Raw genomic sequence first — 115,343 nt, 5'->3', positions numbered from 1 at the left:
GCCTGAAGAACTCATTAAAAAAGCCATTCAAGGCATTGCGCCCAAAAACTCATCTGAATTCATCAGTCTGATTATGAATTTCCCACCCGCCTTATATGGGAAATTATTAAGCAATATCTATCTCACGGAGCCTGATAATGCGTTAGACGATATAGCCGAATTAATCAAACAAAAATGGCTGACTGCAGAGCAAGTCAATGCGCTGGCTTCTGCAATCATCAGTTATTACAAGAAACTCAACCCCAATGGTAATATTCTGCGTTGGGCGGTTCTTACCAATAATGCCTTGTATGTAATAAAAGCGTTCAAATCTATACCTGAAAAGCAGAGACTGGATGCACTTCAGGCTAAAATTAAATATGGTGATAGGGTTTTGCATATAGCAGCAGACAAACCAGAACTCCTTAAAACCATCATTGGGTTTATTCCTGAGCAATTTAGATCGGATGCAGTTCAGATTAAAAATAAATATGGTGAAACAGTATTGCATAAAGCAGCAAACCATCCGGAATCTCTCAAAGTCGTTCTTGGGCTTATTCCTGAACAAGATATATTGGATGCCGTTAAGGTTAAAAATTATAAAGGTAATACGGTGTTGCATATAGCAGCAGTCAACCCGGAATCCCTTAAAATCATTCTTGGGCTTTACCCTGAACAAGACAGATTTCATGTAGTCCAGGTGAAAAATAGTGATGGTAATACGGTGTTGCATAATACAGCAGTCAACCCGGAATCCCTTAAAACCATTCTTGAGCTTATTCCTGCAAAAGATAGATTGGATGCAATTAAGTTTAAAAACCCTTATGGTAGTACGATGCTGCATTTTGCCGCAGGCAGACCGGAATCCCTTAAAATCATTCTTGAGCTTATTCCTGAACAAGATAGATTGGATGCTGTTAAAGTGGAAAATAGTTCTGGTAATACGGTGTTGCATTATGCAGCCAGCAACCCAGAATCCCTTAAAACCATTCTTAAGCTTATTCCTGCAAAAAATATATTGGATGCAGTGAAGGTTACAGATAAATATAGTGAACCAGTATTGCATAAAGCAGCAGACAATTTGGAATCTCTTAAAACCATTCTTGAACTTATTCCTGCAAAAGATATATTGGATGCTGCAAGGATTAAGGATAAATATGGTGAAACAGTGTTGCATGATGTAGCAGACAAACCGGAATCCCTTAAAGCCATTCTTGAGCTTATTCCTGTAAAAGATAAATTGAATGTGGTTAAGGTGAAAAATAATGATGGTAATACGGTATTGCATAATGCAGCAGACAAACCGGAATCCCTTAAAGCCATTCTTGAACTTATTCCTGAACAAGATAAATTGGATGCCGTTAAGGTTAAAGCTATACTGGAAAATACGGTGTTGCATAAAGTAGCAGTCAAACCGGAATCCCTTAAAACCATTCTTGAGCATATTCCTGAGCAAGTTAGATTGGCCGCAGTTAAGGTTCAAACTATGCTGGGTTATACTATGTTGCATAATGCAGCAAACCACCCGGAATCCCTTAAAACCATTCTTGGGCTTATTCCTGAAAAAAATAGATTGGATGCTGTTAAGGTTCAAAATTATTCTGGTAATACGGTGTTACATAAGGCAGCAGATAACCCGGAGTCTCTTAAAGCCATTCTTGGTCTTATTCCTGAACAAGATAGATTGACCGCAGTTAAGGTTAAAACCATACTGGGCAATACGGTGTTGCATGATGCGGCAAGCAACCCGGAATCTCTTAAAGTCATTCATGAATTGATTCCTGCATTGGGCGGCTTGAATGCAGTTAAAAATGAAAAGCCGCGGTCTATTAATAATTATAGCTTTTTTGCAAACACAATTTTACACGAACAGGAAGACAAGGAAGAGCATAAAGATAAGACAGAATTTAAAAAGTAACTATTCAGCATGGTTCACTGAAAACCAGTGATTATGACGAGAATTTTGCAACATATAAAGATGAAATATGCAATCAAGAATTGTAATATGTAATTAAAATATGATCCTTCCCTCTTGATGAAGTGAGGAAAATGCGAAGAGACACGAAGGACAGAACAGGAGTGTACACATCAGCACATAAGGATTCGAGACGAAGCAATTTCCTGCCGCAGTAGAGTTTGGATAGAAGTCTATTGGCACTTGATCAGAATAAGAGTTACAATTCATGACATTTGCATACACTATAACTCCTAATTAATGAAAAATAACCTTCCTGTTAAATCTCGTCTGTTATACAAGCGTTTATTAAGCTACGTAAAACCTTTTTGGCCGGTTTTGCTTTTGGGGATACTGGCCAATATTCTTTATTCAGGTATTGATGCCGGCTTTACTTATATGACCAAGCTTTTTTTGGATAAAAGCTTTATTACTATTGATCTGGATTTTGTTCGGAAAATCCCGCTTATTGTTCTAATTGGTATCACTCTGCGAGGAATAGTCAGTTCTTTAGGTAGTTACTGTATGACATGGGTAGCGCGCTCAGTAGTCAAGGTATTAAGGCAAATCGTATTTTCTCATATTATTCATTTACCTGCTGATTATTACGATGAAGCCACTTCAGGCCAATTGCTTTCAAAAATTCTCTACGATGTTGAGCAAGTGGCACAGGTAAGTGCTGATGCATTAACTGATTTTATTCAAAATATCTGTTTAGTAATTGGATTACTGACCGTTATGATGGTTATTTGTTGGCAACTTTCTTTGATGTTTTTACTAACGATCCCATTTGTAGGAATAATTGTTAATTACACCAATAAACGAGTGAGGCGAATTAGTCATAAAGTACAAAAAACTATGGGTGAAGTGACAGAAATTGCCAGTGAGGCAATCGAAGGTTATCGTGTGGTTCGTATTTTTGGCGGCGAAAATTATGAAATAACAAAGTTTAATAAAGCTACAGAGTATTCGCGCAAAAATGATATGAAGGTAGCCGTTAGCAAGGCTATTAATGTTTCAGGGGTGCAATTGGTAATTGCTATTGGGATTGCGATGATTATTATGGCTGCAATTCATTTGTCCACTGTTATTATCATTAGTGCAGGCTCTTTTTTGGCCATCATTGCTGCCATGTTGCAGTTAATTAAACCTATGAAAACTTTGACTACCCTCAATGCAACAATACAAAGAGGATTAGCTGGTGCCGAAAGTGTATTTAATTTGCTGGATTTACCTTTGGAGCAAGATAAGGGAACGATATTAAAAGAAAAGGTGAAAGGCGAAATTGAATTTAAGCATGTATTCTATGCTTACAGGCAAGGTCAAACCGTTTTACATGATGTCAATTTTGTAATTGAAGCCGGCACCTCTGTAGCACTGGTTGGGCATTCGGGAAGTGGTAAAACGACTATAGCCAGTTTATTACCTCGATTTTATGAATTGAGTCAGGGCGTCATTACTTTAGATGGGGTACCTATTCAACAGCTTAGTTTAGAAAGTTTACGTGAGCAGATGTCTTTAGTCAGTCAAAATGTGACACTTTTTAATGATACCTTGGCTAACAATATAGCCTATGGTCGTTTTGAGGCGAGCCGAGAACAAATTATTACTGCAGGCAAATTGGCTTATGCGGATGAATTTATAAGCCAGTTACCTGATGGTTATGATACCAGGGTAGGGGAAAATGGCGTGTTGTTGTCTGGAGGACAAAGACAAAGAATAGCGATAGCCAGAGCAATTCTGAAAGATGCACCAATATTAATACTCGATGAAGCTACTTCAGCTCTGGATAGTGAATCCGAGCATTATATTCAAGCGGCTTTGGAACAAGTAATGAAAGGTAGAACCACTTTAATTATTGCGCATCGATTATCGACTATCAAACATGCTCACAAAATTATCGTAATGCAACACGGGCGTATGGTTGAACAAGGTAGTCATCAAGAATTACTGGGTATTGATGGACATTACGCACAGCTGTATAAAGTACAACAGTTTGGCAAGATTAATGAGGAAGTAATAGCCTGATGTCATTCTTCATAAACAGAATATGGTATGGTAAACATTTTGCAAAATGGGTACTACTTCCGTTTTCCTGGTTCTATAGTATTGTGATACGAATTAGACGATGGTATTTACAACGTTTTTGCCAACAGAATTATCCTGTACCAGTTATTGTCGTGGGAAATGTTACTGTAGGAGGTGTAGGTAAAACGCCAGTAGTGATTGAGTTAGCTAAAAAAATGCAACAGAAAGGATTAAGGGTTGGGATTGTGAGTCGTGGGTACGGAGCAAAAATAAAGCATTTTCCATATGAGATACAATTAAATGATTCTGCCGAATTAGTAGGTGACGAGCCGTTAATGATCGCAAGAAGAATTAACTGCCCCGTCGTAATCGCACCTAAGCGTACCGAAGCGGTGAGACATCTTTTAGATAAGCATTCAGTACAAATTATTATTAGCGATGATGGATTACAACATTACAGAATGGGGCGTTCTATAGAGATTGCTGTAATAGATGGGATGCGAGGATTGGGAAATGGGTATTGTTTGCCGGCTGGGCCATTAAGGGAACCCGATTCACGGCTAAATCAAGTTGACTTTGTTATAGTTAATGAAGGTGTTTGGGAGAACGCCTATTCCATGGAAATAATCCCTAAAAAAATAGTTAGGCTTACAACCAGGGAAGAAGTAAGTATCGATTCGTTTACGAATGAGGTAGCTGCGGTAGCTGGTATTGGTAATCCACAACGATTTTATTCTACTCTAAGTCAATTAGGTATAAAATTTAATCCGTATCCCTATCCTGATCATTATCAATTTAAACCTCATGATTTAAACTATGTCGAATCACAAGTTATTATGACAGAAAAGGATGCTGTAAAATGTTATTCATTTAGTTCAGATAAGTTGTATTATTTACCAGTTGAAGCAAAGTTGAATGATTCCTTTTGGGAAGCATTGTGGTCACATCAACAGTTACAAGGTTATTACTAATATGATGCCAAAACGAATTTGGTTATTACTGTTTTCCATATTTTTATTTTTAAGTGGTCCTGTTTTTGCTATGGAAGAAACAGAAGAGGATAAAACGGTTCAACCGAGTGAACCAATGGTTGGAAGTTGGGTCTTTACAGGTATGGTCACAAATGAGAGTGGTGATCGATACGGCTATTTTTTTCAGATGCAGCGACAAGGCACAGATTTTTATGCTAAAACTGCATTAATTGATGGGCAAACCAACCAGTTGATATTGTTTTATGAATCGAGTGAAAAAATCGATAACTCAACTCAATTGAACTGGCAAGTTGGTCGTTCATTTATACGCTACAACCCAATAAATGACAGTTGGATTTTTGGTGTGAAGGTTGAAAATGAAAAAGGATTTAATTTTAAAGTAGATATGTTAAAACAGGATAATAAGGATGTTGAAACACAGGTTTTAAGGGCCGGTGTAGAATTGCAGGCAGTACAAACCAGTCGATTGAATGGGCATATACAAACAGGAGTGGGTAATAAGGAGCAGTTTGTTACAGGGAATAAAGCATGGTTTGGTAAGTTATGGTTCAGTAAAGATCAAAATTCTGCGCATGATATTAGTACCATCTTTTGTAGATTAAGTAATGATAATGGATTTTATTCTGCAAATCTCAAGGAAGCTGATGCGACTGGCGCTGCAATAGCAGGTTGGCGTGATCCCACAGGAAATAATGTTAAAATGTCTCAATTTGTTTCAATTAAAACGTTGGCTGATAATCAATGTGTACTTAGTGTGGGTCTTCCCAAGTTAAAATTAAAATTAGTAAATACTCTAAAACAAGAGGATAATCTTCCTCTAACAGTGGCCGGTTTTTCGGAAGACAATCCTAGAGGATTTTGTTTTATAACCAAGCAAACTTTTAAACAAATTAAGGAATCAGCTGTACAATCCGTTATTAATGCGGGTTAGATTTTTCTGGGAGAAAGCAAGTAAATACACTTGCTAATACCAGGGCAAAAGGAATAATTAAAAGAGCTATCTGATAATCCGTTAAACTATATTGATCATGGTAATTACTGAGACTATCCAAAATGAATCCGACCAGGGGTTGCAGTAAAGGCGCTGAGAGCATTGCTAATGTATTTGTGAAACCAGTACACGTAGATAAAAATTCAGGTGGAGCTAATTCATTGGCAATAGAATAGGCAAGCATATAAGCACCGCAGCTTAGCCCAATGGAGAACATTAAAAAACCAGTGAATAAGGTATTTTGAGTTGGCACGTATAGAACTATGATAAATAACACTGCAGTTAATAGACAGGAAAAATGAATAAGCGGTTTCCGTTTGGTAAGATGTATTGAAATTTGACCTAATAGAGGACAGCTTAAACCCGCACCCAACAAGATCATTGACGTCAATATGCTGGCCGTTTTGATAGTACAATGCAATTTTAATTGCAGAAAAGGAACAGCCCACATAGCGCCAAATACAGTAATTACCGAGAATTCCAGGCAAACGAAAAGACCGTTAAACCATGCCAGTTTATTTTTTAAAATTGGAATAAGCTGTTGTTTGTATTGGTGGCGGGAAGTAGGGAGTGGACTGTTGTTTGGGATATATATCCAACATAAGCTGGCAATTAAGAATCCAACGATCCCTGATATTGTAATAAAATAACGCCAACCAAAATGATTGATAAGGGAACCCATACCAATCATTCCTAGTACGGTGGCCGTAAATCCTAACGTTTCGGATAACCCTATCATAAAAGCGTATTGTTTTAAGGGAAAATGCTGACGTAATAAATGACTTAAACCAATAAAAGCAAAGGCTGATCCAGCACCAATGATTAGGCGTCCGAGAAAGAGAATAGGGAGAGTATAGCCCAATGCAAATACAAAACAACCTATGGCACAAAGAGCAGCATTAATTGATAATAACGATCGTGCATTGTAACGATCAAAAAGAATTCCAACAGGAATCTGGAAGGTCGTATAGACATAGTAAAAGGCACTACTTAAGAGACCCGCACTCAGTGCAGAAATATTTTCTTCGTGCATAATGGCACCCACAACGATCCCTGAGGATAATTGCAGGAAAAATTGGAATAATAAAAATAATACTCCTACCAGCCAGATGAGTATTTTCGATGTTTGTATAGCCGATGAGTTATTCAAAATAGTTCATATTACATAGAAATTGATGGAATATATAGCATTGTTACGTTTGTGTAAATTTATAATCAACAGTACCTTGTAATTCCCGTTTCTTAGATTACATAATAATACTATTCTAAGTAAGGAATAGCTGAATGAAACCAGCAGACATAATTTATGGTGTGGATGAGCCTGTTCCTCTGGGTAGATGGCTTCTTTTGGGTTTGCAACAATTATTCGTTTGTACGATTTATTTAATTCTAACCAGTATCATCGTTCAGCATGCACATCTTTCAGATCAGGTAGCGCAAGGGATTATTAGTAGAACTCTGATTATCATGGGGCTGGCAACAATTCTTCAGTCCTTTAGGCGAGGTCCTATAGGTTCAGGTTATTTGGCGCCTGCTTGTGTAGCAATTATGTATTTTAGTCCCTCACTCAAAGCAATTAGTTTAGGTGGATTACCCTTATTACTTGGTATGTTATTAATTGCAGGTATTATTCAAATGCTTTTTGCATTTCTCATTAAATCAATGAGAATTTTGTTTCCTCCTGTTGTGACAGGATTACTCTATTGTGCGATGGGATTAGATGTTGGCTTGATGGCCATCAAAAAACTCATTAATGATCCTGGTAGTTTCATAGTTAACCAGAACCTGGATTTAATAATTTTTGCTATTACCTTATTTTTAATTATTGCTCTTAGCGTGTGGGGAAAGGAAATAGTAAGGTTGTTATGTACTATTTTAGGATTAATAATTGGTGGCATTTTAGCTTATTTCTTAGGGGCATTTCGCCCGGAAAGTCTTCAACAGATAGTCCATGCCAAATGGTTCAGTCTACCACTTCTTGAGAACATTGGATTTCGTTTTGACTGGATCTTGCTGCCTGAATTTATTATTGCAGGAATTGCGGCAAGCCTACGTACTATTGGGGTAATTTCAACTTGTCAGCAAATTAACAACTCCGACTGGAAAAGACCGGATTACCAGTCTATAAAAAAAGGTGTATTTACTGATGGTTTGAATGTTGTCTTAAGTGGTTTTTTTGGGGCAACAGGTGTAGGGGTATCACCAAGCGCTGTTGGGGTTTCCAAGGCAACAGGCGCTACGAGTCGTTATATTGCTTATTCGTTTGGATTGTCCTGTTTGGTGTTTGCAATGGTTCCCAAGTTTGCCAGTTTATTTATTGGTTTACCCATTTCGGTTGCAGTAGCAGGGTTGGTATTTACCAGTTGTATTCTCTTTGTTGGCGGGATAAGCATTATCACTTCGCGTGAAATCGATATGCGCAGAACATTTATCATTGGGTTAACCATTTTATTAACTATCAGCCAATTTGTTTTTACCGGATTTTTTGATGGGTTACCTGATTTTATAAAATCGGTGACAAGTTCTGGTCTGACTTTTGCTGCTGTCTTGGCAATATCACTTAATCTTTTTTTCCAAATAAAAAAACGCCAGTCCTATGCACTCGAGCTTGAGGAAGGAAGTGAAACGGCTATGATTCTCTCAAAGATGAAGGAATGGAAAATACCTGGCGATTTATTTGATGGAGTTGAAAAAACAATTACTAATTTGACCAATTTAATCATTAATCAAAAGAAAAACGATGGGAAGCTGAAATTAAAACTTAATTATAATGAAGTGGATTTATGGGTGAGTGTATCTTATCGAGGAGCTCTGCCTGAGTTTCCTAAAGTGATTCCCATCACTACAGAGCATATCATTGATGAACAAGTATTTTTTGTTGGGTTATCAGCAATTTTTAAAGAAATCTATCCAGATAAGATAAATGTTCAAACGAAAGATGGATTATGCCAATTAGACATTTGTTTTTTTGTTAATTAGACAAAAACCGGGATTTTCCCCATCAAATAGGAAATGGATGTTTGACATAGAATAATGATTAACCTGCTACAATATAGATATTATTTATTAAATATTTTATTGTAATAGTTTTTAATAATTAATTGTAACGATTATGAACTTAAGAGATCTTCATTATTTTGTTGTATTAGCCGATGTAAAGCATTTTGGAGAGGCGGCCAAGCGGTGTTTTGTTAGTCAACCAACTTTGAGTATGCAAATAAAAAAACTGGAAGAGGAATTAGGAGTTGTACTATTTGAACGAACTAACAAACAGGTTTTACTGACTTATCAGGGAACCAAATTATTAGCCCGAGCCAGAAAAATATTAATATTGACAGATGAGATGAAAGATTTGGCTCGTCAATCAGATGATCCTTATTCTGGGGAATTACGGTTGGGGGTCATACCGACTGTATCTCCTTATATGTTACCTTTCATAATGCCAGAAATTAAAAACAGGTTTCCTAATTTGAAGGTTTGGTTAATAGAAGAGCAAACTCATAGATTAATTAGTCAATTAGAGCAAGGAAACCTGGATGTTGCTGTTATGGCGCTGCCAATAGCAGGACATTTTTCCTGTAAAATTTTATATGAAGAAAAATTTTATTTTGCTTGTGCAAATACTCATCCACTGGCACAAGCTGAATCAATTAATATAAATGATTTGAATAACCAGCCTATTATGCTGTTAGAAGAAGGTCATTGTTTGAGAGATCAAGCTATGGCCGTGTGTCAATTGGCCAAAACCAATGAAATTGCAGATTTTACTGCAACCAGTTTGGAAACATTAAGATTAATGGTACAAGCTGGCGTGGGAGTTACGCTGTTGCCTGCTTTGGCTACATTAGCTGTTTCAACTGATTATTTACAATGTATTCCTTTTATCGAGCCAGCACCATCTCGAACCTTAGGTTTATTTTGGCGAGTGGGAACACCAAGACAAATTTGTTTTAACGCCGTTGCTGAATTAATAATAGAAATTATAGAGCCTAGACTGGCTGCTTCCAAATAGCCATAGTTCGGATTAGTCGCTGTTCACGCTGTATCACCAGAATGCCATATTTGGTCAATCCTAATCGTTCACGATCCTGTTAAAATATAAGGTCTTTTTAATGTTAGCCTTAACTGATTGAGTTCGTGAACAATACGTTCAAAGCTTCTCCCTCAGTTTCGGCTTGTCAGGACTCATATCTTATCTTTCATCCGCGTCCTTACGGTCGCGACCTGATGAATCCCCACGAATTTGTACAATTTTAAATGACTCTGTCATCCCTGCGAAGGCAGGGATCCATCCATCAAAATAGTTCGTAACTCAAATTAATCCACTGAGGATTGTTTGACTCAATTAAGTTAATTTTCCATTGTCTTTTCCATCTTTTTATTTGTTTTTCTCTAGTAATTGCTTCATAAACATTAGAGTGAACTTCAAAATAAACCAGTTCATGTACATGATATTTTTTAGTAAATCCATCGACTAAATTTTCCCTATGCTCATAGATACGTTGAGTCAAATTGCTGGTAAAGCCAACATATAAAGTTCCATATTTTTTGCTGGCAAGAATATAAACATAATATTGTTTTTCCATATGATGTAGAGTTTTTTGCGAAGTTGGCAGGATAGAATACCCTAATGAAACTTAGGATGTACATTGCAAAATGGATCCCTGCCTTCGCAGGGATGACAGAATCTAAGGGATAACAGAGGCATTACTAAAATTGTACAAATTCGTGGGGATTCATCGCCGCGACCGTAAGGAAACGGATATAGTTGGCAAGTAGAATTACCAGTTATGATCCACAATATATGAACTCTATTTCTAAACACAGTCTGTGAACGATTACGGTCAAATTTGAACGAAAAAATGGACTACCTCTGGCATTCCACAAAGATTCAAGATATATACCATGAACAGTTACTCGGATTATGGTTCAAAGTTACAATACAATTAAACAATTTTATGAATTTTAACTAGTATGCCTAATTGAGGGTGATCAAGGTAATAGATTGTACTTCCTTTTAAACGCTGTTTTTGAGAAACACTAAAAGAAGCCTCTTGATGGTTTGGAGGAGAACATTGCAAGTCGGCATCAAATAGATAGTAGTTACTTTGACGTACTTTAAGTGTACCTTGAACTTGCCATCCATCATGGTTGATCTTGGGAAGAGCAACCAAGCTATTACTTTTTGCAGGTTGTTTCCAAGAGTAATGTCCTAGAACTTGAAACCGTGATTTTCGGCTTAATAAATAATATTGGTCACGTAATTTTGATTGGGAGGAGGGTAGGAGGGTATAAATCATATGTTTTCTATTAGCGTCAGTTTGAAGCTGGATTGCCTCTTTGCTGACAGGAATTAGAGGAGTGGAATGATCAAGTTTTATATTTTTAACACTGTCTTGTGGCTGAGCAAAGAGTATTAAATCGATTTGATAACTTGAGCTTGCAAGTGAAAATCCCGAGCATAATATACCGATTGTTACTATCAATAATCTAATCATGATATTGTTATTATTGTTATTATGGTCTTAGCTGAAGGACAGATTTTATGTATTATACCTATCTGAGAGGAATAATACATAGTTGATAAGGAATTACTTCTCATTCAACAACTATCTTAGGAAATTTGTCTGCATAGTTTATGGGTTTTTTACTCAGTTCAATGGCTGTTCGCATGGCAGTTTTAATAAAAGTGTCTGTCAATTGATTTGACGAGTGCGCTGACGTAGGTATTCCCTCATCACAATGTTGACGAATATGGCTGTCCAGGGGTAGCTGTCCCAATAGCTGACATTGGTAAGCATCACATAATGCTTCCGCACCTCCTTTACCAAAAATTGCTTCTTGATGACCGCATTGACTACAAATGTGGGTGGACATGTTTTCTATGACTCCCAGTACATCAATTCCTGTTTTAGAAAACATGGTTATTGCTTTTTGTGCATCTAAGGTAGCGACATTTTGAGGGGTGGTAACTACTATGGCTGAAGTTAATGGGATTTTTTGTACTAACGTGAGCTGAATATCACCAGTTCCAGGGGGTAAGTCAATAAATAAATAATCTAATTCATTCCAAAGAGTGATATCCAACATTTGGATTAAGGATTTGGCAAGCATAGGACCTCTCCAAATCAAAGCCTGGTTAGTATCTGTTAGATAACCAATAGACATGGCTTGCATACCATGAGCCTCAACAGGTATATAGCAGTTGTTTTTCACTTGCACGGGTTTTGTTTCACCTAGCATTAATGGTACGCTGGGTCCATAAATATCGGCATCTAAAATGCCGACCCGAGCACCAAGTTTTGCTAAAGCAGCTGCAAGATTTACTGTGACAGTAGATTTGCCCACTCCTCCTTTGCCTGAAGCTACTGCAATGGTATTTTTTACTCCTCGCAGGGCTTTTCCTGTCAATTGGGTTTTGTGGGCTTTAATGAACTGCTTGATAGATATACTAATTCGGGAATCAGGGAATTCATTTTGAAGTGTTTCCAGAATTATTGGCTTATAACTGGTTTCCAGCAGGGAAATAGGGTAACCAGCAGTCAGGTTAATCTGAAGGGAGTTGTCGATAGCTGTTATTTGGTACTTTAGGTTCATCTCTTTGCCATTTAGGCCAAGCAAGGGATCTTTTAATGAATCAATTAACTTAATTACAGTATCTTCAATAGTCATTTTCTTAACCTGGTCTCAAAATTAATTGGTAATGATAACTGGAGTACAGCAAAGATCAACCCATTAAATTTCAGGCTCATATTGCCAATCTATCCAATGATTATTAGAGAGATAATAGAGTCCACACCGAATAGGACAAGTTGTATGATCAGACATATAGTATCCATATTCATTTAATTGTCGTTGGTGTTGTTGCAAGGCAGTGATGTCTTCCTTCCCTGTTTTAAAATCAATGATCCATTGAGTGTTATTCTCCACAAAAGTACGATCTATGATGCGGGTAACCAATTTATTCTGATGTTCAACTAGAAGCTCATATTCATTCTGTTCACTGTCATGTCTTGCTAGAATCCATAGCCCTATATCGTGTTGATATATTTGAGAAATTTGGTTTTTTATGATGGATAGAGCCTTTTGTTGCATTTCCTGATTTAATCCCAATTTTTTGAGTTCACCCAGAGCAAGGTTCCAGGGTACCTGATCAATTGTTTGAGGGTGATTGTCACAGATCCATTGTAATAACTGATGCGATACGATACCTATCAAGCGCGGTATGCCAGATGATATTTCTGGGCTTGCACTATCTTGAGATTGAACTGGGTTAATAGTGATCTGTTGATAGTACTCTAATGGGAGTTTGGTTAATTTCGGTAGAGGAAATTCAAGTTCCACATTTTGGACTTCATCAGGTTCTTCAACAAACTCCTGGTATTTTAATAAACTTCTAAAAGATGATTTATAGGATTTTGCTGAATGATCAAGCAAATAAATTCTTGATTTTGCACGTGTAGCAGCAACATAAAGTAATCTTTGTGCTTCATATCCGGATTTTTCTTCATCTAACTGATCTAGGTAATCATATAAAGGACAACTATCTTGTTGTGCACCTTTTATGGGGGATACCAGTAGTAGGTTTCCATGATGTTGGGTTGGTAGATTGAGCCATCGCAACATAGGTGACTCACTGCGATTTGCTTGTGAGCCTAAGCCAGGAAGAATAACAGTATCAAATTCTAATCCTTTAGACTTGTGTATGGTCATTATTTGTAAACGAGAAGGAATGGCTTGTTGTGCATATAGTTTGTTAAATTCGTTTAAAAATTCTTTCATGTCAGGAATTCGGCCTTCCTTTTCATATTGATCTAATAACACCCAAAATTGCTCCAGATCATTTAATTGAGTTTTATCAAGAACTTTTTCCACATGCAAATTTTTTAGTGTTTTTGAGATCCAATCGGATAGACGACCACGAGAACGAAATAATAAAGCCTGGTTCATGACTTGAATAAAAAACATGGCTCGTATTCGGCCTTCTTCACTGATGCCTGAAATTTTATCCAAGTTGAGTAAATTATGATAAATTGATTTTTTTGAATTGTACTGTGCTATGTAATTGATGTCTGATAACCTTAGTCCAACATACGGGCTGTGAAGTACTGATAGCCATGAAAGTCGATTTCCAGGAAAAAGCAATGCATGGGTGAGTGACCAAACATCACGGAGATGTACTAAATTGGCTAATAAATCGATATCTGTACCTTGATAAGGAATATTATTTTGGCGAAGTAGGCTAATTATTTCGGGTAGTTTTGTTCTTGTTCGCACTAATATTGCTATGGTTTGCTCAGGGTTGTTTTTCAATTCATTTTGAATTATTTGAATTAAGTGTTTTGCCTCTTGCTCACGGTTTTTTAATTGTAAAGCTTGAATGGTACTGGATTCATTAGACCTTTTTCCAAACCCTACTGAGGAGGAGAATTGCTTCGTCGATGCGGTGCTCGAATCCTCATGTACTGGCGTGTACACTCCGGTTCTCCGCTTCTCGTCTCCTTGCACTTCGCTCTCCTCAGCGAGTTTGGAAAGAGGTCTATTACTCTTGATTACATTCACAGAAGGATGAAAGGATACTGCTCCTGATTCAATATCAAATTGTTGGGGAAATATTTTGTTGAAATGATAATTGACCCAATTGACTACAGTTTCGGTAGAGCGGAAATTACAGCTTAACTCCAGTGATTTGAGTTGAACAGGTCCTATACCATGTTCTTTCGCACGAAAAAATAATCCAACCTCTGCTTGCCTGAAACGGTAGATGGATTGCATCGGATCGCCTACAAGAAATAAAGTTTTCCCGTCTCCAGGCTCCCATCCTTGAACCAAATGGGTAAGCAACTCAAACTGAGTAATAGAGGTATCTTGAAACTCGTCCACTAATAAATGATGAATTGTATGATCCAGATATAATGCCAGATCGGTTGGATTGTCTGAATCACCCAAGGCTGCTAGTGCTTGTTGAGATATGGCTGTGAAATCGACTTCATTATGCTCACTAAATGAAACTTGTAAATGCCCAACCAGTAAAGGAAGTAATAAAAAAAGAGCTTGTAAAACCTCCCATTGTTCCTCATCGTATTCAGGGGTGGGTAACTTGTTTACTTGAAGCAGCGCATCCAGGAAATCAGGGTAGTCATTTAATTTAGCTAGCAATTCAGAACTGGAAGTTTTTATCCTATTAAATTCTTCTGGTATACAATCTTTTTTACTTAAACCGACATGATGATCAAAAGATTTACGAAATTGGTTATCACTGTTTAATAACAATTTACATAAAGCATTGGTAATTTGTTGGTTGCATTGATGGAACTGATACCATTCTCTTAATACATATCTTGGAGAGTCTGGCTTGTTCTCTATTACCGCCATCACTCGCGACAAATCCGTTAATTCCTGAGCTAAATCAGTTGGCAAGCTGTTCCTTAGACGAGACAATTCATGTTGCTCAATAAGACGTAGTGCTTTTTCAAAAGTTGATTTTTCTTGCTCACGCGCCAAAAATAAAGGGGATAACCATTGATCCCTTTGCTTTAAAAGGGTATTGAATAATTGAATTAATCGCTCTTGTTTATTATCAACATGAATCAATAAGGTTTTAATTGCTTGTTGATATTCTGGTGTAGCTATAGCAAAGTGAATACAGCTACGGGCAGCATTATTGTAATGGTAATCTGGTGTATTGGAAATTTCCGGATAGGCAATTTGCTTTTCCAGGAGGGGGATTGCCTGATTAATGCTTTGGCATAATGAATCAATTGTTATGATTTTTAAGCGATTAGGTTGTTGAAGCAAATCCCAGTGATATTGCTCATTGCGTAGTAAAGCTTGTTTTGCAAAATCCAAAGTGGTTTGTTGATGAGCGTTAACTGCCTCTTGATTTGAGGCTGCCAGTTGCAACGCATGAACAATTCGTTCTCGCATTTCGCTTGCGGCTTTGCGAGTAAACGTTAGTGCGATAATCTGTTCAGGAAACAGGACAGAACCTAATAAGCGCAAAAAGCGTTGGGTCAGAATCTCTGTTTTTCCTGACCCGGCAGGAGCCTGGACAATAAACGACATACAAGGATCGGTTGCTTGGCTTCTTTGTTCGCTATCGATTAGCATCATGCCATTATTCCAGAACTATTTCTTGGGCTGGTGGTCTTAAATTGTAATGTGAGCTCATACAGTGGCCGTAGGCTCCAGTATTCGCTATTAATATAATATCACCTTCCCTGGTAACTGGTAATAATCGGTCATAACCTAAGGTGTCTCCTGATTCACAGATCGGTCCCACTATATGGGCAAATCCAGCTTTTTCTTCATGAAGTCGGGTTAAATTTACGATCTCATGATAAGCACCATATAATGAAGGTCTGATTAAAGAGTTCATTCCTGTTTCTATACCAATGAATTTTACTTTTCCTTTCTCTTTACATTGAGTGACCTTGGCAAGAATGACCCCACTTTCAGCAACAAAGAAACGACCAGGCTCAAGCCATATTTCTAATCCGGGATATTGAGATTTTACTGCCATTAATTGGGCATCTAACACAGCGAAGTCAATGGGGTGTTGGCCTGGCTTTTCCACTATACCTAGACCACCTCCTAAGTTAATCGAGCGTACTTTAGGAAATTGATCGGTTAATGAGGCTAACATCACTGCTGTTTGTTGCCATAAGTCTGTTGCGAGTATTCCGCTGCCTGAATGAGCATGTAAACCTATGACTTTCACGTGATTGGCCTTGGTGACAGACAGCACTTGTCCAATATCATTTTGTGTTATACCAAATTTGGATTCGTTACCGCCAGTAGAAACATGTTTATGATGACCAGCGCCAGTACCTGGATCTATCCGAACAATTACTTCACGATTTTTAAATAATTCAGGCCAATTTTCCAAGGGATACAAACTGTCAATGGTAACATAACAACCTGTATTAAGAGCAAATTCGTATTCAGATTTTGGAGCAAAATTGGGTGTAAATAAAATTCTTTCTTTTTTGATATTGGGAAATAATTTTAGTACCAGCTCCAACTCTTGGATAGAAACGCACTCAAAACCTACACCTTCTTTTTCCAGAGTTTTTAAAATGGATGGAAATGGATTGGCTTTGATCGCATAGAATAAATTATCAATTGATTCCAAGGCTGATAGTTGCTTTGCACGACTGGCTTGGGTTGGGCTATGGTAAACATAGCAAGGTGAGTGAATTGCGCTGGTAGTTAGCAATCGGTCTCTTTCAATTTCCCACCAGGGTGTTGGGCGAACATTGGGTTTTCCAAACTCTTCATGCCAACTTTTGGAGTAATAAAAGATTTGTGGATTACTTTCAATTAATAAATGGTGTAACCTCTGGCACAATTTATCGGCATGTGATTCGTCAACAACAAATGTCAAATTGAGATCATTTGACGCCAGAGACATCAAATACACCTGTTTCGCATCAAATACCTCCAGGGCCGGCCCAAGATGAGGTAACACTGTTCGGATATGGTGCCCTACCAAACTGACTGCACTACAAGGTTCTATGAGTTTCGCTCGTCCAAATTGGTTTAAATCTTCTAGTAAAGCATTAATGGCGGGCCTGTCATGTATTTTTGCATTGACATCTAATGATAGAGTGACATTAAACTCAGAAGAAGAAAGCAGGTCAACGGAGAAGCCATGTTTTTTAAAAGCGGCAAATACATCGGCCAGGAATCCTACTTGTTGCCACATGCTCAGTGTGTCTATCGAGATCAATAAAATACTGTGTTTAACCTGGATAGATTTTATTAAGGGTGCCGATTCATCAATGTCTTTGGTAATTAAAGTCCCAGAGTGTTCTGGCAGGTGAGTGTATTTGACGACCATGGGAATATTGGCTTTTCGAACAGGGGGTATGCAATTAGGGTGTAAGACTTTGGCACCCATTGATGCAATCTCTTGTGCTTCATCATAATTTAATTGCTTTAATAATCGAGCATGAGGTAGCTGATGAGGATTAGCCGTATAAATACCTGGGACGTCAGTCCATATTTCACAAGAAGAGGCTTGCAGTTTTCCGGCAAGTAGTGCTGCTGAAGTATCAGAACCTCCCCGGCCAAGTAAAACGGTTTCGCCATGAGGATTGGCAGCAAAAAAACCTTGAGTAATAATAGCTTGAGCCCCACTGGAAAGAAACTTTTCAACCAAGGCTGGATCGTATTCACTTTCGCAACGAGCAGAGAGGTAGTTCATCATTTCACTGCCCGGAGTAGGTATGCATGTTAACAGTTCTCTGGCATCGTACCACTTACTTTGAATCCCTTGCATTTCAAGAAATGCATGACCAAGCCGAGTCATCATCAGTTCACCCAAACTTAACACTTGAGCATGAGTTTTTGCAGGTGCTTGTTTGAGTAAAGCGATTCCGGTTAACCATTGTTGTAACTGATGCAAATCCATTGAAATTAATTCGTGACTCACTTCAAGTTGTTCGGCCAGACTGAGGTGGCTGTTGTGAATGTCACTGAAAATACTATGGTGCTCATCAAGAAGAGCTGCTTCTATGGCTTTTTCCAGTTTATTAGAAATTTGGGTGAGTGCAGAACAAACTATAATTGGTTGAACTCCACTATCCAGATGCTTTTGTGTAATAGCGGCAATATTATTCCATGTCGCTCTGGTTGAAACACTGGTACCGCCAAATTTGATGACCACTTGTTGCATGATTAGGGTTCCGCTCAAAATTAATACACATTAGCATGGACTAAAGTAGTTGTACAAGTGGATGTTTCTAATTTAAAAGAATTTTTCTCAGAGATCCGAGCCACACCATGGAGGGGATAAATCATTTATTTAAGAATAGATTGAAATTGAAACTTCTTCTATGTCCTAATTTACTACATAATCATTCTAATTGATTCATTATGAATAAAACTTTTATGACAATTGAATAAAATAGGAAATAATTTTTTTTAACCGTTTTAAATCGCTATAAATTCATTTATTATCATTTTTATCACCGTAATTGGGATGTAATTAAACTAAGGAGTGTGGAGTGAAAATTAGGCACAAACCCCTAAGAACGCTAGTGAGTACTGCTGTTATCGGAATGCTGGCTACAAGCACAGTAAACGCAGGCGGATTTTCTTTATATACTGAAAGTACCGGGTACACCGCTGGTAACTTTGCTGCGGGTGTGGCTGCTGAAGCAGCAGACGCCTCTACAGGTTGGTATAATCCAGCCGGTTTAACGCTAATTCGTGATCAGCAAGCCGTATTTTCAGGCGTTGGAGTGTTCCCAACTGCTAAATTAAGTGGAATTAGTACTTTTTCTACAATTAATCCTCCTCCTTTTCCGTCGTTTGTTTACACGGAAGTTTTTAATGATATAAATGGTGCTGAAGATGCGTTTGTACCTTCTTTTCACTATGCATTGCCATTGGGTGAAAATGCTACTTTTGGATTAAGTATTGTGTCGCCATTTGGCTTGTCGACTGATTGGGGACCTGACTCTCCTGTGCGTTATCAAGGAACTTATACCGAGTTAATTACTACTAACATCTCGCCTGAAATTGGTGGAAGACTATCTGATCATGTTGCTTTGGGAGCTGGCCTGGATTTGCAATACGCACGTGTTAAATTTAATCGTATGCTTGGTGCGCCTAATCTATTGGCTAATTTTCCGCCTTTTAATCCTATGCTGGCAGACTCACTGACTTATAATAAGGGACACTCCTTTGGAGTAGGTTATCATGTGGGTATTCTGGGTATGTTTAATGATAACCACACGCGCCTTGGTGCAAACTATCAATCAAACATGAGACATGAATTCCATGGTTATAGCCGTCTTACAGGTCCATTGGCAAGTCCTGGTAATATTTTTGCTCCACCTCCTTTTTTTCCAGCACCAGGGGTATTCAAGACAGATGATTTAATCAGCAATTCAATTGATTTGCCTGATGTTGTTACTGTCAGTGCCTATCATGATATGAATGATAAAATTGCATTGTTAGGCTCTTTAGTTTATACCGCTTGGAGTAGCTTTAAGACGATACAGCTTACCAATATTGCAGCTCCGACAATTAACCCACTTGGAACTGTTGCCCAAGTCAAAGCTATAAACGCCTCACCTCAAAATTATCATGATACATTACGCGTGGCTATTGGTGCTAATTATCATGTCAATGAGAAACTAATGCTTCGTGTTGGCGGTGGTTATGATCCAACTCCCACCAATGATATCGACAGGGACGTGCGTTTACCCGATGCAGATCGATGGGCCTTGTCTGCCGGTGCACATTACCAGGCCAGAAATAATATCGGTATTGATGTAGGATACACTCATTTATTTTCTGCAAGCGACTCTACTATCAATAGAACGGACGCATTTACCCCAGTAACCAGCTATAACGTAACAGCAACTGGGTCTGCAAGTGCTCACTTGGTTGGCTTACAAGTTGTTTGGAGTATTGATCAAGCACCTCCAGTACCCACCAAATAATATCCTTGTCTTGTCGGAAGCCACGTTATCCACGTGGCTTTTTTTTAGGTGTTTTAAAATGTAACTGTAATAGATGATATGACTTTTCCTATCTGGTTCTGAGATAATTAGTTGCCAAGATAAATTCTGAAGTTAGTTATGGATATGATTATGTAGGTTGTATCAAAGATCAACCTACATAACATACAAAAACAGGTAGTGATAGATGATTAATTTTTAGTAATTTCAGCTTCTCCAGGTCCAATTGCCCTTAGAGTATAGCCTTTAGCAGATAAAACTTTAGGGGTAATGTCGCCGGTGTCTAAATCCATTGTAACGTATCCAATATCTATTGGACTAGCGGTATTAGTTGCCATTTTAATTAAGGCAGGGCATTTGCCATTGGTGGTATTTCCGTAGCAAGCCAATCTCACTAAATTCCAATAAACTTGATTGGTGGAGTGGGCTTTTGTTGGGTAAGGAGAGGGGATGCTACCAGCGATGTAGGCATTGGATTCCTCGCCGGTTCTGTTATGTGTTGTTAAATAAGCTGGGGCTGCAAAAGCTGTTGCGGCACTGAGCCCAATTGCTAAGGCCGATAAACTCTTAAGCATTAAATTCATTGATTTCTCCTTCTAGATTATAGTTGATTGGGCAGGCCAATCTTTTTTACTATATGAGATTGTTTTATGTGAGGCAAGCCTTTATCTCGATATAGCTGTTTTGTAGTTCTGGATTTGATTCATTTGACTTAATTTGAATAAAGCTGAGAGTTCAACAGCTCAGCAACACTTTTAGCAAAATAAGAAATAATAAAATCTGCACCGGCACGTTTTATTGCAATAAGACTCTCAACCATTGCCTGTTCTTCATTAATTAGATTATTTTTTGCTGCATTTTTTATCATGGAGTATTCACCGCTCACTTGATAAGCACAAAGTGGTACCTCAGAGAAATGTTGTTTGAGTTTATAAATAATATCAAGATAAAAACCAGCTGGCTTGACCATTATCATATCAGCACCTTCTTCAAGATCCAATTTGGTTTCTCTTAAAGCTTCCTCGCTGTTTGCAGGATCCATTTGATAGGCTTTTCTATCACCGAACTGAGGTGCGCCCTGTGCTGCCTCTCTAAAAGGTCCATAAAGGCAGGAAGAATATTTTGCACTGTAACTTAGAATAGGGATTCCATGAAACCCAGAAGTATCTAGAGCTTGGCGAATTGCCAAAACCATCCCGTCAGTCATACCACTGGGAGCAACCCAGTCGGCACCTGCTTCAGCATGACTTACTGCTTGTTTACCCAGTAGCTCCAGGGTCGCGTCAGTATTAATCTGTGTGCCATCAAGAACCCCACAATGCCCATGATCAGTATATTCACAAAAGCAGAGATCGGTGATAATTAATAGTTCATTATTGACCGATTTAATTTTTTTGATGGCTCGCTGAATGATTCCATTACTATTAAATGATTCACTTCCACAAGCATCTTTTTGTTTGGGGATCCCGAATAAAAGTACTGCGGGAATACCTAATTTTGATAAAATTTCAATTTCTTCAGGAAGGCAATTGAGGCCAAGTTGAAATTGCCCAGGCATAGCGATAATTTCTTTTGGTTCCGTTAAATATTCACTAATAAACAATGGCGCAATCAATTGCTGTGTATGCAATCTGGTTTCTCTCACTAATGCTCTCGACATGGCGTTTTTTCTTAAACGAGATAATCTTAAAGGTAAATTATATTCATTCATTTATTACATCCTTAGAAAAATGGATTAAGATGTTATTTATCAATTTTTGTTTCTCTCTGTGAGGGAGTGCTTTTAGTATACAAAAGATCAACGCCATTACCCGAATCACTACTACTCACTTGGAGGCTTAAAAATTTATTGAGTATATATTTTAAGGTTAACACATTAGGATCAGCCTGGGATAAACCAACGTTGTAACTCAAATAAATTCGTTCTGAAAGAGATTTCCCAACTACAACACCAGTGGAGTCGCTAGTCTTATTAGTTTGTTGATTAAAGTTGGCTGTAGTTTGTACATTAAAATCGAATCCCAATTTTTGTTTTAATTGTTCTAACAATTGGGTTCCATTGGTTCCAGTACCTAGATTCATAGAAGAAATTGCTGTTAAAAGCAATTGACCTCCTGCTTTATTAGCTTGGCTGGCAGGGCGATCTAATACAAGAAAGGATAGAATATCTGCTTGAGACAGGGTCGGAGGGTTAGAAAATAATTGAATTTTTGGCGATTGTAATCTTCCAATAACCTCAACCCCAACGTTAACATTGCTGCCAATATTTGCAGTATTGTAATTATTAAAATCAAACAGTTGAGAGGATCCAGATAAATTTCCGAATGAATTGGATATTTTTTTTGAGGCTTTTAAATTAATCCCTGGATTATCCAATCTGCCGCCTGTAAAAATTAGTTGCCCTTGCTCAATGGATAAATCTTGGCCATAAGCTTTATATTCTCCCTTTTTTACGGTTAATTCACCATTTGCAGTAAGTGGACCTTGTGGTAATTGGTTGATAGTAACCAATCCAGCTAGACTAGCATGTAATCCTTTATAGGTCAGTTCCACCTTTTCTCCCATTTCAACTTGTATTGACATATTAGTATTAAAAATTGGAACAGAAGGTTGCGCATTATTACTTTTGAATACAATATCATTGGTGACCATAAGGCTATTGGTAAATGCTTGTGGTTTTATATGAGCATTAGGGATCAGGATGGACCCGGTGATATTGCATAGTGAGGGTGTGAAACGCACATTCAATTGTGGGGATATATTAACCTGGTATTCCTTACTATTCGCTATGGGGAAATTGGAACCCTCTATTGAAATGACTCCACCAGGTTCTTTGCTGAGAGCTCCCTGTCCTTTTAAGGTCAGTTTTTTGTCTGCTGCACGAATGGAGCCTGTTGCTTCCCACTGGTTCATTTTGCCAATAATTGATAATCCTATATCCGTTATGTTTAAACCTAAAACAGGGATATTCACAGAGCCTTTGTTTAAAGAAAATTTACTTTGAATTATTGGTTTTTTTAAAGTTCCTTTTGCTTGTATAGAGGCTTGAAGTTGTCCTTTGGGATTTATTAAATAAGGGCTGGCATTTTGCATAAAATCCAGGGAATTAAAAAGAACGGATAGTTCAGCATCCATAGTTTGATTAGTTATATCTTGCTTGAAAATAAACTTAGGGAATTTGAAATTAAAACGAACTTTTTTATGTGAATCCAGTGACAATATTCCATGTCCACTGAATTGTTTTTGAGAAAGGGACCCTTTTATGTTACCTCCATCGAATTGAATTGATGATAACAAACTGTTCTCTGCCATTTGATAATGGCCTGGATTAATAGTAATCGTAAAATTCGCTTTATTGTTATTTTGAATTTCGGCTTTCAAAGATAACTTTGTATATAATCCTTCTTGCTTTGATGAGAAGTCCAAGGGTTGGGATAAAGTAGCATCAATATCCCATTTCCAAGGTAATTTACCATGAATTGAGGTATTCATTTGCCAATTTTTCAGTTGGCCAACAGTGACTTTGGACTTTAAATTGATAGTGAGGTCGGGAAGTGTTCCCAAAATTTCAATCCTGCCCTGAGGACTTCTTAAATTTTGATCTTCGGTACCCCATTGCAAATCGTGCCATTTAATGACTTGCTTGATTTGTTTTAATTGTTGAATGGTACCACTTACTGATATATTACCAGGGCCTTTGAATTCTCCTATCCATTGAATTTGCTTTAGATCGCCGCCAAAATCCAAGTCCCCTGAAAGTATATTACTATTGTTAGCATCAGGATTTAAGCGAATTTTCCCTGAAAATAAATGATGAGATGAACTACTAACTTCTAATTGGCTAACAAAAATTTGATCCAAATAATGAAATTGAAGGGTATTGAACTTGATTAATTGCTGATTTAAATAACCGCTTAAATTGATTTTTGTTAGTGTATGTATGGCATTATCTTGATTTATTTCAACAGTTTCGGCAGTCATGTTATTAATGGGCAGTTGTTTGTGTAGTAATGAGATGAAATGCCAATTAACAGTTAAATTAGAAATTTTTATTCTGGTATGCCCATTTTGATATTCCATTTTGCCAATGAAAAATTGATCAAGTAAACGCCCTTTAAGATGATGAATTTTAAGAGTGCCAGGAAGATAAAAATGGCTTAATTTTATTACTGTATATAATCCTGGAGTGGTTGAAATAAAAAATGCAACCAAACTAACTAAGCAAATGAGAGTAATTAAACAGTAATAAAATCCTTTTTTTAAAAATTTTATTATCATAAGTCTGGCCCCATGCTGATAACCAATCTTGGATTGTGTCCCACTCTTTCTAAATGACTATTAACTGCTTGGGCTAGTCCAATTTTAATCGGTCCAATAGGAGAAACCCACATCAGTCCTCCACCAATATCATATTGAATATTTTTAACTGAAGGATTATAAACATCTCCGGCATCATAAAACCCGACAAGATACCAGTCTTTTTTGAATTCTTTTTGAACTTCAAGTCCACCATATGTGATAATTTTTCCAGGGCCAATCGAATTAAAGCTATAGGCCTTAAGATTGTCAGTTCCACCTAAGAGTAATGCCAGGGAAAGTGGCAATTGATTGATGTCATTTATTCCAGTTATACCTTGAATAGTATGTCCGTAGAGGCGTAAACGCAGAAAGTCTAATGTCAGGGCAGCTTTGGCATCCAGGGAAAGTTGCCCAAAGCTTAGATGAGAGAGAACAGCCTTATTAGCCCCAAGTGCACTAAAAGTAATATTATATCCAGAGGGGGAAAACAGGAGATTTTTGGTTTTACTAAAAGTGAGGTTTGCTTTGGGGTAGAGCAGGAATTGATCAGTATTAGGTTGTAGGGAATAATGAAAACTTTCATATAGGGTATTAAGAGACAGGGCTCTTTGGAATTGAGCTGTATTATGCAATTGACTAAGAGATAAGAGAGTGGCATTACTGTACCCTGCATTATAGTTTAAATTGGAAAAATTGCCGGTAAGAGCATATTGATCGGTAACAGGATTTTTTCCAGGGATTAAGTATTGAGCTTGTAATGCATTTTGTCTGAAGGAGCCTTGGGCTACAGCGTTAAATTTATGACCTTGACGATTGACCGGCGTCACATGGAGTGCTGCTTTTCCTCGCACACCAGTATCGGTTCCATAACCAAGACCAAATGAGTAAGAATACTTAGATACGGGTTGCAAATGAACTTTAACTGGTACTGTTTGTGCGTTCGTGATTTGGGGTTTTACCAGCACAGAACTAAAATAACCGCTATTTGATAATGAATCATTAAATTTCAGAACTTGATCTGTTGCATAAGGCTGCCCTGGCTGAAATGGTACGAATCGATGTAATAATTCAGGAGAAATATAGGTCGGATCAAATTGTAACTGACCAAAATAATATTGTGGTCCTGTATCATAAATTAATGTAATTCGGGCAGTTCTTTTCTGTTCATCAATCAAAATTTCAGCTTTTTTATATACGCCATGTAAATAACCCATGTTTTCGGCACTATTAATAATGTTTTGTTTCGCTTGCTCGTATTGATTAGAATACAAAGGGTCGCCAACCCGAAGTGGTAATTCTTTGAGTGTTTTTTGTAATAATGGATTTTGTGCTCCTTCCCCGCACAGTTCAATTTTAATAGATGCAATCCGGGTTTGAGGACCTAGTTTAATGTTTATTAGTATTTTTTGATTATTGATATGGTGAGTTCTTACCTCGGTATTAAAATATCCAAAAGGCTGAATTGCTTTATTAATTTGGCTTTGGAGTTCTGTCTGGTTAAAGGTATTAAGTGGTTTTATTTGCTTCAATTCATTCAAAAGCGTTTCTATATTGGTAAGAATTTTTCCTGATACACCATAAATTTCAAACGATGCTATTTTGTTGCTCTGAGCAAACAAGGGGAAACATGCAATAACAAGTAATAAATACGTCAGCTTTTTCATACAACAAAAATACTAATTTATATAACCCTCTGTTTCCATGCGTTTTAACTTATAAATCAAATCCAGGGCCTCTCTGGCTGTTAGTCTATCCGGATCTATTTTTTCTAATTCAGTTAAAATTGGGGAAACAGGTGGTTTTGTAATTTGAGTTTGGTTGATTGGTGTCTTTGTGTTTTGCATCCGATTTAAATGTTGGTGAGCTAATTTTAGTACTTCAGTGGGTATGCCAGCAAGTTCAGCTACCTCTAAGCCATAACTGCGATTTGCAGAACCTTCTTCAACACGATACAAGAAAACGATTTGGCCTGAGTCTAAAGAGGCTTGCAGATGTACATTGCGTATGCATGATAATTCTTGCTGCAGTTGAGTTAACTCGAGGTAATGAGTAGAAAATAAAGTATAGGCCTTAATTTTTGATGCCAGAAAAGCACAGCTTGCATAAGCCAAAGCCATACCATCGTAAGTACTGGTACCACGGCCAATTTCATCAATTAGCACAAGGCTATTACTAGTAGCCTGTCTTAATATCTGAGCCGTTTCAGTCATCTCAACCATAAACGTGGATCGTCCTGACGACAAATCATCACTGGCTCCAATACGAGTAAAAACTCGATCCAGTGGTCCTAATACGGCTTCACTGGCAGGTACAAAGCTGCCAATATGTGCCAACAGTACTATTAAGGCAGTTTGCCTCATATAAGTAGATTTACCTCCCATGTTAGGGCCAGTAATTAATAACATATTTTGATTTGGCTTAAGCTTCAGATCATTTGCTATGAATCTTTCTTGTAATAATGGTTCAATGACAGGATGTCGACCATCTTGTATCATAATGCCTGGTTCGATAACCAGTTTTGGGCAATTCCAATTTAGAATTTGGGCTCTCTCGGCAAAAGTTACCAATACGTCTAATTGAGCTAAAGATCTTGCAAGGTCTGATAATTTGGGTATGTATTGCTGAATTTCTTCGAGTAAATTGTCATATAACCATTTTTCACGAGCTAACGCTTTTGCTTGGGCAGAGAGCACCTTATCTTCAAAGAGTTTCAGTTCGGGAGTGATATAACGTTCTACATTTTTTAAGGTTTGTTTTCTTTGATAGTTAAGTGGTGCGTTTTCAGCCTGTGCTTTTGAGAGTTCGATATAAAAGCCCTGTACACTATTATAACCTAATTTCAGAGTGGATAATCCTGTACGGTTTTTTTCCTCTTGCTCTAGACTCGCTAATGTTTCTTGGGCATTGTTGCTCAAATTTCTCAACTCGTCCAACTCTTCATCGAAACCAGGTGCTATGACTCCACCATCACGTACCAACATAGGGGGATTATCTATAATCGCTGTTTCAAGCAATTGTTGAAGCGGGGGGAGTGGGCTAATTTGGTTTTTGATTTCCCCAATCAGGAATGTTTTATTTTTTTGTAATACGTTATTAATTTCAGGAAGTAGCATTAAAGTTTGCAGTAATGAAATCAAATCCCGTGGTCGTGCCGATTTTAAGGCGACACGTGATACAATACGCTCAACATCCGCGCATTGTTTGATTAGCTGATGAAGAGCAACGTCCTGTTGAAAAGAAATAATTTCTTTAATGGCTTGTTGTCTTGTTTGAATGATTTGATGTTGTTTTAAAGGTCTTCCAAGCCAGCGTTTGAGTAAACGACTTCCCATAGCGCAGGCAGTTTTATCCAACACAGAAAGTAAACAATGTTCAGCTCCACCTTGCAGATTCTCAAAAAGTTCCAGATGTTTTTGAGTTGACGCATCCAATTGCAGATAATCCTCAGATTGCTCCAGAGTAAGCGAAGTAAGATGAGGCAGCGATTGTTTTTGGGTGGTTTTTAAATAGCCTAACAAAGCACCCGCAGCAACCAGAGCTGTTGGGTAGTCCTGTTCGCCAAATGCACTGAGATTCGTTACAGCAAATTGTTCGCACAATAGTTTATGTGCAGAATTTGTAGTAAATTCCCATCCTGGTCTGAATTTCACAGGAAAATGGGAGCATAGCGAAGAGAGCCTGGAGGATTCTTGTAAGAGTATTTCTGCTGGTTGCAAACGGACTAATTCTGCATTTAACTGATGTTCTTCTGATAATTCTTGTAAATGAAACCGGCCACCACTTAAATCAACCCATGCAATACCAATTTTCTGTTTTTGGTAATGAATAGCGAATAAAATATTATCTTTACGGGCATCCATTAGCGTTTCGTCAGTCACTGTACCAGGTGTAATAATACGTGTGACCTGTCTTTCTACAGGACCTTTACTGGTAGAAGGATCGCCAATTTGCTCACATATTGCTACAGATTCTCCTTTTTTTAATAATCTTGCCAAATAGTTTTCTACTGCATGATGAGGTACACCAGCCATAGGAATTGGTTTGTCTGCAGATTGTCCTCTATGAGTCAAAGTGAGATCCAATAGCTGCGATGCTCGTTTGGCATCGTCAAAGAATAACTCATAAAAATCACCCATGCGGTAAAACAAAAGCATGTCTGGATAGTCTGATTTGATGCGCAAATACTGTTGCATCATGGGGGTGTGAGAGGTAGCCATAGCGCTTGGTTAAAGTAAAATTGCTCAATTTTAACAAAAGCACGGCGGGAAGTCAGTAAAGTTTATTTTGAGTTTTGGACATTAGACTTTTTCGGAAACTCTATTGCTTGATGATTGCTAAGGATCTTTTTGTTAACCTTAAAAAAAACTTTGGAATTTGTAATATCACCAGGATAATTTTGTACTATTTGCAAAAAAACAGAAGTTATCTAAATAACAAAGCGTCATTTTTGCCATTTAATTTGACATAGTGTTGTGAAATATAAATTTATTTTTTAAGTACTGAAGATAAGTTCTTCACTTAATGAGAATATTTGCTAAAATTAATGTGATATTACAAAAAATAAATAGGGAGAGAGATGATGAATCGTTTAGCTATGATTGCTGCAGCAAGTTGTTTCGCATTATTTTTAACTGGTTGTGGTGAAGGTTCTAAACCAGTGGATACAAATCAACAACAGCAACAATCCACTGATCAGCAACAACCCACTGATCAGCAACAACAAAACACTACTACGACTCAACCTTCTTCTGAAGGACAAAGTCAATAAGATTGATTCGAGTTTATTTATATTGAGTTCTCAAGAAAACCCCATATTAGCTTTATGGGGTTTTTTATAGGTGAAATACATGAATCATTTCACAGTATTGATTGAAGAAATAGCTTCGTATTTACAAAAGAACAAATGGCAATTAGTGACTGCGGAATCTTGTACGGGCGGCTTAATTTCAAGTTGTCTTACGGAGATGCCTGGGAGTTCCCTTTGGTTTGAACGCGGTTTTGTTACCTACAGTAATTTAGCGAAAGAAGAGATGTTGTCTGTCGATCATGAGTTAATAAAAGCCTATGGTGCAGTGAGTGATGAAGTGGCATTGGCTATGGCTGTTGGAGCGTTGCAGTACAGCGCCGGTGATATTGCTGTATCGGTCACTGGTATTGCTGGCCCAGACGGAGGTAGTATTGAAAAACCAGTGGGTACCGTATGCTTTGGCTGGGCTGTCCGAAATCATGATCAGTACACTTCAAGACAGCAATTCTCAGGAAATCGGCAAGAGATACGCTTGAGCGCCTGTCTCCATGCTTTAAATGGAGTACTCTCCGCTCTTAGAAGAATCTGGGGCGCTCCGAATCATTAACCAATTTATTATTTATAATAAAATTCTTGTTTTTGCCATTCAGTTAATAAAAATTACAATAAATCTCTTGCATAACCAGTACATTTTGTTTTATAGCTGTATCGCGAGTATTTCCATGGGGCAAATAGACAAAAAATGAAAATTTTTGTGTCCTCGAAAAACTTGCTTCTTGTTTTAAACTAAACCTAAAGTTCATACAAGAAAAGTAATGATTTGTTTAATTAGAATAATAGGAATAAATATGAGTCAATATACAAGGTTGTTTGAGTTTTTAAGTGATCTGATTGATATCCAGATTAAAAAATATGTTGATCTCGCAAAGCTTAAGGTTGGTGAGGATGCGATAATAAGTGCTGCTCTCATACATGAAGAGGTGAATGAGTTATTAGGATTCGCAGAGAAATTGTTAACGGCAATAGAAACCAACTCAAAATCTGATGCAATGGATAGTACTACTTTTGATAGTGTTTTTGAGCAAGTAAAATTTTATGTAGAGCAAGAACATTTGAGATCCTATGCGGAATGGCTGCTTATTGAAAATAACTCTAAACAAACTGTCTACGCCAGGACAAAAGAACAATTATCCCGGCTTTCGGAGATTAAGAGTATCGATACAGGGTTGTCGCAGCCAGTTACTGAAATACAGAGGCAATGTCAACATGATAGTATTCAGGTGGTTTATTCTATTTTAAATTTGGCGATAGAGCTAAGGAATGATCCCAAAAAGGAATTTGATAGTATACCTGAGGAGACACTAAGAACATTAAGGAGCAATGCGACAAAGAGATATATTGAATTACAAGATGAAATTGATGAATTGCATCAGAAAAGTAAAGAGTTTTTACAACAGTTAGATATGGAAGTTTTTAATGCCGAATTATCGTTTGACTCTGCAAAATTGAAGTCAAAAGATCATGATCTTAAATTAAAAAGTTTACTAAGTCATTATAAAGAAATTACTTCCCCTTCCCAATCTCTCCCATCAAAGGAAAAGGTCGATAAGAATAGCGTTTCAACCAAGAAAGATGTTTCAAAAGATGTGCCTGTGAAAGAAAGCTCATTCTTTTCACCAAGTAATTTATTATTCTTTGGTGCAGTAGCCTTGGCTGCGGTTATCTTTGTTCCCAGATTATTAACACAGTTTAAGGCCAATAAATTATGATCTAGCTAACATTTCAGGTTTTTTCATAATGGTAAAGTCAGAACATGCGTTTACTCCATTCTGAATAAATTGGGGTAGACGTCGTGCTGACGAAAGGGCTCAGTATTTATTAGACTTCTTTCCGAACTCTACTGCAGAGGAGAATTGCTTCGTCGATACGGTGCGCGAATCGCCAGGTGTACACGCCAGTTCTCCTCGCACTTCTCTCCTCAGCAAATTTGGAAAAGAAGCCTATTCTCAGGTGATAATTTTTTTATTGTAACAGAACGATTACCGTTTGCTGCCTATTCACATCTGTGTGATAATTTTGTTCTTGCACACATTACAAATTGGAATAAATTATGGAAGAGAATAAACAAAAAGCATTATCGGCTGCACTTTCACAAATCGAGCGTCAATTTGGCAAGGGTTCTGTGATGCGTATGGGTGATAGCACGGTTTCACGGGATATAGAAGCAATTTCTACAGGTTCATTAGGTCTTGATATTGCTTTGGGGATTGGTGGTCTGCCAAAAGGGCGTATAGTTGAAATTTATGGCCCCGAATCGTCAGGTAAAACTACATTAACTCTTCAAGTAATTGCTGAGTGTCAAAAAATGGGTGGTACAGCAGCATTTATTGATGCCGAGCACGCTTTGGATCCAAGTTATGCCCAAAAATTAGGGGTTAATGTGGATGAGCTTTTGGTTTCTCAACCTGATACTGGTGAGCAAGCTCTGGAAATCACTGATATGTTAGTTCGCTCTGCAGCTGTAGATGTTGTGATAATTGACTCGGTTGCTGCATTGACTCCTAAAGCGGAAATTGAAGGGGAAATGGGAGACTCCCATGTGGGCTTGCAAGCCCGTCTTATGTCACAAGCGTTGCGCAAATTGACTGCGAATATCAAACGCTCCAATACTTTGGTGATTTTTATTAACCAGATTCGCATGAAAATCGGTGTGATGTTTGGTAGTCCTGAAACCACTACAGGTGGCAATGCTTTGAAATTTTATGCTTCTGTGCGTTTGGATATTCGTCGCATCGGCTCCATTAAAAAAGGTGAGGAAATATTAGGTAGTGAAACACGGGTTAAAGTAGTTAAAAACAAGGTGGCACCACCGTTTAAAGTAACAGAATTTGATATTTTATATAATGAAGGTATCTCTCGTGAGAGTGAGGTTATTAATTTAGGTGTTCAACTGAATCTGATTGAAAAATCAGGCGCCTGGTATAGTTATAAGCAAGAAAAAATTGGTCAAGGTAAAGATAATGCCAGATTATACTTGAAGGAAAACCCACAAGTGGCTGCCGAGATCGAGCAACAAATTCGCACTGAAATGTTAGAAAAGAAATTGTCTATGTTGACCGGTGCGTCAGAAGACATTTTTGAGGCGGTAGATGACTAAAGCATTCAATAGTGCCTTGCGCCTGTTAAGCAGGCGTGAGCATGGTGCTATGGAGTTATACGATAAATTGTTGCAAAAGGGATTTGGTTCCAAGGACGCTCAAGAGGCTTTGGAGGAATGTCAACGCCTTGGGTATCAAAGCGATGGGCGTTTTGTGGAGATCTATATCCGATCGCGAATTCACCAAGGGTATGGGCCTTTAAAAATTAGACAGGAATTAAAAAGCAAAGGAGTAGACAGCGATCTTATTCAGAGTCTTTTGCAGCAGGAAAACAGGGATTGGGTTCATTATGCCTTGCAAGTGTGGCAGAAAAAGTTTAAGGGACAGGATGATTTCTCTTTGAGCGAAATACAAAAACAGCAACGTTTTTTGCTGTATCGTGGGTTTGATAGGGATGTTATTTCAAAGGTATTTAAAGAGGTTAACCTTCTTAATTAACTTGACTATTTTGAACCGGATCCCGTATAAAAGGCAATGTTTTATAGGGGTAAAGCTCGTTTAGATATTAAAAGCATGGCATGCCTTTAATATTGAACTCACGTTAATTAACTCAACTGGTAAGTAGTAAAAATGAAAAGTTCTGAAATTAGACAAGCATTCCTGGATTATTTCGTTCAGCGCAGTCATCAATTAGTCGCATCGAGTTCTTTGATTCCTTCTAATGACCCCACCTTATTATTTACAAATGCAGGCATGGTGCAATTTAAGGATCTTTTTCTAGGGCTTGAAACCCGTCCTTACCAACGTGCTGTTACAGCACAGCGCTGTGTTCGCGCAGGTGGTAAACATAATGATTTAGAAAATGTTGGATACACAGCAAGACACCATACATTTTTTGAGATGTTGGGTAATTTTAGTTTTGGCGATTATTTCAAACGAGAAGCAATTCAATATGCCTGGGAATTTTTAACTGAAGTTCTGCGTATACCAACAGAACGATTGTGGGTCACCGTCTATAAAGAGGATCTTGAAGCAGAAGACATTTGGTTAAAGGAAATGAAGGTGTCTCCTGAACGTTTTTCCCGGTGTGGAGAAAAAGATAATTTTTGGTCAATGGGGGATACAGGGCCTTGTGGGCCATGCACAGAAATTTTTTATGATCATGGCCCCGAAGTAGCTGGTGGCCCCCCAGGCAGTCCAGAGGAGGACGGGGATCGTTATATAGAAATATGGAATCTGGTATTTATGCAGTTCAACAGAGACAGGGAAGGGTGTTTGCATCCGTTGCCAAAACCTTCTGTTGATACTGGTATGGGCTTAGAAAGACTTGCTGCGGTTATACAAGGTGTTCACAGTAATTATGAGATTGACAGTTTCCAATATTTAATTAAAGCCATAGCAAAATTGGGATATAATATTGATTTAAACCATACCTCACTAAAAGTAATCGCTGATCATATTCGTTCTTGCTCTTTTTTAATAGTTGATGGAGTTTTGCCTAGTAATGAGGGGAGAGGATATGTATTAAGAAGAATTATTCGCAGAGCGGTCAGACATGGAAATAAATTAGGTTTACCCAGCCCATTTTTTTCTAAGCTTGTACAACCCTTAATTGATGTGATGGGAGATGCTTACCCAGAGTTAATCAATTCCAAGGCGCATATTGAAAGAATTTTGCAGCAAGAAGAAAATCAGTTTGTCCGCACTTTGGAACAAGGATTGCGATTATTGCAAGATCATATTAAAAACCTGAGTGATAACAAGTTGTCAGGGCAAGTCGCATTTAAATTATACGATACTTATGGTTTTCCTATAGACCTGACAGCAGACATTGTTCGTGAGCAAGGCTTGCATATCGATATGGATGGATTTAACCAATTGATGCAACAACAGAGAGAACAATCACAAGCTGCAAGTCAATTTACTACCGACTATCATGCGGCTTCTCAATTAGATCATCAGTCGGAGTTTCATGGGTATGAAAAGGTAGCCATAGACGCACAGATTATTGGATTGCTTCAAGAAGGCCATGAGGTGAAATCTATTAATAAAGGTGCGAAAGGGGCTGTGATTCTTGATCACACTCCCTTTTATGCTGAAAGTGGTGGTCAGGTCGGTGATAAAGGGTTGCTGACAGGAAAAGGATTTTCTTTTCAGGTAGATGACACACAAAAAGTAGGTCAAGCTGTAGTGCATTATGGAGAAGTTATTAAGGGTGAATTAGCTTTACAGTTATCAGTCCGTGCCCAAGTAGATAATTTAAGACGCGATTCTATTCGTTTGAATCATACAGCAACTCATTTGTTGCATGCCGCTTTAAAAAAAGTGGTTGGACAACATGTTCAACAAAGAGGATCCTTAGTTGATGCGGAGCGCGCACGTTTTGACTTTTCCCATTTTGAGGCATTGACTTCTCAGCAAATCCAACAAATTGAAGAAGTAGTTAATGAACAAATTAGGGGCAATAATGAAGTTGTAACGCAAGTGATGGACATTGAATCTGCCAAGCAAAGTGGCGCCGTTGCGCTATTTGGGGAAAAATACTCCGATGCTGTACGTGTATTATCCATGGGGGATTTTTCCAAAGAACTTTGTGGGGGAACACATGCACGACGTACTGGTGATCTAGGTCTGTTTAAGATCATAACGGAATACGGAATTGCCAGTGGTGTTAGGAGGATTGAGATGGTAACTGGTCGTTATGCATTAGCTTGGGTAAATGAGCAACTAGGACTTATGAATAATCTTGCTATTACTCTTAAAACAACACCAAATGCTCTACAGGAAAAAGTCTCGCAATTATTGCTTGATAATAAAAATCAGGAAAAAACAATTGCAAAACTCCTAAGTGAGAAGGCAAAACAATCGGGCTCAGATATTCTGACGGAAGTGCAGCAAGTCAATGGTATCAATTTATTAGTCAAGCAGATGGAGGGTATGGACAGCCAAACCATGCGTAATACTCTGGATCAGTTAAAATCAAAAATTGATTCTGCGGTAATAGTATTATTTACTGTTGATCAAGACAAAATGAACGTGATTGCCGGAGTAAGTAAAAATATCATAGGCAAAGCACCAAGTGCTGCTCAGTTAGTAAAACATCTTTGTGGCAAAGGTGGTGGAAGGGATGATATGGCTCAAGGCGGGGGTATTGTACCCGAAGATTTGAACAACAAGATTCAAGAAATAAGAAAAATGATTGAAAGCTGTTAAGAGGTTTCAGGTTGATTTTAAAACAATTATCTATAGATTTGCTATACTAAACATACTAACTCACGAATGAGCACTATGATGAATGAGCTATTGAATTTGATCGCATTGATAGTAGTTTTTGGGGTAGGTCTATGGTTAATTAATGTCTTCATACCCATGCCTGGTGCAATTAAAAGCCTTTTGAATGTATTGGTATTAATTGTTTTAATAATATACATTTTGCAGTTTTTTGGGGTAATAAAAACAATACTGCCAATGATTAGAATCTTAAAGTGATTTGTTTTATTCGCCTGCTTTTTTGAATTTTTTTCTGTTTTTTGTTGCTTAATAAACTAATTGAAATTTAAGTACCCTAAAACTGATTTAGGGTACTTATTATAATTATGTTTTACATACCGGAACCACTGCCCATTGACAATGTTCCCTCTAAACTCTTGTCATCAGGTGTTTCCATTATAAATTCAAGTGTGGTTTGTTTTTCATCATTATCTGTTTCAGTGACCTTAGTATAAAGACCTTTTTCAGGATCAGCATAATGAGAGAAGCTTAATGTCTCAGGGGCAAAATAATCTTCACCTCGGTGCTTCTTAGACCAACCTTGTTTATCTTGGAAGGATTCTTCAAGTTCTGTCATTCTTAGACCAGATGAATAGTCATAGGTTACAGCCGTTGCGCTTGCTTTGACCTGCAGTGGAGTATTAGGTAAAAGCTTGGACAATTCTTTGGTAAATTTATGTGAGAAACTACTATCAATATCCTCTTTACTGATGTTATCAAGAGTATGAACCTTTTTTTGATTGGCGCTTCTTGCTGCATAACACATGCTTAAATCAATAATTAATGGCTCTTCTCGATGGATATCAATATGCTGTGCAACAAACTTGGCTAGATCTTGGTATGAAATAGGATATTTTTTCCCAGAAGCTGTTTCTAAATAAGCATTATCGGTATCGTGTGGATAGCCGTGAGCACAAATCATCATTTTTTGACTTTGAGCTAAATCGGATGCGATGAGTTCAGAATAATTCAGCTCGCCTTTTTGAATGGTTTCAGCAATACTGTGATAGAAAATATTGTTATCTTGTACAAGCACTTTAGTGGAGTTGGCACCGAATGCACCAATAGTACTGTAAAGGCTGCGCATGGTTTTAGCCATTAAGGTTGGGCTGGTCAATGGTATTCCCTCCCACCATGTACTACCAGGTTGAGCACGGTCAAGAATTTTAGGGTTTATAGTGGGGAATTGTGTATCTGTATCACTTTGGAATGCAAGGACTGTAACTTTCTCATTTTTTCCATACTCAAAAGCAGACTTGGCTCGATCAGAAAATAAGGTGAAACCATAACGAGGCATTGTGTATTCTCCCATTGGAATGAATATATTATAAATAAATTGATCAAAATGATACCAGTAAAAAATTAAGGTTTAATTAAGAAATGCTGAAATGCGCAATTTTTAACAGTGAATTAAATATGACCACATGATAGTATTTACTCAAAATTTAATCGGAGAACTAGTTATGCCAGGACCTTATAGCACTCATATAATAGTCAATGTGTTTCGTTGTGTTTCCCAATTGGTCTTTCAATTACCTGATTTGCTAAATAGCCCAGGGGTATTCAGGATAGCGGGCTCCAAAGAAGAATCAGAAATGTTGCTTGAACGAATAATTGCTAATGATTTTAATTTGGAAATACTAACGGATTATGTCATAGAGAGTGGTCGCGTTAATAATTTGCATCTGAATAATATTTTAGGAATGTTGACTTTAGTTCTTAAGGAAAGTGTATTGTTGAATCCAGAAGATACATTACTCACCGTTTTTACTAAAGAGCTAAAAACTCTATTAAATTCTGATATAAGTAAAGTTGAAAATAAAAAAGCTGCAACTCAACTCCTGGATCATTTTATTGACTCATTGTTACTTTCAAAAATACTTGACCATCAAAGAGTGGGCGAAATTCTTTATCATTATTGTTATTTAATGCATACAGCAGGAAACTTTCATGAAAGCAATCGGATGACATGGGAAAATCTTGCAATTATTTTGGCTCCGCATTTTACTGATGAATTAGGGTTATACCCTGCAGAGGATCTGCTTGGATTAGCTCAATTTACCAATCAATTGAGGCCGATGTTAGAATATTTTATTGCACATCCTAATACTGGAATTCCTTTTAAAGAAAGGCATGCAAATAAATTAGAGCATTTAGCTGATACTCGACATACTGTGATTGAAAAATTAACAAACATGGGGGAAGTAGCCAGGAAACAGGTTACTACTCCTATGAAAAGCTTGATGTTACAAGCGTCTATGTTGCAAGCTCAGGTTGATGTTGTGGAAAATCAGTTGAAGAATTCTTCACTTAAAAGGAATGATAAAAAAGAATTAACCAGACAGCTTATAGAATTAACAGAAGAGTTGAAAAAAATTAATTTGGAAATTTCTGAATTAACAGGAAAAATTAAAATAATGAATCATGACAGTTCAGTGCTACATGAAGAAATTAGAATGATTTCGCGTTCAGAGGACGCTGTACGGAAGCCTCATACGCAACAATCTGTGGCATCCTCGTCGAAAATCAGCAGTTCAATCAGAATTGAATTAGGGATTTTTGGCAATAATCAACCTACTTCATCTGCTTATTTAGCGCCTGCTACTGAGGAAGAAATAACTGCTACAAGCGATTACAGCAGTTCTGTAAGCACGAAATTGACTTAAATCGATTGCTTTTGATTTTTCATTTTACTTTTTATCTCTTAGGCTCAGCATGAACTGAGATCTGAGAGATTCTATAGTGGTATTATGTCATTTACTTCCAGAACTGATGTATCCCCACGAAAGGGGGCGTAAGTCCTGTTATAGTGTTCCCATTTTTTTATAAATAAAAAAAGGAAGTCTTGTGATGACAGCCATTATAACTCGCCAGAAACCTGGATAGTAAAATAGTCTTTTATTATGATTTATTTTTTGCCAACATGCCTTTGCACAGTCATCTGGGCGGGCAGCATAAAAAATTCCTGGTAATCCGTAAGTTTGTTTTGTGTCAATATATCCAAGACGAGCGATGGTGATGTGCTGATTCTTCGGTGCTGTTTGTTGTAACCCCTGGAGAAATATTTCAATTGCCGCTTTACTGGCACCATAAAGACTATTCTTGGCGCGTCCACGACAAGCGGCAACGGAACTTAAATACAGTATATGATGTTTTTCTTGCATGGATTGTAAATAGGCGTTAATTAAAATTGCAGTAGAAGATACATTGGTATCAATTAAATGTTTTATTGATTGCAGTTTTAAGTGATCATTACCTGTAAAATCACTATGTGCAACAAACAAGTCTAGTTCTCGTTCTTCTGTTTTTAATATTGTAAGCAATTGTTCAGTGGATTGAGAAAAATCAACGAGAGTTGTTTCACATTTAATTTTATATCGTAATTGAATGTCTTTGGCGATTAAGTCTAGCTGTTCCGAGTTTCGTCCAACCAGGCGCAAATGATTCCCCGCTTCTGCAGCAAGATGAGCAAATTGCTCTGCAATAGCAGAGGTCGCTCCTAAAATAACCCATGTTCTTTGTGTCATTTTACTATTCCTAAACGTTGAGCCAGATCAGATCGCATAGGGCATTGATATTTTGTGAGTACTTGAACAAATTTTGCTGCATTTCCATACATTTTGTGGTATTGCTCCGAGCTTAATAATAAATCTTTAGCTAAATAAATGCGCCCATTGTTTTCTGAAATCACTTGATTCATAGACCTAATAGCAGTTTTGGCTTGAGAGTTATTGATAAAGTCAATAGCCAAGGTAAACCCTGGTTGACAAAAGGAAAGCAAACCTTCTCCATGTTGTGTCAATAATTTGAGTACAGTGAGGGTCGGAGTCGCATTATAATTTCTAATGATGCGTATCAAGTGATTAATAATTTGTATCGCATTGCTTTGATCAAATACTGCTTGAAATTGAATTAGCCCTTTTGGCCCGTAGAGCCTGTTCCAATGTAAAATTTTATCCAGAGGGTTATTGTATTGAGTAAGGCTAAGTATCTCTTTTACTTGTTTCCTTGAATAAAAATATTGGTTAAACCATTTCATGTTCCATTTTTTAATAAGACTAAATGGTAATTTTGGCAGGCTATAAGTCTTTAATTCTCTATTAGATTTGACGTCTGATTCACAATAGTTGGCCATAGATAAAATGGCACGTGGAGCTGAGCTTAACAAGTCTATCCAGGCCACTTGGTAATCTTGTTTCAGGCCAAAGTTAACCATGCTTTCAATCAGGGTGCCTATTGAAATAAATTGTTGATGCTCGACCTGAAGGAAGCGAGATGCTTTTTTTAGACGAATAGCTGCTCGTGTAATAATGCCAGTTAAACCCAAGCCCGCAATACTGGCATAAAACAAATCGCTGTTCTCCTTACGATTACAATGCACAATTTTATCGCCAATCAGTAAATCTAACCATATGATGTGATGACCGAAACTACCATCAATATGATTATTTTTACCATGGACGTCATGAGCCACTCCACCAGCTACAGTCGCAAATACTGTACCGGGAAGAACAGGTGGGATAAATTCGTCGTCTAGTAAAAACAGATCTTTAAAGGGGGTTCCGCCTTGGCATATTAAAATACCTGTTTTGACATTGAAATCGATTAAATGATTAAAGCGAACAGTATCAATCACTATCCCTTCATTGTTCAAACAACTGTCACTGTAACTTAGTCCCCCTCCTCTCGCCAGCATATTCTTAGGCTTATTTTGGGTAATATAGTGGATAAGTTCCCGCTCGTTATCTGGCCTTATGCAATGAGACTCACCATATGTTGCGCGTGTAAAATTAGTCAATGTGATTTTTTTGCTACGCATACTAAACTATTATTTTATGACGAACGGATATTGGAGTGTCTCATGATTTTTTTATTATTGAAACAGGATCAAAAGACAAAGGGTGTCTATAATTAAATCAGATTCCAATTAAGGACTTCATGATGAATAAAGTATCAACTCTTTTTGTTATTTTATCCTTTTCGCTATCTGCATTTGCTGTTGATTTACCATCGGTAGATGAAGGTGCAAATCAATTAAATACGGATGAATGTGTTGCTGACAATTATCAGCAATGTTTAAACGATATTTGTATAACCTCGGACGAAATTGATTGCAATTCCAATTGTCAAAGTATGGCTGAAGATAAATGCCAACAACAAGCAGATGATTGAATAACCATTTCTTATTCTTTAATTAATGTTGGTGCACTATCTTTTATTTACCAGAATAGTCTTCATAGAAAGTTTTTTATCTAAAATACAATACTGTCTGGATAAATCATTATGTCAATTGATTGACAGAGTCAAATTTAATCAATAGACCTCTTGCATAACCTGTCTCTTATATTTTATTAGGGTCTGTTTACATTCTAGCGAAATGTAAACAGACCCTACTGTTTTGTAAGGGTTTCTGTGGTGCTCATTTACTCTATGTAAACTCCGCTCCTCGAAACCTTTACGCTTTGCACCAAAGCAAAATATACAGGTTATGCAAGAGGCCTAATGAATTAAACATCAATTCCTGAATGATATGCTTGATTTATGGATTTACTGGAATGGCACGAGCTTTGCATGGGATAGTCAGCAGACAGTTGTTCAGTGTTGAGAAAGTAAAATTTAAATTATCGACAGCAGAGCATAAAAATGAACTCTGAAAATATTGTTAGATGCAAATGGATTACTTATGGCTGAGAAAGATGTGTTATCACAAGAAGAGATAGATGCATTACTGGATTCAGTTGATGAGTCAATTGATGACGATACAGAAGATGCAAATGAGATCTCTGCAAATAAACAAACAGATCGTAAACAACAAAAGGTTCCTGCTAATCAAGAAATTGACTCTTCTATTGATTCCGATAAAACAGCGGCAGAAGATGGGATAAAAACGTTAAAGTTTACTGGTCAAGAGCGTATAGTCAAAGGACAACTTCCAGTATTAGACAAAATTTATGATAGAGCAGTACGTCTATTTGCAGCAGATATCTATCATTTAACTGCCAGAGATTTCGAAATTAAACAAGACCCGCTCTTAATTACGAAACACAAAGAGTTTATGAAAGGTTTACCTAATCCTAGTTTGATTGGCATATATAAGTTTAAGCCTCTACGAGGGAAAGGAATTATTTTGTTTGACAGTACTTTTGTGTACGATTTAGTGGATTACTATTTTGGTGGAAGCAGTCAGTTCTGTGCCCAAAAAGACAAGACGGACTTTACCGCCACTGAAGTACGAGTGATGGATGTAGTCACTAAAAAATTAGTGGCTAATTTAATTCATGCATGGGAACCGATAATTCAGCTCGATATCGCGAAATTCAATGATGAAACAAACCCTCAATTAGTGAATATTGCTGAGCCAGAGGAAATGTTGCTTGTGGCTCGGTTTACCTTAAATTTTGGTAAGGAAACAGGGTCGTTTTATTTTATATTACCTTATTCCATGCTTGAACCCATCAAACAACAATTGGAGTTAGGCGCGTCACGACCTGATGATGAAATTGATCCGAACTGGATTAATTCCTTAAAAGAAGAACTCATGGATGTTGAATTAACAGTCAGTGCCTCAATGGCTGAGACGATCAGTACCCTAGGTAAAGTAATGTCTTGGCAAGTGGGAGATTTTGTACCTTTGGAAATGAATGAGGTGGTAACTCTGGATATAGAAGGAACACCAAGTTTTACCGCGACATTAGGCAGTGCCAATGAAAAACGAGCTTTGAAAATTATTAAAATGATAAGTTATTAGGGGAGTACGAATGACGCAAGTTCAAGAATCAAACATGGAGCAGTTAAATCAAGATCAATCTCTGAACCAAGATCCTGGTAATGAGAAATTGGAATTAATTCTGGATATCCCTGTGTCAGTGACCGTTGAAATAGGCCGTACCAAAATGACTATTCGTAATTTACTGCAGTTAAATCAAGGCGGAATTGTGGCACTTGATCGATTGGCAGGTGATCCACTGGATGTGTTAGTGAATGGGACTTTAGTTGCGCATGGTGAAGTAGTCGTGGTTAACGATAAATTTGGTGTACGACTAACTGATATCGTCAGCAAGGCAGAGCGGATAAAACGTCTTAAATGAAAAATAAAATACAACATTTGACTTTTTTAAGCTTGTGCCTAACTTGTACCGTGACTTGGTCATCATCCTCCTTTAATTCAAATGGGATTAGTCATGGTGAGTTGTTACGAATTATTTCGGGGCTTTTGTTTGTTTTATTTATTATTGTTTTTTTATCTTGGATAGTGAAGCGCTTACATGGGGTGAATGTTACTTCATCTAAAGGGTTTCAGACGGTTGGAAGTATGATTTTAGGCCCCAGGGAAAAAATTGTATTACTGAAAATTGGTGACAGATATTTATTAGTAGGTGTTGGTTCGTGTTCTGTTAATATCTTATATGATTTTGGTAATCAACTTCCTGAAGGATTTGATGTGGATAATAAGTCCTCTTCCTTTGCAGACATACTAAAATCGGCAATAGGAAAATCATAAATGAAAATTAAAAGTTGGTTTCTGATTTTTATATTGTTTTTCTTATTACCCTCAGCAGGTTATACCGACCCTTTATCACTCCCCGCAGTCACCATGCAGCCTGGTCCAAATGGCTCACAATCTTATAGTGTCAATCTGCAAATTTTAATTTTTATGACTGTGCTGACCGTTTTGCCAGGATTATTGATGGCGATGACGTCTTTTACTAGGATAATTATCGTCCTGTCAATTTTACGGCAGGCGATAGGAATGGCACAGACACCTACCAATCAAATATTAATTGGCATCGCTTTGTTCATGACTTATTTTGTCATGTCTCCTGTATTTTACAAAATTAATGAAACCGCAGTGCAACCTTACATGGCGGAAAAGATGAATTTTTCTGAGGCAATGTCTAATGCACAAATTCCCCTACGTCAATTTATGCTAAATCAAACAAGAAAAAATGATTTATCTTTATTCGAAAAATTTGCTCAAAATGTTCCAAAAACTCTGGATGAGATCCCCATGAGTGTTCTAATACCGGCATTCATCACAAGTGAGTTAAAAACAGCATTTCAAATCGGATTTATTTTATTTTTACCTTTTTTAATTATTGATCTTGTTGTATCGAGTGTTTTGATGGCTATGGGTATGATGATGCTTTCACCTCTAATCATTTCATTACCTTTTAAAATCATGTTGTTTGTGATGGTGGATGGGTGGACTTTGGTATTGGGTTCACTTGCGTCAAGTTTTGCCCTTTCCTAGGAGGAGGCTACATGACCCCTGAATCAGTCGTTTCTTTATTCAGTGATAGTGTTTATATCATTTTATTATTACTGATGGTATTGATATTGCCAGGATTGATTGTTGGATTAATTGTATCCATGTTTCAGGCTGCGACTCAAATCAATGAAGCCAGTTTAAGTTTTATACCTAAGTTATTCGTTACTTTTTTAGTTTTGATTTTAGCGGGGCCTTGGTTATTAAAGACATTGATTAATTATACGGATTCTTTAATAACCAATATTCCTTATTTAATTGGTTAGAGAAATAAAATGAATCTGGATTATCAAATTATGATTCGCTTAATGAGCCAATTCATTTGGCCCATGGTGCGTATTGGTGGTTTGATGCTTACTGTGCCAGTTTTGTCCTCTGTGTTATTACCGGCACGCATTAAAGTTCTTTTTACTTTTGCTTTAAGTTGTGTGTGTTTCTCTTATGTACCTCAAAACTTATCTTTTGATAATTTTAATGGCCTATATCTGGTTTATCTAGTACAAGAATTATTTTTAGGTATGTTAATGGGATTTGTTTTACAGCTGGTATTTCAAGTGTTTATTATTGGTGGACAAATTATCTCAATGCAAGCTGGTTTAGGCTTTGCTGTGATGGTCGATCCAGCGAGTAAGGCTAGTGTTCCTTTAGTCAGTCAATTGTATTTAATGATGACTACATTAATATTTTTAGCATTGAATGGCCACTTGGCGATTATTGACGCGTTAATAGAGAGCTTTAGGATAATGCCAGTGGGCAAGGCTTCCCTGGATATGTCAGTTATATGGAGCGTGATTGTATTTTCGGGGTGGATGTTTAAAGAAGCTGTGTTAATTTCAATACCCGCAATTTTATCATTGCTTATTGTAAGCTTGTCTTTTGGAATTATGACTCGTGTTGCCCCACAATTAAATATTTTTTCTTTGGGTTTTCCTATTACGTTATTAATGAGTTTTGTCATCATAAAAATTAGTTTGTCTACTGTGGGGGCAGAAATGGTAGAGAGCATTAAGCACGGAATGCAATTTATAATAGGGATGCTGCATTGATGGCAGATGAAGAACAGTCACAAGAAAAAACGGAACAACCCTCAGCCAAGAGATTGAAGGAATCCCGAGAAAAAGGGCAGGTTGCTCGTTCAAGAGATTTTAATGCGACAGTAATTTTATTATTTACTGGCCTTAGTTTTTTAATTTTTGGAAAGCAATTAACTACCCAATTGGCCACTATGATGCAATGGGCATTTATTTTTGATCGAGAAGTCCTTTTTGCTCCAAATTATTCATTAGAACGATTGTTCCTCTTAGCAAAAGCTGGGCTTTGGTCTCTTGTTCCTCTATTAGCGGTTATTTTTATTTTATCCCTGCTAGCACCATTGCTTATGGGTGGATGGGTTTTTAGTGGACAATCAGTGCAACCAAAATTCTCAAGATTAAATATATTGAAAGGCTTTAAGCGCATGATTTCTTTAAAGGGAGTTATTGAAATGCTTAAGGCGCTTTTAAAATTCATCTTAGTGGCAAGTGCGTCCATGATAGTACTTAAATTGCAAGTTCCATTGTTGCTTGAGCTAGGAAAAGCGCCATTAGAAACTGCAATCAGTAGTGGCTTATTTATTATTTTAAAGTCTTTTGTGTTGATTTCCGCAAGTTTGATATTAATTGCAGCAGTAGATGTTCCATTCCAATTATATGAACATAGTAAATCCATTAAGATGACAAAACAGGAATTAAAAGATGAATACAAAGAAACGGAAGGAAAGCCTGAGGTAAAAAATGCGATACGTCGGGCACAGCAAGAAGTTGCAAGGCGACGGATGATGAGTGAGGTACCCAAGGCGGATGTTATATTAACCAATCCTACTCATTATGCCGTTGCTATTAGTTACCAAAAAAAAGGAAAGAAAGCGCCAATGGTTATCGCTAAGGGAAAAAACCTGGTCGCCTTTCAGATCTCTAAGATTGCAAACGAGCATAAAGTCCCAGTTATTTCGGTTCCATCGTTGGCTCGAGCCATTTATTTTTCAACAAAATTAAATGCAGAAATTCCTAGAGGGTTATATGTTGCTGTCGCTCAGGTGCTCGCTTATATTTTTCAGCTACGTGACAAACAACGCTACGATTATAAACCGGAAATTTTACAAAATGTACCTATTCCAGCTGAGCTGGCTCGCGAAGCAGAGGAGGATCTTGAGTGAAGAACACAATGCACTATATACAATATTGGATGCGCCAAGGATTTGGTACGCCATTGATACTTATTGTAATGCTCAGCATGATGATGTTACCTTTGCCCCCTTTTTTATTGGATATATTTTTTACTTTTAATATCGCTCTTTCTTTGGTTGTCTTATTAGCAGTTATTTATAGTGAGAGACCTTTGGATTTTGCTGTATTTCCTACTGTGATACTTTTAGCAACCCTGTTAAGGCTGGCACTGAATGTGGCATCTACACGCGTAGTTTTGCTGAACGGGCATAATGGTACAGATGCTGCTGGTCAGGTTATTCAATCTTTTGGTGAAGTGGTGATTGGAGGTAATTACACCGTTGGTTTAGTGGTATTTATTATTCTCGTTGTTATTAATTTTGTAGTTGTGACTAAAGGTGCAGGTAGGGTATCCGAAGTGAGCGCACGATTTACTTTAGATGCTTTACCAGGAAAACAAATGGCTATAGACGCTGATCTAAATGCGGGTTTAATCAATCAGGAACAGGCAATTAAGCGCCGAACGGAAGTAGCACAAGAAGCTGATTTTTATGGCTCAATGGATGGAGCCAGTAAATTCGTTCGCGGAGATGCTATAGCAGGAATATTGGTTTTAATTATAAACATTGTTGGTGGTTTGATAGTAGGCATTTTCCAATACAGTATGAGCTTTAGTGACGCAGTTCATAACTATATTTTATTAACAGTTGGAGATGGTTTGGTTGCTCAAGTTCCTTCATTATTATTGTCTACTGCTGCTGCAATTATTGTTACCAGAGTTTCCAGTGCTCAAAATATGGGTCAAGCAGTCATTTCGCAAGTCTTTGCCAAACCACGTTCGCTGATCATTGCTGCGGGTGTTATTGGATTAATAGGTATAATTCCTGGAATGCCACATATTGCATTTATTTTATTATCAGTAGGGTTAACTGGGATTGCTTATTTGTTTATCAAACAGGAAAACATTAAGCGCGAAAGGCAGGCTGAAGAACAAAATGAACTCCCAACGGTTCTTGATACCGGCGTAAACGAATTATCCTGGGATGATGTTAATCCTGTAGATGTTATTAGCCTGGAAGTTGGTTATCGATTGATCCCTATGGTTGATAATGCCCAAGGAGGCATTTTACTTTCACGAATTAAAGGGGTACGTAAGAAAATATCGCAAGAACTGGGGTTTTTAATACCATCCGTTCATGTTCGCGATAATTTGGATTTAAAATCCAATCACTACAGGTTAAGTTTAGCAGGAGTGATTATGGGTGAAGCAGCGATTCATCCTGATAAATGGCTGGCGATAAATCCTGGTCAGGTATTTGGTGCTTTAGAAGGAATACAAACTCGAGATCCTGCCTTTGGAATGGATGCGGTATGGATTAATGAAAGTCAAAAAGAGCAAGCACATACTTTAGGCTATACAGTAGTTGATGCTTCGACAGTAGTAGCTACTCACTTAAGTATGATTCTAGAACAAAACAGTCAACAGTTACTTGGTTATGAAGAGACACAACAACTTTTGGATAAATTGGCTATAAGCTCTCCTAAGCTGGTTAAAGAATTAATACCCGATGGATTGTCTTTAGGTATGGTCAGCAAAGTATTGCAAGGATTATTATCTGAGCGTATTCCTTTAACTGATATACGCACTATAGTCGAAACTTTGGCGGAATATGCGTCAAAATCTAAGGATACAGATTATTTAATCAGCCAAGTGAGAGTTGCTCTTTCTCGATTAATCACCCAGAAAATCAGTGGATTGGATGAAGAGCTTCCTATTATTACTCTAAAACCTGAATTGGAACAGTTATTGCACACTACTATACAAAATAGTGGGCAGGGTGGCATTAGTTTTGAACCAGGAATGGCAGATAAAATCCAACAATCACTGGTTCAATTTGCTGCACAACAGCAAGCAAAGCAAGAAAGTTCAGTTTTAGTAGTTCAACCAGGTATACGAGCTGTTTTGGCACGATTTGTGCGTACTATATCCAATGACTTTCATGTTTTGTCCTATCAGGAAATACCTGATAACAAACAAATAAGGATAGTTGGAACCGTAGGCTAGTTTCAGACATTGCATAGGTGTGTTGAAGGCAGGAGGCATTATGAAATTAAAACGCTTTGTTGCTGCAGATACTCGCAGTGCCATGCAGCAAATAAAGGCTACTTTTGGCCCTGATGCCGTTATTTTATCTAGTCATAAAGTAAATGACGGGATTGAAATAGTTGCAGCCATTGATTTTGATGAGTCAGTTTTATCAACTCAGGCTGCGGTAGCTATGGCAGAACCACCAAGCCAGACAGAAAAATATCCAGTGCAAACCCCATTAGATGACATGCGTCAGGAGATTTTGACATTAAGGGGGATGCTTGAAGCTCAACTTCGTGGGAATGTGGGTATTCATGAACCTCTACATACGCTTATGCTGCAAAAGCTATTGTATTTAGGTGTCAGTCCTAATACTGCCACAGTTTGGGTTCACTCAGTAAAACCTGATTTGAATCAGCAGAGAGCCTGGCAACATATTCTATCACAAGTGACAGAGCAACTGCCTATGCGTGATTCCAGGAGAATAGAAGAAGGTGGCATCTACGCGTTTGTCGGTCCAACTGGTGTTGGCAAAACGACAACTCTAGCTAAAATCGCAGCACGCTTTGCTTTACGCTTTGGTGCTGATAATTTGGGTTTAGTTACCATGGATACTTACCGAATAGCCGCACAGGAACAATTAGTGCTCTATGGAAAAATTTTGGGAGTTAAGGTTTGTATAGCTCATGATGAAGTATCTTTGGCAAGAATATTGCGTCAATTAAATGACAAAAAATTAATTTTGATTGATACGGCTGGAATGAATCCTGCTGATGAACGTGTGACCAAACAAATGGCCGTATTAAGTAATTATCTGCAATCCATTGCCAAAGTATTGGTACTGCCAGCGACTAGTCATTACCAGGTATTAATTGATGCCATTAAACGTTATCAGGCAAATCATATTGATCAATGCATTATTACAAAATTAGATGAATCTCTTGCTGTGGGTGGTGCTATAAGCGCAGTTATAGAATCTGGTTTGGGTCTGGGGTACTTAACAGATGGGCAACGTGTTCCTGAGGACATCAAAATTGCTACTCGTCACCAGCTTGCTGAATTGCTTGCACAACAAGAGCTTCAGTTGTTTCAGGAGGACAGGGACATCAGCAAAGTAAATCCGAATGTTAGGAGAGAGCGTTATGTCGAAACTTAGCAAAGGTATAAAAGATCAAGCTTCTGGCCTCAGAAGTTTGTCCCGAATCAAGCCTGTTAAAGTGATTGCTGTTTCAGCAGGAAAGGGTGGTGTAGGTAAAAGTAATGTGTCAGTTAATTTGGCTATCGCTCTATCTCAGCTAAATTATAGTGTTATGCTTCTTGATGCTGATTTAGGGTTGGCTAATGTGGATATTATGTTAGGTTTACATACCAAATACAATTTATCTCACGTGATGCAGGGTATATGCCATTTAAGCGACATTATTCTGCATGGTCCAGCTGGTATAAGAGTTATTCCTTCAGCATCTGGAACAGAATTTATGACTCAGCTTAGTTCTGTCGAGCATGCTGGAATAATTGATTCATTTAATGAATTAACTGATGATTTGGATTATATGATTATTGACACAGCTGCGGGAATTTCCGAGACTGTTTTGAGTTTCGCTCGATCATCTCAAGAGTTGATTGTTGTTGTTTGTGATGAGCCGACCTCCTTAACCGATGCTTATGCTCTAATTAAAGTGATGAGTAAGCGGTATGAATGGACTCATTTCCATGTTCTTGCCAATATGGTGAGAAATATAAAGGATGGTCGGGAATTATTTAATAAACTGTTTCGTGTCTCTGAGCAGTTTTTGGATGTGCAGTTAGATTATCTGGGAGCAATTCCATTTGATGAAAATGTTCATAAATCAGTAAAAAAGCAAAATCCTATTTTAATTGCCTATCCTGACTCACCGGCTGCCCTATCTTTGAGAGAATTGGCAGAGACTATCAGTCATTGGACGTTTAAACCATCTTTAGGCGGAAATACCAGTTTCTTTTTAGAGCGTTTGGTTACAGGAGAATTTTAAATTATTCGCTATACTTAAAAGTAGCTGTACTATGTTTGTCTTAGATTTACCAAATTACTAATAATTACAATCTGCTGTTATTGTAAGGAGAGTATCGTGGATGCTTTGGCTGCATACAGCAAAGTAAATCAACAAACCCAGGAAGCGCTGGTAAAAATTCATGCCATATTGGTAAAGCGAATTGCTCATCATTTACTCGGAAGATTGCCGCAGAGCGTACAACTGGATGATTTAATACAATCAGGAATGCTTGGCCTGCTTGAAGCTGCAAGACATTATGATGCATCTAAGGGGGCTTCCTTTGAAACCTATGCAGGAATTCGCATTAGAGGACACATGCTTGATGAAGTGAGGCGAAACGATTGGGTACCACGCTCTGTATATCGCAATTCAAGAATGATTTCCGATGCGGTGCGTATTTTAGAGCATAAACTTGGGCGTGAAGCCAAGGATAATGAAATTGCCGAAGAGATAGGCGTATCATTAAACGAATATCATCACATGCTGCAGGATTCCATTAGTAGTCATTTATACGGCTTTGATGACTTAGGGGTAACAGATGATGTTTTATATGATGAAGAGGGTGGTGGTTTAACAGAACCACATGTCAGTGTGATGCGAAGCGATATGATGAATCGATTGACTCAAGTGATTGATGGTCTTCCTCATAAAGAGCGACTGGTACTGTCTTTGTATTATGAACAGGATTTGAATTTGAAGGAAATTGGTGAAGTGTTGGAGGTTAGTGAATCCAGGATTTCACAAATTCTTAGTCAGGCAACGCATCGCATTAAATCAAGATTACCGGAATAAAAGATAAGTATGGACGCTTTGACCTTAATAGGATTGTTAACAAGCTTTATTGCCATTATCGTGGGCCAAATGTTTGAGGGGGGTGATTTACAATCCTTACTTAATTTCCCTGCCTTACTTATTGTCATGGGTGGAACATTAGGTGCGGTTATGGTGCAAACTCCTTTAACAACTTTTAAAAGAGCATTTAGAATATTGCCCTGGGTATTAAAACCTCCTCATTATAATTTTGAAGAGTGTAGAACGACACTCATAGAATTATCAAGAAAAGCTCGTCAGCTTGGTCTGCTTTCTTTAGAAGATCGTTTGGAGATTGAAACTAATCCTTTAATTCATAAGGGATTGGAGTTACTTGTTACTGGAGTTGACAAGCTAACCCTAAGACAAGTTTTGGAGACGGAAATAGATCGTACGGAACATCATGATTTACGTGCTGCTAACGTATTTGAGAGTATGGGGGGATATAGTCCGACAATAGGGATTCTGGGGGCTGTCTTGGGATTAATTCAAGTGATGAGGAACCTGGCTGACCCGAGTGAGTTAGGATTAGGTATCGCAGTTGCTTTTGTGGCAACTATTTATGGTGTTGGGTTAGCCAATCTGTTTTTTTTACCCATTGCGAATAAATTAAAGAGTTGTATTTCTCGCAAGGTGCATTTTGATGAAATGGTTGTTGAGGGCTTGGTTGCCATGGCCAGTGGTGAGAGTCCCAATATGCTTCAGTTAAAATTAAACAACTTTGGGCAACACAGGCAAAATGAAACCAAAACGAAATAATGATGAAAAGCATGAAGATAATCATAGATGGGTCGTATCTTATGCTGACTTCATTACTTTGTTGTTTGCTTTTTTTGTTGTGATGTATGCTATTTCTTCTGTGAATGATTCAAAGTATAAATCTCTTTCTGAAGGGATGAAATCAGCTTTTAATAAAAAGGATCAAAATAAGGCAACTCAATCAACTGATAATTTAAAAGACGGACCTGAGGAAAAGAAGACGAAAGGAATTTACAAGGATGGACTGGATGATTTAAATAAATCACTTTCTGAAATGGAAGATAGCGATTTCAAGGTGAATAGGCAGGAGGGGTGGGTTGAGATAGATATAAAAGCGGGTTCTTTGTTTGATTCAGGAAGTGCTGATATTAAACCTGAAGCATTAATTAAATTAATGAAGTTGGCTGGGAAAATCAAGGATCTTCATTTCCCAGTGGTCGTTGAGGGGTACACTGATAATGTGCCTATTGAAACGCCACAATACCCTTCTAATTGGGAGTTATCAGCAGCAAGAGCGGCAACTGTTGGTCGAATTTTAAATAATTTTGGGATAGCCAATCATCGCATTTTAGTAACAGGTTATGGAGAACAATATCCAGTGACGGCTAATGACACAGAGGCAGGCAGGAGCCAAAATCGGAGAGTGAATATTCTTATTACCAAGAACCGAAAAGTGGATAGGATTCTTAATCCTGATTTAAGTAGATTACATTTTACTATTATAAGTAATACAAACTCAGTAGAATTAAATAAAAATAATATGGAAATAAGGGATAAAAAATGATGCCTATCATCCTGTTTTTGAATGTTATAATTTTTTTGATTTTAGGTAATTACTTACTAAATCAGCGTAAAGATGTAATTAAATTGCAGGACAAAATTAATTCTTTGGAAAAATTGACTGTTCAAATTGTAAAAGATCATCCTATGTTGATAAATGCTGATTTATTGTTTGCTAAACAGCTTAATGAAATTAACCAGCAATTAATTAGCATGGATAATCAATTACAAGAATTAGAAAACACAAGACATAACGATGGTAGTTATCAACACGCATTGAGAATTCTTGAAATGGGAGGGACACGGGAAGAAATTGTTAATAATTGTCACCTATCAAATGCTGAAGCAGATTTATTAATGAATTTGCAGGCTTATAGAACTGCGTTAAAACATCAGAATTAATGTAGATAGAATCTTACTTTCACTGTAAAATCCCCTATTTATTTTTAAAAGAGACACTTATGTTGGAAGTGAATCAAATTAATTTAAGTTTAATTGATCTTTATGAGCGCATAGAGTCGCTTAGGGGGTATCTTTGACTTCGAAAGTAAAAGAGAGCGATTGGAGGAAGTGATTCGTGAATTGGAATCATCTAATGTGTGGGATAATCCTGAGCAAGCTCAATCATTAGGACGTGAAAGAACCCAACTAGAAACCATAGTCCACTCATTAAGCCAATTAGGCCAGTCTATTTGTGATCAGAGAGAATTGTTTGAATTGGCTCGAGAAGAAGATGACGAGCAAACAATTAATGACATAAGTGAGGAATTAAAGTCAATTGAGCAACAAGTTGCTGCCTTGGAATTTAGGAGAATGTTTTCTGGTAAAATGGATCATTCCAATGCGTATCTTGATATTCAAGCCGGTTCAGGAGGTACAGAAGCACAAGATTGGGCTGAAATGTTATTGCGAATGTATTTGCGCTGGGGAGAACATCATGGGTTTATCACGGAATTGATTGAATGCTCTCCCGGAGAAGTTGCTGGGATTAAAAGTGCTACCATTCATTTTACTGGGGAATATGCGTTTGGTTGGCTGAGAACTGAAACTGGCGTGCATCGTTTGGTGAGGAAGTCCCCTTTTGATTCAGGTAACAGGCGACATACTTCGTTCGCGGCGGTCTTTGTTTCCCCTGAGATTGACGATGATATTGAAATTGAAATTAATCCAGCCGATTTGCGAATTGATACTTATAGAGCTTCTGGTGCTGGAGGACAGCATGTTAACCGTACTGATTCAGCCGTAAGGATTACTCATGCACCAAGTGGTATAGTCGTTCAATGTCAGAATGATCGAAGCCAGCATAAGAATAAAGATCAGGCAATGAAGCAATTGCGTGCGAAGCTTTATGAGTTGGAAGTACAAAAGAAAAATGCAGAACAGCAGGCATTGGAAGCCAGCAAATCGGATATTGGTTGGGGATCACAAATTCGCTCATACGTATTGGACCAATCTCGTGTAAAAGATTTGCGTACGGGTGTTGAAACCAGTAATACTCAGGCGGTATTGGATGGTTCATTAGATCAATTTATTGAAGCCAGTTTAAAGGCAGGAGTAGGGCAGCATGACTGAAGAGCATATAGATGAAAGTGAAGTTTACCATATTCGCAAGCAAAAATTGGCGGAACTGCGTACAGCTGGATTTAATTTTCCAAATCAGTTTCGTCGTGAACATGTAGCTGATGCATTAATAAAACAATACGATGAAATTGAGAAACAAGCATTAGAGCAACAACATGTTAAAGTGTCAGTTGCTGGACGGATTGTATTACGAAGAGTCATGGGAAAGGCCAGTTTCTTCCATATTCAGGATGTATCAGGGCGAATACAAGTTTATATTCGCTCGAATGATCTTCCAGAAGTTTATGAGCAGTTTAAACATTGGGATTTAGGGGATATTGTTGGTGTGCAAGGTGAGTTATTTAAAACGAACACGGATGAACTGACCATTAATGCGGAACATGTCGAGTTGCTAACCAAATCTTTAAGACCCCTCCCCGACAAGTTTCATGGCTTGGCTGATCAAGAATTAAAATATCGTAAACGTTATGTTGATTTGATTGCTAATGAAGACAGTCGAAAAACATTTTTGGTACGCTCTCATTTGATTAGGGCTTTTAGAGAGTTTATGGATGAAAATCACTTTTTAGAAGTTGAAACTCCTATGATGCATCCAATCCCTGGAGGCGCATTAGCTCGTCCATTTATAACCCATCATAATACCCTTGATATGACAATGTATTTGAGGATAGCCCCCGAATTGTATTTAAAGCGTCTGGTTGTCGGAGGGTTTGAACGAGTATATGAAATTAATAGAAATTTTCGCAACGAAGGGATTTCCACTCGCCATAATCCAGAATTTACAATGCTTGAGTTTTATCAGGCTTATGCTGATTACAATGATTTAATGAATTTCACCGAACAATTATTTCAATATCTGTGTGATAAAGTGCTAGGTTCTCGGCAAATAGAATATCAAGGTCAGATCATTGATTTTAATAAGCCTTTTGAACGTTTGAGTGTAAAAGAAGCCATATTGAAATATCATACCGACATTAATCCTCAGCAGTTGGAAACTATTGAAGGATGTAGAACACTTCTTAATGATTTGGATTTGCTTTATAAAACAACGGATGGTTTAGGTAAACTGCAAATTATTATTTTTGAAGAAACGGTTGAACACCAATTATTTCAACCCACATTTATTACTGAATATCCTACTGAAATTTCTCCTTTGGCCAGACGTTCTGATACGAATCCGGAAGTGACAGATCGTTTTGAATTTTTTATTGCCGGCCGTGAGATTGCGAATGGATTTTCTGAGTTGAACGACGCTGAGGATCAGGCTGAGCGTTTTCGTAAGCAAGTTGAAGAAAAAGAAGCTGGAGATTTAGAGGCAATGCATTTTGATAGTGATTATATTGAAGCATTGGAATACGGTTTACCTCCTACAGCGGGCGAAGGAATAGGGATAGATCGATTGGTGATGTTATTTACTAATTCTCAATCAATTAGAGATGTTATTTTATTCCCGCATTTGAGGCAGTAAATTTTCATACACATCCGCTCCCTTACGGTCGCGGCTCGGCATTACCATAGCGCAAAACTGAGCCGCGACCCGAAAGATCCACACTAAAATGTACAATTTTAGTAATGACTATGTCATACCCGTACATTCCATCATCCCTCTACATTCTGTCATCCCTGCGAAAGCAGGGATCCATCTTGCAATCTACATCCTAAGCTTTATTAGGGTATTCTATCCTGCCAACTTCGCAAAAAACTCTGCAACTATGGAAAAGCAATATTATGTTTATATTCTTGCCAGCAAAAAATATGGAACTTTATATGTTGCTTTACCAGCAAGTTGACCCAACGTATTTACGAGCATAGGGAAAATTTAGTAGATGGATTTACTAAAAAATATCATGTACATGAACTGGTTTATTTTGAAGTTACTCTAATGTTTATGAAATAATTACTAGAGAAAAGTGAATAAAAAGATGGAGAATACAATGGAAAATTAACTTAATTGGGTCAAACAATCCTCGGTGGATTAATTTGAGTTATGAACTATTTTGATGGATGGATCCCTGCCTTCGCAGATGACAGAATGTACTGGGATGACAGAGTCATTTAAAATTGTACAAATTCGTGGGGATTCATAGATCCGACCGTAATGGAGCGGATATAGTTAACACATAAAATAACCAGTTATGCTATACAATATATGAACTCTATTTTTAAACACAGTTTGTGAACGATTACCAAAAAATGTGTAACATAGCTCTATTGATTATGGGGCTGGAATTTTCCTGTTTCACTCATAGTACATTGTATATTCAATGATTTTTTATTTTTAGTGTAGGAAATGCTCAGCACTATCCCACACTAAAATATTAACTCGGAAATAAACTATCTGTGCCCGTGAAAATTACTTGGACTACTATGCACATGAACATTTGTGCCGCTGTGTCCATGAGTGTGACTGCTGCCATGCGTATGAACTGTACCCGAGTGAGTATGGTAGGTTCCGCCGTTGTATACCGGATGTGAGTGGAAAGTTGGGTTATAGCCACTTGTGTTATATACTCTGCCGCCCCATGGAGTAGTATAGACAGGTGTGGTTGTTCCTACGGTATAAGTTGTACGACCACCTCCGCAGCAAAGCAAGAATGGTAGACAGCAAAATGCTGCTACGGCTAATATTGCTCCACCTAAAAATAATGCTGGTGATAAGGCTGCTCCTGCTGCTGCGGCACCAAAACCAACTGTAGCTGATGCAGTTGCTTTGATGACTATAGCTGTTATTACCGCTGCTGTAGCCAATGCAGCAGCTGCTACAGCCATACATTTTAATAGAAAGCTGTAATTGTTATTGTCTTCTTTTTCGATTTTGGTTTTCATCACTTACCTCATGTTTATTTTCCGGTTAATAAACTGCATTTTAAGCTTGATGCGCTATATATTAGAGATATTGTTATTATTTTGTTTCCATAGGATCATTTCTACGCGTTTCGGATTTTACCTGATCATGGTGAAATGTCACCTTATTTTTTTCTCGGAACTTACGAAAAACTCCAATTTTTCATTAAAAAATTTTTTTAATTTGGTTATTTAGTTTGTCTACTTCTCACTTATTAAAAACCTTTTTTGCCTCGATCTTTAAGTTTTTCGTAAGTTCTGTTTCTAAGTAGATAAAATTTCCATGAGATGTTTCAGAGGTTCTATTCTATGTAGGAAAGCTCTGTCTTGAAATTAGCTGTGAGCCAAGATTGAGATAGCTCCCTGCTTGCGCAGGGATAGAAAATTTGTTCTTCTGTTGGTGAATGCAGCGAATCAGATTTTGATTAGCATTTTCTTATTCATCTTCCCAACTTAAAGTACCACCAGCTTGATACTCAATGACACGAGTTTCAAAAAAGTTTTTCTCCTTTTTGAGATCCAGCATTTCACTCATCCATGGAAATGGATTTTCAGCACCGGGGTATTGATCTGCCAATCCTATTTGATTTAAGCGGCGGTTAGCAATAAAGTGTAAATATTCTTCAAACATATCGGCATTCATCCCCAGAATACCATGAGGCATAGTATCTCTGGCGTATTGGTACTCCATCTCGACACCTTCTCTGATGAGTTTAATTATTTCATCCTTAAACTCAGGTGTCCATAAATGTGGGTTTTCTATTCTGATTTGATTAATGACGTCAATACCAAAATTCATATGCATGGATTCATCACGCAATATATATTGGAACTGTTCTGAAGTGCCTACCATTTTGTTACGACGTCCCATGGACAGGATTTGAGTAAATCCAACGTAGAAGAAAATACCTTCAAATACAACATAAAATGCAATTAAATCACGCAGTAGGCGTTGATCATTTTCTGGTGTGCCTGTATGGAAAGTTTCGTCACCCAAGCTTTGCGTAAATGGTAATGCCCATGCAGCTTTTCTGGATACAGAGGGTATTTCTCTGTACATATTAAATACTTCGGCTTCATCCAAGCCCAGACTTTCTATAATGTATTGATAAGCATGGGTATGCAATGCTTCTTCGAAAGCTTGTCGTAGTAAATATTGTCGACATTCAGGATTGGTAATATGTCTGTAAACAGCAAGAACCAGATTATTAGCAACCAGTGAATCTGCAGTTGAGAAGAATCCCAAGTTACGTTTAATGATTAATCGTTCATCTTCAGAAAGACCATAGGGATCCTTCCATAAAGCAACATCGGCACTCATACTGATTTCATTGGGCATCCAATGATTCGCACAGGCTGTCAAATACTTATCCCACGCCCATTTGTATTTAAAAGGCACCAATTGATTTAAGTCAGCGCGGCAATTAATGATTTGTTTGTCATCAACATGGATACGGGCTGCCCCCATTTCTAAAGATTCAAGTCCTGTCGCGCCCATAAGAGGAGTTACGACAATTTCTTGTGTATCATTGTAGTCCATAAATTTCTCCTTATTATTGGCAGGCCTCACAGTCTGGATCAGTGATAGAACAAGCTTTAGGTTCAGAATCAATTAATTTGACTGCGTTGAGCGCTCCATCGGTAACGGTTGATTTTTCAGCGTTACTTGCTCCTAAACTGCGTAAGTAATAAGTGGTTTTTAGTCCACGAGTCCAGGCGTGCATATAAAGCTGATCCAGCTTTTTACCAGAAGGTTGTGCCATATAGATGTTCAGAGATTGGGCTTGATCTATCCATTTTTGGCGACGTGATGCTGCTTCGACCAACCATATCGGATCGATTTCGAATGAGGTGGCATAACGTCTTTTCAAGTCATCCGGAATTCGACTAATAGGTTGCACACTGCCATTAAAATATTTTAGATCATTAACCATGACTTCATCCCAAAGATTTAGAGATTTTAATTCAGCTACTAAATAAGGGTTTACAACAGTGAACTCACCTGACAAATTAGATTTAACATAAAGGTTCTGATAAGTTGGCTCAATGGATTGTGATACACCGCAGATATTGGAAATTGTTGCGGTGGGTGCAATAGCCATTACGTTTGAATTGCGCATACCTTGCGTACGAACTTTAACTCTTAAAGGCTCCCAATCCAGTTTTTGAGAGCGGTCTTGTTCCAGATATTTGTTACGGGATTGTTGCAACAGATTAATTGAATCAATAGGCAATATGCCTTTGCTCCATAAAGAACCCTCGTAACTTGAGTAACTGCCTCGTTCCTTGGCCAGATCACAAGAGGCTTCAATGGCATAGTAACTGACCAGTTCCATAGAAGAATCAGCGAATTCAATAGCTTCTTTAGACGCATAATCCATTTTTAATTCGTATAATGCATCCTGGAAGCCCATGATACCTAAGCCAATGGGCCTGTGCTGCAAGTTGGAATGGCGTGCTTGCGGTACAGAGTAATAGTTAATGTCAATTACGTTATCCAACATACGAACAGCTGTCGTGATGGTGCGTTTGAGTTTCTCCTCATCCAGCTTGCCATTTTTAATATGTGCCGGAAGATTGATACTACCTAAATTACAAACAGCAATTTCTTCTTCAGAAGTGTTTAGAGTAATCTCTGTACAGAGGTTAGAACTATGTATTACTCCAACATGTTGCTGTGGTGATCGTAAATTACAGGGGTCTTTGAATGTTAACCATGGATGACCTGTTTCAAAAAGCATGGAAAGCATTTTACGCCATAGTTTTAGAGCAGAAACGGTTTTAATATTCCTGATAATTCCTTGGCGGGCTTTTTCTTCGTATTCAACATAAAGAGTTTCAAAAGCTTTACCGTATTGATCATGTAAATCTGGAACTTCATCAGGAGAAAACAAGGTCCAGTTTCCATCTTCACGAACTCGTTTCATAAACAAATCGGGTACCCACAAGGCGGTGTTCATATCGTGAGTTCGACGACGATCATCGCCTGTATTTTTTCTCAATTCCAGGAATTCTTCTACGTCTCTGTGCCAGCATTCAAGATAAGCACAAACGGCTCCTTTGCGTTTGCCACCCTGGTTTACTGCTACCGCAGTAGCATCAGCAACATTCAGGAAGGGAACAACACCTTGAGATTTACCATTGGTTCCTTTGATATGTGAGCCCATAGCACGTACTGGGGTCCAATCGTTGCCTAGCCCGCCGGCGTATTTGGAGAGTAATGCATTATCTTTTATAGCACTATATATGCCATCCAAATGATCGGGTACAGTAGTTAGATAGCAACTGGATAGTTGTGGTCTTACTGTCCCTGAATTAAATAAGGTAGGAGTGGAAGACATATAATCAAAAGAAGATAACAATTGATAAAATTCAATTGCTTTATCTTCTTTATGTTGTTCACGAATAGCAAGTCCCATAGCCACGCGCATGAAAAAGGCCTGTGGAAGTTCATAACGCACTCCACGTTCGTGAATAAAATAGCGGTCATATAAAGTTTGTAAACTTAAATAGGTAAATTTCATGTCACGGTCAGGAAGAAGTGCTTTGCTGAGCTTATCCAAGTCAAAATCAGTCATCTTGGGTTCGAGCATACCTTGGGCAATACCTTGCTCTATGTAAGATTTGAAGTAGACAGGATAGAGCTTGGCCATTTCATCAAATGTGGCTTCTGATTTGATATTTAATTTTGTAAGCGCTTCTGTCCGCATACTATCTAATAGCAAGCGTGCACTTACAAACGTGTAATTAGGCTCTTTTTCAACCAGCGCTCGTGCTGCCATAATTAAAGCTTTATGGACGTCTTCATACTTGGCCTGGTTATAGAGATTACGCAAGGCATCTTTAATAACGGGATCTGCTTTTACATTGTCTAAATTACGACAAGATTCTTTGACTATAGTATTTATTCTATCCATATCCAATGGTTGTATTTCTCCATTAGGCATGGTTATTAACAAATTTTTACTGTCTTTAGGCTTTTGTTTTAACTCGGATTCGCGTGCTTTTCGACGCTCTTCTCTGTATAAAACATAGGAGCGAGCTACTTTGTAATGACCACTACGCATCAGAGCAAGCTCGACCTGGTCCTGGATCTCTTCAATATGAATAGCACCGCCACTTGGTAAACGACGTTTGAATACCTGAGATATTTGTCTGGTTAACTCTTCGATTTGTTGATGAATCCGATCAGAAGTCGGAGCTGTGCCGCCCTCGTCAGCAATAAAGGCTTTGGTAATAGCAATTTTGATTTTGGTATCATCATATATGACTACTTTACCGTTTCGTTTTATTGTTTTAAGTATACCAGGGGCATTGGCAGTCAATTCCAGTTGACCAGTTAGCGGTATATCTTTTACCGGCTCAAGAATTTCGGACATTTTTCCTCCACGAAATATGTTTTTGTCAACAGTTCAGTGAACTCTATATACTGTCACCTTATATTATAATTATAGCAAAAACCCAATATATGGGGTAATTTATGGGATTTATTACAAGATAATGTGTTTTTTCTTGTTGGTCAATAGAATAATCTGGGATTATTTTGTGGATAAGTTGTGAGTGAAAAAGGTGACACTTTGATTTTACTTAAATATACGTTGATTTTAAGTGAAATAATTCCAACGGTGATGGAACAAAAAATTTTTATTATTTTTCTTCCCATCACGTTATGTTGTGTAGTCCTAAGACGCCAATCCAAATTTTGTCGATGGTTTTGTTCTATAATTTCTATAATCAGGGTACAGTAATTATCTTTGGTGGTGCTAATGGTAAATAGTATTATTTGAGGCATCTATCTCGGGCTTTCAAAACATCAAATCATACAAAATGAAGGAAAATATGAATAATTACAGTCAGGCTGCTTCCCAGCTGGGTATAGCCGTAAATTATCAATGTAAGAACGAGTCTGAAGTCACTTTAATTAAGAAAAAGGTTCAGGAAAGCTATACTAGATGGGCTCAAATGGTTTATGACAAAGCCTTTATGAATTGGGGATTATGGGATAAGCAAACATTTAACGAATATCGGAATTTGAATTTTAACTTTGGAAAAATATGTTCTATACAAGATATTTATTCCCAACTATTAATTTATTATTTAATCAGACCATTAGTCAAAGTAAATCTCTTTAATAAAAGATTATTGGACATTGGTTGTGGTAATGGCATTGGTTTAAAAGTAAGTTCTGAGTTGCTTAGAACTCAATACGCATTAGGTGTGGATTTGGTAGATAAGTTTATAAGTAACGCAAACAAAAATTTTTACAAAATGGATTCAGTCAATTATATACAATCGGATGCCGAGCAATTAGGTCTGGATAATGAGAGTTTTGATATTATAACGAATCTTGAAAGTTCACATCTTTATCCAAAGATTGAACATTTTTTTAAAGAAGTTGAGCGTGTTTTAGCCCCAGGTGGATTCTTTTGCTATTCAGATATCAATGTGAACAGCAAACAACAAGCCAAAATATTGGAAGAATTTGTTGCTACAAGAAAGAATTTACGAATAGTTTATAAACATAATATAACCAAGATGGTTCAAGGCTCTATTTATGATCGTATCATAACCCAAGAAAAGACTTTTTATAAAAGAGCTTATGCTTTTTTTAATTACGATAAGGATAAACTCTTGCAAGAACTCCCTGCTTTGGCTGGTGCTATGGGTTTATCCTTTTTGCCTTGGTGGAAGATTTGGTTTAAAAATTCTGAATTAAGTGCGATGGCTAAAAACGCCCGCAGAGATAAATATTGGGGGAAAAAATATTATTTTTATTATCTTATTCAAAAGAGTAATTGATGAAACTGAAAAAAATAAAACAAGTTCATTATAAATATGGTGATGAAGAAAGAATAAAGAGAATTCTAAATCATTCTAAAGAACCTATTTTAATAAAAATTGAAAATTTTACGGATCAATTTTCAATTGATTATTTTAAACAAATCTATAACTCTACAACCATCAAGGCGGCTTATGATGTATTTGAAAATTATCGATTTGTATCTCATCACATAGATAATTTTTCAACTATTCTTTCTAAGATTGAAGATAATAAACCCTATCGAGTTTTTGGTAAATTTCTTTCACCACATGACTCGGCTGCCATTGAACGACATGTACCACTTTGGCAATCGATTCCGTTGCGACCAAGATATTTTAATAAGAGTACTAAAGTTTCCTATTATTTTGGAGGCAAGGGTGGTGTCACCGATTTGCATTTTGATAGAGAGCATTGCTGTAATCTTCATTTATGCCTAAGTGGAAAAAAACAACTGCTATTATTTACTGAAGATCAAAGCGACAATCTTTATAAAATTCCTTATGTGGGTGATGCGTTGATTGACTTTAGTCAACCAATAGATGTATTAAAAAAGCAATATCCAAGGATTAAAAAGGTTATTGGTTACAAGGCCACATTAGAAAGAGGAGACATGTTATTTATGCCAAGAAACTGTTGGCATTATACACGATATCTGGGCGCTAGTGCTTCGGCCACTTATACCTTTTATCCGAGGAAATTTTGGCAGTTTTATGGATATTTCACAGGCTATTTTTTTGGTGGGTATAGAGCCCCTGGAGGGTTTGGTATTTCAGATTGGCCTAGTTTTAAACACTTTAGTCAAGCCTATGCGTTTGCAACAGGAAAAAAGAAGATTTCCTATAAAATCATTGAGTTTATCTCCTACATGGTTTTATTGCCTTTGATCAGTATATCATCCATCATTTCGTATAAAAGAAGAAAGAGAAGCTATTTTTGATTCTATTCCTCATGGTGCGCATTCTTTATTCAATTAAAACATTGTATTTACATTTTATAGTTTTTCAACGGATGTGGCACATGGAATGGTTTTTCGCATGCGCAGGAAAGACAACGTCTCTTTTAGGATTCATTGTATTTGTATCAATTCGAGGTTGCCCCCCTTTTAACTACAATGGCATCACTGACATTAGAAAAGCCATGAACATTTAATTGAAAATTATCAATTTTGGCATACAATTGACTGGAACTTCCCCCATCCAGATTAATTGCATCAGTACACGATAGTGGTGGAGAACTCATAAGTTGAGCTAATTGTCTGGTCGACATCGCAGAATTCGTTGTTACTAATATAATCACCTTGCCGTCGTCTGTGATTCCTAAAGCCGTTCTGTCAGCAACTCCCGCTTTAAGAGAGGGGATATTTCCCCTAATTAATAACCTGGGTCCACTTTGAATGGCAAAATCAATATCATTATCATAATGAAAGTTACGCACATTAGTAATGCGAGGTTTATTATCTTTAACATAAAAAATTCCCCACCAACTAATGCGCTTTAAAGGATTCTCTTGTTTCTTATTATTAATTCTAAGGCCTAATGGATTGAATTCATGGTCAAAAAATCCGCCGTTTATACTGAGTAAAGCTTTGCTGTATTCAGCAAATTGATCAGCCGATGCATTTTTTTGAGATAGAGTTTTGGCAGTTACTAGTGCCAGTTGATTTTTATTGAGATCAATGCGAAATACATGAATGTGGGACCATGGATTTAATATCCCTCCTTCAAGATCCTGGTATTCTATGCCTGGAGTAAGCTCTTGCCACTGATCAGCCGAATAAGAAGGGAAAGGAATAACAATGGCAAGTATTAAAATTAACAAACGCCATAAATTCAATCTGTTTGCAGGATAAACATTGGTTTGCGAAGACATGTTATTGTATCCTTATGTACATCATTCAACGCTACGGAATCTCTTATGCAAATTAAATCGCAAAATAACAATAGTGCAGCATATAAGTCAACAATAGATTTACATCGTGTGATAAAAGATGTATTGGAAATTGCCAAAAAAGAAGGTGCTACCGATGCTGCTGTGGCAGTAAATTATGATCGGGGTTTTTCAGTTGATGTGCGGATGGGTGAAGTGGAAACAGTCGCATTTAGCGAAGATAAGGGAGTAGGTTTAACAGTATATATAGGGCAACGTAAAGGGGGCGCAAGCAGTACAGATACATCTCCAGCAGCATTGGAGTCCTTAGTAAAGGCTGCTTGTGATATAGCGAAAGTTAGTGCTGAAGATCCTTGTTTTGGATTGGCTGATAAAGAATTGATGACGAGAAATCATCCTGAGTTGCATTTGTATCATCCTTGGGACATTACTCCGCAACAAGCGATAGAGCTTGCTTTGAAGTGCGAGTCGCACGCTTTGTCTTTAGATAAACGCATTACTAATTCGGATGGTGTAAACGTTTCATCGTATGAGTCGCATCATGGCTATGCCAATACTAATGGAGGCGAGGGATTTATACATAGTACCAGACATAGTATTAGTTGCTCTGTCATTGCTAAAGAGGGTGATGAAATGCAACGGGACTATGATTATACGACTAGTAGAAATGCCAAAGAGTTGGTGGCTGCGGAGTTGATAGCTGGAAAGGCGGTTGAAAGGGCATTGAGTCGTTTAGGCTCAAAACAAATTAAAACACAAATGACACCAGTTATTTTCTCTTCAAGAGTTTCCAGTGGATTACTAGGAAGTTTTGTCAGTGCCATTAGTGGTTCGAATTTATATAGAAAGAATTCTTTTTTGCTTGACTCCATTGGACAACAATTGTTCCCGGAATTTGTTCGTATATATGAACAACCGCATTTAAAAGGCGCTTTAGGGAGCACTCCTTTTGATGGTGAAGGAGTTCCTACACGACCAAATGTATTAGTTGAAAAGGGTCGTCTGTTACAATATGTTCTCGGTAGTTATTCTGCACGGAAAATGGGTTTAAAAACAACAGCGAATAGTGATGGAGTGCATAATTTGACTATAGATCCAACTTGTGGGGATCTTCCCGAACTTTTGAAAATAATGCAGAAGGGCTTATTAGTCACAGAACTAATGGGTCAGGGTGTGAATGGTATTACGGGAGATTACTCTCGTGGAGCAAGCGGGTACTGGGTTGAAGATGGAGTTATACAATATCCCGTTGATGAGATTACTATTGCGGGAAATCTTAAAGAAATGTATCAGATGATATTGGCAGTAGGGAGTGATATTAATCCTAATATTTCCATGCGTTGTGGGTCTATTTTAATAGAAAAAATGATGGTTGCCGGGGAATAAATACAAATTATTTCTTGATTACTTGAACTCATTCATTTTTAGATTAGAAATTTCACCTAATCCAGGCCACAAGAATAAATGGAGCATAGCATTTATATGATGTTCTGAAATCCAACAAGCATAGCCGGGCTGTTTACAGCCAGGCTTCTTATTTTAAAAAGAACTTACTGAGTAATAAAGATAGGGTTAGGTATAAAAATAAATAAAATGAACTTAGCCTTTATCACGGAATATGATACGACCTTTCGATAAATCATAAGGGGTTAATTCTACCTTAACTTTATCTCCGGTCAGGATTCTGATGTAATTTTTTCGCATGCGACCTGAAATGTGAGCAGTAACAATATGTCCATTTTCCAATTCAACACGAAACATCGTGTTAGGTAATGTGTCTATGACGGTTCCTGCCATTTCAATGTGATCTTCTTTTGCCATATGTCTCTCAAATGATGTATCAAGTTTTATAAAAGTGAAATAGTGCACTAAATTGTGAAAAATGGCAATCTAGTCATTCAATTACTATTTGTTTTGAAGAATAAATAGTAATTTATTACGTATTAAACATTGTCATACCAAGCTGTATCCAGCATCTAACCAGCCCTGTAACCCAGTGTTCAGTGAAGACACATTGCGATATCCCATTTTTTGTAAGTTGTCAGCAACTAACGCACAGCGATAGCCTCCGCTGCAATAGACTATAATATTTGTTTGATTATCTGGAATAATTTTTTCGATATCTCTCTCAATAATCCCTTTGCTTAAATGTATTGCGTTTGGGATGCAACCTGTTTCCCATTCATGAGTTTCTCGAACATCTATAATGGTCATCTGCTCATTATTATCTATTTTATTTTTTAAAGTTTCGGGACTAATTTCATGGATACGTGCTTTGGTTTCTGTTACCAATTTTAAAAAACCTTGAGAATGTTGCTTCATATGAGCTCCTGTGAATGTAGGGGTTGTTTACATTTCTAATAGTCTGGCGCACTCGCCTCAGCGAAATGTAAACCGCCATAATAGTTCAAATTTATAAGTCAGTTAATTCGCCAAATTTCCTTCTTATCTGGATATTTTAATGTTTCTTGTAGCATATGGAGGAACTCTTTTCGACTGATTACTTTTGCACCCAGACTCATCAAATGAGTGGTAGGCAGCTGGCAATCAATAAAATCAAAATTCCATGCTTCCATGATTTTACATAAAAAATGTAGGGCAATTTTAGAAGTATCTGTAATTGTGTGGAACATGGACTCACCAAAAAAGGCATGCCCTAAACTGATTCCATATAGTCCTCCCACAAGCTCGGTATCATTCCATACTTCAAAGGAATGAGCATAACCCATATTGTGTAATTTGGTGTATGTTTCTATCATTTCATTAGTGATCCAGGTTTGATTAGTTCTGCCAGAAGAAGTAGCGCAGCATGAAATGACTTGATGAAAGACCGTGTCAATAGTTAGTTTAAAGGGTTTTTTTAGGGCTTTTTTCATACTTTTTGATATTTTGAATTCCTTGGGAATTAATATCAGACGTGGATTAGGCGACCACCAGAGAACAGGGGTACCAGGTTCATACCAAGGAAAAATCCCTTGGGAATATGCTTGTAGGACTCGTTGAGGGGTTAAGTCCCCCCCTATGCTTAATAGACCCTGCTTGTCACTGGTTTCAGGGTCAGGGAAGATATAGTTGTTATCGTAAGCCAATTTTATATTGAATCCAGATATTTTTCAGCATCGAGAGCCGCCATACATCCAAATCCAGCTGATGTAATGGCTTGTCGATAAACATGATCAGCAACATCGCCGCAAGCAAATACTCCTGGAACCGAAGTACTGGTTGCCATTCCATCAAGCCCTGATTTGATCAGAATATACCCATCTCGCATTGCCAGTTGATCCTGGAATATCCCCGTGTTGGGGGTGTGGCCAATGGCGATAAATATACCATCTACTGTTAACTCTTCTAATCCATCTGTTTTAAGATTGCGTATTAAAGCGCCAGTGACTTTTTTCCCGTCACCCAATACTTCATCAAGAGATGAGTTCCATATTAATTTTATGTTACCGGAATGTGCTTTTTCAAATAACTTATCCTGGAGCATTTTTTCTGCGCGTAAACTGTCTCGTCTATGAATCAGAGTAACTGAAGATGCTAAATTTGATAAGTAAAGAGCTTCCTCGACCGCAGTATTACCTCCGCCGATAACGCAAACAGTTTTATTGCGATAAAAAAATCCATCGCAAGTAGCGCATGCTGAAACACCTTTTCCTTGATAAGATGCTTCCGACGGCAAGCCTAAGTATCGAGCGGATGCGCCTGTAGCAATAATTAATGCATCACAGGTATAGGAAGTACTGTCACCATGGAGTGTAAAGGGTGCTTGCGTTAAATCCGCTTTGACAATATGATCAAACAGGATTTGAGTATCAAAGCGTTCAGCGTGCTTTTGCATGCGCTCCATAAGGGCGGGGCCTTGCAATCCTTCAATATCGCCAGGCCAGTTATCTACATCGGTGGTGGTTGTTAATTGTCCACCAGGTTCCATTCCCGTGATTAAGACGGGATTCAGATTGGCTCTTGCGGCATAGACTGCGGCGGTGTAACCTGCTGGACCTGAACCAAGTATAATTAAGCGGTGATGATTGCTTGTGCTCATTGTCTCTGCCTTCCTTATTTTTTGTGTTAAGATGGCAAATATTATGACAAAAACAAAAACATTAAAATACCTATGGCAAAACAACATTCGGGAAAACAGGCTGGAGTCCCCAAAAAATCCATGCCGAACTTTATAATAAAACGACTATGTGAAGGTGGTTTTATATTGATTTTAACGGGAGCGCTTTTTGTTCTCTTGTCTTTGTTTACCTATACAGTAAATGATCCAGGCTGGTCGCATTCCTCTCGCTCCGGAGTCGCTATCTCAAATTCAGGCGGACAAGTTGGTGCCTATATTGCTGATGCGCTTTATTTTGCATTTGGGTATTTTGCCTTTCTATTACCAATAGCTTTTGTTTATATCGCTTGGGCAATATTGAAGGATTTTCGTTCTTTTAAAGAACTGGATAAATCAGTATTAGTGTTACGAGTTGTAGGCTTCATACTTATGGTATCTGGAGGTTGTGGTTTATTAAGTATAAATCATACTTTTGCCGCAGTGGATACCATCCATAGTGCAGGAGGCATTATTGGGCAAACAGTTGGAGATGGTTGGCATCAAATGCTCAATCTGGAAGGAGCGACCTTGCTTTTGTTAGCAATGTTTCTAGTTGGTACTACCTGGTTAACAGGATTATCCTGGATAAGGGCAATAGAACTAATTGGATATTATACATTAAATATTTTCGCTTTCGTCGATAAAGCCATAAGAAAAGCAGTGCAATTTGGTTCCGCAGGTGTTGAGAGTTATAAATTAAGAAACCCATTGAACAAACCAGATCAAGCACTTCAGCCAGATAATGAAAAAAAGAAAGCAGTACCCAAGTTATTCCAGCCTAAAAAAGATAAGGAGCATGAAAAAACAACTCCTATTTTAATTACAAGTGAAGAGAAACCTGAAACTATTAAGTCCATAAAAGAGTTTAAGGAAATTCGGCCCCCAAAAACGACGACCCCAGGAGTACTCCCAAGCTTGACATTATTAGATAAAGGTCAACCAGGTAAGCCTATGGGAGGTTATACTCACGAGGAATTAGAAAATCTTTCGAGAGATGTAGAGCAGCACTTGCTGGATTTTGGTATTCAGGCGGACGTTGTTGCTGTTCATCCTGGTCCTGTTGTAACTCGATTTGAATTGCAACTGGCTGCTGGAATCAAGGTTAGTAAGTTAACTGCTTTGGCAAAAGACTTGGCGCGCTCATTATCGGTTATTTCCGTTCGTGTTGTGGAAGTAATTCCTGGTAAAACGGTAGTTGGTATCGAATTACCTAATCATTCACGTCAAGTGGTCAGGTTGTCTGATGTATTGTCTGCTGAGGTATATCAACAAGCTCATTCTACTTTGTCTTTGGCTCTGGGAGTGGATATTGGTGGTCATCCTATGGTCGTCGATTTGGCAAAGATGCCTCACTTGTTGGTAGCAGGAACAACGGGTTCGGGTAAATCAGTAGGTATTAATGCCATGATTCTAAGCATTCTATTTAAGGCTACCCCTGAACAAGTTCGTTTAATAATGGTAGATCCTAAAATGTTGGAATTATCGGTTTATGATGGGATTCCACATTTATTAACACCTGTTGTTACTGACATGAAGGAAGCAGCAAGTGCCCTTCGTTGGTGCGTTGAAGAAATGGAACGACGCTATAAATTAATGGCTGCTTTGGGTGTTAGAAATTTGGCTGGGTATAATGCAAAAATTACCGAAGGAGCAGCCAGTGGCCAACCATTGGTGAATCCTTTATGGAAACCAACCGATTCTATGGAGGAAACTGCGCCAGAATTGCAAGCATTGCCTTATGTGGTCGTGGTTATTGACGAGCTTGCGGATATGATGATGGTTGTCGGCAAGAAAGTAGAGCAGCTGATTGCACGAATTGCACAAAAAGCCAGAGCGGCAGGAATTCATATGATTCTTGCGACACAAAGACCCTCTGTAGATGTACTAACCGGTTTAATTAAATCAAATATACCCACTCGAATATCATTTCAGGTGTCTTCAAAAATTGACTCTCGTACCATACTGGACCAGCAAGGAGCTGAACAATTACTAGGGCATGGTGATATGTTGTATTTGGCTCCTGGTAGCGGTGCCCCTTTGCGTGTACACGGCGCTTTTGTTGACGATAAGGAAGTTCATCGTATTGCTGATGATTGGCGATCAAGGGGAGAGCCCGATTATATTGATGATATTCTTAAAATGGGAAATGAAAATGGTGAAGGTGGGTTTGATGATGAAGGCGGGCAATCTGTAGAAGAAGACGATCCACTTTATGATCAGGCGGTAGAGTTTGTGATTCAAACTCGAAAGGCCAGTATTTCTGCTGTGCAAAGAAGATTAAAAATTGGCTATAATCGTGCTGCAAGAATGATAGAAGAAATGGAAAGGACAGGAATAGTCGGTCCATTGGATGGTGGCTATCGAGATGTATTAGTAACATCAGTGACTGAGGACTGAATATGAATAAATTTTTTTTCTTTGTATTGCTCATTTTTTCAAGTGTAGTATTTAGTCAAACTTCTGCTGAAGTCTTGCAAAGTAAATTAAATGCCATACAAACTATGACTGCAAATTTCAATCAAATTGTAAAAGCTAAGAATCGTGAGGTATCACGTTCTTCAGGATCCATGGCATTACAACGCCCAGGACGATTTCGTTGGCAGACAAAAGATCCAATGGAGCAATTAATTGTAGCCGATGGTAAAAAGATGTGGATTTATGATGTAGATCTTGAGCAAGTTACCGTCAAAAATCAGGAAAAAGGATTAGGTGGTACAGCCGCCTTATTTTTGAGTGGTTATGATGAAACACTCACCCATGATTTTGATGTGAGTGAAAAACAAAAAGGGAAATTAACTACTTTTGATTTAAGATCCAAATCGGCAAAAGAAAATTTTCAAAGAATTAAACTAATATTTACTCAGAATATTTTGATCGGCATAGAGTTATTTGATCAGTTAGGTCAAATTACTACAGTTAAGTTAGTGCAGATTAAGTCAAATCCCAAGTTGCCTACCAAATTGTTCCAGTTTAAACCTCCTAAAGGGGTGGATGTAGTAAGGCAATGATTTTATTATAGTATCTATATTATGAGTTTATTTAATAAAGATCCACAAGCTCCTTTGGCAGAATTGTTAAGACCTCAGCATATTGATGAAGTAATAGGCCAAAGTCATTTGCTGGGAGAGGGTAAACCTCTAAGACTTTGTTTTATGGGCTCTAAATTGCATTCTATGATCCTCTGGGGGCCTCCAGGGGTTGGTAAAACGACCATAGCAAAATTGACTGCGAAGGCTTTTGATTGTGAATGGATAGCTCTGTCAGCGGTATTCTCGGGAGTTAAAGATATACGTGCTGCTATCGAGAAGGCACAGGAGCATTTGATTCATGATAAACAGACAATTTTGTTCATAGATGAAATTCACAGGTTTAATAAAGCACAGCAAGATGCTTTATTACCATATACTGAATCAGGATTGGTCACCTTTATTGGAGCAACTACTGAAAATCCATCTTTTGAAGTGAATTCTGCATTATTATCGCGTGCTCAAGTCTATGTTTTAACGCCCTTATCAGAACAAGAGTTAAAATTGTTATTTTTAAGAGCCCATCAAAAGGCGTTATCTGATCTAGAGTTTACAACTGATGCTACTGATTATTTAATTTCTTGCGCGGATGGAGATGCCAGAAGATTGCTCAATTTGCTTGAGCAAATTGGAGCCGCCTGCCTAACTCTTAAAACGACCTGTGCTAACAAAGAACTTATACATAATGCGGTAGTACAGAACGGTAGACGTTTTGATAAGAGTGGGGAAGCTTTCTACGATCAGATTTCTGCCTTGCATAAATCAGTGCGTGGTTCGAACCCAGATGCTGCACTTTATTGGCTATGTCGAATGTTAGATGGAGGTGTGGATCCACATTATTTAGCCAGGCGTATTATTCGAATGTCATGGGAAGATATTGGTTTGGCTGATCCAAAAGCAATGCAAATTGCTAATGAGGCAGCTGCAACTTATGAGAGACTTGGTTCACCAGAGGGTGAACTCGCTTTGGCACAGGCTGTCATTTATCTAGCCGTTGCTGCTAAGAGCAATGCTGGTTACCTAGCCTTCAATCAAGCTATGGAGTTTGTAAAAAAGGATAAGTCCCGAGAGGTACCAATTCACTTACGGAATGCTCCTACTCAGTTAATGAAAAAACTGGGATATGGACATGAATATCGTTATGCACATGATGAACCCAATGGTTATGCTGCTGGTGAGCACTATTTACCTGAAGGAGTACCAGAGGTGAATTGGTATATTCCAGTACAAAGGGGTTTAGAGACTAAAATCGCTGAAAAACTTGCTTTTCTTAGGCAATTAGATGAAAAGGCTAAGAGTTAAAAACAAAAAATCAAGAAACGTAATAATTGTAAAATTTTACACGTGTGATATAAATGTAATCCGCTAATTTTTAAAGGGATTTTTCTTAACATGAAATATTTAGTATTAATAAACACTCTTTGTTTGTATTTTGGTTTGTCGTCAGTGGGGTTTGCTGGGGGAATGGGGCCAGTTGAAAAAACTGAAAATTGGTATTTGGTAGGTGGGGCAGGATATTCTGATCCCAGAGAAGTGAATATTACTACTGATCCTGGAGTTTGGGCTTTTTCAATCTCAGGGTATAACAGTGACATGGACTCATCAGCTGTTTTATTTTTTGGAGTGGGTCGCTATATTACGGATGCATTTCGTATTGATGCCCGTATAGAACATAGGGGTGAATATCATTATTCCAAATTTCAAGTATCCACTACTCCTGGAGTAGGGGGAGTCGGAGATTTGAATCGTACTCGACTTTTTGACTTGGACAGTAACAGTGTGATGATTAATGGTTGGCTTGATTTGGGGAATTTATCTTCCAAGTTATTATGGCAAGCTGGTGGCACTGTAATTCAACCATTTATTAGTGGTGGTGCCGGTGTTAATTATTTAAATGTTAAAAATTTCAGAACATTAGCACGTTCTGCCAATGTTCCTGCAAATGCTCTAAACGAAGTGTTCTCAGCAAATCAACTTACTACTGATAATGAGTTTGCCTGGCAAGTGGGTGCAGGTCTATCAGCTCAATTAACACCAAGGACCACACTTGCAATTGGTTATGATTATTTTGATGGAGGTAAGATTCCCTTCCCGAATTATATCTTCACTAATCCAGTGGGCGGACGAATTGGTGTTACTGCCACTCCATGGAATGGCTCCTTTCAGGCCAATGAGGTGTATGCTGAATTACGTGTCTTAGTGTAAATACTGGTGTAATCGAATAACATCAAATAATAAGGTTATAACTGGACATACTATTTTGGTCAGATCCCGGGTTTCGCGTTCGTCGTACCCGGGCGATTGCAAGGTTCTTATTAAGTGTCAGAATTATGACTTTATAAGTTTGTTTTAATATTCAAATTGACATTTGAAGTAAATAATATCTTGTGTACAAATATGATTTTATGAGATTTTAATCTGGTATCGTACGTTGTTACTAATCACACAGAACTTTATCAATCAATTATTTGATTTTAAACATTTTTTAATTTTGGCTCAATCTTTGCTAATGACTTATTATTATAATTAAAATAAAATACAAAATGCATTATTCAAATTATCAAACCTGTGCAATAAAACCTCAAATTGAATTGTCTGAATGGGATATTTTATCCAGCTTACCAACGGCTTTAGTAATCTTAAATGCTCAAGGAAAAGTCGTTTGGCTGAACCCTTTAGCGGAAGCAATGCTTGGTTATGGATTGATTGGTTCATTATGGTTAGATGTGATTCAAAGAGCGTTTGTTCCTCGAGCAGATGATGGGCATGAGGTTTCTTTAGCTGATGGTAGACGTGTTCACGTCGCAATTTCTTCTTTAGAGAGTCTTCCTGGAATATTAATTACTCTATCCGATATTACTGCAAGCAGAGACTATGAAGAAGCGAAAGAGAATGAAAGACGATTAGTTTCTATTGGAACTATGACTGCTCAATTAGCTCATCAGATTAGAACACCTTTGTCTTCTGCAATTTTGTATACAGAACATCTAAATAACTTGCCAGATTTAGATTATCGCATTAAAAACTGGATTCGCAGATTACAGGAATGTCACGCTAGTATAGAACAGCAAATTCAGGATTTATTATTGTTTGCAAGAGGGACATCAATAGAACCCAAATACGTGGATATGGAGTTTTGGTGTTCTCAATTAACACAAAGAGCCCAACCTTACATCGAGTCTTATACCGCAGTATTAAATGTAAATAATCATCTCATAACCCGTGAATCATCAATACACGGAGAGTCTTTAATTGGAGCAATATTAAACCTGGTAATTAATGCACTGCAGTCTGAAGCAACCAAAATTGATTTAACTCTTGCATCTATGGATGATTCAGGTATACAAATATCAGTAGAGGATAATGGAAAGGGAATGTCCGAGGAAATAAGGGCACAAGCATTTTCGCCATTCTATACAACTAAAGCACAAGGTACAGGTCTAGGATTAGCAGTAGTTTTTGCTGTAGTAAAAGCACATGGTGGTCGAGTGACTCTTGAATCGACTGAAGGGATAGGTACACAGGTAACTATTTATTTACCTTGCCTAAACAGAAACGTAGGATAACTTTATAAAGCAAAGGATTTTCTATGAGCCATGTTTTAATTGTTGAAGATGATTCAGTATTAAGAGAAGCGCTAGCCGAGACAATGACTATTTCAGGCCATACTTATATTACCGCTAAAGATGGTAAAGAGGCTTTAGTGCTTCTTGAATTACATAACCCAAGTGTTGTTCTCACTGATATTCGAATGGACAAACTAGATGGAAATCAGTTATTAAATGAAATACAAAAAAAGAGGCCTGGTTTACCGGTTATTTTAATGACTGCTTATGGTTCTGTGGAAGATGCGGTTATCGCAATGCGACATGGTGCTGTAGATTATTTACAAAAACCATTTAGTGCCCAGGTTTTAATTGAAAAGGTAAACCAATACATAAAGAATGATCTCGGTGATGATGCTAATGATCCAATTGCACAGGATCCAAAAAGCCAGGCTTTACTTACAATGGCATTAAAAGTAGCTCAATCTGACGTTGGGGTTATGATTAGTGGAGAAAGTGGGACAGGAAAGGAGGTGTTAGCTCATTTCATCCATGACCATTCTTATCGAAGTAAGCAGCCTTTTATTGCAATCAATTGTGCAGCAATTCCTGAGCAAATGTTGGAGGCCACACTTTTTGGTTATGAAAAGGGTTCTTTTACCGGGGCATATAAATCTACCCCTGGTAAATTCGAGCAAGCACAAGGCGGTACCTTACTTTTGGATGAAGTCAGTGAAATGTCTTTAAGTTTGCAGGCAAAATTACTTAGAGTCTTACAAGAAAAGGAAGTAGAGCGGATTGGTTCGAACAAAATGATAAGCCTTGATGTGCGAATTATTGCTACAACAAACAGACAGTTAAAAGAAGAAGTTCAAGCTGGACGATTTAGAGAAGATCTCTATTATCGATTGAATGTTTTTCCTTTGCAGTGGCATCCATTAAGAGAAAGGACAAGTGATATTATTCCATTGGCGAATTACTTAATTCGTAAGCATTGTCAACATAAACAACCAGTAGTTCCAGTAATTGGCCCCACTGCTCAAAAGCTAATGTTATCTTACTCTTGGCCAGGTAATGCCCGAGAGCTTGATAACGTTATCCAAAGGGCATTGGTGTTACAAACCCAAGGTATCATTGAAGAAGAACATTTACAGATAGCTGCCTCATCAACTACGACTTCAGACATGCTGACACCTGCTGGTAGTAAAAATTTACAGATGCATGAATACGAATTAATAGAGAAAACGTTGTTGGAAAATGAGGGAAACAGGCAAAAAGTTGCTGCATTATTAGGAGTAAGTGAAAGAACTTTACGCTACAAACTCGCGAAAATGCGTGAAGAGGGATACGTTGTTTAAGAGAGGCTAAAAAAATGAGCGATATTAATACAGTGAATTTAATCAATCAAATGAGGTCATTAGCTGCTCAGGCCGAGTGTACAAGGGTAGATTCAGGTTCCAGTCACATATCTTTCAGCTCGGTTTTGCAGCAGGCATTAAATCAAGTCAATGAATTATCACAAACAGCAGATGGTTTAAAGACCCGTTTTGAGATGGGTGATCCTAATGTTTCTTTGGGAGAGGTGATGATAGCAAGTCAAAAATCCAACTTAGGATTTGAAGCAAGTTTAAGGGTTAGAAACAAATTGGTTCAAGCATACCAAGATATTATGAACATGCCAGTATAGCAGGATGTTTTTTGCGCAATGAATTTTTGTGTATGGGTATTTTTATAATCATCTACATACATTTACGGGGATCTTGAAAGCTATAATCCGCTTTCGAGTATTTGTTATAAAATACTCACCATAAAAATTCTAAAGTGCAGCGTGGTGCGTTCTACGATAAAGGATAAAATTACAGGAGTAAATTATGGCATTGGCCGATAATGCTTCAATAGCTGCTACAAAATTTGCAAGCTTATCTATACCACGCCAAATCGGGGTGTTGTTTGGATTGGCAGCAAGTATAGCAATAGGTGTGGCAGTGGTTCTATGGTCTCGTGATCCAAGTTATGTACCATTATATAGCCAATTAAATATACGGGACTCGTCGGATGTTTTAGCTGTTCTGGAGCGTAGTGGAATTGAATTCAAAATTGATAAAAATAATGGCACACTGATGGTACCAGCAGACGAGTTGCACAGTGCTCGTTTGAAATTAGCCGCTCAAGGACTCCCTCGGGATGCTGATACAGGTCATGACCTTTTAAGTAGTGGAGGTGTTTTTAATACCAGTCAATTTATGGAAAACGCTCGCTATAAACAGGCACTTGAAGCCGAGTTGGCTCGTACGATTAGTAAATTTAACAATATCAAATCCGCCAGAGTTCATTTAGCTATACCTAGAGAATCAGCATTTGTTAGAGATTCGCAAGAACCTAGCGCATCAGTATTTATTGATGTGTATTCAGGGTTTGAAATAAAAAAACATACCATTGCAGCCATTATTAATTTAGTGGCTTCCAGCATTCCGAATTTAAGTGCCGGGAGAGTTACGGTAGTTGATCAAGACGGGCAGTTGTTAAACGAAGGCAGTGGATATAATTTATTTTCCGATACCGAGCGCTTCCTTGATTATAAACAAACATTAGAGCACGAATATTCTCAGAAAATTCAGGATATTTTAACACCAATATTAGGTTATGGTCGGGTTAGGGCAAAAGTATCTGCGGATATTGATTTTACAAGTTATGAGCAAACTCAGGAATTGTTCAATCCAGAACTATCTGCTTTGAGAAGTGAACAGACTATGCAGGAGAGTCGTAATGCATCAAGTGAAGCAAGTGGAGTTCCTGGCTCATTATCAAATACTCCTCAGCCTAATAGTTCGCTTGGACCAAAAAATAATACTCAACCAAAAACAACTCCAAACAATTTACCACCACAAACGTCATCTGATCAAATGCAAGCTAAAGATGTTCGCATGCAAACCACCAAAAATTTCGAATTGGATAAAACGATAAGCCATACTAAAAATCAACCCGGTACGATAAAACGTTTGTCTGTTGCTGTATTGGTAGATAATAGACCAGTCATGAATGGAAAAACCAAGAAACTGGAAAAGAAACCTCTTAGCAAAAAGGAAATCGAGCAAATAAAATTATTGGTCTCTGATGCCATAGGATTGAATATTAAGCGGGGAGATAGTTTGAATGTGATTAATAGTGGCTTTGTAAAGCCTGATCCTATAGAAGCAATTCCAGAAGATCGCTTTTGGCAAAAAGATAGTTTTTGGTCTGTAATTAAGCAAACTGGAGGAGCTTTATTTATACTGGTAATAATTTTGGGAGTATTAAGACCAATGTTGAAAACGCTGGCAAATAATAAAGACGCTGAGCAAGTTTCCAATGATCAAATTTCCGGAGAGCTTACACTGGATGGAAAAATATCCTTTAAGGATGTTCATGATTATGAAACACAGCTAAGTTTGTTACGTCAGGTCGTTGATAAGGAACCTAAACGTGTTGCACAAGTCGTAAAATCATGGGTTGATCGGGGATAATTATGGATGGAATAGAGCGAGCAGCCATTTTGTTGTTGAGTATGGGTGAAAAGAACGCCTCGGAAGTATTAAAGCATCTGGAACCTCGGCAAGTTCAAAAAGTTGGAATGGCTATGTCCACGTTGAGTAGCGTAAGTAAGGCCAAAATGCAGAATGTTTTAATTGATTTTATTAGCGCGATTGAAGATCAAACCAGTTTAACAGTTGATACAGAGCATTATCTTCGGACTGTACTTATAGAAGCGTTGGGTGAAGAAAAAGCAAATCCATTTATTGATAGAATATTGGTATCGAATAAAGATAGTGGGTTGAACAAACTGAAATGGTTGGATGGACGGTTAATAGCTGAAGTTATTCGTAATGAACATCCTCAAATCATAGCTACTATATTAATTCATTTGGATAGCGAGCAAGCAGCTGAAGTGGTTAGTTATTTCAGTGCAGAAAAACGAGCCGAAGTATTATTACGAATGTGCAATATAGATACCGTAAAACCAGAAGCAATTTCCGAACTGGGTCAAGTCATTGAAAAGCAGTTAAGTGGTCAAACCACTGCTAAATCATCTTCTGTAGGTGGAATTAAAAGTGTGGCGGATGTGATCAATTTCCTTGATGGTGCTATGGAAGAAGAGGTGTTGGATAAAATTAAAGATTGGGATGAGGACTTGAGCGAAAAGATAAGAGATAAAATGTTTGTTTTTGAGAACATCAAGGATATGGATGATAGAAGTGTACAAACATTATTGAGAGAAGTGACTTCAGAGCAATTAAAATTAGCATTAAAAGGAACTACAGAAACGACTAAGGAAAAAATATTTTCTAATATGTCTAAACGTGCAGCAGATCTTCTCAGAGATGATATTGAAGTGCAAGGACCTGTTAAGGTTAGTGATGTAGAGAGGTCTCAGCGAGATATTTTAGCCATCGCGAGAAATCTGGCAGAAGATGGCAAGATTAGTTTAGGTGCAAAGGGAGGGGATGAGTTGATTTAGTACAATCTTACAGGTTGTGCCTTACCCGTTTTATAAAATGGGCAAGGCCGAATGCATGAGGATTTGTACATAAAATGTTGGTTCTTTGTGCTAAGTGGTAATTATTGGTATAATTTGACACCATAATAGGATTAGATAGCTATGTCAAAGGAATTTGAACCATACAATAAAGAGGTTAAAGCAATTGAATTCACTACCTGGGAATACAAGACCTCCAAGGAAGCTGAGAATATACACTCTGATGAAGAAAAATTGATTAATGAACTAGAAGTGATAAGACAGGAAGCTTTTCAAAAAGGGTATAAGGAAGGGATCCAAAAGGCAGAGGGAGAAATTAATACGATAAAAGCTGAATTGTATAGGTGGCTAGATTTGATCCAAAAACCCGCCCAAATTTTGGACGATCAATTGGCGCAGGAAATTATTCAAACCATTATCTGGTTAAGTCAACATTGTATCGGGATTGAGCTTTCTGTTAATCCAGATAAGTTACATGATTTATTGAATAAAATAAAAGATGAATTGCCCTCTTTAAGTTCAAGAAAGTCAATAAGCATGCATCCTGCTGATATTGAGTGGATTAAAAGTGAATTTCCTGAAAAAACAATCTCAGGTCTACAAGAAATATTGGTAGCCGATCCTTCATTAAATCGAGGTGATTTTTATTTGGAAGGTGAGCATACTGAGCTGGATGGTCGAATTCAAACTCGTTTTGTAACTTTATTTGACGAATATATTAATAAAGACAATTTGATCCAAATCAATACCTCTCGGGAATTGTGATGACTCTTTACCGAGCACAACTTCATAAAATCTTATCTGAGGTAAGGAGTAAGCCTCATTCTGGATTATTGCATTGTGGTAGAATTAGCAGAGCTGTCGGTTTAACATTGGAAGCCAAAGGATTTAATCAGCCTGTAGGAGCACGTTGCTTCGTTAAAATCAATGAAGAACACTCAGTTCAGGCAGAAGTAGTTGGATTTAGTAACGAAAGTGTTTATTTAATGTCTATAGGAAATATTCAGGGTATAGCGCCCGGGATGAGAATTGTCCCTACTGGACGTATCGCTCAAGTGGGTGTTGGTCCCCAGTTGTTAGGTAGAGTATTGAATGGTTCTGGAGCTTTTATAGATGACGGATCTGCAAATGAAATGTTGCAAACTTATCCATTGATAGGCCAAGTAATTAATCCTTTAAAAAGAGCACCTATAGAAGCTCCATTGGATGTTGGAGTTCGTGCAATTAATGGATTACTAACGGTTGGTCGCGGCCAACGTATAGGTTTGTTTGCTGGAAGTGGGGTAGGTAAATCAGTTTTGTTAGGGATGATGACTCGTTTTACTGAGGCAGATGTTGTTGTAGTTGGATTGATTGGCGAACGTGGTCGTGAAGTAAAAGAATTTATTGAGTGTAATTTGGGTATAGAGGGTTTAAAACGATCAGTCGTGATTGCTGCCCCAGCAGATGAAAGTCCATTAATGCGTCTGCATGGCGCGAAGGTCGCTACTAGCATCGCTGAGTATTTTCGCGATCAAGGCAAACATGTTCTATTGTTAATTGATTCCTTAACTCGTTTTGCACAAGCACAGAGAGAAATCGCTTTATCTATTGGGGAAGCTCCAGCCACAAAGGGGTATCCACCTTCAGTATTTGCTAAGTTACCTAAATTAGTTGAAAGAGCTGGAAATGGAAGGCCGGGCAGCGGTTCAATTACTGCATTTTACACGGTATTAACTGAGGGAGATGACTTGCAAGATCCGATAGCAGATGCAGCACGAGCCATATTAGATGGTCACATTGTGTTAAGCAGAACGCTTGCTGAAGAAGGGCAATATCCGGCAATAGATCTTGAAGCCTCTATTAGTAGAGTGATGCAAGGTATAGTTTCTGAGCAACAGATGAAAGACATGTTATTGTTTAAAAAGTATCTATCGATTTATGAAAAAAATAAGGATTTAATCCTTTTGGGTGCTTATGCAAAAGGAAGTGATCCCTTGTTGGATCAGGCTATATTAGCTGTAAATAAAATTAAAGATTATCTGGTACAAGGAATAAATGAGCAGGTGAGTTATAGTGAGAGTGTGATGCTGCTAACTCAATTAGTTTCAACCCTGGTGAGGGATGATCAATGAGTGATAGATTAGATCGCTTGATTCAATTATTACAAATTAAACAGGAAATCACGCACAAGGCTTATAAGGATTTGCTCAAAGCAAAGGACCAGTTTAATCAAAATAAAGCCAGACATGAACAGTTGGTTAGTTATAGGCAAGATTATTTACAGCAGTTAGAAGTAATGGGGCAACAAGGAAGTTATGTAGGGCCATTACGTAATCGTATTAATTTTATTAATCATTTGGATACTGCTCTGGTACAATTAAATTCCCATTTGAGTCAACTCGCAAAAAACAGGATGAAAGCGGATTTGAATTATAAACAAGCAAAAATGGCTGAAGAAGGAATAAGTAAGTTAATTGAGCGAGTAAAAAAGGCTGAACAAACGAAAATACAGCGTATTGAGCAAAAGGAGAGTGATGAATATGCGCAAAAGCAAAGGTATAGTAATTTAAAATATGACTGATAATAACATGTTGTCAAACAAATTTTTTAAAAAAATCTGGATGGCTTTAGCAATCCTGATAATTTTAGCGGCCGTTTTCTCCAGCATATTCCGCTCTCTTACTCCATGGGCTAAACAATATAAAGGAGATGTGGAGCAACATTTAACTTCACTGTTGGGTCAACCAGTTACAGTTCAATCTATGGAAACCGGGTGGTATTGGTTTGAGCCAGTGGTCAAATTAAAACATGTCACGATTAAGGACAACCGTAATAAATCAATTTATTTAGATAAGCTAATTGTTGGAATTAATTTATTTAAATCTCTTTGGTATTGGCGTATTCAACCTGGTGTGCTCTATGTTGATGATGTCAATTTGGTTTTCCGTGAAAAAGATGGTCATTGGGGTATTGATGGACTTTCAAGTAATACATCGAAAGGCTCGGATATTACTTTTCAAAAAACTCAGGAAATATTGGGTTGGATAGCTCAGCAGGAAAAGTTGATTATAAGGAATGTATCAGCTCATTTCCATTTTAGCGACGGATCACTAATTCCTGTTAGTGGGTTAAATATATCAATAGTTAATAGAGGAGGAAATTATAAGATAAAAGGAGAGGCAAAACTTGAGCAAACTAATGCAACTCTATTTCAATTATTGGGAAACGTTGAATTTGATCCTGCTCGAATAAACAATACAAAAGGGCATTTATACTTTTCAGCGACTCATGTTTTACCTGCACAATGGCAGAGTTTAATGCCAAAAACCTCTGTGAAATTGGAGGGGGGCAAAGGAGATATTGTATTATGGGTTGATTTGGATAAAGGGAATGTTTCTTCAATTCAGGCACAGTTGAAATTCAAACGTTTAGCTTGGAAATTATTAAATAAAAAAAGTAGTGAATTGATCCAGTCATTTTATGCAAATATGGTATGGAAACTGGATAAGCTTGGTTGGCAATTCCAGGCTGATCATATTAAATTAAGAGCGGCAGGCGTCACTTGGCCAGAGAATCAACTATCAGTACGTTTTAATAAACAACAGAACACTTATCAACTCTTTACTAAATCACTTATTGTCGAATCGTTATTGTCTGAAGCCATTAATTGGCCACCAGCCATTCAAAATATACTACAGTTAAAGCCACATGGGACATTGAGTGATACTCAGGCATTAATTAAAGAAAATCAAATTAATTATGTTTTAACTCGATTTGATCAATTAGGGTGGAGTGCAAAAGACAATATCCCAGGGGTGAAAAACTTATCTGGAGTCTTAAATTGGCAACCCACGGAAGGTCGTTTGGAATTGGATTCTGAGAATTCAACCATAGCTGTCAAAGGATACCCAACTCAAAATCTGGCGATTTTTAATGGCGCATTCGATTGGAAAGAGCTAAATGAGAATTTGCGGTTAAGTATAGAACGTTTAGTCGTAAGTCAACCTGAATTAACAATCAGTCTGGAAGGTGTTCTTGACCAGCTTACACAAAACTCTGTTGGAAATATTCGTTTAGTAGCCGATTTTTCTGGAAAGAATTTACAGAAATGGATGCCATATTTGCCTGCAAAACATATGAAGCCCAAGTTGTTTGCCTGGTTAAATAATGATGTAAAACGTTTAGCGCAAGCAACAGGTAAGATCACTATTAATGGATTGGCTAAGGATTTTCCTTTTGATAACGGTAATGGTGAGTTTTCAATTCTAAGTCAAGTCGTTGGCGGGGATATCCTTATTACTTCAAAATGGCAATTAATTAAAGACTTGGAAGGCTATATAAAACTAAAAAATAGAAATCTTGATATTGATATTATCAACGGTGACATTCAAGGTGTTCCACTTAAGCAAATGAATTTGCGTATCGATGATATTGGCAAAGATCGAGAAACCTTGTTGATTCATGGCATCATACATGGACAAGCGCAACAAATGTTAAATTTTGTTATGACTTCTCCCCTGAAGAAAAAATTATCGGCTTTAAAAATGTTAACGATGAAAGGATTACTTTCTCTGAATTTGCACTTGGAAATTCCACTTTACCCTGAGAATGATGATAATCTTGCCAGAGGTGAACTGATTTTTAAAAATAATGTCATCAACATAAAGCATCAGATGGGTGATCTTGCTGTAGAGAATGTTACAGGAAATTTATTTTTCGATGAAAAAAGCATATCGGATAGTTCCTTAAATGCTAATGCATTTGGTTATCCCCTGACTATTAAAATTAAATCAGACAAATCTCCACAATCTTTGACTGCAATATTGATCGAAGGTGAATGCACTGTAGAATCTTTAAAGAAAAAATGGAATTTACCTGTTTTTTCAGTACTTAAAGGAAATATTTTAGCTAAGGCGTTATTAAAAATTACCGATGATCCAAATGATTTGGATAATATGAAATTACATTCTGATTTGATAGGAGTAGCAGTTAATCTGCCTGCTCCTTTAGGGAAAACTTATAAAGAAAAGGCTCCTTTACTGGTTAATCTGGATTTTAATCCACAAAAGGCTCTTCGTTTAAGAATTAATTACAATGGACGATTAAGTACGGATCTTTTGCTTCAAAAAAAGAAAGGTGAATTTGAGTTTAAATCAGGCCAAATACGATTAGGTAGCGCGCAAGCTGTAAGTCAAAACCATCCTGGATTAGGTATTGTTGGCTCTACGGAAGGGTTTGATTTACAGGCATGGAAAGAAGTAATAAATAGATTTTCCAAAGAGAACACCGGCCCCTCTCTCTTGAAACTAGTCAATACTGTTAATGTAAAAATGGGTAAGCTAACTTTTCTAAATCAGCAATTTGACCATATGTCAGTATCTGCAAAAAAACAAGCGGACAATGACTGGTCTTTCAATTTAAAACAGAAAAAAATTGATGCGGATTTAACTTATCATTCAGCAACTAACTCACTTAATGGCTTCGTCAAATATTTACATTTATCTGAAATGAATCCCTCAGAAATAGATAAGGATAGTCCTTCACATCCACACCCAGCAGAAATCCCTAATTTGAATCTCAGAATTGATAATTTTTCGATCGGGAAAATTCAAGTAGGTAATATCACACTTAAGAGTCATTCTACTCCTGAACGATGGCAGATTGACTATTGCAGAGTAGAGTCTCCATATTATCAAGCAAACTTTGAAGGAGAATGGCTGCAAAATGGGAAAGTTAATCAGACAAAGATACAGACTAAAATGTATTTGAAGGATCTGGCTAAAAGTCTTGATCGTTGGGCAATGAATCCAGCAGTAGATGCAGGGAAAGGCTACATAGAATTTCGTGGAAATTGGAAAGGTACTTTATACGATTTTTCTCTGGCCAAATTGAATGGATCAATGTATCTGCAGCTTAAAAATGGTCGAATTACCCATCTGAGTCCAGAAACTGAAGAAAAGCTTGGGTTAGGTAAATTATTAAGTATATTGAGTTTACAAACTATTCCCAGACGATTAACACTTGATTTTAGTGATCTGTCCCACGATGGCTATAGTTTTGATGTATTTAAAGGGAATTTTAGTGTCAATAATGGCATTATGAGTACTAATAATAGTTATATTGATGGTCCTGTAGCTTATGCAAGCATGAAAGGGGATTTGGATTTGGTGAGGCGATTATATGATTTAAATTTAAGCATTTCACCTCATATTACTGCCAGCTTACCTGTTGTTGCTACAATAGCTGGTGGACCAATTGCTGGCTTGGCAGCATGGATTGCAAACAAAATTATTAATCAAGGCATGCAGAAGATTGCGGGATATAGTTATAAGATTTCTGGCCCCTGGAATCAACCCATTGTGCAGCAGCTTAATATAGTTAAAAATCCGTCCTAATTATTGTGACGGCAATGTGGAACGGGTTTATTGGACAAACATTCTGGGAACTGTAAACGGCTTTTGAAGGATTGCAGAATATTTTGGTTTCTCGAAGCCGAAACTGAGTTTTTAGAAGTAGAAAATAACAAAAAAATAATTATGGATGCTCTAAAGTTACTATTTTTTTACTATTGGCGTTTAAGTATATTAAAGGAAACCCCAGAAAGTTCTCCTTATTCAATTTTCCTGTTAGTAATAACTGGAATTCTGTTTTCTCTTATCATGATGATTCAATGGAGCTTTACTGAGTTCGATTTTGTCCGTGATTGGTTAGTTAGTTTCATGATGGCTATGAGCCTGAATTTATCTTTTATTTTATATACTTTTGCCATTTTAAAATTTCAAAATCTTGGATCCAGGTTTGTACAAACAGCAACATGTTTATTTGGCGTTTATATTATTGTCCATATCGTAGCAACACCTTTGTTCTTAATAGACCCTTATTTATCTAACGCGAATCTTAAAAACCCCATTTTTTTATTTATAGGTATGATATATTTATTCGTTACTTTAGGCCTTTCTATTTGGCAATTTATTATTACAGCTCATATTTTTAAATTTGCTTTGAGTACTACACCAGTAAAATCAGTTTTAGCTGCTTTTGGTTTAATGGCTGTTAATATTTTAACTATTTCTTTTTGGCGATGACATAATGACACATTTGCATATATTGGGACTAAGTGGAACTTTTATGAGCGCTCTGGCTTTACTTGCTCGAGACGCAGGATATAAAGTCACAGGAAGTGATGCGAATTGTTATCCACCAGTAAGTGATTTACTTGCTGCTAAAGGTATACATTGGACTGAGGGTTATGATGATTCTGTGTTAGCACTGCAATCTGACTTGGTTATTGTTGGTAATGCTATTAAAAGAGGGATGCCAGTACTTGAAGCTGTTATGGAGTCAGGGAAACGTTATACCTCAGGTCCTCAATGGCTTGCTGAAAATATTTTATCAAAATATCAGGTGATTGCTGTAGCTGGAACTCATGGTAAAACGACAACAACTTCAATGATTGCCTGGATTCTGGATCAGGCTGGCATGAATCCCGGATTTCTGATTGGCGGTGTGTCCAGTGATTTCAATACCAGTGCTTGTCTTGGTAAAGGGAAGTGGTTTGTCATAGAGGCAGATGAATACGATAGTGCTTTTTTTGATAAACGTCCTAAATTTATGCATTATCGTCCACACATTGCCGTATTAAATAATTTGGAATTTGATCATGCTGATATTTATCCGGATTTGGCTGCTATCCAACAACAATTTCATTACTTATTAAGAACTATTCCTGGAAATGGTGTAGCCATTAAGCCTCGTGGTGATAAAGCCTTGAATGAGGTACTGTCACGAGGCCAATATTCTCGAATTGAAGAGATTGCACTGTCCGGGGATGCTCAGTGGGTGGCCGAATTGATTGATGATAGTGGCTCAGAATTTCAAGTGCTGAAAAATGGACAAGTCGTAGCTGAAGTGTCTTGGCCTTTAATTGGTCGATTTAATGTGGAAAATGGATTGGCCGCAATAGTTGCCAGCTGCAATGCAGGGGTCAATCCTAAAGTAGCAGCTGAGGCTTTGCAGAGGTTTACCCCTGTTAAACGGCGACTTGAGGTTCGCTCTAATCGACATGGAGTAACAATTTATGATGATTTTGCTCACCATCCAACGGCAATTACAAAAACTATCGATGCTTTAAAAAAGAGCAGGAGACATCAACGTATTTTTGTAGTGATGGAATTTGCTTCATATACCATGAGAACCGGAGTACATGCTGGAGAGATGGCTCATGCTCTTGCACCTGTTGATGGTGCGTACGTGCTTGAGCCTCAGGATTTTAACCTGGAGAATTCCGTTTCTTCTTGGACCTGCCCATATAAAATATGTAAAAATAATGAAGAGATAGTCAATGAAATTGTAAATATTGTAAAACAAGGTGATGCTGTGTTGGTTATGAGCAATAGAGGATTTAATGGTATTCATCAACAGCTCATTAATTCTATAGACAAACTTTTTATGTAACTATTCGTACGATTCCCAAGGGTATACTCGGATTAGACATAGATATAATCCAGAGGAACTGCATGCAGCAATCTTTTTAACAGGATGATGAAGTAGTATTCAGCTCCAATATACCCTGACAATAATGTATTACATGCCTAACACTAACCTACGGAAAAATATATTTTTTTATTTGACCACGCAAAATTAGCTGTTTGAAATATTTGTTAGCAAATAGTTAAATTAATAGTTGCAATATTATTTGTAGGTTGATATAAAAATTAAAAGTGACTTGATCATCTAAGGCGTATTACTCGCTGCAGTTCTTGCGGGTTGACACTTGCGGGAGAGATGCCATGCTTGAGTTTGCCGAATTTCAGCAAAATGCATTGAAGTTAACAGATCGTTTATCGAGGCGTTGTGTCCCTACCCCGGGTTGTTGTGGTTTTTTTTCTGTGTTTACGTCTCGCAGCACTGCTCTGGAAGACGCATACACTATTAAATTGCTCGCAGAAAGCCTCGATAATGAGAATGATGATGAGTTGCTGACTTATCTTAAGAGCATTACCAGACGTTCTGTTGTAACTCCTAAAGATGTTAAAGAATTTAAATGCAAAGTACTTGCTGGAATATACTTGATGATGTGGTCTCACTACAACTCTACTGTTTCCAATTTTATGAATAGCTCATTGATAGAGTTGTTTCGAAGAGATTTGCAAGTAGATTCTCCACAAGACATGAATGATACAGCATTTGACTCGAATTTAGAGGCATTAAGCCAATATTGTTCTTTTGCTTATCAAAATAGAAATGAACGAATCTATGCCAATTTAATTCGTCGCTTGGGAAAAACAATTCAAGCAGATATTCATACAGTGCGTCATTCAAGAGAGAATCACGAAACATCATTCTATGATATTTATAAAGGGATTATGCGTACTTTAGGACTTAATAGCGTGTTTTAGACAGGAGACATTATGACCTTTACTCCGCCCGAGTTCGAAACAATAAGCGTGAATACTCGTAATTTAGAGAGCATATTTTCTACTTTATTGGGTAGGTATAAAATTATAACGGATACTCCGGTATCTGAAACAGCATCAAGCAGTGAGATTATTAAGAGTACCTTAGAGACGTTATTAGCGCGAACTCATAAAGTCGTGATTTGCAAAACAGACCGAGAAACAGCCAGAGATGTATTCAAACAATTAAGTAATGAACTGCGTGAAGTCTTAAAGGAAAATAATGAGGAAAAGAACAAGCAAAGTATTTTATTTTTATTAGGTGCTTTGCTTCATCGCTATTTTAGACTAATTAAAGAATACGATACTTTTAATTCATACATTCCTGTCCCATCATTTTTTTTTAAATATAAACCACCATCTGAAGTTAAAGACTGCCGATTGTTTCAAACAATAAGAGTGGCTTTAGGCTTACCTGTATCGATGGAAAAAAATTATCAAGTGAATGACTTGAAAATCCTTGATGTAACAACGATTGTAACAGCACTGGAAACATTTCGTGACAATATGCTCTTAATGGTGGTGGACAAAGATGAGGAAAAAAAGCCTCGTTACAAAACCTACCCACATTTTGCGGCTGACAGGAACTTTGAAACCTATTTGCAGGATATTATTGATGAGCATAAAAAACGCAATTCATCCGTATTAAATCAATTCAAAGCAATAGGTTTTATGCAATCGTTACTAAAAAAAATGGAACAAGAGCATCGGCAAATCAAAGAGGCCCTGGATAGTTTGAGCAAACTGTTACAAAGAAATTTCTCGGATTTTAAAACGTTAAATATAGAACTCTTAGAGGAGCAGATAAAGGCTCATATTAAATCCGAAGATTTACAGGAAAACATAGTAGATCTGTTATATACACGCCATATTAAGTCAAAATTTGGTGAACTGGATCATCAATCATTCATAAAGGAAATGAATATCTGTAGTTATAGTTTTGCAAGCTATAAGATTTTGGGCGGATTTTGTTTGTTGTTACAACATCAGGGTATTAAAGAGCAATTGAGATTTTGTATATATCAGGCATTGGGACTGGGAATAAATTCTGATGAATTAACAGATAAGGATATGCTGAATGGCATCAGATTTCTAAAAAAATATTTTACAGATAACCCTTCGGTTGAGTTAAATTACGATTTTTTTGGTGGGAAAGAGCCCATGAATACATTTATTCTACAAACAGAATTGGCTTTGGATAAAAAAGTTCAAGAGCAAAATAAATCTCAAGAAAAAGATCAGGAGACTAGCACTAGTTCTTTGGTTGTTTGATCTGATTTGGAGTAACAATTTAAGCATAAACATACCTAGGCCATAGAGTTAATAAATTGTTCATTGATTCACTCCCTCACGGTCGCGGCTCGGATTATGACTTAAGTAAATTACAACTTAAGCTGAATCGCGACTGTGAGGGAACGAATCAATGACTCCATGTTAATTATCATTGTGCCGAAAATTCCAACGCCCCATTTTTATAAGATACAATGATGGTTTCACCAGATTTGAATTTTCCAGTCAGTAATGATTGCGCTAATGGATTTTCCAGTTTTTGCTGAATGGTGCGTTTTAGCGGGCGAGCACCATAAACCGGATCGAATCCTGCTTCTGCCAAATGAGATAAAGCCTCATTAGTGACTTCAAGATTGATATTTTGTTGCTTCAAGCGATGATGCAAATAGTGAATTTGGATTGCGGCAATTTTTCCAATTTGTTCTTTAGTTAAGGCGTGGAATACCACAGACTCATCAATTCTATTAATGAATTCAGGTCTAAAATGCTGACTTACCAGCTCCATCACAGCAGTTTTTATCTGATCATAATTGAATTTGCTACTCATTTCCTGGATCAGTTGAGAGCCTAAATTAGAGGTCATGACGATAACAGTATTTCTGAAATCAACAGTACGACCTTGACCATCAGTTAAACGCCCATCATCCATAACTTGAAGAAGAATATTAAACACATCAGAGTGGGCTTTCTCTACTTCATCAAGCAAGATCACAGAGTAGGGTCTGCGCCTTACAGCTTCCGTCAAATAACCACCTTCCTCATAACCTACATAACCGGGAGGTGCACCAATTAAACGAGCTACGGAATGTTTCTCCATAAATTCTGACATATCGATTCGTACCATGGCTTCCTCAGTATCAAAGAGAAAAGAAGCCAGCGCTTTACATAGTTCGGTTTTTCCCACTCCAGTTGGCCCAAGAAACAGGAAAGAGCCGATTGGACGATTAGGATCGGATAGGCCTGCACGCGAGCGCCGAATGGCATTAGAAACGGCGTCTACCGCTTCATTCTGACCTATTAAGCGATTGTGTAATGCTTCTTCCATTTTAAGTAGTTTTTCTTTTTCTCCTTCCATCATTTTAGATACGGGGATACCAGTCCATTTGGAAACGACTTCTGCTATTTCGTCTTCAGTCACTTTGTTACGTACCAGTTTTGTTTCCATACTATCGACAGTAGTAACTTGACTCAACCTTTTTTCCAGTTCAGGTATACGTCCATACTGCAACTCAGACATGCGACTTAAATCTCCCGCTCTTCTGGCTGTTTCCATTTCCAGTTTGGCTTGCTCAAGTGCTTCCTTTATTTGTGTTGATCCTTGCATTGTTGCTTTCTCAGCTTTCCAGATTTCTTCTAAATCAGAATAATTCTGTTCCAATTCATCAATGCTTTTTTGTAAATCAATGAGTCTTTTCTTAGATGCTTCGTCGTTTTCTTTTTTTAATGCTTCCCGTTCAATTTTTAACTGGATTAAACGCCTCTCCAGCTTGTCCATACTTTCTGGTTTGGAGTCAATTTCCATGCGGATTAAACTAGCCGCTTCATCAATCAAATCAATAGCTTTGTCTGGTAATTGACGATCACTAATGTAACGATGAGATAAAGTTGCTGCTGCAACCAAGGCTGGGTCTGTAATTTCAACACCATGATGAACTTCATATCGTTCTTTTAATCCACGTAAAATAGCAATTGTGTCCTCAACACTAGGTTCGTCAACAAGTACTTTTTGAAACCTCCTTTCCAGTGCAGCATCCTTTTCTATGTATTGTCTGTATTCATCCAGAGTAGTGGCACCTATACAGTGTAATTCTCCTCGAGCTAATGCCGGTTTCAGCATATTCCCTGCATCCATAGCCCCTTCGGCTTTTCCGGCGCCTACCATGGTGTGAAGTTCGTCTATAAATAAAATAATTTGTCCTTCCTGTTTTGCCAAATCATTAAGAACTCCTTTCAAACGTTCTTCAAATTCACCCCGGTATTTCGCTCCAGCAATCAGTGCTCCCATGTCAAGTGCCAGTAAGCGCTTATTTTTTAATCCCTCAGGTACTTCACCATTGATAATGCGTTGTGCCAAACCTTCTACTATAGCTGTTTTACCTACACCAGGCTCACCTATTAATACTGGGTTATTTTTAGTTCTCCTTTGTAATACCTGAATGGTACGTCGAATTTCATCATCTCGCCCAATAACTGGATCCAATTTGCCCTGTTCAGCGCGTTCCGTTAAATCCAAAGTATATTTTTCAAGAGCTTGTCGTTGTTCTTCAGCATTTGGATCATTAACAGATTCTCCGCCCCGTAGCTCATCAATTGCTTTTTCAATCGCTTTGGCATCACCACCAGCTTGTTTCAGTATTTTTGCAAGGCTACTATCTTCGCTTATTGCTGCTAGTATAAAGAGCTCACTTGAAACAAAATTGTCTTTTCTTTGTTGTGATAATTTGTCAGTCAGATTAAGTAAGCGATTTAAAGCGTTAGAGATATGAATATCCCCGCCTGTACCTGATACTTTAGGAAGCTTATCCAAAGCCTGATCAATTAAAGTTCTTAATAGAGGTATATTAACTCCCGCTTTGCTAAGAAGAGGTCTACAGCTTCCGCCTTGTTGATCCAGTAAGGCTTTCATTAGATGTTCAGGCTCTATAAATCCGTTGTCTCTGCCTAATGCAAGGGATTGAGCATCTGCAAGGGCCATTTGAAATTTTGATGTCAGTTTGTCCATTCTCATAGGAACACCTTTTCTAATTATTTTAGGGTATTAATTCTAGTTTACATCTCATAAAATGGGTATCATTTATCTTTTTTCAAGAGCATTCCATGAATAATGAGACATCATCTAATTCTAATCCAGATTCACAAGCTTTACTTAATCAGTTGGTAATTGATTATCTCAAGGAGAAGAAAAGAAAACGCCAATGGAAATGGATCGTACGAGCAATTATTTTGGCGATATTAATTTATTCATCTTACAAAATAATGTTACTTGCTAAAAGTACCGAGGAATCCAAAAACAAAGACCATATTGGTTTGATTGATGTAAATGGTGAAATCACCGATTCCAGTTCTGCAAGTTCTGATAATTTTACCAAGGGTATGGATAAAGCGTATAAGAGTAAAGGGTTAAAAGCGATAATTATACGTATTAATAGTCCCGGTGGGAGTCCAGTGCAAGCAGAATACATTTATAATGTTTTACAATATTACAAAAGTCTAAAACCGGACATTAAGACTTATGCTGTTTGTGTCGATATGTGTGCTTCCGCTGCCTATTATGTAGCTGTTGGAACAGATGAAATATATGCAAGCCCAGCAAGTATGGTTGGTTCTATAGGTGTGCTATATAATGGTTTTGGCTTTGTTGACGCGATAGAGAAGCTTGGTGTCTCACGCAGATTACAAACCTCAGGAGTCAATAAAGCTTTTCTGGATCCATTTTCTCCAACGACAGAGTTTCATAAAGAAAAACTACAAACTATGCTTGATATAGTTCATAAGCAGTTTATTGCTCGTGTCAAAGAAGGTAGGGGAGATCGACTTCACATTAATGAGGAAACTTTTTCAGGACTGTTTTGGACAGGTGAGCAGGCTTTGGCCAGTGGTTTAATTGACGGTTATGCTAGTAGCGGACAGTTGGCACGAGAAGTAATTAAAATTACAAATATTGTTGACTATACTCAAAAGCAAAATGTCTTTGACCGCCTGACAAAAAATTTGGGTACTGCAATGGCAAATGAATTACCTGTAGCTTTGGGAATTAAGCCAGGACTAAAGTAAAATTATTTTAAAATTTCTCATCAGTTTTCACGGTCTAGGCTCGGATTGGCTGGTTCAAACCGAGCCGAAGCCGTGAGGGAGTAGATGTTCAAATACTTCAGTCAAGGTAGTTGAGAGTCCTGCAATTACTTTGAAAAATAAAACTTATTTTAAAGCAGGGGATATTGTTTGCAGAAGTGACTTAAATACCTTTGGAGTTCCAGCCACTACATCACCCTGGTTTAGAAAATCTTCTCCACCCTGAACATCACTTATTAAACCACCAGCTTCTCTAATTAGTAGTGAGCCTGCAGCGATATCCCAAGGACGCAAGCCGAGGTCCCAGAATCCATCCAGACGACCACTTGCTACATAAGCTAAATCAAGAGCGGCAGAGCCTGTTCTTCTTACCCCAGCACATTTCCCAAACAGCGCTTCGAAAGTAGGTAAATACCGTTGGGCAAGATTCACATCTCGGAAATGAAAACCTGTACCTAAAAGCGAGGCGCTTAGCTGTGTTTGCTTCGATACACGTATTCTTCTGTCGTTTAGTCTCGCTCCACGTCCTCTGCTTGCAGCAAAACACTCGTGACGAAGTGGATCATAGATGACGCCATGTTCAAGACGATTTTTAATCTTTAATGCTATGGATATGGAATAAAAGGGAAATCCATGGAGATAATTTGAAGTACCATCCAGTGGATCAATTATCCAGATTGAATCGCTATCTCCTTGTTGAATACCACTTTCTTCGGCAAGAATACCATGATCTGGGTAGGCTTTACGTATTGTATTAATAATCACTTGCTCAGCTTTTATATCCACCTCACTAAAATATTCATGACTGTTTTTGGGAGTTATTTTTAAATGATCAACTTGTTCTATATATCGATTGATGATTTCACCAGCTTGTCGGGCAGCATTGACAGCAATATTTAAAAGTGGTTCCATGGATAGACTCTTTAGCTATAAAATCAGCAATTCTAGCACTTTTTTTTAACTAGAGAGAAGTTCAATCAATAAATCCTATGATATAGTTATATATTGTATTTAGAATTAATGTTTTATGAAATTAAGTTCCATTCGCATTGTTTTGGTTTCAACCTCCCATCCCGGTAATATAGGCTCAACAGCAAGAGCCATGAAAACTATGGGATTGGGATCTTTGTATTTGGTTAACCCAAAGTCATTTCCTGATCTTAAGGCGAAGGAGATGGCTGCAGGTGCTGATGATATTTTAGAGAGCGCTGTGGTAATGGATTCATTGGATGAAGCATTATCTGGATGTCAGTTAATTTTAGGAACAAGCGCCAGACCAAGAGGACTATCGTTGCCTGGTTTACTTCCAGTTTCCTGTGCTGAATTAATAAATCAACAATCGGATAATACTCAAGTGGCTATTGTATTTGGTAGAGAGCATGCAGGTCTTACTAATGAAGAGTTATTAAAATGTCACTACCATATTAATATCCCAAGCAATCCTGATTATAGTTCTCTGAATTTGGCTCAAGCAGTACAAATTATAGCTTATGAACTGCGTATGAAATTATTATCACCTCATGCTGAAGTAGCACTTCGCCATGAAGAATATGCTACAGCTGATGAAATTGAACTGTTTTATAGACATTTACAGGAAGTTTTCATTGAAATTCAATTTTTAAAGCCCTCTAATCCCAGGCGGTTAATGCAAAGGGTGAGGAGACTATTTAACAGAATTAACCTTGAAAAAATGGAGGTTAGTATTTTAAGAGGGATGCTCAGTCAAGTTCAAAAATCATTAGACTGGGCAAAGAAAAGAAATAGGAGTGATTAAGTTGGCAATAAAACCGATTTATTTTGATTATATGGCTACAACACCAGTAGATCCTCGTGTTATTGAGCAAATGATAAGATATTTAGGTCCTGAAGGTGATTTTGGTAATCCTGCTTCAGTTACGCATGAATATGGTAGAGTTGCCTCCATGGCCGTTGAAAACGCACGCTCCCAAATTGCAGAAACTATCAATGCCTCTCCACAAGAAATAGTATTTACATCAGGTGCCACTGAAGCAGATAATTTGGCAATCTTAGGGTCTGCCAGATTCTATAAAAATAAAGGAATGCATCTGGTTACTATGAGTACAGAGCATAAGGCGGTGCTTGATAGCTTTCATCAATTGGAAAAAGAAGGTTTCCAGGTCACTTATCTCAATCCAGAATCAGATGGTTTACTGGATCTTGAGAAGTTGGAGTCGGTTCTTAGGCCAGATACTATTTTGGTTTCAGTAATGCATGTTAATAATGAAATTGGTGTTATACAAGATATTGCATCAATCGGTGAGTTACTGCGAAATCGTGGGATTATATTTCATGTTGATGCGGCTCAAAGCGCAGGTAAATTACCAATCGATCTAAGCCAGCTTTCAGTAGATTTAATGTCGTTTTCCGCACACAAGAATTATGGACCTAAAGGGATAGGTGCTCTGTATGTTAGACATAAACCAAGAATTCGTTTACAGGCTTTGAGTTATGGTGGAGGTCATGAGGGTGGTTTGCGTTCTGGTACTTTACCCACACATCAAATTGCAGGTATGGGAAAGGCATTCCTTATAGCAGAAACGGAGCGAATCACGGAACAAGAACGTATTTTAAATTTTCGTAAACAGTTATGGGATGGTATTCGGCATTTACCTAATATTAAATTAAATGGGCATGAACGTATGAGGATAGCAGGGAATCTCAATATAAGTTTTATTGGTATAAGCGGGGATTCTCTTTTGTTTGCTTTAAATGAATTGGCGGTATCGACTACCTCAGCATGTTCTTCCGCAAGTATTCAGCCGTCTTATGTATTAAGAGCAATAGGATTAACTGATGAAGAGGCGCAATCCTCTATTCGTTTATCCATTGGTCGTTTTACTTCAGAGGAGCAAATTATAAAAGCCATTGATATAATTTGCAAACAAGTGAGTCGTTTGCATGAATTATCACCACTATGATGTATAATAAAGTTGTACAGGATTGTTTTTTTCATCCTCGGCATGTCGGTGAATTGGATTTAAACAAGCCATTTGTAGTTTGTGTGCAAAGTCAGCCTGTTAATCAGTTGAATGCAATACACTTTTATTTAAAATGCGAAAAAAATAAATTAATATCCAGGGCTTGCTTTAAAACCAATGGTAATCCATATGTCATTGCGGCTCTGGAGTGGCTGTGCCGCCAGATTGAAAACAGGAAGATAGGAGTACTTCCGCCAGTAAGTTATCAGGTATTCCTTAGTGAATTAGAAATACCAAACCATCAGTACCCTATAGCGATCCAGATAGAGGGAATCTATAGGGAGGCACTGACTTTAATGAGTAAGAAATTTGAGGGGTAAATGCTATGAGTGTGGAGATACAACAAGCAAGCAGTATAAATCCAAACATCACTTTCAGCGAATCAGCAATAAAGCATCTGATTTCATATCTTGAGAAAAACCCAGGACATACGGGAGTACGTTTGTCAGTAAAGAAAACAGGATGCTCAGGTTTATCCTATGTAGTTGACTATGTTAAGACTCCAGCAGAAGGGGATATGGTAGCTCCTTTGTCAGAGAGTTATCTGGTATGTGTTGATAAATCAAGCTATCCCTTCCTTAAAAACATGCAAGTTGATTACGTGAAACAAGGATTAAATTATAAATTTATTTTCAATAACCCTAATCAAAAGGGGCAATGTGGTTGTGGAGAGAGCTTTACCGTGGGTTAGAAGAACAACGAAATATTCAGAGCACTCTCAAAAATAATTTTAGCATATGCTGATGTTGAACAAAGCGAAATCCAATTAGATTATTTTCTAATTAAAAATTTCCTTTTCAATATTCAAATCAATTTTTCTTATCCCGTCATTTATAGCTTCTATAATAAGTCGGCATGTTTTTACGTTGTCTTTTTCCCAGTCAGTGAAGGAGGGATTAAATGCAATCTCAAGAATCTGATGGTTGCCATTAATTTTTATAATGACCAATTTCTCTTTGGAAGAACCCTCCACTACCATTTTATCAAGCTCTGCTATCTTTGAGGGAACATCATCCTTAAATTGGTAGATTCCTTTTTTCTGGAATAGCTTAATAGTCTTTGCGCCTAACGTTTTTAGTACCTGTTCGTCGATTACCAGACTTTTATCGTTATTCATTGGGTTCCCCCCCTAAATAAGTAAGAACGATTTGGACGAGGTTGGTTTTCTATGTTTTCCCAAACATTTTAGATTTTACTAGTTTAAATTATAGCACTTTCCTTAGTATTCAATTCAATAGCTGCAAGCGATGAACGCTTGTATGCGATTTATCAATACTAACTATGCTATTGGTTTGAAAAGATGTTCCCCCATAATACCTGGAAGAATTCAAGAGTGGTTCATTACTCGGTTTTTAATTTCTTTAATTACGAACAGTTCACTGTTATTATGGCAGAAATTTGCGCTATCTGTTATTTGGTTGGGTTACATTAAGGAGTTATGATGTGTGGTGTTAATAGGATTTTAGGTTTTTTTAAAACAACTCGCGCTGGCAGTGTAGCAAATTTTGCAAAATCAATTCAAACAAAGCCTCCATTATGGGTGCCTAAAAAGCGATTGTCTTCATTAGACAATTGGCCTGAAACGACTCAATATGAACTTATGTTTGCAAAAAAGAGTGGTTTGCCCATTCCGTATTTCCCAATTAATCATTCAGCAATTGCATTGGCCAATCATGAAGATGGAACTTATGCTATATACGGGAGGCAAAGCCCTTTTAATTTCTCATTGTGGTCTAGAGATGGGATTGGTTTTAATACCAGAAAAGACAATGAATTAAGGTATTTAAATGATAATTTTAGTTTTACTCTTTACCCGACAGGGGTATCTTTTTCAAAGGACGAAATTGATTTTTTCCTTAATGCAGCCGATGTAAAAATTAATCAAGCTCAGGCATGTAACATGATAAATTCTAATTGTTACTCTTACTCCACGACAGCAATGTCCTATGCGTTGCAATGTCTACTTTTACGACCAAACTTCGATTATTATGCTGCTCACCAAATCATACAAGTTATGAATGAGCATCCATTGAGAGATTACTGCTCTTTTGGGGTACTCAATAATCAAGTTGTTGTTGATAGTCTGCTCTCTGCATTTAATGCTACCAAGAAGCTTATTTGCTCTTTGGATTCACATTCGGACGATGCAAAAAAATTACTAATTGATACAGAAAAATTGATTGATAGGGTTAATTCCGAGTCCCAAAAATACAGGATTTGTTCCCTGATATCGAACTCATGTTAATTTATTTTCCAGTATTGGTAACCTGTCAAGCACTTGTTTGAGGTATTTATATTTGATTATTGAAATTTCTTTTTCAATAATTAAGTCTACTTTATACATCCCGTCGTTGATTGCTTCACTAATAAGTTGACTTATTTGGGTTTGGTCACCCACCCAATCATTCAATGGGTGATGAACTATAAGATCCAGAAGTTGATGATTGCCATTTATTGTGACAGTAACCAACTCGTCACTTGATGAACCCTCCATAACCATTTTTTCAAGTTCTGATAATTTTGATAGAATTTCATTTTCCAGTTGTGCCCCTTTGGCTTCAATTAACTTTAAAGCGGATGGCCCTAAATCGGATAAGGAGTTCTCATCAATCAATGTGCTCTTATTAATATTCATAAAGATTTTTTCCTTATAAAATTAAAGTACTGGGGGCTCGATATTATCTTTGTATTCTTTCTCCTCTTTAGTAGGAGTTACTACTCTGTGTTCCACTAGCAAGGGGTGAATATCATACATAATGGAAGATCTGATTAGGAGATTGTTTGAAACACCTCGTGCTAAATTATCAGTGGTCGCTCCCTTGAGCACATGAGTTACTTTGGCGATATCAGATGATTTTATTTCTTCTGGAACATCAGGTCTTGCATTAATTGTTGTAATTAACTGACCTAAAGCATAGACTGATGCGGTATAGCAATTAGATGAGTAAAGATCGCAATGTTGGGCTTTGCATACTTTTTCCTCAGTTGTTTTTAAAATGCTTTTTATTTCGGCGCCACTAACTATAACTCTATCAGGATTAGGTACTTCTCCTGCAGGAATTCCTCTTAATGCGATTGATGAATGAAAAAATGGGGATTTTTCGTAAATATCCGCAAATCCACGTTTGCGGGCAAAGTGTACTTCAAACAATGCGCTATCATTTAATTCATCGATTGTACTACTTAACATTGCTTCTGGAGGAACTATGAAAGAGGGAGATTGATCATCACTGGTTATAAGATCGATTTCAAAATCAGAACCTTGAAATAATTTGTAATGTTTTTCATTATCCATTACGGTTCCCAATGGTTTTAATACTAAAGAACTGTCTTCAATTTTTCTGTGCTCCTCATGTTTCGGAGTTTTTCTTTCGTCACGTACGTATTGAGGGCTCTGTCTCCCAAATATGTACCATTCTTTATTTGTTGCAAACATAACTCCTCTTTGAGGGGGAGTCCAGTCGGCTTCACTCCGCAAAGTGGCTTGTAATGATCTGTAATCACTGACTTGCTGTCCCAAATAGAAACTGGCTGCTCCTCCAATACCTGTAGCAAGTGTCCCGAATAGTTTTCTATACATATTAGTTCACCATCGTTTTTATCAAATCAGAGTTATTTTTAATTATTAGTATAGTTATATGTACTAATAGTTCAAATATTGATCATTGATGTAAGTGGCCTTATATCAAATTATTAAAGGCATAAAACTCTGGTGCATTGTGCCTGGCACTAAACGGACCATGAATGAGTAGATTAAAAAATAACCAGATCATCTTTTGTAATTACTTATTACCTGCTAAAATGTACATAATTAAATCTTCTGTCGATTTATAATGGAAAGGATAATTTATGGGTAAGGGCCTATCTACTTTTTTTAAATTAGCCACTTCTGCTGTATCAAGACAGATCGTTAGAAATAAATCCCACTGTCTTCACACTAGGTTGCCTATTACTGTTAAAAAGGACAAATTATCATCAATAGAAACCTGGCCTTCAAAAAATCAATATGAACTGATGTTTGCAACAAAAAGCGGTTTACCTATTCCACACTTTCCAATTACGCATTCAGCTATAGCGTTAGCAAATTCACAGAATGGAACTTATGCTGTTTATGGACGACAAAGTCCCTTGGATTTTACAATGTGGCTTAAGAAAGGGATTTTGATAAATACTAGAAAGGATAATGAATTACCTTATTTAAATGATAATTATGAATTTACTCTTTATCCAACAGGAGTCAGTTTTCGAAAAAGTGAGATAGATTATTTTTTGAATGCGGCAGATAAGGCTATTAATCAACTACAATCTTGTAATATGGTCAAGTCTAATTGTTATTCCTATTCCGTTACCGCAATGACTTTTGCACTGCATTGCTTGATTGAACGCCCCACTTTTGATTATGCAAAAGTACGGCAAATAATATCTGTTATGAAGGAGCATCCTCTAAACGATCATAGCTCTTTTGGGGTATTTAATAATTCGACTGTAGTCGATCTTCTTCTCTCTGTACTTTATTCCATCAAAAATAAAGTGAACGCTTTGAGTGATGTTTCTGACGATGCATCGGAATTGCTTCATGAAACATCAAAATTGATTGAAACAATTGAGATTGAAACAGGGAAATCCAGATTAGAAACATTATTATCCAACTTTATATCCCCTAAATGAAAATTATTAGTTATTCATAAGATCCATCCTTTCTTTAAGTGGTTAACATTTTTTATTGTAAAAGTAAATTTTTAGAAAAAAGAAAAGCAATTATTTTTACAAACCTAACTAAAATGATACAATAAAGTCTTAATAATTCCTTAATAAATGAATATCATTAAAACAATGTTTACACTCTTTGAGATATTTGATATTATATCGGTCATGGTGTTAAAGCCAAATTGATGTGCTGGACATGATTTATGTTCATAAAATTTGTATTTAGGAGATGAAAATGAATGCAGTTATGCAACAAGTGATGCAAGGTAATGATGCCCTGTCACACCAGGTAATTAGTGCGGTGAAAGGTTATTTAACCAATGTTGGTAGTAAAGATGCCAATTTAAACTTATATCAATTAATTGTTGAAGAAGTCGAAGCGCCTTTATTCCGTACTGTTATGGAATTAACTCGTTATAATCAATCAAAAGCTGCTCGAGTTCTTGGTGTAAGCCGTGGTACTTTGCGTACTAAATTGAAGCGTTACTTTGATGATGAATTTATTGGTACTCGTGATTTTTAATCAGTTATATAATTTGCTAAATTCAGGTCGTCTTTTAGTATTCCAATAGAAATTCATCATAATTATGGCCTTTGCCTGGGCACTCTGCTAATATTGAATTCAGAGTCGGTCAGGCAATCGCTCTTTGCTGAAAAGCAAAGGGAGGAAAGTCCGGGCTCCATAGGGCAGAGTGCCAGGTAACGCCTGGGAGGTGTGAACCTACGGATAGTGCCACAGAAAATATACCGCCCGCTTTTCCATTTTGAAAAAGCGGGTAAGGGTGAAATGGTGCGGTAAGAGCGCACCGCGCGATTGGTAACAATCGTGGCAGGGAAAACCCCACCCGGAGCAAGACCAAATAGGAATCCATTTGACTGCAAAGTCATAACGTATGGCCCGTACGGGATTCGGGTAGGTCGCTTGAGGCATGCGGTGACGTATGTCCCAGATGAATGATTGCCCACGACAGAACCCGGCTTATCGACCGACTCTTTTTTAATTAAAACTACGTTTGTTGTTTAGTTGATTGACAAACAAATCCGCAGTTGTAAAAATCAATCATATTTAACACAAAATTTTGCCTGGGTTTCAATTTAATCTAAACTTGATCATTTCTTTTATAACATTAATTGGGTTTGATGTTTAATGGTTTTTTTCCATACCAAAGATCTATCAGCGTACCTGTGTTAAGCTTTTCGTAATTCGGTTTCTGATCCTGGGTATTAAAAACCAGATCGACAAAGCCCTTAAGTATGCTCTCGTCTAATAATTTATCACTACGTAAAACTTTTGCAACTTGTTCCGTTGAAATTTTTTGAGTTTCTTGATCATCCAATTTTTCAGATTGAATTTCTTCAGTGTTTTCTTTATCTAAAGATTCCGTTAAAAATTCTTCTGAATCTTCGCTATCTAATTTTTTGGATAAAAGTACTTCTGTTTCACTATAAAGTGAGCCTGGCAATTGTTTTAGTGACTTAGAGCAATTTTGCATTCGAGTTAGTAAATTATTAAATAACTTGTCTATTTTAATTCTGTTAATATCTTTTGTTTCTTTTATACATATCTTGCATATTTCATGCATTGGCATATTAATGGAATACACCTGTAAAATATTTTTTATTGATTCCAAATCATTTTTAAGATTTTCCATTTTTCTTAGCAAAATATTATCTGAATTATAAAAGAAACCCGGTGCTTTCTTTAGTGTTTCGCAATCTTCATCAACCTTTTGAATGGCTTCATCTATTTCATAAATAAATGATTGACATACATAATTTTGCATCATCGTGTAAACTTTTTCCGGGTTTTTATCCAGATTTTTATCAAGCCAACTTACCATTTGTTGCTCAGGTACATTAAAAACGCTTGAAGGCATTTCTTTAGCTAATTGAGTTAAACTAAACATCATTGAGGATGGGCCTGAGATACGAATGGTTGATTCTTTTCTTGAATCATCCATTCCAGGAGAAGTGAGAAGAGAGTTGCGGTGAGCGGCTAATTTCTCTGGATCGTTATACAGCTCCCAATATTGTTTAATGATATTGTCTAAATATCTGGAAATTGTTCCACCACCTATAATGCTAGCTATTGCATCATTATTAAAGGCGTTACCTATGGAATGATATAAAAAGTCTAATTCCTGCTCATTGAGTTCTTCAAGGGCCTCATCAATAGGTTTATCACCAGGAAAAACGTCTTTAGCATCAAAATAAAATCCACCATAAAGAAATAATATAGCTACTCGTAAGATATCAGAAGCAGCAGCATAATTTTTATTATCACCAGTTACTTCATCATTATAGAAATTAAAAAGTGTTGATTCTTTTAGGAGTTGGAACACTTCCTCATTATGCAGGATATTTTTACATTTCCTTACTGATTTACTTCGATATTCTTCAGGAGAAATATCAACTATTGTAATATTATTTTTTTTGGCCCATTTATCAATCTTTTTTACTTGCTTGCTTATTTCTTTTTCTTTTTGTTCATCATCGGGAAATTGATATAAAGAAGAATCGATCCATATCCTCACATCATAGTTTGGATTATTTTTCTTCCAATTTTCAGCATTTTCAAGTAATTCCTCATCTGGGACAGAACCGAGCCAAACTAAATTAATAATTTTCGGGATATCATTAATATCGGGCATACAAATTATCCATTAATTGTTCGTTATGAATAAATTATATCACAACATTTTCTTTTATTGAGTCTTATGAATTGAAACAGGCCTTCTTTCTAATTAACGTCAGTTCGATATAAGCAAAACCCAAGGTTTTGCTTATATCGAACTGGATATTTTGAATGGATCCCGTACAAAAAGCTTCGCTTTTTTACGGGATAACGTTCGTTTAGCGACATAAAAGTCATAAATGCCTTTTATGTCGAACTCACGTTAATTAAGTCAGTGAATTGAGGAAGGAAGGTAACAGATATACTCAAAAACAAACTATCGATCTTAAAAAAATCGATAGTATGGTTGTGGAAAAGAGGACTGGCAAATTTCATTGAAAGTAAATCATATAACACTTATACAGCCTAAAGAAATGTCGGCTAATTCAATTTCAGCAACAACAGCGACATCAGCTGCTGCCGCTGCTGTTGCTGCTTCTACTGATGCTTCGCTAGATACCTGATCTGTTACTTGGGTTGTTTGAACAAATCCAACCGTATCAGCAGTCTCTTGTGTAGTATCAGTGGCATTATTGGATTCTGAAGTGATATTCTCGGTCGTTTCATTATCTGAGATGCTGCCATCAGATCCGGCTGGGGTAGATACATGACCTTCTGTTGGAAAAGGAGCCACCTCGACGCCTTGTGGCGTTGCTTTATAACTGCCTGGAGTATAATTATTGATATTTCCTTCTACTAAATTAAAATAGGTTAGTTTCGTTGATTTAACGAACACTTCTGCAGTTGTTCCCGTAATTGCCATTGCTATTACGGGTGTTTTTAGAATTTCATTTGATTTACCGGTTGTTTTAAATTTTATTTTGCCTTCGGTTAATTCAGCTTTAATTTGAACATCTGATGGTTTGGGAGAAAAGGCCAAGATTTTATATCTGGAATTATTGCCAATATTCACTAAGGTTCCGTTTTTATATTTGATGTTGATTAAAGCGCCTGGTCCAGTAACAATGCTATCCCCTACCTCCAGGGAGGAACCTCGAGAGAGAGGATATTCTGTATTATTTCTAACAGCTACTACTTTTGGAGTAGCAAATAATACTGTTGCGATTGGTTGAGCAAAAACAGTATTTATTCCAAAAATTAAACCAATTAAAATTAATTTTCTCATGTTTCATCCTAACGAAAGCATTCGGTAAATACCACTTATGATGGTTAATATTAAGGCACTATACCAAGATTAAAAGTAGCAGGTCTTATTTTGTTTCCAGTAATAGGAACAGGCTGAGGAGCAACGGGGCCACTAATAGGCAAGAAAGAGATAGTACATGTGCTGCCTGGCGGAACTATATTACAACCAGCCCGGGATTTTTGTACAAAAGTCCCTTCCTCTAATGCACTGGGAAGTACGACATCAATATTAGTTGCTGTAATAGTAGAAGAGTTATTAGTAATATTAAGTATTCCTGGCGTCATAGGATCCATAAGCCATAGAAGAATTGTGCAGACCATCATTGATTTGAATGAACAAGCCTGAACAGGAAAGGTTCTGTTGGGCGAAATTAATGTGATGGAGATATCTGCGAATTCATCAGAGTTTTTTTGTTTGTTAGCCCAGGATATTTGTATTGTTGAAGAAAGTAGTAAAAATAGGATAATTATTAATATCCGATGAAGTTCAATTTTTTTCATAATCCATCCTTTTATTTTATTAAGATCTAACGTTATTCTTTTGCTGTCGTTGAAATTTCCTTTATAGACTTATTTGCTTGTATGAACATAAACTCCATCCCAATCAGGCAGAAGAGGTGTTGTTTTAAATGAAAATATTCGTTCAATATACATTTGATACAAATAGATTTCAGGGTTTTCATTCTTTAATTTATTAAAGAGTTTTTCTGCTTTAAGCCAATCTTGTTTGTAATAGTGGGCTAAAGCAGTTTCATATGTTTTTAGCTCCCGGAGAAGTTTTTCAGACGCTTCAGTAACATTACCCAGAGGCTGATAAATAGTCAATGGCCTTTTACGTCCTTTGACAGCTACCTTATCTACTGGACGCCATAATATGTTATTCGAGCCGGAACGAGTCTTGTCGCTTGCCAGGATATTCACCTGATAAAATTTGGTAAGACTCTCTAATCTGGATGCAAGATTAACAGTATCTCCAAGAACAGTATAGGCTCGACGAAATTCAGAACCCATATCACCAACATTCATAGGACCAGTTGCTATGCCCACTCCAATATTAACTGCTGGTAAACCTTGTTCCAATAAGCTGGCATTAATTTTAGGTAAATGTTCAAAAAAGGCAAGAGAGCATAAAATAGCGTGACTGGCATGTTTTTTATCTTCAATTGGTGCTCCCCAGAATGCTATGATCATGTCACCTACGTATTTATCTATGGTTCCCCGATGATCAAAAATGATTTTGGTCATTGGTGTGAAAAAAGAATTTAACAAAAGTTTTACCCCTGCCGCATCGAGCGTTTCGCTTACTGTAGTGAAGCTACGTATGTCGGTGAACAGAACTGTCATTTCACGGTTCAGTCCTTCCATACTGTAGTGTCCTGGATGTTCTATTAGTTCTTCGACATACTCTTTGGGTACATACTGTCCGAATAATTTTCTTATTGTTCTTTTTTGTTTATTTTCAGTAATGTAAGAATAGGAAAAACTGATTAAAGTTTGCAGAGTAATAATGGTTAGCAAAAATGCTGGGGGAATGTAAATATTATTAAATATAAAAAGGGCAACAGTACCGGTCAGTATTGCTATAATAGTTGTCAGTGAGATTATTAATTTCCCAATTATACCAAAAAGAGGAAATAAAATGGCGAAAATCAAACCAAAAAGTATTAAATAGAGCTTCCCTTGAAATGATCGCCAATCAAATTCCCAGGTAATTTTTTGCCCTATCAAGCCTTTCACTATATTACCAACCATTTCAACACCAGGAAATAATTGGGCGACAGGTGTGTGGTGTAAATCGGACAAGAGCGTTATGGATGAACCAATTACAGCAATAGCTCCTGCTAATTCTTCAGGTTTGAATTGGTTATTCAAAACATCAGTTGCTGAATAATAATTCAGTGTTCCTGGTTTACCCCAAAATGGGATAAGAATTTGGCCGTTACTGTTTGTTGGGATTCGGGTTCCATCTAGTTCTATACCAATCAATTGTTTATTGTGTTTTATTAGAGAAATATTATTAGTCAAGAGGTAATTCATTGCTATTGCTAGAGATAAACTAGGATAGAGTTTATTGTTATAATTGGCTAATAGAAGAGCATGTCTAATAATCCCGTCTTTATCTGGTAAATTGGTAACAAATCCACCATTGGGTGCAGCCATAACGAAGGCTGTCAAATTGCCATTAAAACTCATAAATTGATATACAGATAGACCATTTGCAGTAAGGGGCTTGTTTTCAGAATCTCTTAATGGTGTTGGTAAAGTCCCTTTTTTAATATCTTCACTGTTATGAAAAAAAAAACCTAATACAACAGTTTGGTCGCGTAGGACGTTGACAAGACTCTGATCATTATCTACTTGAGTTGCAATGCTATTTAATGTGGTGAGTAACTGTTTTTGATTTTTTGTAATTTTATTAGAAAATGGGCGTAGTTTTTCTATTAGGGCTAAAGCATAATTTGTTTCTGCTTCTGACATCACTATATCGAGCCCAATAGTAACTACTCCATTTTCTTTTAATTTATTCAATAACCTGGCCATTTTATCTCTGGGCCATGGCCATCGCCCTTCTTTTTCTATTGATTTATCATCAATATCTATGATAACAACGTTAGGGTTTTCAGGTTTTGAATGCCAATTGAGACTGATAATTTGATCATAAATTTTTCCTTCTAATTGGAGGATTAATGAGCTGAACACAGGAATATTAAAAAGTAGGGCCAATAATACCAAGAGGGCACAAATAAGCCCTAAAATAAACTCTATCCATTTCGTATGATTTAATAGTTGAGAGCAATAAAGAGAAAATTTATTCACAACCCCCATCCTTTTTGCTTACTTTCACTAAAGTATGAAAGAACATTCCTTTAATCCATGTTATTAACCACAATAATTTTATGCCTGTCTCAGGTAGGCCAGGCTAACACATAACTTCTTTGAAAATGTCTAACTAAATCGATACTCTAATCCCGCTATAGTTTGATAACTTGTAAAGAGGCTGCCTGCACTGTAATACTTTTCTTCGAGTCTTAAAGTCACTTGCTTATAATGAAACGTAACACCACCGCCAAGTTTATATCCATTTTTAGTCATGTTAAGTTGAGGTAGAGAACCATTTATTTGTTGTGCAAAAATTGGGCGGCTATTACTGTAATCCGCTACTTGAATCAAACCACCATTAATAAAAGGGAGTAGTGTTGGCTTGAGTCTGTAACTGATTTCTGCGCCCTCCATAATATAAGTTGCTTTTGTAGTTAAAGGACTTACGATTTGTCCAGGTTGCATAGACTGAAATGCCAGTACATAGCTTCCCGAATTGATTTGACTATATAATATACCTGCATAGGCTTTTAGAAATACCATTTTCCATTGTTTTCTATAAAGGGCGTTAAGGCTGGCAAGCCAGTTGTCGGAATTATGTTTTGAGAAAATCACGTCTGGGGTGAGTGTATTTAATAGGGTTTGGGTGCTTATTCTGTTTTGACCATACCCTCCAGCAATATCAATATCGAATTGAGAGGTGAACACCTTCCGGACATGCCCGAACAATGTGTTGTTGTGAATTGTTTGATTAGAAGGAATTAGAACGGTTGGTAGTACTTGAAACTGAGAGCTCACATCCGTGTTTATGTCTAAAACATAAAGACCTGCAGTCAAATTAGATATAGGAGTTATATGGTCAGCACCTATTGAATAGAGATTTGAATGCCCATGATATCGATTAAAATTAAGGCCAACAGTGGAATCAAAATCAAAATCTATGTAGCTGTAAAGAAATTCAGGTGTGATTTTTTTCAAAATATCATTAGAGACTTTAGTGTCTTTGTTGTTATTTGTATTTTGCGGGGTCGTCGGTTGATTGTCAGACGTTTTCGCTTGTACCATTGTCACATTCAGTATCATTCCTATGATTAACAAGAAAAAATTTATTTTCATTAACTCTAACATCCTTAGTGAAATTACGAATTAGTTAGTATGAAATAATAACGAGAAAAAGGCTATGGATTCAATTCATTATTAAATGGAAAGTGATTTTTGTCTTTGCGATGGTTGAAAAATTATCTCTTTTAAGTGCATTATAGTTTACCCTCAATGAAAATTGAGAGTTGACTGTCTAGTAGCTATACAGTGTCAATAAGGATTATGATTGTGTTATAAATATTGTTCATCCAAGATGCTTTTTTAATAATAAATTGATCTGCTCTGGATTGGCTTTTCCTTTTGTTTGTTTCATCACTTGCCCTATAAAAAAAGCTAATAATTTGTCTTTACCCGATTTGTACTCGGCAACTTGCTGAGGGTGTTGTTTGATTACCTGGAGAATGATTTCTTCCAGTGCAGAACTATCATCTATCTGTTGGTAACCTTCACGTTCAATAATGGCATCGACATCTTCTTCGCCCCCACAAAGCTTGCTGAAAATGTTTTTTGCAATACTTGAAGAAATCTGATTGTCATGGATCTTATTCAATAGATTAGCCATGGTTTTAGCTGAAATAGGTGGCGATCCAAATGTTAGGTTATTTTCATTGAGAAAGGCTGCATATTGACCTTTTAACCAGTTAATAATTGTCTTGTCAGAAGCACGACTAAGCGATTTAATTCTTTGGTAATATTGATAAGCATCAGGTGATGATAATACGAAGTTAATGTCTTCCTCATTTAACGAAGATATGTCTTTTAATTTCTTGTAAATGAATTCAGGTAAATCAGGTAAGTTGTTTTTTATTTCCTCTATTTGTTCATTCGTTATGTGGATGGGCAATAAATCCGGATCAGGGAAATAGCGATAATCGTTCTCATTTTCCTTGCTTCTCATTGCTTGGGTTGAGTTGCTGTCAGGATCATAAAGACGTGTTTCCTGAATAATAGCTAATCCTCTTTCGAGTATATCCTGATGTCTTGCTTGCTCATAAGCGATGGCTTTTTCGATAAACCGAAATGAATTCAGATTCTTAAGTTCTGTTCGTGTTCCTAAAACAGAAGTACCTTTTGGTTTTATAGACAGGTTAACGTCACAACGGAACGAGCCTTCTTGCATATTTCCATCACATATTCCGAGGAATCGTACTAATTGATGCAATGATTTTAGGTAAGTAATGGCTTCGTCAGCAGAATACAAACAAGGGGATGTTACGATTTCAAGTAATGGGGTGCCAGCTCTGTTGAGATCGATACCTGAAAAATCATAATGTGTTTCATGTATGGATTTACCGGCATCTTCTTCTAAATGAGCACGTACAATATCGACGGTTTTTTCCGGGTTATGGGGTAAATGGATGGTGAGAGATCCATTCGTGATAATAGGTTTTTGAAATTGACTGATCTGGTAGCCTTTTGGTAAATCGGGATAAAAATAATTTTTTCGTTCAAAGATGGACAAGTCATTAATAGTGCCATGAATTGCTAAACCAAATTGAATGGCCATTGCAATGGCTTGTTGATTTAATACAGGAAGAACACCAGGTAAACCCGCATCAATAAAACTAGTTTGCGAATTGGGTTTGGCTCCGAAAGCAGTAGGTGCTCCAGAAAACAATTTTGATTTTGTTTTTAATTGTGCATGCACTTCAAGACCGATAACGGTATCCCACTCCATATATCACCTTTGCTCGTTAGGATTAGCCAAATGCCAGTTAGTGTGTTGCTGATAATTATGTGCCAGAGACAGCAAGTGATTTTCACTAAAGTGCTTACCCATTAGTTGCAAGCCAATTGGTAATTTATTATCAAAACCAGCTGGTATGGATAGGGCTGGCAGACCAGCAAGATTAGAGGCAACAGTAAAGACATCTGCTAAATAATTTTGTATTGGATCATCAATTTTTTCGCCAAGCTTGAATGCTGTGGTGGGTGTGGTTGGGCCAAGAATAACATCCACAGAGTTTAGTGTTGTAATTAATTCATCCTGAATCAGGCGCCTGATTTTTTGTGCTTGTAGATAATACGCATCAAAAAAACCGGATGATAGAACATGAGTACCTGTTAAAATTCGCCGTTTTACTTCAGCACCAAACCCTTCACTCCGGGAGTTTGTAATTAATTCAATTAAGCTGGATGCGGCCATACTTCTGTGGCCAAATCGAATGCCATCATAGCGAGATAGGTTTGATGAGGCTTCGGCGCAAGCGATGACATAATAGCATGGCACCCACAATGGCTGCAGTTTTAAATCCACCTCGATTACTCGGGCACCGAGATTTTCGAATAATTTAACTGCCTCATGAATAGCATTTTGAATTCCTTTATCAACCTGAGGTTGAAAAAAGCAGGAAGGAAGTCCTATGCGCATTTTGTGTATAGGTTTTTTAATTTCAGCAAAATAGTCTGGGATGGGCGCATTGACCGATGTAGAGTCTTTCTCATCAAATCCAGACATGCAGCCAAGTACTATTGCTAGATCTTCAGACGATCTGGCAAATGGACCTGCTTGATCAAGACTTGAAGCAAAGGCAACCATCCCATATCGAGAGACTGATCCATAGGTGGGTTTTATACCACTGATCCCACAAAAAGCTGCCGGCTGACGAATAGAACCACCCGTATCAGATCCAATCGCAAAAGGAACCAGGCCTGCTGCTACGGCAACAGCAGAGCCGCCAGAGGAGCCTCCAGGTACCCTTTCTCGATCCCATGGGTTCTTAACTGAACCAAAATAACTGTTTTCATTGGAAGAGCCCATGGCAAATTCGTCCATATTGGTTTTTCCAAGGATAATTGCACCTTTTTCTCTAAGTTTCGTTACGATAGTAGCCTCATAGGGCGCTTGGAAATTGGCTAACATCTTTGATGCACAGGTGGTTTTTAGGCGCTTGGTGCAAAATAGATCCTTAAGAGCCATTGGAATTCCAGTTAATACTTTCCCATGCCCATTCATTAGCACTGAATCAGCTGATTGAGCTTCCTTAAGAGCATTCTCTTCATCCAAACTAATAAAGGCATTCAAGTCCTTATTACTTTGAATTTTGTTAATATAGTGTTGTGTTAACTCAACACTGGATAATTCGCGATTATGCAAAGCTTTTGATAATTGGGCAAGTGAGTAATGTTCCATTTTTATTTATCCGACGAGATAACCTTGGGGACTAAATATAAATTATCTTCAAACAAAGGAGCCATGGCTTCTAATTCAGCAAGACATTCAGCTTCCGTTACTTCATCTGGTCTTAAGCGTTGATTAAGGGCCAGAGGATGAAAAAGTGGGGCTACTTGACTGGTATCTATTGCTTTAAGCTGGTCAACAAAATCCATGATGGCACTTATTTCTTGAGTTAATTTTGTAGTATGTTCAGAATCTTCATTCAAATAAGCCAGTTTTGAAATACTTTCAAGGTCTTTAGTGGAGATCGTCATGGCTGTGTCCAAAGATACAAGGTTATACATTATAGCGTCATTGTTCTAAAAATGAAGCATTAGTTTGATTATCTTCTCTATATCTGACAAATTTTTTGTCAGGTACAGAGAGTTATCCTATCAGTTCACTGATGCTGGTTAGGGCTGAATGTTTTCCTTACCAGAATTACTCTACGAAGCATGCTACTCATTTCATATCAAAATTAAATTTAAAATGAAGGAGTAAGTTGAGTTGGTTGGACTATTTCTACGAACGAATATTGAGATAATTTAATATTATTAGGGGATTGCAAGATTCTTGCAGATCAGCGGTTTTACAGTAGAATGAACATTTGTGAGAATTAAAACAATAGAGAATATTATTCATGTTGCAACAATATAAAACCAAGGGTGGAGTTCATGTCGAGTTTTCTCAACAGACGCTGGATTATCAACAAGGCATAGACTCCTTGTTAGAACGTCTTGATTCCCAACGCGGAGCGGTATTTGCCTCAAGCTTTGAATATCCTGGACGTTATACTTGTTGGGACATGGGATTTTATAATCCCCCATTATGTATTATTTATCAAAATGATGTCATTAGTTTGGAGGCGCTAAATCAACGAGGAGAAGTTTTGTTATCTTTTATTTCCCCTTTGCTAAAAGCAAGCAACTCCTGGCAGATAATTAACCAAACTCTTAGTTTTTGCCAGTTAAGAATACAATCCTCGGATAAGGCTTTTAATGAAGAAGAGCGAAGTCATCAACCTTCTGTATTTAGTGTTATTCGTATGCTGTTAGATTTTTTTAAAACCGAAGATGATTCTTATTTAGGTTTATATGGTGCTTTTGGATTTGATTTGATACATCAATTTGAAGAGTTAAAGCGTTGCAAATCCAGAGATAAAACGCAAAGAGATATGGTTCTGTATTTACCCGATGAGATTTATATAGTGAACCATCGTAAGGAAGAAGCTTTTGTAAGACGTTATGATTTTCAATATCAAGGTCGATCTACTCAAGCTTTGGTCAGAGAAGGACAATATTCTCCTTACAAGCCTACTGATAAACCAAACAGAAATTGTGATCATGAACTGGGTGAATATGCCAAGGTCGTCAAGAAAGCTAAAGAAAAATTTGCTTGCGGTGATTTGTTTGAAGTAGTTCCAAGTCAAACTTTTTATACCCATTTTAGCGAACAGCCGTCGACACTATTTCACCAAATGCGTGAGCTAAATCCATCTCCGTATGGTTTTTTCATTAATTTGGGTGAAGAAGAATATCTGGTTGGTGCTTCACCAGAAATGTATGTTCGTGTCCAAGGCAAAAGAGTTGAAACCTGTCCGATTTCAGGCACTATTAAACGCGGAGCTGATGCTATTGAAGATGCTCAGAATATTCAAATATTATTAGATTCAGAAAAGGAAGAATCAGAGTTAACCATGTGCACTGATGTTGACAGAAATGATAAGTCACGTATCTGTGAAGCAGGCACTGTGAAGGTCATCGGTCGACGTCAGATTGAAATGTATTCACGACTGATTCATACCGTTGATCATGTCGAGGGTATTTTAAGAGACGGTTTTGATTCAGTGGATGCTTTTTTAACTCATATGTGGGTCGTTACAGTGACAGGAGCTCCTAAAATTTGGGCTATGAATTTTATTGAAGAACATGAAAAATCACCTCGTAAATGGTACGCTGGGGCAGTGGGATGGTTCGGCTTCGATGGAAATTTAAATACAGGGTTGGTCTTAAGAACAGTTCGTATAGAAAAGGGAATTGCTGAAATTAGAGTTGGCGCAACTTTACTTTATGACTCCATTCCGGAAGCGGAAGAAGAAGAAACGAGATTAAAAGCGTCTGCATTTTTAGAT

The 115,343-nt window shown here is 37.4% G+C and carries 97 protein-coding genes and 1 other RNA gene (2 of these 98 cut by a window edge); 63 read left to right on the top strand and 35 right to left on the bottom strand.

Annotation, left to right across the window (positions count from 1 at the left end):
* From ACZ5EK_RS09530 to ACZ5EK_RS09515, 4 genes are all read left to right on the top strand, one after another.
* Positions 1-1,897, top strand: the 3' portion of a protein-coding gene (locus ACZ5EK_RS09530; protein ID WP_464429281.1) for a hypothetical protein. It extends 1,067 nt beyond the left edge of the window; 1,897 of the gene's 2,964 nt are visible here — the last part of the coding sequence; the start codon falls outside the window, past its left edge; its stop codon occupies positions 1,895-1,897.
* Positions 1,898-2,194: 297 nt separating this feature from the next.
* Entirely contained in the window at positions 2,195-3,961 is a 1,767-nt protein-coding gene (msbA, locus tag ACZ5EK_RS09525; protein WP_464429280.1) for a lipid A export permease/ATP-binding protein MsbA, read from the top strand.
* A complete protein-coding gene (gene lpxK / locus ACZ5EK_RS09520; RefSeq protein ID WP_464429279.1) occupies positions 3,961-4,932 on the top strand; it encodes a tetraacyldisaccharide 4'-kinase in 972 nt (323 codons plus the stop codon). Before msbA ends, lpxK begins: the two co-directional genes overlap by 1 nt.
* A gap of 1 nt (position 4,933) precedes the next feature.
* A complete protein-coding gene (locus tag ACZ5EK_RS09515) occupies positions 4,934-5,884 on the top strand; it encodes a hypothetical protein (protein WP_464429278.1) in 951 nt (316 codons plus the stop codon).
* Here ACZ5EK_RS09515 and ACZ5EK_RS09510 read toward each other — a convergent pair.
* On the bottom strand, positions 5,871-7,094 hold the full coding sequence (locus ACZ5EK_RS09510) for an MFS transporter (protein WP_464429277.1): 1,224 nt from the start codon (positions 7,092-7,094) through the stop codon (positions 5,871-5,873). The two genes, ACZ5EK_RS09515 and ACZ5EK_RS09510, sit on opposite strands and share 14 nt — an antisense overlap.
* Before the next feature lie 134 nt (positions 7,095-7,228).
* Here ACZ5EK_RS09510 and ACZ5EK_RS09505 point away from each other — a divergent pair, with 134 nt between their 5' ends.
* On the top strand, positions 7,229-8,923 hold the full coding sequence (locus ACZ5EK_RS09505) for a solute carrier family 23 protein (protein ID WP_464429276.1): 1,695 nt from the start codon (positions 7,229-7,231) through the stop codon (positions 8,921-8,923).
* 133 nt (positions 8,924-9,056) lie between these two features.
* Positions 9,057-9,956: a LysR substrate-binding domain-containing protein gene (locus ACZ5EK_RS09500; protein ID WP_464429275.1), complete on the top strand. Its 900-nt coding sequence runs from the start codon at positions 9,057-9,059 to the stop codon at positions 9,954-9,956.
* Positions 9,957-10,239: 283 nt separating this feature from the next.
* Here the strand turns inward: ACZ5EK_RS09500 and ACZ5EK_RS09495 are convergent, their stop codons facing one another.
* The 5 genes from ACZ5EK_RS09495 to ACZ5EK_RS09475 form a co-directional block, all read right to left on the bottom strand.
* The gene (locus ACZ5EK_RS09495) at positions 10,240-10,530 is read right to left on the bottom strand and encodes a GIY-YIG nuclease family protein (RefSeq protein ID WP_464429274.1); all 291 of its coding nucleotides are present in this window, start codon (positions 10,528-10,530) and stop codon (positions 10,240-10,242) included.
* Between the two features lie 360 nt (positions 10,531-10,890).
* A complete protein-coding gene (locus tag ACZ5EK_RS09490; protein WP_464429273.1) occupies positions 10,891-11,442 on the bottom strand; it encodes a CsiV family protein in 552 nt (183 codons plus the stop codon).
* 100 nt (positions 11,443-11,542) lie between these two features.
* Positions 11,543-12,616 carry an iron-sulfur cluster carrier protein ApbC gene (gene apbC / locus ACZ5EK_RS09485; RefSeq protein ID WP_464429272.1) on the bottom strand — a complete coding sequence of 358 codons (1,074 nt, stop codon included), beginning with the start codon at positions 12,614-12,616 and terminating at the stop codon, positions 11,543-11,545.
* 63 nt (positions 12,617-12,679) lie between these two features.
* Positions 12,680-16,057, bottom strand: coding sequence for a UvrD-helicase domain-containing protein (locus ACZ5EK_RS09480; RefSeq protein ID WP_464429271.1), 3,378 nt, complete (start codon positions 16,055-16,057; stop codon positions 12,680-12,682).
* A gap of 4 nt (positions 16,058-16,061) precedes the next feature.
* A complete protein-coding gene (locus ACZ5EK_RS09475; RefSeq protein ID WP_464429270.1) occupies positions 16,062-18,623 on the bottom strand; it encodes a bifunctional aspartate kinase/diaminopimelate decarboxylase in 2,562 nt (853 codons plus the stop codon).
* Positions 18,624-18,954: 331 nt separating this feature from the next.
* Here ACZ5EK_RS09475 and ACZ5EK_RS09470 point away from each other — a divergent pair, with 331 nt between their 5' ends.
* Complete coding sequence (locus ACZ5EK_RS09470) at positions 18,955-20,400, top strand: OmpP1/FadL family transporter (protein ID WP_464429269.1); 1,446 nt, start codon at positions 18,955-18,957, stop codon at positions 20,398-20,400.
* Between the two features lie 209 nt (positions 20,401-20,609).
* Here the strand turns inward: ACZ5EK_RS09470 and ACZ5EK_RS09465 are convergent, their stop codons facing one another.
* The 5 genes from ACZ5EK_RS09465 to mutS all read right to left on the bottom strand — a co-directional run bounded on the left by ACZ5EK_RS09465 (position 20,610) and on the right by mutS (position 28,934).
* Positions 20,610-21,002: a hypothetical protein gene (locus ACZ5EK_RS09465; RefSeq protein ID WP_464424097.1), complete on the bottom strand. Its 393-nt coding sequence runs from the start codon at positions 21,000-21,002 to the stop codon at positions 20,610-20,612.
* Between the two features lie 128 nt (positions 21,003-21,130).
* A complete protein-coding gene (gene hemB / locus ACZ5EK_RS09460; RefSeq protein ID WP_464429268.1) occupies positions 21,131-22,129 on the bottom strand; it encodes a porphobilinogen synthase in 999 nt (332 codons plus the stop codon).
* Between the two features lie 32 nt (positions 22,130-22,161).
* Positions 22,162-24,696 carry a translocation/assembly module TamB domain-containing protein gene (locus ACZ5EK_RS09455; protein ID WP_464429267.1) on the bottom strand — a complete coding sequence of 845 codons (2,535 nt, stop codon included), beginning with the start codon at positions 24,694-24,696 and terminating at the stop codon, positions 22,162-22,164.
* Complete coding sequence (locus tag ACZ5EK_RS09450; RefSeq protein ID WP_464429266.1) at positions 24,693-26,381, bottom strand: autotransporter assembly complex protein TamA; 1,689 nt, start codon at positions 26,379-26,381, stop codon at positions 24,693-24,695. The genes ACZ5EK_RS09455 and ACZ5EK_RS09450 overlap by 4 nt, the downstream gene beginning before the upstream one ends.
* A 12-nt stretch (positions 26,382-26,393) precedes the next feature.
* Positions 26,394-28,934, bottom strand: a complete 2,541-nt coding sequence (gene mutS / locus ACZ5EK_RS09445; protein WP_464429265.1) for a DNA mismatch repair protein MutS — start codon at positions 28,932-28,934, stop codon at positions 26,394-26,396.
* A 359-nt stretch (positions 28,935-29,293) separates the two neighbouring features.
* On the opposite strand from mutS, the gene ACZ5EK_RS09440 reads away from it, so the two are divergent.
* The 7 genes from ACZ5EK_RS09440 (at position 29,294) to ACZ5EK_RS09410 (ending at position 36,051) form a co-directional block, all read left to right on the top strand.
* The gene (locus ACZ5EK_RS09440; protein WP_464429264.1) at positions 29,294-29,485 is read left to right on the top strand and encodes a hypothetical protein; all 192 of its coding nucleotides are present in this window, start codon (positions 29,294-29,296) and stop codon (positions 29,483-29,485) included.
* A 79-nt stretch (positions 29,486-29,564) separates the two neighbouring features.
* On the top strand, positions 29,565-30,071 hold the full coding sequence (locus ACZ5EK_RS09435) for a CinA family protein (RefSeq protein WP_464429263.1): 507 nt from the start codon (positions 29,565-29,567) through the stop codon (positions 30,069-30,071).
* A 241-nt stretch (positions 30,072-30,312) separates the two neighbouring features.
* A complete protein-coding gene (locus ACZ5EK_RS09430; protein WP_464429262.1) occupies positions 30,313-31,233 on the top strand; it encodes a hypothetical protein in 921 nt (306 codons plus the stop codon).
* A gap of 341 nt (positions 31,234-31,574) precedes the next feature.
* Positions 31,575-32,621 carry a recombinase RecA gene (gene recA / locus ACZ5EK_RS09425; RefSeq protein ID WP_464429261.1) on the top strand — a complete coding sequence of 349 codons (1,047 nt, stop codon included), beginning with the start codon at positions 31,575-31,577 and terminating at the stop codon, positions 32,619-32,621.
* Positions 32,614-33,060 carry a recombination regulator RecX gene (gene recX / locus ACZ5EK_RS09420; protein WP_464429260.1) on the top strand — a complete coding sequence of 149 codons (447 nt, stop codon included), beginning with the start codon at positions 32,614-32,616 and terminating at the stop codon, positions 33,058-33,060. Before recA ends, recX begins: the two co-directional genes overlap by 8 nt.
* A gap of 132 nt (positions 33,061-33,192) precedes the next feature.
* A complete protein-coding gene (gene alaS, locus ACZ5EK_RS09415) occupies positions 33,193-35,775 on the top strand; it encodes an alanine--tRNA ligase (RefSeq protein WP_464429259.1) in 2,583 nt (860 codons plus the stop codon).
* Positions 35,776-35,853: 78 nt separating this feature from the next.
* On the top strand, positions 35,854-36,051 hold the full coding sequence (locus tag ACZ5EK_RS09410; protein WP_464432480.1) for a Thivi_2564 family membrane protein: 198 nt from the start codon (positions 35,854-35,856) through the stop codon (positions 36,049-36,051).
* A gap of 112 nt (positions 36,052-36,163) precedes the next feature.
* On the opposite strand, the gene ACZ5EK_RS09405 is transcribed toward ACZ5EK_RS09410, so the two are convergent.
* Positions 36,164-37,129: a hypothetical protein gene (locus ACZ5EK_RS09405; RefSeq protein ID WP_464429258.1), complete on the bottom strand. Its 966-nt coding sequence runs from the start codon at positions 37,127-37,129 to the stop codon at positions 36,164-36,166.
* A 166-nt stretch (positions 37,130-37,295) separates the two neighbouring features.
* Between ACZ5EK_RS09405 and ACZ5EK_RS09400 the strand changes: the two genes are divergently transcribed.
* Positions 37,296-38,498 (top strand): Rho GTPase-activating protein, encoded by a 1,203-nt coding sequence (locus ACZ5EK_RS09400; protein WP_464429257.1) that lies wholly within the window; start codon positions 37,296-37,298, stop codon positions 38,496-38,498.
* Between the two features lie 138 nt (positions 38,499-38,636).
* On the opposite strand, the gene ACZ5EK_RS09395 is transcribed toward ACZ5EK_RS09400, so the two are convergent.
* Positions 38,637-39,359: an SDR family NAD(P)-dependent oxidoreductase gene (locus ACZ5EK_RS09395; RefSeq protein ID WP_464429256.1), complete on the bottom strand. Its 723-nt coding sequence runs from the start codon at positions 39,357-39,359 to the stop codon at positions 38,637-38,639.
* The gene (locus ACZ5EK_RS09390) at positions 39,356-40,651 is read right to left on the bottom strand and encodes an FAD-binding oxidoreductase (protein ID WP_464429255.1); all 1,296 of its coding nucleotides are present in this window, start codon (positions 40,649-40,651) and stop codon (positions 39,356-39,358) included. The genes ACZ5EK_RS09395 and ACZ5EK_RS09390 overlap by 4 nt, the downstream gene beginning before the upstream one ends.
* Before the next feature lie 122 nt (positions 40,652-40,773).
* Between ACZ5EK_RS09390 and ACZ5EK_RS09385 the strand changes: the two genes are divergently transcribed.
* The 18 genes from ACZ5EK_RS09385 (at position 40,774) to ACZ5EK_RS09300 (ending at position 56,144) form a co-directional block, all read left to right on the top strand.
* The gene (locus ACZ5EK_RS09385) at positions 40,774-41,004 is read left to right on the top strand and encodes a hypothetical protein (RefSeq protein ID WP_464429254.1); all 231 of its coding nucleotides are present in this window, start codon (positions 40,774-40,776) and stop codon (positions 41,002-41,004) included.
* Positions 41,005-41,515: 511 nt separating this feature from the next.
* On the top strand, positions 41,516-42,580 hold the full coding sequence (gene fliM / locus ACZ5EK_RS09380; RefSeq protein WP_464429253.1) for a flagellar motor switch protein FliM: 1,065 nt from the start codon (positions 41,516-41,518) through the stop codon (positions 42,578-42,580).
* 10 nt (positions 42,581-42,590) lie between these two features.
* Entirely contained in the window at positions 42,591-42,920 is a 330-nt protein-coding gene (fliN, locus tag ACZ5EK_RS09375; RefSeq protein WP_464424081.1) for a flagellar motor switch protein FliN, read from the top strand.
* The gene (gene fliO, locus ACZ5EK_RS09370) at positions 42,917-43,333 is read left to right on the top strand and encodes a flagellar biosynthetic protein FliO (protein ID WP_464429252.1); all 417 of its coding nucleotides are present in this window, start codon (positions 42,917-42,919) and stop codon (positions 43,331-43,333) included. The genes fliN and fliO overlap by 4 nt, the downstream gene beginning before the upstream one ends.
* Positions 43,334-44,083, top strand: a complete 750-nt coding sequence (gene fliP / locus ACZ5EK_RS09365; protein ID WP_464429251.1) for a flagellar type III secretion system pore protein FliP — start codon at positions 43,334-43,336, stop codon at positions 44,081-44,083.
* Between the two features lie 11 nt (positions 44,084-44,094).
* Positions 44,095-44,364: a flagellar biosynthesis protein FliQ gene (gene fliQ / locus ACZ5EK_RS09360; protein WP_464424078.1), complete on the top strand. Its 270-nt coding sequence runs from the start codon at positions 44,095-44,097 to the stop codon at positions 44,362-44,364.
* Between the two features lie 9 nt (positions 44,365-44,373).
* Positions 44,374-45,144 (top strand): flagellar biosynthetic protein FliR, encoded by a 771-nt coding sequence (fliR, locus tag ACZ5EK_RS09355; protein ID WP_464429250.1) that lies wholly within the window; start codon positions 44,374-44,376, stop codon positions 45,142-45,144.
* Positions 45,144-46,292 (top strand): flagellar biosynthesis protein FlhB, encoded by a 1,149-nt coding sequence (flhB, locus tag ACZ5EK_RS09350; protein ID WP_464429249.1) that lies wholly within the window; start codon positions 45,144-45,146, stop codon positions 46,290-46,292. The genes fliR and flhB overlap by 1 nt, the downstream gene beginning before the upstream one ends.
* A complete protein-coding gene (gene flhA / locus ACZ5EK_RS09345; RefSeq protein ID WP_464429248.1) occupies positions 46,289-48,367 on the top strand; it encodes a flagellar biosynthesis protein FlhA in 2,079 nt (692 codons plus the stop codon). The genes flhB and flhA overlap by 4 nt, the downstream gene beginning before the upstream one ends.
* A 40-nt stretch (positions 48,368-48,407) precedes the next feature.
* Positions 48,408-49,547: a flagellar biosynthesis protein FlhF gene (gene flhF, locus ACZ5EK_RS09340; RefSeq protein ID WP_464429247.1), complete on the top strand. Its 1,140-nt coding sequence runs from the start codon at positions 48,408-48,410 to the stop codon at positions 49,545-49,547.
* Entirely contained in the window at positions 49,534-50,403 is an 870-nt protein-coding gene (locus ACZ5EK_RS09335) for a MinD/ParA family protein (protein ID WP_464429246.1), read from the top strand. Before flhF ends, ACZ5EK_RS09335 begins: the two co-directional genes overlap by 14 nt.
* A gap of 96 nt (positions 50,404-50,499) precedes the next feature.
* Positions 50,500-51,216, top strand: coding sequence for an RNA polymerase sigma factor FliA (locus tag ACZ5EK_RS09330; RefSeq protein ID WP_464429245.1), 717 nt, complete (start codon positions 50,500-50,502; stop codon positions 51,214-51,216).
* 9 nt (positions 51,217-51,225) lie between these two features.
* A complete protein-coding gene (locus ACZ5EK_RS09325; RefSeq protein WP_464429244.1) occupies positions 51,226-51,993 on the top strand; it encodes a flagellar motor protein in 768 nt (255 codons plus the stop codon).
* Positions 51,974-52,777 carry a flagellar motor protein MotD gene (motD, locus tag ACZ5EK_RS09320; RefSeq protein WP_464429243.1) on the top strand — a complete coding sequence of 268 codons (804 nt, stop codon included), beginning with the start codon at positions 51,974-51,976 and terminating at the stop codon, positions 52,775-52,777. The genes ACZ5EK_RS09325 and motD overlap by 20 nt, the downstream gene beginning before the upstream one ends.
* The gene (locus ACZ5EK_RS09315) at positions 52,774-53,175 is read left to right on the top strand and encodes a DUF2802 domain-containing protein (protein ID WP_464429242.1); all 402 of its coding nucleotides are present in this window, start codon (positions 52,774-52,776) and stop codon (positions 53,173-53,175) included. Before motD ends, ACZ5EK_RS09315 begins: the two co-directional genes overlap by 4 nt.
* Before the next feature lie 59 nt (positions 53,176-53,234).
* Positions 53,235-54,345 (top strand): peptide chain release factor 2 gene (gene prfB, locus ACZ5EK_RS09310; RefSeq protein ID WP_464429241.1). Its coding sequence is split into 2 segments (ribosomal slippage): positions 53,235-53,309 and positions 53,311-54,345, totalling 1,110 coding nucleotides; the frame shifts between segments, so codons are not numbered across the junction.
* The gene (lysS, locus tag ACZ5EK_RS09305; RefSeq protein ID WP_464429240.1) at positions 54,338-55,822 is read left to right on the top strand and encodes a lysine--tRNA ligase; all 1,485 of its coding nucleotides are present in this window, start codon (positions 54,338-54,340) and stop codon (positions 55,820-55,822) included. The genes prfB and lysS overlap by 8 nt, the downstream gene beginning before the upstream one ends.
* Before the next feature lie 88 nt (positions 55,823-55,910).
* Entirely contained in the window at positions 55,911-56,144 is a 234-nt protein-coding gene (locus ACZ5EK_RS09300) for a hypothetical protein (protein ID WP_464429239.1), read from the top strand.
* Positions 56,145-56,688: 544 nt separating this feature from the next.
* Here the strand turns inward: ACZ5EK_RS09300 and ACZ5EK_RS09295 are convergent.
* The 3 genes from ACZ5EK_RS09295 to ACZ5EK_RS09285 all read right to left on the bottom strand — a co-directional run bounded on the left by ACZ5EK_RS09295 (position 56,689) and on the right by ACZ5EK_RS09285 (position 61,577).
* Positions 56,689-57,180, bottom strand: coding sequence for a lpg1776 family Dot/Icm T4SS effector (locus ACZ5EK_RS09295; protein ID WP_464429238.1), 492 nt, complete (start codon positions 57,178-57,180; stop codon positions 56,689-56,691).
* Positions 57,181-57,634: 454 nt separating this feature from the next.
* On the bottom strand, positions 57,635-58,738 hold the full coding sequence (locus ACZ5EK_RS09290; RefSeq protein WP_464429237.1) for a ribonucleotide-diphosphate reductase subunit beta: 1,104 nt from the start codon (positions 58,736-58,738) through the stop codon (positions 57,635-57,637).
* A gap of 13 nt (positions 58,739-58,751) precedes the next feature.
* Positions 58,752-61,577 (bottom strand): ribonucleoside-diphosphate reductase subunit alpha, encoded by a 2,826-nt coding sequence (locus ACZ5EK_RS09285; RefSeq protein ID WP_464429236.1) that lies wholly within the window; start codon positions 61,575-61,577, stop codon positions 58,752-58,754.
* Positions 61,578-62,037: 460 nt separating this feature from the next.
* Here ACZ5EK_RS09285 and ACZ5EK_RS09280 point away from each other — a divergent pair, with 460 nt between their 5' ends.
* Complete coding sequence (locus tag ACZ5EK_RS09280; RefSeq protein WP_464429235.1) at positions 62,038-62,997, top strand: class I SAM-dependent methyltransferase; 960 nt, start codon at positions 62,038-62,040, stop codon at positions 62,995-62,997.
* The gene (locus ACZ5EK_RS09275) at positions 62,997-63,956 is read left to right on the top strand and encodes a cupin-like domain-containing protein (RefSeq protein ID WP_464429234.1); all 960 of its coding nucleotides are present in this window, start codon (positions 62,997-62,999) and stop codon (positions 63,954-63,956) included. The genes ACZ5EK_RS09280 and ACZ5EK_RS09275 overlap by 1 nt, the downstream gene beginning before the upstream one ends.
* Positions 63,957-64,099: 143 nt before the next feature.
* Here ACZ5EK_RS09275 and ACZ5EK_RS09270 read toward each other — a convergent pair whose 3' ends face one another.
* Positions 64,100-64,888 (bottom strand): phosphodiester glycosidase family protein, encoded by a 789-nt coding sequence (locus ACZ5EK_RS09270; RefSeq protein WP_464429233.1) that lies wholly within the window; start codon positions 64,886-64,888, stop codon positions 64,100-64,102.
* A gap of 45 nt (positions 64,889-64,933) precedes the next feature.
* On the opposite strand from ACZ5EK_RS09270, the gene pmbA reads away from it, so the two are divergent.
* A complete protein-coding gene (pmbA, locus tag ACZ5EK_RS09265; protein ID WP_464429232.1) occupies positions 64,934-66,292 on the top strand; it encodes a metalloprotease PmbA in 1,359 nt (452 codons plus the stop codon).
* A 213-nt stretch (positions 66,293-66,505) separates the two neighbouring features.
* Here the strand turns inward: pmbA and infA are convergent, their stop codons facing one another.
* The 4 genes from infA to trxB form a co-directional block, all read right to left on the bottom strand.
* Positions 66,506-66,727 (bottom strand): translation initiation factor IF-1, encoded by a 222-nt coding sequence (infA, locus tag ACZ5EK_RS09260; RefSeq protein WP_010947496.1) that lies wholly within the window; start codon positions 66,725-66,727, stop codon positions 66,506-66,508.
* A gap of 132 nt (positions 66,728-66,859) precedes the next feature.
* Entirely contained in the window at positions 66,860-67,228 is a 369-nt protein-coding gene (locus ACZ5EK_RS09255) for a rhodanese-like domain-containing protein (RefSeq protein ID WP_464429231.1), read from the bottom strand.
* 98 nt (positions 67,229-67,326) lie between these two features.
* On the bottom strand, positions 67,327-67,995 hold the full coding sequence (gene aat / locus ACZ5EK_RS09250; RefSeq protein ID WP_464429230.1) for a leucyl/phenylalanyl-tRNA--protein transferase: 669 nt from the start codon (positions 67,993-67,995) through the stop codon (positions 67,327-67,329).
* Between the two features lie 2 nt (positions 67,996-67,997).
* Positions 67,998-68,948 carry a thioredoxin-disulfide reductase gene (gene trxB, locus ACZ5EK_RS09245; protein WP_464429229.1) on the bottom strand — a complete coding sequence of 317 codons (951 nt, stop codon included), beginning with the start codon at positions 68,946-68,948 and terminating at the stop codon, positions 67,998-68,000.
* Between the two features lie 72 nt (positions 68,949-69,020).
* Between trxB and ACZ5EK_RS09240 the strand changes: the two genes are divergently transcribed.
* The 17 genes from ACZ5EK_RS09240 to ACZ5EK_RS09160 all read left to right on the top strand — a co-directional run bounded on the left by ACZ5EK_RS09240 (position 69,021) and on the right by ACZ5EK_RS09160 (position 90,798).
* Complete coding sequence (locus ACZ5EK_RS09240) at positions 69,021-71,402, top strand: DNA translocase FtsK (protein ID WP_464429228.1); 2,382 nt, start codon at positions 69,021-69,023, stop codon at positions 71,400-71,402.
* A gap of 2 nt (positions 71,403-71,404) precedes the next feature.
* Positions 71,405-72,013 (top strand): outer membrane lipoprotein periplasmic chaperone LolA, encoded by a 609-nt coding sequence (gene lolA, locus ACZ5EK_RS09235; protein WP_464429227.1) that lies wholly within the window; start codon positions 71,405-71,407, stop codon positions 72,011-72,013.
* Positions 72,014-72,034: 21 nt separating this feature from the next.
* Entirely contained in the window at positions 72,035-73,333 is a 1,299-nt protein-coding gene (locus tag ACZ5EK_RS09230) for a replication-associated recombination protein A (protein ID WP_464429226.1), read from the top strand.
* Between the two features lie 90 nt (positions 73,334-73,423).
* Positions 73,424-74,236 carry an outer membrane protein gene (locus ACZ5EK_RS09225; protein WP_464429225.1) on the top strand — a complete coding sequence of 271 codons (813 nt, stop codon included), beginning with the start codon at positions 73,424-73,426 and terminating at the stop codon, positions 74,234-74,236.
* Positions 74,237-74,574: 338 nt separating this feature from the next.
* The gene (locus ACZ5EK_RS09220) at positions 74,575-75,597 is read left to right on the top strand and encodes a sensor histidine kinase (RefSeq protein WP_464429224.1); all 1,023 of its coding nucleotides are present in this window, start codon (positions 74,575-74,577) and stop codon (positions 75,595-75,597) included.
* A gap of 23 nt (positions 75,598-75,620) precedes the next feature.
* Positions 75,621-76,934 carry a sigma-54-dependent transcriptional regulator gene (locus tag ACZ5EK_RS09215; RefSeq protein ID WP_464429223.1) on the top strand — a complete coding sequence of 438 codons (1,314 nt, stop codon included), beginning with the start codon at positions 75,621-75,623 and terminating at the stop codon, positions 76,932-76,934.
* A gap of 14 nt (positions 76,935-76,948) precedes the next feature.
* A complete protein-coding gene (fliE, locus tag ACZ5EK_RS09210) occupies positions 76,949-77,263 on the top strand; it encodes a flagellar hook-basal body complex protein FliE (RefSeq protein ID WP_464429222.1) in 315 nt (104 codons plus the stop codon).
* A 184-nt stretch (positions 77,264-77,447) separates the two neighbouring features.
* Positions 77,448-79,079, top strand: a complete 1,632-nt coding sequence (fliF, locus tag ACZ5EK_RS09205) for a flagellar basal-body MS-ring/collar protein FliF (protein WP_464429221.1) — start codon at positions 77,448-77,450, stop codon at positions 79,077-79,079.
* 2 nt (positions 79,080-79,081) lie between these two features.
* Positions 79,082-80,071 (top strand): flagellar motor switch protein FliG, encoded by a 990-nt coding sequence (fliG, locus tag ACZ5EK_RS09200; RefSeq protein WP_464429220.1) that lies wholly within the window; start codon positions 79,082-79,084, stop codon positions 80,069-80,071.
* 141 nt (positions 80,072-80,212) lie between these two features.
* Positions 80,213-80,854, top strand: a complete 642-nt coding sequence (locus tag ACZ5EK_RS09195; protein WP_464429219.1) for a flagellar assembly protein FliH — start codon at positions 80,213-80,215, stop codon at positions 80,852-80,854.
* The gene (fliI, locus tag ACZ5EK_RS09190; RefSeq protein WP_464429218.1) at positions 80,854-82,203 is read left to right on the top strand and encodes a flagellar protein export ATPase FliI; all 1,350 of its coding nucleotides are present in this window, start codon (positions 80,854-80,856) and stop codon (positions 82,201-82,203) included. The genes ACZ5EK_RS09195 and fliI overlap by 1 nt, the downstream gene beginning before the upstream one ends.
* Positions 82,200-82,652: a flagellar export protein FliJ gene (gene fliJ / locus ACZ5EK_RS09185; protein ID WP_464429217.1), complete on the top strand. Its 453-nt coding sequence runs from the start codon at positions 82,200-82,202 to the stop codon at positions 82,650-82,652. The genes fliI and fliJ overlap by 4 nt, the downstream gene beginning before the upstream one ends.
* Entirely contained in the window at positions 82,645-86,466 is a 3,822-nt protein-coding gene (locus ACZ5EK_RS09180; protein ID WP_464429216.1) for a YhdP family protein, read from the top strand. Before fliJ ends, ACZ5EK_RS09180 begins: the two co-directional genes overlap by 8 nt.
* Before the next feature lie 141 nt (positions 86,467-86,607).
* Positions 86,608-87,156: a hypothetical protein gene (locus ACZ5EK_RS09175; protein WP_464432479.1), complete on the top strand. Its 549-nt coding sequence runs from the start codon at positions 86,608-86,610 to the stop codon at positions 87,154-87,156.
* A 1-nt stretch (position 87,157) separates the two neighbouring features.
* Positions 87,158-88,525, top strand: a complete 1,368-nt coding sequence (gene mpl, locus ACZ5EK_RS09170) for a UDP-N-acetylmuramate:L-alanyl-gamma-D-glutamyl-meso-diaminopimelate ligase (protein WP_464432478.1) — start codon at positions 87,158-87,160, stop codon at positions 88,523-88,525.
* Positions 88,526-88,860: 335 nt separating this feature from the next.
* Complete coding sequence (locus ACZ5EK_RS09165; protein WP_464429215.1) at positions 88,861-89,469, top strand: hypothetical protein; 609 nt, start codon at positions 88,861-88,863, stop codon at positions 89,467-89,469.
* A gap of 12 nt (positions 89,470-89,481) precedes the next feature.
* On the top strand, positions 89,482-90,798 hold the full coding sequence (locus ACZ5EK_RS09160; RefSeq protein ID WP_464429214.1) for a lpg1751 family Dot/Icm T4SS effector: 1,317 nt from the start codon (positions 89,482-89,484) through the stop codon (positions 90,796-90,798).
* Between the two features lie 169 nt (positions 90,799-90,967).
* Here ACZ5EK_RS09160 and clpB read toward each other — a convergent pair whose 3' ends face one another.
* Positions 90,968-93,544, bottom strand: a complete 2,577-nt coding sequence (gene clpB / locus ACZ5EK_RS09155) for an ATP-dependent chaperone ClpB (RefSeq protein ID WP_464429213.1) — start codon at positions 93,542-93,544, stop codon at positions 90,968-90,970.
* Positions 93,545-93,633: 89 nt separating this feature from the next.
* Between clpB and ACZ5EK_RS09150 the strand changes: the two genes are divergently transcribed.
* A complete protein-coding gene (locus ACZ5EK_RS09150) occupies positions 93,634-94,590 on the top strand; it encodes a S49 family peptidase (protein WP_464429212.1) in 957 nt (318 codons plus the stop codon).
* Between the two features lie 144 nt (positions 94,591-94,734).
* Here ACZ5EK_RS09150 and ACZ5EK_RS09145 read toward each other — a convergent pair whose 3' ends face one another.
* A complete protein-coding gene (locus ACZ5EK_RS09145) occupies positions 94,735-95,520 on the bottom strand; it encodes an inositol monophosphatase family protein (RefSeq protein ID WP_464429211.1) in 786 nt (261 codons plus the stop codon).
* A 115-nt stretch (positions 95,521-95,635) separates the two neighbouring features.
* On the opposite strand from ACZ5EK_RS09145, the gene trmJ reads away from it, so the two are divergent.
* Genes trmJ through ACZ5EK_RS09125 form a run of 4 tightly spaced genes read left to right on the top strand, consistent with a single transcriptional unit; the run spans position 95,636 to position 98,298 of the window.
* Complete coding sequence (trmJ, locus tag ACZ5EK_RS09140; protein ID WP_464429210.1) at positions 95,636-96,382, top strand: tRNA (cytosine(32)/uridine(32)-2'-O)-methyltransferase TrmJ; 747 nt, start codon at positions 95,636-95,638, stop codon at positions 96,380-96,382.
* A gap of 1 nt (position 96,383) precedes the next feature.
* Positions 96,384-97,547 (top strand): IscS subfamily cysteine desulfurase, encoded by a 1,164-nt coding sequence (locus ACZ5EK_RS09135; RefSeq protein WP_464429209.1) that lies wholly within the window; start codon positions 96,384-96,386, stop codon positions 97,545-97,547.
* A complete protein-coding gene (locus ACZ5EK_RS09130) occupies positions 97,544-97,927 on the top strand; it encodes an iron-sulfur cluster assembly scaffold protein (protein WP_464429208.1) in 384 nt (127 codons plus the stop codon). The genes ACZ5EK_RS09135 and ACZ5EK_RS09130 overlap by 4 nt, the downstream gene beginning before the upstream one ends.
* 5 nt (positions 97,928-97,932) lie before the next feature.
* Entirely contained in the window at positions 97,933-98,298 is a 366-nt protein-coding gene (locus ACZ5EK_RS09125; protein ID WP_464429207.1) for a HesB/IscA family protein, read from the top strand.
* 87 nt (positions 98,299-98,385) lie between these two features.
* On the opposite strand, the gene ACZ5EK_RS09120 is transcribed toward ACZ5EK_RS09125, so the two are convergent.
* Positions 98,386-98,724: a YbaB/EbfC family nucleoid-associated protein gene (locus ACZ5EK_RS09120; RefSeq protein WP_464429206.1), complete on the bottom strand. Its 339-nt coding sequence runs from the start codon at positions 98,722-98,724 to the stop codon at positions 98,386-98,388.
* A 321-nt stretch (positions 98,725-99,045) separates the two neighbouring features.
* On the opposite strand from ACZ5EK_RS09120, the gene ACZ5EK_RS09115 reads away from it, so the two are divergent.
* Positions 99,046-99,852, top strand: coding sequence for a hypothetical protein (locus ACZ5EK_RS09115; protein WP_464429205.1), 807 nt, complete (start codon positions 99,046-99,048; stop codon positions 99,850-99,852).
* Here ACZ5EK_RS09115 and ACZ5EK_RS09110 read toward each other — a convergent pair.
* Both ACZ5EK_RS09110 and ACZ5EK_RS09105 read right to left on the bottom strand, forming a co-directional pair.
* Positions 99,844-100,242: a YbaB/EbfC family nucleoid-associated protein gene (locus tag ACZ5EK_RS09110; protein WP_464429204.1), complete on the bottom strand. Its 399-nt coding sequence runs from the start codon at positions 100,240-100,242 to the stop codon at positions 99,844-99,846. The two genes, ACZ5EK_RS09115 and ACZ5EK_RS09110, sit on opposite strands and share 9 nt — an antisense overlap.
* 21 nt (positions 100,243-100,263) lie before the next feature.
* Positions 100,264-101,187 (bottom strand): hypothetical protein, encoded by a 924-nt coding sequence (locus ACZ5EK_RS09105; RefSeq protein ID WP_464429203.1) that lies wholly within the window; start codon positions 101,185-101,187, stop codon positions 100,264-100,266.
* A 269-nt stretch (positions 101,188-101,456) separates the two neighbouring features.
* On the opposite strand from ACZ5EK_RS09105, the gene ACZ5EK_RS09100 reads away from it, so the two are divergent.
* The 3 genes from ACZ5EK_RS09100 (at position 101,457) to rnpB (ending at position 103,312) form a co-directional block, all read left to right on the top strand.
* Complete coding sequence (locus ACZ5EK_RS09100; protein WP_464429202.1) at positions 101,457-102,275, top strand: hypothetical protein; 819 nt, start codon at positions 101,457-101,459, stop codon at positions 102,273-102,275.
* Positions 102,276-102,549: 274 nt separating this feature from the next.
* Positions 102,550-102,837, top strand: coding sequence for a helix-turn-helix domain-containing protein (locus tag ACZ5EK_RS09095; protein WP_464424029.1), 288 nt, complete (start codon positions 102,550-102,552; stop codon positions 102,835-102,837).
* A gap of 101 nt (positions 102,838-102,938) precedes the next feature.
* Positions 102,939-103,312, top strand: an RNA gene (rnpB, locus tag ACZ5EK_RS09090) — RNase P RNA component class A.
* A 129-nt stretch (positions 103,313-103,441) separates the two neighbouring features.
* Here rnpB and ACZ5EK_RS09085 read toward each other — a convergent pair.
* The 8 genes from ACZ5EK_RS09085 to gatC form a co-directional block, all read right to left on the bottom strand.
* The gene (locus ACZ5EK_RS09085) at positions 103,442-104,965 is read right to left on the bottom strand and encodes a TcdA/TcdB catalytic glycosyltransferase domain-containing protein (protein WP_464429201.1); all 1,524 of its coding nucleotides are present in this window, start codon (positions 104,963-104,965) and stop codon (positions 103,442-103,444) included.
* Positions 104,966-105,334: 369 nt separating this feature from the next.
* Entirely contained in the window at positions 105,335-106,114 is a 780-nt protein-coding gene (locus ACZ5EK_RS09080) for a FecR family protein (protein WP_464429200.1), read from the bottom strand.
* 50 nt (positions 106,115-106,164) lie between these two features.
* On the bottom strand, positions 106,165-106,635 hold the full coding sequence (locus ACZ5EK_RS09075; RefSeq protein WP_464429199.1) for a hypothetical protein: 471 nt from the start codon (positions 106,633-106,635) through the stop codon (positions 106,165-106,167).
* Between the two features lie 69 nt (positions 106,636-106,704).
* Positions 106,705-108,951, bottom strand: a complete 2,247-nt coding sequence (locus ACZ5EK_RS09070; RefSeq protein ID WP_464429198.1) for a CHASE2 domain-containing protein — start codon at positions 108,949-108,951, stop codon at positions 106,705-106,707.
* Between the two features lie 129 nt (positions 108,952-109,080).
* On the bottom strand, positions 109,081-110,070 hold the full coding sequence (locus tag ACZ5EK_RS09065; RefSeq protein WP_464429197.1) for an autotransporter outer membrane beta-barrel domain-containing protein: 990 nt from the start codon (positions 110,068-110,070) through the stop codon (positions 109,081-109,083).
* 229 nt (positions 110,071-110,299) lie between these two features.
* Entirely contained in the window at positions 110,300-111,733 is a 1,434-nt protein-coding gene (gene gatB / locus ACZ5EK_RS09060) for an Asp-tRNA(Asn)/Glu-tRNA(Gln) amidotransferase subunit GatB (protein ID WP_464429196.1), read from the bottom strand.
* Positions 111,734-111,736: 3 nt separating this feature from the next.
* Complete coding sequence (gatA, locus tag ACZ5EK_RS09055) at positions 111,737-113,188, bottom strand: Asp-tRNA(Asn)/Glu-tRNA(Gln) amidotransferase subunit GatA (protein ID WP_464429195.1); 1,452 nt, start codon at positions 113,186-113,188, stop codon at positions 111,737-111,739.
* 2 nt (positions 113,189-113,190) lie between these two features.
* Positions 113,191-113,487, bottom strand: coding sequence for an Asp-tRNA(Asn)/Glu-tRNA(Gln) amidotransferase subunit GatC (gatC, locus tag ACZ5EK_RS09050; protein WP_464429194.1), 297 nt, complete (start codon positions 113,485-113,487; stop codon positions 113,191-113,193).
* A 365-nt stretch (positions 113,488-113,852) separates the two neighbouring features.
* Between gatC and ACZ5EK_RS09045 the strand changes: the two genes are divergently transcribed.
* Positions 113,853-115,343 carry the 5' portion of an anthranilate synthase component I gene (locus tag ACZ5EK_RS09045; protein ID WP_464429193.1) on the top strand. It continues 657 nt past the right edge of the window, so only the first 1,491 of its 2,148 coding nucleotides appear in the window; it begins with the start codon at positions 113,853-113,855; its stop codon lies beyond the right edge, outside the window.

Source organism: Legionella sp. JM-2024 (assembly GCF_055389095.1).
Note: the sequence above shows the minus strand (reverse complement) of the source record. Positions and strands in the feature narration are given on the sequence as shown.

Bases quoted from the DNA above. Each gene is read 5' to 3' on its own strand.
- ACZ5EK_RS09465 (WP_464424097.1), bottom strand. From the start codon at position 21,002: ATGAATTTAATGCTTAAGAGTTTATCGGCCTTAGCAATTGGGCTCAGT.
- mutS (WP_464429265.1), bottom strand. From the start codon at position 28,934: ATGGCTACCTCTCACACCCCCATGATGCAACAGTATTTGCGCATCAAA.
- ACZ5EK_RS09275 (WP_464429234.1), top strand. From the start codon at position 62,997: ATGAAACTGAAAAAAATAAAACAAGTTCATTATAAATATGGTGATGAA.
- ACZ5EK_RS09075 (WP_464429199.1), bottom strand. From the start codon at position 106,635: ATGAAAAAAATTGAACTTCATCGGATATTAATAATTATCCTATTTTTA.
- ACZ5EK_RS09455 (WP_464429267.1), bottom strand. From the start codon at position 24,696: ATGATAATAAAATTTTTAAAAAAAGGATTTTATTACTGTTTAATTACT.
- motD (WP_464429243.1), top strand. From the start codon at position 51,974: ATGAAACCAAAACGAAATAATGATGAAAAGCATGAAGATAATCATAGA.
- ACZ5EK_RS09180 (WP_464429216.1), top strand. From the start codon at position 82,645: ATGACTGATAATAACATGTTGTCAAACAAATTTTTTAAAAAAATCTGG.
- lpxK (WP_464429279.1), top strand. From the start codon at position 3,961: ATGTCATTCTTCATAAACAGAATATGGTATGGTAAACATTTTGCAAAA.
- ACZ5EK_RS09150 (WP_464429212.1), top strand. From the start codon at position 93,634: ATGAATAATGAGACATCATCTAATTCTAATCCAGATTCACAAGCTTTA.
- flhF (WP_464429247.1), top strand. From the start codon at position 48,408: ATGAAATTAAAACGCTTTGTTGCTGCAGATACTCGCAGTGCCATGCAG.
- ACZ5EK_RS09110 (WP_464429204.1), bottom strand. From the start codon at position 100,242: ATGAATATTAATAAGAGCACATTGATTGATGAGAACTCCTTATCCGAT.
- ACZ5EK_RS09385 (WP_464429254.1), top strand. From the start codon at position 40,774: ATGAATAAAGTATCAACTCTTTTTGTTATTTTATCCTTTTCGCTATCT.
- ACZ5EK_RS09100 (WP_464429202.1), top strand. From the start codon at position 101,457: ATGGGTAAGGGCCTATCTACTTTTTTTAAATTAGCCACTTCTGCTGTA.
- ACZ5EK_RS09395 (WP_464429256.1), bottom strand. From the start codon at position 39,359: ATGACACAAAGAACATGGGTTATTTTAGGAGCGACCTCTGCTATTGCA.
- ACZ5EK_RS09480 (WP_464429271.1), bottom strand. From the start codon at position 16,057: ATGATGCTAATCGATAGCGAACAAAGAAGCCAAGCAACCGATCCTTGT.
- ACZ5EK_RS09165 (WP_464429215.1), top strand. From the start codon at position 88,861: ATGCTTGAGTTTGCCGAATTTCAGCAAAATGCATTGAAGTTAACAGAT.
- msbA (WP_464429280.1), top strand. From the start codon at position 2,195: ATGAAAAATAACCTTCCTGTTAAATCTCGTCTGTTATACAAGCGTTTA.
- ACZ5EK_RS09285 (WP_464429236.1), bottom strand. From the start codon at position 61,577: ATGTCCGAAATTCTTGAGCCGGTAAAAGATATACCGCTAACTGGTCAA.
- alaS (WP_464429259.1), top strand. From the start codon at position 33,193: ATGAAAAGTTCTGAAATTAGACAAGCATTCCTGGATTATTTCGTTCAG.
- fliE (WP_464429222.1), top strand. From the start codon at position 76,949: ATGAGCGATATTAATACAGTGAATTTAATCAATCAAATGAGGTCATTA.
- ACZ5EK_RS09430 (WP_464429262.1), top strand. From the start codon at position 30,313: ATGAGTCAATATACAAGGTTGTTTGAGTTTTTAAGTGATCTGATTGAT.
- ACZ5EK_RS09195 (WP_464429219.1), top strand. From the start codon at position 80,213: ATGTCAAAGGAATTTGAACCATACAATAAAGAGGTTAAAGCAATTGAA.
- ACZ5EK_RS09095 (WP_464424029.1), top strand. From the start codon at position 102,550: ATGAATGCAGTTATGCAACAAGTGATGCAAGGTAATGATGCCCTGTCA.
- fliP (WP_464429251.1), top strand. From the start codon at position 43,334: ATGAAAATTAAAAGTTGGTTTCTGATTTTTATATTGTTTTTCTTATTA.
- ACZ5EK_RS09220 (WP_464429224.1), top strand. From the start codon at position 74,575: ATGCATTATTCAAATTATCAAACCTGTGCAATAAAACCTCAAATTGAA.
- ACZ5EK_RS09500 (WP_464429275.1), top strand. From the start codon at position 9,057: ATGAACTTAAGAGATCTTCATTATTTTGTTGTATTAGCCGATGTAAAG.
- recX (WP_464429260.1), top strand. From the start codon at position 32,614: ATGACTAAAGCATTCAATAGTGCCTTGCGCCTGTTAAGCAGGCGTGAG.
- fliN (WP_464424081.1), top strand. From the start codon at position 42,591: ATGACGCAAGTTCAAGAATCAAACATGGAGCAGTTAAATCAAGATCAA.
- ACZ5EK_RS09435 (WP_464429263.1), top strand. From the start codon at position 29,565: ATGAATCATTTCACAGTATTGATTGAAGAAATAGCTTCGTATTTACAA.
- ACZ5EK_RS09175 (WP_464432479.1), top strand. From the start codon at position 86,608: ATGGATGCTCTAAAGTTACTATTTTTTTACTATTGGCGTTTAAGTATA.
- ACZ5EK_RS09280 (WP_464429235.1), top strand. From the start codon at position 62,038: ATGAATAATTACAGTCAGGCTGCTTCCCAGCTGGGTATAGCCGTAAAT.
- fliG (WP_464429220.1), top strand. From the start codon at position 79,082: ATGGATGGAATAGAGCGAGCAGCCATTTTGTTGTTGAGTATGGGTGAA.
- ACZ5EK_RS09080 (WP_464429200.1), bottom strand. From the start codon at position 106,114: ATGAGAAAATTAATTTTAATTGGTTTAATTTTTGGAATAAATACTGTT.
- ACZ5EK_RS09315 (WP_464429242.1), top strand. From the start codon at position 52,774: ATGATGCCTATCATCCTGTTTTTGAATGTTATAATTTTTTTGATTTTA.
- ACZ5EK_RS09450 (WP_464429266.1), bottom strand. From the start codon at position 26,381: ATGAAAAAGCTGACGTATTTATTACTTGTTATTGCATGTTTCCCCTTG.
- ACZ5EK_RS09065 (WP_464429197.1), bottom strand. From the start codon at position 110,070: ATGAAAATAAATTTTTTCTTGTTAATCATAGGAATGATACTGAATGTG.
- ACZ5EK_RS09115 (WP_464429205.1), top strand. From the start codon at position 99,046: ATGATGTGTGGTGTTAATAGGATTTTAGGTTTTTTTAAAACAACTCGC.
- ACZ5EK_RS09410 (WP_464432480.1), top strand. From the start codon at position 35,854: ATGAATGAGCTATTGAATTTGATCGCATTGATAGTAGTTTTTGGGGTA.
- ACZ5EK_RS09120 (WP_464429206.1), bottom strand. From the start codon at position 98,724: ATGAATAACGATAAAAGTCTGGTAATCGACGAACAGGTACTAAAAACG.
- ACZ5EK_RS09300 (WP_464429239.1), top strand. From the start codon at position 55,911: ATGTACAATTTTAGTAATGACTATGTCATACCCGTACATTCCATCATC.
- ACZ5EK_RS09085 (WP_464429201.1), bottom strand. From the start codon at position 104,965: ATGCCCGATATTAATGATATCCCGAAAATTATTAATTTAGTTTGGCTC.
- ACZ5EK_RS09290 (WP_464429237.1), bottom strand. From the start codon at position 58,738: ATGGACTACAATGATACACAAGAAATTGTCGTAACTCCTCTTATGGGC.
- ACZ5EK_RS09495 (WP_464429274.1), bottom strand. From the start codon at position 10,530: ATGGAAAAACAATATTATGTTTATATTCTTGCCAGCAAAAAATATGGA.
- ACZ5EK_RS09390 (WP_464429255.1), bottom strand. From the start codon at position 40,651: ATGCGTAGCAAAAAAATCACATTGACTAATTTTACACGCGCAACATAT.
- trxB (WP_464429229.1), bottom strand. From the start codon at position 68,948: ATGAGCACAAGCAATCATCACCGCTTAATTATACTTGGTTCAGGTCCA.
- ACZ5EK_RS09440 (WP_464429264.1), top strand. From the start codon at position 29,294: ATGATGAATCGTTTAGCTATGATTGCTGCAGCAAGTTGTTTCGCATTA.
- fliI (WP_464429218.1), top strand. From the start codon at position 80,854: ATGACTCTTTACCGAGCACAACTTCATAAAATCTTATCTGAGGTAAGG.
- recA (WP_464429261.1), top strand. From the start codon at position 31,575: ATGGAAGAGAATAAACAAAAAGCATTATCGGCTGCACTTTCACAAATC.
- ACZ5EK_RS09125 (WP_464429207.1), top strand. From the start codon at position 97,933: ATGAGTGTGGAGATACAACAAGCAAGCAGTATAAATCCAAACATCACT.
- ACZ5EK_RS09130 (WP_464429208.1), top strand. From the start codon at position 97,544: ATGATGTATAATAAAGTTGTACAGGATTGTTTTTTTCATCCTCGGCAT.
- ACZ5EK_RS09490 (WP_464429273.1), bottom strand. From the start codon at position 11,442: ATGATTAGATTATTGATAGTAACAATCGGTATATTATGCTCGGGATTT.
- ACZ5EK_RS09270 (WP_464429233.1), bottom strand. From the start codon at position 64,888: ATGTCTTCGCAAACCAATGTTTATCCTGCAAACAGATTGAATTTATGG.
- ACZ5EK_RS09240 (WP_464429228.1), top strand. From the start codon at position 69,021: ATGGCAAAACAACATTCGGGAAAACAGGCTGGAGTCCCCAAAAAATCC.
- gatB (WP_464429196.1), bottom strand. From the start codon at position 111,733: ATGGAGTGGGATACCGTTATCGGTCTTGAAGTGCATGCACAATTAAAA.
- ACZ5EK_RS09105 (WP_464429203.1), bottom strand. From the start codon at position 101,187: ATGTATAGAAAACTATTCGGGACACTTGCTACAGGTATTGGAGGAGCA.
- fliR (WP_464429250.1), top strand. From the start codon at position 44,374: ATGAATCTGGATTATCAAATTATGATTCGCTTAATGAGCCAATTCATT.
- ACZ5EK_RS09145 (WP_464429211.1), bottom strand. From the start codon at position 95,520: ATGGAACCACTTTTAAATATTGCTGTCAATGCTGCCCGACAAGCTGGT.
- gatA (WP_464429195.1), bottom strand. From the start codon at position 113,188: ATGGAACATTACTCACTTGCCCAATTATCAAAAGCTTTGCATAATCGC.
- lolA (WP_464429227.1), top strand. From the start codon at position 71,405: ATGAATAAATTTTTTTTCTTTGTATTGCTCATTTTTTCAAGTGTAGTA.
- ACZ5EK_RS09255 (WP_464429231.1), bottom strand. From the start codon at position 67,228: ATGAAGCAACATTCTCAAGGTTTTTTAAAATTGGTAACAGAAACCAAA.
- ACZ5EK_RS09325 (WP_464429244.1), top strand. From the start codon at position 51,226: ATGGACGCTTTGACCTTAATAGGATTGTTAACAAGCTTTATTGCCATT.
- pmbA (WP_464429232.1), top strand. From the start codon at position 64,934: ATGCAAATTAAATCGCAAAATAACAATAGTGCAGCATATAAGTCAACA.
- ACZ5EK_RS09475 (WP_464429270.1), bottom strand. From the start codon at position 18,623: ATGCAACAAGTGGTCATCAAATTTGGCGGTACCAGTGTTTCAACCAGA.
- ACZ5EK_RS09515 (WP_464429278.1), top strand. From the start codon at position 4,934: ATGATGCCAAAACGAATTTGGTTATTACTGTTTTCCATATTTTTATTT.
- lysS (WP_464429240.1), top strand. From the start codon at position 54,338: ATGACTGAAGAGCATATAGATGAAAGTGAAGTTTACCATATTCGCAAG.
- fliJ (WP_464429217.1), top strand. From the start codon at position 82,200: ATGAGTGATAGATTAGATCGCTTGATTCAATTATTACAAATTAAACAG.
- ACZ5EK_RS09405 (WP_464429258.1), bottom strand. From the start codon at position 37,129: ATGCCTCGTTATGGTTTCACCTTATTTTCTGATCGAGCCAAGTCTGCT.
- ACZ5EK_RS09400 (WP_464429257.1), top strand. From the start codon at position 37,296: ATGCCAGGACCTTATAGCACTCATATAATAGTCAATGTGTTTCGTTGT.
- fliM (WP_464429253.1), top strand. From the start codon at position 41,516: ATGGCTGAGAAAGATGTGTTATCACAAGAAGAGATAGATGCATTACTG.
- ACZ5EK_RS09215 (WP_464429223.1), top strand. From the start codon at position 75,621: ATGAGCCATGTTTTAATTGTTGAAGATGATTCAGTATTAAGAGAAGCG.
- trmJ (WP_464429210.1), top strand. From the start codon at position 95,636: ATGAAATTAAGTTCCATTCGCATTGTTTTGGTTTCAACCTCCCATCCC.
- gatC (WP_464429194.1), bottom strand. From the start codon at position 113,487: ATGACGATCTCCACTAAAGACCTTGAAAGTATTTCAAAACTGGCTTAT.
- apbC (WP_464429272.1), bottom strand. From the start codon at position 12,616: ATGACTATTGAAGATACTGTAATTAAGTTAATTGATTCATTAAAAGAT.
- fliF (WP_464429221.1), top strand. From the start codon at position 77,448: ATGGCATTGGCCGATAATGCTTCAATAGCTGCTACAAAATTTGCAAGC.
- ACZ5EK_RS09335 (WP_464429246.1), top strand. From the start codon at position 49,534: ATGTCGAAACTTAGCAAAGGTATAAAAGATCAAGCTTCTGGCCTCAGA.
- ACZ5EK_RS09160 (WP_464429214.1), top strand. From the start codon at position 89,482: ATGACCTTTACTCCGCCCGAGTTCGAAACAATAAGCGTGAATACTCGT.
- ACZ5EK_RS09230 (WP_464429226.1), top strand. From the start codon at position 72,035: ATGAGTTTATTTAATAAAGATCCACAAGCTCCTTTGGCAGAATTGTTA.
- infA (WP_010947496.1), bottom strand. From the start codon at position 66,727: ATGGCAAAAGAAGATCACATTGAAATGGCAGGAACCGTCATAGACACA.
- ACZ5EK_RS09505 (WP_464429276.1), top strand. From the start codon at position 7,229: ATGAAACCAGCAGACATAATTTATGGTGTGGATGAGCCTGTTCCTCTG.
- ACZ5EK_RS09225 (WP_464429225.1), top strand. From the start codon at position 73,424: ATGAAATATTTAGTATTAATAAACACTCTTTGTTTGTATTTTGGTTTG.
- hemB (WP_464429268.1), bottom strand. From the start codon at position 22,129: ATGAATGAATATAATTTACCTTTAAGATTATCTCGTTTAAGAAAAAAC.
- fliO (WP_464429252.1), top strand. From the start codon at position 42,917: ATGAAAAATAAAATACAACATTTGACTTTTTTAAGCTTGTGCCTAACT.
- fliQ (WP_464424078.1), top strand. From the start codon at position 44,095: ATGACCCCTGAATCAGTCGTTTCTTTATTCAGTGATAGTGTTTATATC.
- ACZ5EK_RS09295 (WP_464429238.1), bottom strand. From the start codon at position 57,180: ATGAAAACCAAAATCGAAAAAGAAGACAATAACAATTACAGCTTTCTA.
- clpB (WP_464429213.1), bottom strand. From the start codon at position 93,544: ATGAGAATGGACAAACTGACATCAAAATTTCAAATGGCCCTTGCAGAT.
- flhB (WP_464429249.1), top strand. From the start codon at position 45,144: ATGGCAGATGAAGAACAGTCACAAGAAAAAACGGAACAACCCTCAGCC.